Source organism: Ignavibacteriales bacterium, assembly GCA_016214905.1.
Taxonomy (GTDB): Bacteria; Bacteroidota; Ignavibacteria; order UBA10030; family SZUA-254; genus PNNN01.
The window spans coordinates 1-115,343 of sequence record JACRMQ010000001.1; the positions used below are offsets into that span (position 1 = coordinate 1).

The following is a 115,343-nucleotide window of genomic DNA, read 5'->3' on the forward strand; positions in this document are numbered from 1 at the left end:
GAACAAGAAGCCGGTTCATACCAGATGGAATGGAATGCCGTAGATGCACACAATCAGGTTGTGCCTACTGGTATCTACTTCGTCCGTATGACTGCCGATAACTTCTCTGCTGTTCAAAAAATTATGCTGATGAAGTAAAATATTTCATCATATCATTAAGCCTGAACATTAAATGGTTCAGGCTTTTTTATTTCCCAAATAATTTCTACGTATATTTTAATTAAACAATATGACTAAGAAATTATTCGATATAAATAAAGCAATCGCCCTTGCACCGATGGAGAAAGTCACAGATATATCTTTCCGACTATTATGTAAAAAATTCGGCGCCGACATCGTTTACACGGAATTTATTAATTCAGAAGGATTAATCCGCAATTCGGCTAAAGCCAAAAAGAAAATGACATTTTTCCCGGAAGAACGACCTATCGGTATTCAATTGTATGGTGCTTTAGATTCTTCTATGGAACAAGCGGCGAAACTTGCCGAAGAACTTCAACCAGACTTGATAGATATCAATGCCGGGTGCTGGGTCCGAAATGTAGTCGGACATGGCGCTGGAGCCGGTTTACTTAAGGATTTAAAAAATCTTTACAAGATCGTGAACACTGTTGTAAAGGCAGTTGACTTGCCGGTTACAGTAAAAACGCGACTCGGTTGGGATGAAAAATCGATTGAAATTATTGAAACCGTAAAAATCATTCAGGATGCAGGTGCACAGGCAGTTACAATCCATTGCCGTACTCGATCACAAGGGCACGACGGTTCTCCCGATTACAACTGGATCTCATCAGTTAAAGATGTTGTATCAATTCCAATTATCGTTAATGGAGGAATTACAACCCCACAAATCGCAAATCAGGTTTTTGAATCCACACGTTGCGATGGCATCATGATTGCGCGTGGAGCGATCAACAATCCTTTTATCTTCAAAGAGATAAAATATTTTATGGAAAATGGGACTTTATTGCCACCTCCCTCCCTATCCGAAAGAGTAAATCTTCTAATTGAACATTTAAATTATTCAGTCGAGTTTAAAGGAGAACGACGAGCATGCTTAGAAATCCGCAAACACTACAGTGGCTATCTTCGCGATGCACCGAACATTTCGAAACTTAGGATGAAATTGATGGAATTCACCGAAGCACCACCTATTATCGATAAATTGCTTGAGTATCAAAATCAAGGATTCCATTTGGATGAATTCAATAATTAAACACTTTAGAGATAGAATAATAATTTGTAACATAGATTAACTTCAATCGTAAATCAGATATACAATAAATCCCGAACAATCTATTATCATTCAATAAATATTTTTTAGAAAGAGATTTTATAAAATGCGAAATTTATTTGGAGGATTGGTCTTAATAACATTCGGTACCCTTTTCCTTCTCGATAATTTAGACGTTGCCGATTTCGGAGAAATCATAGGCAATTACTGGCCATTGATTTTGATATTTTGGGGCGCGAGTATTTTAATCAACCCGGGGAAAAAACGATCGTCAACTACTCAAATTAATAATTCTGTTGTCAATCAACAATATTCATCAGATATTATTCATCAATCGAATGTCTTCGGCGATGTGAATTCTCAAATATCATCTACAAATTTTAAAGGAGGATCTATTTCGACTGTTTTCGGGGATTGCTCGGTTGATCTGACAAGTGCGTCCTGGTCAGACGGTGAGCATGAGCTAAAAATTCACGGTGTTTTTGGCGATACTAATATCATACTCCCGAAAGGTTCGGCGGTAACTATAAATGCAAATTCTACTCTTGGATCGCTGATGATTTTCGGACAAAGTAAAAATGGTTTTTCCTCCGACTTACGTACAAAAACTCCCGAATATGAATCTGCGACCGGAAAATTGATTATTAGGATCACGAAAGTTTTAGGTGATGTCAGAGTTGAATAAATGATTCGTACTGATACTATTCATCCGGAGGAGACACAAAGAGCCGGTAGAATATTTCATATTTTAAAACGCAGTTATACTGAAGACGAAACCGCATTAAATCATCGAACTGCACTCGATTTACTTGTTGCCACAATTCTTTCTGCTCAATGCACTGATAAGAGAGTTAACTTAGTAACGGAAAAGTTATTCAAAGAATATCACTCGGTAAAAGATTATGCAAATGCCGATGTAAATCACTTAGAAATGATGATTAAATCGACAGGTTTTTATCATGTAAAAGCGAGGCATATCGTCCAGACATGTCAAAAATTAATTTCCGATTTCAACGGTATAATTCCCTCAACGATGAAAGAACTTCTCACACTACCGGGTATAGGCAGGAAAACCGCGAATGTAATATTGAGCAATTATTTTAAAAAGACAGAAGGTATCGTAGTTGATACACATGTTAGGCGTGTTTCTATTAGATTACATTTTTCACACCAATCTTCACCCGAAAATATTGAGCGGGATTTGATGACTCTCTTTCCAAAAAAAGACTGGATAACTTTTGGAAATATTTTTGTCCTGCATGGCAGGTACATTTGTAAATCCAGAAAACCATTATGTCCCGGTTGTAAAATAGCACGTTACTGTCCGTCCCGGTTATAAAAACAAAAGTGACAGGATAAATCAAATCCTGCCACCTCTTCTTTTTGTCTACGTAATTACTTTAACTTAACTTCTATTTCTTTCGGTTTGGCTTCCTCAAGTTTAGGGATTGTAAGAGATAATACTCCATTTTCAAAAGAAGCATCTATTTTTTCGCCTTGAACCGAAGTCGGAAGCGGAAATGAGCGTTGAAATATACCATATGATCGTTCAACGTGATGATAATTATCACCTTTTCTTTCGTTTTCCTGTCTCTTCTCACCCTTAATTGTAAGAACATCATCCTGGACAGTGATTTTCACATCCTTCTTTTCAACACCCGGGAGTTCAACTTTGATATTATATTCATTTTCCCGTTCGATTATATCAACCACGGGCATAAGTGTTTTTGATCCTTCCACACCTAGAATGTCACTCCTGAAATTATTGAACACTCTATCTATTTCCCTTTGCATGTTTTCGAATGATACAGGATGCCATGCTGAGACATCTCTTAACGGATTCCATCTGATTAATGTCATAACTCGATTCCTTTCTCAATAATATATTTTTTTAATTATGTTTCTTCTTTTTATGAATTTCAAGAAATAATAAATCAACTCGCGTGCCAGAAATATTATCTAATAAATGAAAGAATTATGAAGGGTAAATTATTTTTTTAAAAAATAAATTGCCATTTTGTCAGATGACAGCAGACTATTTTCTGAAACATCCGACAAACTGGCAAAAATATGGCAGAACATTTCATCTCAGACAGTAACTAAATATAAATATTCGTTCAATACCAAAAGAAATTATAAAATATCCTTTTTATGATTCTAAAAATCTTTCAGCATCAATGGCAGCTGCACACCCAGAACCTGCGGCTGTTATAGCTTGTCGATAAACATGATCCGCAACATCACCCGCGGCAAATACACCAGGTATGTTTGTGTATGTACTACCGGGTTTTGTGATTATGTATCCGCTTTGATTTAGTTCAAGCTGCCCTTCAAACAATTTTGTATTTGGTTGATGACCAATTCCTACAAAATATCCACCCGCATCGAACACTGATACATCACCCGTCCTGGTATTTTTTACTTTAATTCCGGTGATGGTTTTCTTTCCACTTTCAGTTTTTCCAAGAATTTCAACTATTTCTGAATTCCAGAGGAAAGCAATTTTAGTATTATTCTTTGCTCTCTCTTGCATTATTTTCGACGCACGCAATTGATCTCTTCTGTGAACAATGGTCACCTTCGAAGCAAACTTTGTTAAAAATGTTGCCTCTTCTATAGCCGTATCTCCTCCACCTACAACTACCACTTCAAGACCTTTGAAAAAGAATCCATCGCAGGTTGCACAACCTGATACACCGTGACCCATATATTCTTTTTCAGAAGGCAATCCTAACCACTTTGCTGAGGCACCTGTTGCAACAATAAGTGTATCTGAAGTATACTCTTTATCGTTTGAATAAATTTTAAACGGTCGTTCCGACAGATCAACTCTTGTTACATCCTGGAACAGCGTCTTTGCTGAAAATTTTTCTGCCTGTCTCCTGAACAAATCCATCAACTCGGGACCCATTACACCATCCGGAAATCCCGGGAAATTTTCGACTTCAGTCGTGATCGTCAATTGCCCCCCAGGTTGAATACCTTCAAACACCAGCGGATTTAGATTCGCACGGCCGGTATAAATCGCAGATGTCAGACCGGCAGGTCCGGAACCGATTATGATTACTTTATAATGATTTTCTGTCATAAATACTCCTATTCTTTTTTATTTTGAAGAATGTTCCGAACATTTTCTTGCATCCCTTCTAATTTTCTTCTTTTGATCGGACTGTTCTCAAATAGTTTATTGAATTCAGTTTCATTCATTGATAATATTTTTTCATGCTCTATTCCAATTGAATATTCGCGGGGTACAAACTCGGGTTCATCAGTGATATTAGTATTCTTTTGATTCCAGGGACAAATGTTCTGACAAATATCGCAACCGTAAATCCAATTATCATATTTGTCCGATAAATCTTTGCTTACTTCTCCCCGATGTTCAATTGTTAAATACGAAATGCATTTGCTTGCATCCAGAAGATACGGTGTTGCGATTGCATTCGTTGGGCAAACATTGATGCAGAGTGTGCATGAACCGCACATATCTTGGGTGGAATGATCATATCGAAGTTCAATATCGGTTAATATTATTCCAAGAAAAATCCATGAACCGTACTTTTGATTAATAATAATGGAATGTTTTCCCTGCCAACCAATACCTGCCCTATGAGCCCAAACTTTTTCCATAATGGGACCGGTATCAACTTCAATATAATTAAGCGCACCAGGACGCTTCGAAGATATGAATTCCGATAATTCTTTTAGTTTACTTTTAAGTACAGTGTGGTAATCTGCTCCCCAAGCATACCTTGATATTTTACCTTTGCTATTGCTCGTTGATATTTCCGGTTGATAATAATTTATCGCACAAACTATTACTGATTTCGCATATGGCATTATTTTTAAAGGATTCTTTCGCTCATCCTTCTTTTTTTCCAACCATCTCATGGTCCCATTGTATTTTCGATCTAGCCAATCGTCAAGCTTCAAACCTTCATTTATGAGAGGTTCAGCGTTGGCAAAACCTATTAATGAAAAGCCAATATCTTTTGCACGTGCTCGAATATCTTCAGATAATTCAGTCATTCACACTCAAACCGATTTGATGCTTTATCGAGAAAAAAGATTCTTAAAAACTAAATATTAATCGGGCGATCGAAGGCAAAGCCCTTCTCTGTCAGCTTAATTTTTCCTGCAGCAATTTTCGGATCATGCTCAAAGAATAATGTCCAATCTTCGTCAACTGCTTGTTTGAATATCTTTTTTTTATCTGCCAGTGTATCCAGCGGTTGAAGATCGAAACCCATTATGTAAGGCAACGGAATATGAGATGTGAATGGTGCTAAGTCCGCGGGATAAAACAAAGTCGAACTTCCATCTGTAATTTTTAGCATCTGAAGTGCGGGTGTATGTCCGCTTGAAACTAATACTGATATACCATCGAATAATTCTTTTTCACCCTCTACAAGATTGAGTACTCCATGTTCTTGAAGTGGCAGATAATCTTTTTGAGAATAGCTTGCCCTATCTCTTTCGGTTGGTTTTAAAGAATTATCCCACTGCTTTTTTTGGACATAATATTTCGCATTCGGGAAAGCCGGTATTAATTTACCATTTTGGTTTAAGGTTGATCCACCTGCGTGATCGAAGTGAAGATGAGATAAAATTACATCTGTAACTTGATCGGTTTTTATATTATTTTTTGCAAGTGATCTCTGCAGTTCACCTGTTTCTGTTTCTAGCGTGTAAAGATCTCTGAACTTTTCTGTAATTTTATTTCCGTTGCCATTATCCATCAAAATTCTTTTACCGTTTCCCACAATCATCAAACACCTTGCCGCAAGTTGAACACGGTTTCGGTCATCGGCATTATTCGTTTTTTCCCAGAGAACTTTCGGAATCACTCCGAACATCGCACCTCCATCAAGCCAGAACGTCCCTGTTTCAATTGGATAAATTTCGTAGGATCCGATTTTCATGTTTTCACCTCTTATTGTTACTCTCTTACCAACTGGAAGTTATTCATTTTGTTCTTTTCTCGTTTTGTGTAACTGATGTGAAGTTAAATTAAAAAGGTCGGTTAAAATGACCGACCTTCAATTATTTGTCTCCCCAAACATTTTATTTTCTAAAGCGTGAATTCTCAGCGCTCAAATCTGCAAATGGTTTTTCAGGGTGAATCTTCTTCGCTTTCGCGAGCAACGCATCTTCAGTCTCCGGATGATTTGGATCCGGGACACAGCAATCGACCGGACATACCGCTGCACATTGTTCCTGATTAAAGTGACCTACACATTCGGTACATTTTTCCGGAACGATATAATAAAAATCGTTGGATAATGCATCAAACATTTGACCGTTAAGCTCATATTGAGCGCCACCAGCATATATAGCAGTATTGGGGCATTCCGGCTCACATGCGCCACAGTTTATACATTCTTCGGTGATCATTGTTGCCATGCTAAATCTCCTAAATTGAATTCTTTTGAGTGATTAAATCTAGATAATGGGTACCAACAGAAATTCTGTCTGACCTAATATTGATAATTTCTTGATGTATAGTATAAGAAAAAGTTGGATGAAAATCAAAGAAATTCGACTCTTATTTTTCGACCGAATGAGCCGGTTCTAATTCTTTGATCACATCGGTAACAAACGAAATAGCATATACAGCAAAACCGTTAGAGCGAGTTGTCAGCATAATCTGATGTTCGCCATACACACGATTTTTGACGATATTGTATACGCGCGCATCATTAACAACAAAATAACTTTTCCCTTCTTCATCGTATCGAATATCTACTCCTTTGTCACCTCTAGAAATCGGCATACCATCTTGAACTACAAACACTTGGAAACCTTTCTCCCCTTCAGGTTTTATAACCGCATCAACCTCTTTGGCTTGATAAAGAAATGTAAGATATCCGCCTCCCGGATCAGTTGTATTTAACTTTAAATAATTTCTATCATTAAACCAGTCACCCTCCAAATATAATCTGCCATCAACATGATATCGCGGATCCTTGTAATGAATTGTAGATTCCGGTGAATACCCCTCAACATTTCCAATCGTTCCCCGTTGCCACCCCGTTAGAATTTCGGGCGTTTCTCGGTAGCAAATTACACCCGGTCGGTCTGTTTCTCTTATCGGCTCCATCACTATTGGCAGATCAATATCATAATTTATCCCTGCCAGCAGAGATTGAATAGCATGTTCAAAATTCTGATATTGCCCTTCTCCCGGATGTACATATCTGATAAATCCGTTCTTGTCGACCAATATTTTTGTTGGCCAATTAGTCGAGCGAAATCCGTTCCAAATTAAATAATCATTATCCATTACAACCGGATATTTTATATTTAATTTATCGACTGCCTTTCTAACATTAATTGGATCTCTCGAGAATGGAAAACGAGGTGTATGAATCCCGATTAGAATTAAACCTGTATCTGAATAACGGATAAACCATTCATTGAGATATGATAATGTTCTTATACATTTCACACAAGTATAATCCCAGAAATCTATCAGTATAACATGACCGCGTAATGCACCAAGTGTTATAGGTTCACTGTTGAGCCAGTAATCACCGTAAATTTCAGGTACACGAAATTGCTGAGGCAATAGTTCCATATTCGATTAATAATTATCTAAAATAATATTGAGATTTTTATTTATAGGTTCAATAGACGTTGGTTCACGATGATAGGACGGTATGCATAAAGTCGAAGGTTTTCACAATTCATATCAAATATCTCAATTCTTATCCTTCATTCTTCATCCTTTATCCCTCCCAATTCATCCTTCCTCTTTCTGATCCCTTCAACCAAAACTACGAATTCTCCTTTTATTTTATTTATTGTAAAACGGTTACATAACTCCTCTGCCGTTCCGCGATATATTTGCTCATCCGGCATTGTTAAGTTGTATGCTATACATAATCTCCGCTCTGTCCCAAAAACTTTCGACATATCACTTAAGAGTTGCACAAGACGATACGGCGCATCAAGAAAGATAATCGTCCTTTCCTGAGATTTTAAGGAATGTAATTCACCTAAACGTATTTCTCTTTTCTGAGATAGAAAGCCATAAAAGAAAAATTCGTTTGTTGCAAACCCAGATAAAATAAGCGCAGGCACTATTGAGGATGCGCCAGGAATTGGAATGATATTTATATTATTTTCGATCGCCATTTTCACTAATGTTTGTCCGGGGTCGGAGAACACCGGAGTTCCTGCATCGGAGATGAGAGCTACATTTTTCTCGTGTTTCAGGTAACTGATGATTCGTGCGCTCGATTCATTCTCATTATGCTCATTCAATATTTCAGCTATCTTTTCAGGAACATCATAGCGAGACATCAACCTTCTTCCTTCACGATGTTCTTCGTACACAATAAGATCAACTTCTTTCAAAATTCTTAATGCACGAAATGTAATATCGTCCCAATTCCCTATAGGTGTTGCGACAAGATAAAGTATTCCACTCATGAAGAAATATTTTCCGATATTGATATCGCTATCTTCTTATCTTTCCATAACTTAACCGACATGATAATGATAGCGGTTGTAGGCACTGCGATTAATAATCCTACAAATCCAAAAAAGTGTGAGAAAATAAATAGTGAGATAATTAATAATACCGGATGAAGTCCAACTTTTTCACCGATGATTTTAGGAGCAAGTATTGTATTTTCAAAAATCTTTTGTGAAAGATACATAATTATAACTCCTATTACCCTTCCAGTCATTGGATCTCCGCTGAACATCGCCGCGAGTGTCGCTACAATCATACTGATAATCAAACCTACGTATGGTATAAAATCTAGCAAAGCGGTCATGATTCCCAGAACCAACGCGTACTTTACTCCCAATAAAGATAGAACAATAGTAGAAATAATACCTTGTATGATCGCAACTATTATTGCACCCCTTAGATAATCACTTAATACTTCATCTACCTTAATAAAATAGTTGATTATTTTTTGTTTCTGACTCTCAGGTATAAATGATTGAACGGTATCCAATACATCTGGAAAATCTTTTAAAAGATAAAATGCGACAAACGGTATTATAACAATATTTAGAAGTTGTGTGATAATAATCGATATGCTGGATATGAGACCAAACGCTCCTTCGAAAAGTGATTTCAATATTGATTCAAGTCTGGAAGGAAGTTCTTTTTCAAGGATTTCTCGAAGTGATTCGACGGGAAATCCGGCTTGTCGTAACAAATCAAAGAGTGTACCTTGCTTCAACGAATCAACCGTGTTCAGAACGAAACCGGAGATATTTCCTATCATACTCTGAAACTGATTTAGTACAATTGGCATCGCGATGATAAAGAAAAGAATTATAGCTCCCACGAGGCCGGACATAATGACAATTGAGGAGAGCCAACGCGGGATATTTTTCTTTTCAAGACGATTTACCATCGGATTTAAAATGTATGCTAATATAAAAGCGATGATAAAGGGAATCAATACACCTATCAGCGTGCTTGATAACCAAATAATAAATATTATCGTGGTTAACCAGATTAATCTTCTAACATATTCATTTTGACGAAATGGAAATAAGAGGAATAATACAGCACCGAAAAGAACAAACGGAGAAAGAAAGGGTATCGTCAGATAGATCAATAGAAAAAGAAATGCAACACCGGCTATTAAGAAAATAGTCGCGAAAGTTTTATTAATACTTTCTTTATTTTCAATATCCTTCAAGTTCATCTCTCACTTACCTGTATGGCCGAAACCTCCTGAACCACGTTTTGTTTCGTCAAGCGACTCTACTTCAATCCAATTTGCCTGCACAACAGGGGCAATAACCATTTGAGCGATCCTATCTCCCTTGTTAATCTTGAAATCTTCCTTGCCGAAATTAGTGAGTATCACTTTCACTTCGCCACGATAATCGGAATCAATAGTCCCCGGTGAGTTAAGAACACCGATTCCATATTTTACCGCAAGTCCGCTACGGGGTCTGATTTGTGCTTCATATCCCTGCGGGATTTCAATTATGAAACCTGTGGGTACTAATGCGGTTTCTCCTTTTTTTAAAACCAGATCTGAATCAATATTGGCACAGATATCCATTCCCGATGATCCTGATGTGGCATACGACGGTAAAGGTGTATTGTTGTTCTCCAGATTTACCCGTGAGATTCGAATGTTTATTTTTGAAATCGAATTCATTATTAAACTTTTTTATACTGTGATGTTTTATATTAGAATTTGATAAATATACAGAATTTTCTTGCCAATTCAATCTTTTTATTAATTAAAAAGCCGACTGATAGTCGGCTTTGTTTATTCTTATTTTATAACTTTGCTTGTTTTTAATTGAAGCGATGGTATCAATCTTTTCGCAAGCTCATACAACCCGAACATCGCACCAACATAGAATAGATCACCTATCACAGTGTTGCGGAAGAATGGTATTGCTGCAACGTAACAGGCGATAAGTCCGTCAACCGTGCGCGGATACAAATACATTGGTGAGTACCAAACGCCGAAATTAGTCACGATGAAGAAGACGATCGAGCCGGCAAGTGCGGCACCAATTGTTTTAATAATACTATTATTATTTCTTAACCATAAACCGATCAATCCGATTATAACAAAACTTGCATAAACCCAAATGATTTCCGAATGGAAACCGATGAAATAATCGCTTATTAGCATTGCAGCTATTGGGACAACAAAAGTATGTTTTTTATCGAGATAAACGGCACCGAATAATGCTATTGCGGTTATCGGAGAAATATTTGGCATATGCGGTAGCAAACGAGATAATGCTGCCAACAGAATTAATGCGAATGTGAAAATATATTTTGACATATTATTTCCTTACTGCTTATTTATTTTTTAATATTTGAATTATACTCATTTCATTTTTTGTATGCAAATAGATAACACTTTTAGATCGATAAATTCAGATTTAGATATAGCCCCCTTCCACGAGTAGAATACCCTTTTATTTCTCTGTATTTCGTGTTAAACAGATTTTCGATCTTTAAACCGGCATTGACATTGGGTGAGAAAAGATATTTTGCATAGAAATCTACTATCGAATAATCTTCGACAGGAATTGTACCTAGAGCGCCGTAGGGACCAAGATTTGAATCGTAATAAACATCTCCTCTTCGTCCAATATACTTTAAGTTGATGTCAAGAAATAATTCTTTAATCGGTAAATAAGATAATCGGATATTTGCACTGCTCGGACGACGAACCAGTCCAATATATTCCGATTCTTTATTCATGAATGCACCTGTACCGAAGATTTGAACATGATTTCCTTGGGTGACAGACTGATCAACAACATTCGGATTGTATTTAATTTTTCCATCAACGATTGATACGTTACCATCTATGAATATTTCATCACTAATTTGTTGTTTGACAGATAACTCAATCCCTTTAATTGATTGATCTCCGAGATTTAGGTAAGTATCACCCCGATAATCATTCCGAGACCAGTCGTTCCCAAGTGTATCTAAGCCGACGTTCTTATCCCACAGATAAACATATTCGATCACATTTTTAGTCTTACTCTCGAAATAGGAAATACCAAACTCCAGATCCAAGATCGAGTGTTTTAATCCGATCTCGAATGAAGTAGTATATTCAGGAAATATATTTTTATTACCGCGTGTTATTCCCGATGTATAATCGATATTCGGAGAATAAAGTTGATATAAAGAAGGAGAGTTAAATCCTGTTCCATAAGAACCATACAATAACGTAAACGGAGTTAATTTTATTGATGGATTTAATTCATAAACGAATTCTGTACCGAAGGAAGAGTGTTTGAGAATTCTCCAACCGAAAGAGAGTGATAATAATCCAAGTTCATCACTTATCAAACTGCCATTTACCATACTATGTGAATAAATGCTCGCCGTTGATGCATCCAGATCGAGAGTATCAAGATCTGTTAATGATTCGTATGGTCCCCAGCTACCGTTTAAATAAATGTATTGCCTTGACGACATATTTTCATTATATAAACTCCCTCCGAGTAATAATTCGAATTCAGAAGATTTATAATTTGCCTGAATTTCGTTTGAAGACACACTGCCCCTGTAACGTTCATCGTTATACGAATGATCATAGTTTCCAAACCAATCTATTTTTGATGAATCATCTATCGCCGTCCTTTTCATATCGGTATATCCACCGACAAATCTCAGATCTAATTCCTTAATCATACGATACGATAAACCATAGGTAAATATATTCCTGTAATAATCTAAACTGTAATTGTCGTCATCTATATAAGCCCGTTTGTCTAAATCTTTCTTTTGATCGGTATTTTTATACGAAGCGTAAATATCCAACATGTCGTCTACATAACCTACCATCCCAGTAAAATCACGATGTCGGAATCCATCACGATCCCTGTTTTTAAAATCTGTCAAAGATAAAACAGTGTCATCAGTTGCATCAATACCTTTCACAGATAAGTTATTCAGTTCAGTATTTATATAAAATCCTTCAGAGAATGTATAGTTTATAAATAGATCTTGATTCAATGATGAAGTTGATTTACCAAAAGTGCCCGCACCAAAATTAAGATCAACATTTAAACCTGCATCTTGTTTTTTCCGGCTCAACAAGTTTACAACACCACCGATTGCAGATGAACCATAAAGTGAGCTGTTCAGTCCACTAACTATTTCAACTCGCTCAATATTTGATGTCGATAACTCAGATAAATCAGGTGTGTTGTTTACGGATGATGGATCTGTGATCCGCACATTATCGATCATAATCACGGTTTGATTACTGTTTGCGCCTCGCATAAAGATCGACTGGTTCATTCCATAATTTTGACCCTCGCCGACAACGAATATGCTATTTTTTGAAGACAATGAACCGGATAAACTTTTCATAAAAGAATCGTTCAATTGCTCACGAGTAATTATTGATACGCTTTTACCGATATCTTTTATATTTTTTTCACTCCTTGTTGCAGTCACTACAAATTCTTTCATTGAATAAGTCATAAGAGAATCGGCAGATATCTGTTGAGAATTCAGGTAAGAATAAAAGAATATTGTGGAAACAATTATTAAAACGATTTTCATCGATGAACCCTTTCTATAGATTATAGGTTATAAAAAACCCCAACCTTCATCGCCATAAGCGGATTAAAAGTTGGGGTCATACCAATAAAATCATCGATACTACCGCAACCTTCCCTCGAAGGTAATCTGAGGTCAAAATGCTGGTCGGTCTCCTGGCTTTCCCGATACTCAGTCAGTCTTCCCATCACACTTTTCGTATGACAGTGACCATAATTGACTGAATATACAATCTCATCATAAACAAGATCGGGATTACAGTTGCGGGGCAGCTTCCGAATTTAACGGAATTCCCTGTTCCGGTTAAATTTTTCAATTCAACGGAACACCAACATTGATTATTTAAAAGAACAAGTTTTGAATAATATATGTGAAATAGATTTGATAGTCAAGAACTATTTTAATAATTAAAAGTTAATTCTAACTCCCCCACCAACCTGATGTGTTTGGAAACTGCCTGCGTCGTTTGTTTCTGGCAGGTTTGTTTTATTTCGTGAGTATTGATAAAGAAAATATAAATCAATTTTCTTAGTCAAATCGTATGATAGTTCAGTCGATAGTTTGTAATATTTGTCCTTTCGGCCATAATGATATTTATCCCCATAGCTGAGTGGATTGCCTAAACGGTCGACTGTATCGATAGGATTCTTAGATGAAAGGTATTTTTGAAATTCGTAATTCAAATTGCATTTTAAACTAATCGGTATTTTTATGATTGAACGAAGATGAAGATTAAATCCTATTTCTATTTCATTAGATCGATATGAGATATCGGAGATAGTGCTATCATAATTTTCTCTCCCTCTCGCTTTAGAAAGTGTATTTTGATAGCCAAGATCAAACGAGATGATACGGCTTGGATTGATGTCTACATTCCCTTTAATGATATGGGCACTGCTGTTTCTCTCGCTGAATTCACGATTGTAGTCTGAATAAGCATAACCATAACCAACCTCAAACTGCACTAATTTGTTAAATTTTCGTCCTACATTAAGTGAAACGGATTGTTTATTTAAAAATGCTTCGACATATCTCGAGAATAAACGATAAGGATTACGTTCAGGGATTTGATGATACCAGAAATTTCTCAAGTAAAAACGCGGCAGATTAGAATATGTAATATTGAGATAATTCTTTCTTATAAAATACTGTTTTAAATCAATTTGATAAGAATTATAATTTCTGATGCTACTGGCACCATAAATATATTGGTTCCATTTTAAAGTTAGAGATGTAGGATTATTTTTAAATATATTTATTTTTGTCCCATATTTGAATTTAAGATTCGTTACATTATCACTTATCCGCGCAATTGAATATTTTTTTAGATTCGACGGACTATATTTCGTCAAATCATATTTAATAATATCTAGCGGTGAATAATCAAGTATGTTGTCATCATACATCTCGGAAATATCCACTCTACCATGAAATGTTAACTCATATTTGTTCTGTGTTGTCTGACCATAATTTATTGCTGTGGTGACAAAGATTAAGAAAATCACATAAACAATTCGATGATTAAAGTACATCTTCATTTTATTCCTCATTATTCATATCTTTTTTAGGTATTGAAAACTTGAACGCAATTGAGTGAGCAGCGGTTTCCTCTAATTTTATCTTGTATAAATGTTCACCTGAAGGGATATCTAAATTAATTTTATCCGGTTTCCCAGGTACAACATCCAACATATCTTGATATGTTATGCCGAGAGATTTAGTAGTCGTTAACGGTTTCATCAATATTCTGGTATCATTCTCCCAAATTGATACTGAATACGTCTGCAGACCTTTCATAGCACTGTCAAAGTTTAACCTTCCAACCACCTGCAATTTAGTTGGACCTACGATTCTTATTTGAACACTCTTCTGTTTGGAACAAGTGTAATAGGTAATCAATTTTTCCTTAATCACTGCTGTAACTACTTTATCATAAACAAGAGGTTGCAAATCAACTTCCGATGATCTATTTTTTTTATTTTTCGAATTGACGCTGAATTTTAAAGCAGCCATACTGAAATCTTTCGAATCCAAAGATAAATCATATGTGTGCATACCGATTGGCACATCGAGCGAGAACTTTCTACTTTTCCCAGGTATAATATTTAAATTTTTAAATGATGCATCTGATTTTGAGGTGGTGGTTGAATATAACTTCACAACTTTGTTTTGCTCAGAAACTTTTATGGAATATATACCTTCTGAAGAATTATCACTCTTAAGACCCAATCTTGTTAGAATCTCCAATTTCGTTGGTCCACCCACTTTGATCTTAATAGGAGTATCCTTTGACAGTAAGTAATAAGTTTTTTCTTTCCCGTTTATTATTAATTTAGTCTCTTTTCCGTTAACCGGTGATAACGGAATAGTTTTCCCTGCAAAACATAAAAATGGCATTGCAAGATAGAGTATAAATACGCCGTAAATCGTCTTCATAATATATTTATTCATGATATTCAAATATAATAATCATTAAATATGGTTAGATATTTTTATTTTCTATTTTCTTTTTTTTAAATAGATAATGTTTAACATCAATCCGGATCATGACAAAAACAATCAGCCCTAATAATATTGTCAGCATAATTGTGTTTGACACCGAATATCTGTCTTTGAAAAATAAAGTACCTTCTCCCAACTTTGGCGCTGTCTCGGCTACTTCAACAGGGAAATCATATTTTAGCGCAATCTTTTCCACTTCCAGTAAATTGATAACCGGCATACCTTGCTCAGCCATTTGATTTATCACTGCACGCACAGGAAAGTTTTTTATTGCAAGATGGTGTGTTAAACCCGGTGGTATTAACCGCGAGTTCTGAGATCCTCCAACCGAAGCAACTCCTCCTCCAATATTGATGTAACAAGCAATTGGTTTACCTTTACTTTCCGATTTATATATCTCCATCCTGGCATTGATATTATTTTCAAGAGCAGTTTCACTAATCAATCGTACATTATTTCGCTGAATCGCATCTTTAATCAAATTTCTTCCCTCCGGTGAGAGTCCACGTCCATTGTCTGATCCTCCTCCAATCGATGCTGCGATAGATTTGAATTGGAATATTCCTTTTTGTCTTAATATTTCTTCCATATCAAGCCAGGTTAGATTAGGAACATTTGCGCCCCAATCAGATGCACCAACAGAAGAAATGATAATTGGCTGAAGCTCCATTACTTTACAAGCAGCCAAGAATGAAATATTCCATGCCGGGAATGAACCTGTCATACCAACTGCTACTGTACTATGCTTTTTAATTTTTGCTTTTATCAACATATCAACAAAAACCGCGGCATAATTTGGATTAGTAGATAAAATCTTGGAAGTTACCACTCCTCGGTCTGAAGTAATCAGTGTATTTTCTTGACCAATAATTCCAGTAGAATACGGATCGTTTTGCTTGTCGATTTTAAGTCCCAAATTTTCACTATGGTTTTTAATTGTTTGAAGCGCTACAAGCGAGAGTTGAGAGGCTTCAAGTTTTTTATCGAAATTAGGTTGTCTTTCGGGTTGAGCTGTTTGTTCAGCCACATAAAATATTGCAATCGACAATAACGTAAGTGCAATCAGCAACGTGTTCGATGGTTTTCCTTCAATCCATTTCATATGATCCAATCCTCTCGTAGAAATACCTCACCTCCGGTTATGATCATTAAAATAAGTCTAATCATGATGGCAGCAATAATCATTGTGCTGATGGTTTTAACGACTCCTTGTCTTTCCATCCAGTTTGCGATTAAACCGGGGATAATTAGACCTATCGTTTGCAGTTCAACTGTCAGGTAATTTGTTTGTATAACCAATATTTCGCGCGATAACCATCCGAATAAAAATCCAACCAAGATCACCATGACAGTTCGCCTTCGTCCATATATGAACATATAGTTTGAAAGAAATTTTATCGCGAGGAATGTCAACAAGCTTACCAATATTGTTCCGACAATCCTTAACGGATGATGAAGCATCAGGGCTACATAACCCGGCACAACCATTCCTCCGGCTGCCAACCCCAATGTTTCAGTGAAAATCAAACTAAGAATTAAGCCAACCCCTACCGATTGGATAATTATATCTTTTGCGGCTTCAGTATACAAGTTCTTTTCCTTTGTTTGTGAAATGAAGTAATAGTTCTTCGCCAAAACCAACGATGTTGCCAACGCCTAAGACTGTAGTTGCTGAATTTGTTAGTGCAACAACGTGTTGAAATACTTCCTCCGGTGGATTTGAAGAGAAGTCTGATATTGATTTTGCGGGTAAGCCAAGTGAAATTGCTTTATTATACAAAGCAGAAGTAAATTCACCGACTAATATAAAATGATCCGCAGGTAATTTCTTAGCAATTAATTCAGCAAGACTCTCGGTCCTCTGGATTCGATCTTTTCGACAATTTACAATTACTACAATTTTTTCTTCTTCGGATATATAACTTTTGAGGAGATCCCATATTATCAAATATGAATCAGGATCGTTCGCGGCAAAGGCGTTAACAAACTTTATCTCTTTTTCGAAATAATGAATTTTATAAATCCTCAACACACCAGGATCAGGTAAGGATTCGTGCATCCCCTTCAAGGCTTCAGTGCTCGATACTCCGGCATGTTCACAGACTGCTAAAGCCAATGCCACATTATCTTTATGCTCAACGTAAGAAAATCCTCTCATCATTTCATCAGTTATCTTATCAGATTGGACTAATCGTATTTGAGAATTTCTTTTTTTACCAACGTCATCAAAAATCGGTAAGTAGGTTTTCTCGGATGTAAATAGAACCGCATTATTCGGAACCGTGTTTGATAGAGATTGCGCCACATCCTTTATAGTCGGTCCCATCTCATCAAGATGATCGGCACGAACATTCGTTATAACTCCGGTTGTTGCGTGAATCATCTGATGTTCCGCAATCATTTGATTCGGGGGCATTACTGCCATACACTCAATCACGAGAGCATCTACTTTTTCATCCAAAGCTTTATCCACAATTTTTAATTGCTCAATAATATTTGCTTTGCCGACCCTTGTAATTGGAATTTCCGAACCATCAGGATGAATCATGCGGGCTTTTGTTCCTGTAGTTTTAGCGAATGTTCTAATTCCACCGCCTCTCAATCCCCCTGCGATTAAGCGAGTCACGGAAGATTTACCCCTTGTTCCGTTAACATGAATTCTTATCGGTATCTGCTTAACCTTTTGTTGATGAGTTCTGAATTCCCATACTCCAAGCCCAATCAATAATATTAAAAGACCGACTGCAAAGATCATATTATTTCCGAGTTATTTTATTAAGAGCATTTTACTTGAAGACCGAGTTAACATTTGATTCGTTTCCAAATCAAAAGCTTTAAGAATAACAAAATAAACTCCGCTCGGTTGGTTTTGTCCGTCCCATTGAACCGTTCTGTAACCTTGATCCTGCACATCATCAACTAACGTGGAAACAACTTGCCCTGCAACATTGATGATATTTAATTGCACCCTTGCACTTCTGGGAATTGAATAGCCGATAGAAGTTGCTGGATTAAATGGATTAGGATAATTCTGCTCCAAAATAAATTTATCCGCTATCTGCTTATCACCTGTTTGATGTGAGGAAAGATAAATTCGTGAGATGTTGGATAAATCAATAATCGTTGTCCCCTTGCCTGAGATTTTATGCTCATGAAATCGATTATCACCGTCAATTACATTAATTTGGTATCTGACGTTTATATCTCTAACATCCCACGATATATTCAGCACACTCTCATCGGAAACAATATTTATCGGAATAGTTTGAATATCTTTTGTGAAGATCTCTGCAAACCGTTGAGTTGAATATCTTACATCAAAACATCCTGCGGGTGGATTTGGTGGTATTGAATTTCTTTCTAATCCTTCGGTATTATTATCGAAAGAAAAATATAAAGTTCTTTCTCCCTGAGAATTTTTAAAACTAATTCGATTCATGTTAGAGACGTTGCCGCTTTGTGTTTCCGAATAGGATAAACATTTTTCGCTGGTCTTTGATAATCCACCGATAGGAGTTGAGAGGATAATTTTACCGCCCTGGTTGACTTTAACCCAATATCCCTTACCGGGAATAATTGTATCAGACCGTGCATAGCCTGAACCATTCGAATAACCGAAATAATTTGTAAGAATTGTTACGGGAGATATAGGGGTTATATTTCCGATCGGAATCTTATGATACAAAGATCCAATGATATTCCAGTTTGGCAGAACGTCTATTGTATCATTAACAACTTTTAGTCCACCTATGCTCATATTATTTGAATTGGGAAATTTTAACCAATATCCGTGTCCTATCCGTAAAGTATCGTTGAGATTGTAGCTATTGGAATATGAAAAAGCGGGTGAATTCGCTGTGGGGAATAATGCTACTTTACGAAAATCACCAACATTCAATGGAACTGAGATAAGATTCCATCCAACTTCGACCGGTATATCCAACATTGCCGATGTAGTTGTATCCAAAACATTTATTGAAACTTTTTGACTATCCAGTAAAATTCCATCTGACGCATAAATGGTTAGGTTATACAGACCAATTTGTGATTGCAATGGATTCCAACTAAATAAGGCGTGTCCATTCGAACTATCGAAAAATATTGCACCTACCGGGAGATTCGCAGCACTCAAGGTTGGGATTGGACCATCAGGATCAGATGAAAATATACTAAAATTTAACAACGATCCGGGCAGTACAACCTTACTTCCTATTACGTCTATTTTGGGAGGATGATTTACATTTTGATATGTTGTGTGAAAAATACCGTGACTACCTGTACCGACATAAAGATTTAATGGATCCGCATCATCGCTTTCAATTGAGTAGATTTCTAAATCCGGCAATCCTGTATTATATGTGGTCCAGTGGGCTCCACTATCAATACTCATAAATATTCCGTCACCAAACGTTCCGACGAAGAATATATTTCGATAAAGGGGATGCTGAAGAATAGACCTTACAGAATGGGTAACAGGTAACTGGTAGTGTAAATTCCACCCTGCGCCAGAATTTATGCTTTTATAAATTCGCCCGCTGTCAGATCCAACATATATGATATTGCTTAGTTGGTTATCAATGGTGATAGTCCTTATAAATCTATCCTGAAGAAGAAATCCGTTAACGTTCGTAATTTGTACCCAACTATTTCCACCGTCGGTAGATTTGAATAGATAACTCGAATCTGAACCAGCATAAATATTGTTCAGATTATTATGATCTAAGCTCAAAGATCTAATTGACGTTAATGACGGTATTCCAACACTTGACGATGTCCAACTCAATCCACCATTAACAGTTTTATAAATTCCGTTCCCAGTTCCAGCATAAACGATATTTGAATTTGAAGGATGAACCGCAAGACTTCTGACAAATTTATTTATCGTTGTTGAATCGGTAACCGACCACACATGCCCTCCGTTTATGCTCTTAAAAACTCCACTACCATAGCTACTTGCATATAGAACTGCATTATCATTGGTTATTTCAATGGAGGTAATCGAGTTTGATGTTTTTAATGTATCGGTTTTAACCCAACTCGAAGTTTGATCTGAGGACAACCAGATTCCGTCACCAAAATCAGTTCCAGCTATTATATTACCATTACCGTTAATTCTGAGGACTCTTCCACCGGTTCCTAGCATTCCATTATTACTGCTCTGCCATGTGAATCCAGAATCAATGCTACGATATATCCCCCTTCCTTCTGTTGCGGCGTAAACATTATTCTTTGACAACGAATGAATGTCAATATCATTTATTGGGGCTTGTGTGCCAGGTAAACCTGCCGCCGATAACCAGCCGTTATTAATATCCCCAATCGGTCGGTAATAAAACTTCCCCAATGAATCCGTCCCGGCGTATCTATATTTCTCTGTGAATGCGACTGAATTAATTTGCAAATCAAGAATCGGATTGGGAGTAGCTCCAGCGTTTATTTCTGTCCAATTTGTTCCTGCGTTTGTTGACTTATAAACTCCTTGAGCCGCAGTGCCAATAATCAAACTTGAATCTGGCTTATTGGAACTGATGGCTACTGATTTTACACTGCTTCTAATCCCGGTGGGCCATTGCAGTTGAACCCAATTAGTCCCCCCATTCCTCGATCTGAATAATGCCCCACCCTGATTGATATCGGCTATAGATCCACCGACATAAATTGAGTCACGTCCGTAAATCGCCACCGACCATAAATGTGGCATTGTTTCTGATGTTACAGGATCGTGTACGGTTATATTCGTCCATGTGGTGCCAAGATCGGTAGTCTTGAATAAACCACTTCCATAAGAAGCCGAATACACATTTCCGGAATATTTATCGTAAGCGATACTCCGGATTGAATTCACTGTTGAGAGCGATAAGGTCCAGCTTATACCACCATTTATAGTTTTGTATACTCCATCATTTGTTCCTGCAAATACAACCGTATCGGAAAGAGATAAGAGTGAACGGATGTGAGCATTTGTCAAACCGTTCCGATAATTAATCCATGTAACTCCACCATCGGTACTTTTAAAAACTCCCCAGCCGAAGGCACCTGCATACAATATATTCTGATTATTCGGAGAATGAGTTATTGCTTTAATATTTTTATGATAAGGTCCATTACCAATCCAGGTCTGTCCATTCAACCCTGAGAATATCGAAGTGGTGCTTATTGTCAGAATAATATATAAACGATAGTTTTTTAATCTTTGAAAAAACATTATCAACTCCTTGATGTAGAGTTATTAACAAATAAAATTGGATTTATATTTTTGAGACTTGGAGGAAATGACTTATCATGGGGGTCGGTGCAGATAAGAATACCGAAACATGATATTGGCCGAATGTTGAGTAAAAAAGCGGGATGAAATCATCATCTATTCCTTAATAGTTTGGTATATAGATCATTTGAATCTAAAACGAAGAAACTTAAAGTAAAGTTCCAATCATGTTTATGATCCATTCAGTATCGACATTTTATTATTTTGATATTATGATATTGAATATTTCCGCTTGTATCAAGATATTGTAGATAATCTGTGTTTTTTGGCACACATCAATACCCTTTTGCAGATCCACCCTCCCTGAAATCAGGGTTCGCATAAATCATTTTCTTTTCCGGATCAATCATTATCGCCTGAACTGCTCCATAGTAATTTTCTTTTTCACATGGATTATGACCTTTAATTTTCAAATTCTGATTAACATCAATCGGTAAACAGAATTTTTCATAAAATAATGTATCAGGCATCCATTGGTGATGAAAACGAAAAGTATTGACAGCGCTTGAGATATCCATCTTAAAATCAATCACGTTAATTATGGTTTGAAGTACTGAAGTGATAATCGCCGATCCACCTCGCGCTCCTAAAATCATTATCGGTTTCCCGTCTTTTGTAACAATTGTCGGAGTCATGGAACTGAGAGGACGTTTCCGGGGCTCTATAGAATTAGCATATCCGCCAATCAATCCGTAACTATTCGGAATTCCTGGTTTTGAACTGAAATCGTCCATCTCATCATTTAGAAAAAATCCGGCACCAGCCACTATCACCTGACTACCAAATATATCATTGATCGTGTAAGTTACAGATACACAATTTCCCAAAGAATCAATCACTGCATAATGAGTGGTATTTGGATGGTCTTTCATATCAACAATTCCGGGCTTAATACTTCCAGATATAGCCGATTTCATCGTGTCAATATCTGACGATCTTTCCACCGCATATTTTTTTGATATCAGGATATCTGTTGGTACTCTTGTAAATTCAGGATCACCTAAATATTCCGATCTATCTGAATATACCCTCTTCATCGCTTCGCTTATGACATGAACCGATTTTGAGGAATGAAACCCCATAGCGTGAAGATTATAATTCTCCAGAATATTGAGCATCTCAATCAGACATACTCCACCTGAACTCGGTGGTGGTATGGAGATAATTTCATATCCACGATAAGATCCGCGAAGTGGTTCCCTGATCTTCGGTGTATAATTCTTCAGATCCTCCTTCGTGATCAAACCGCCATCATTTTGCATCTGATTAAGAATCATATTTGCAGTTTCGCCGGCATAAAATTCATCAACACCGTGATTTCTAATGCGTCTTAATGTTTTTGCCAGATCGGGCTGCACTAAAGTATCTCCCGCAACGTATCGATTTCCATTTTTAAAAAATGCTTTTATGGTTGAAGGGTATGCTCTTAAATCTGTCTCATATTCAAGTATTTTTTCCTCCAACCTTCGATTGACGATAAATCCATTTTCAGCGATGTCGATAGCCGGGGTTATTACATCGCCGGTGCTCATAGTACCGTAATCTTTCAAGGCTTTCAATAAACCTGCAACAGTACCGGGTACACCTGCAGACAGAACTCCTCTCACAGAATTTTTTGAGACATTATTGAGGCTATCGAGATACATATCCCGCCAAGCGCTTTTCGGTGAGGTCTCCCGAAAATCGATGACAACCGATTTTCCGGTATTCTCCCTGATAAGCATAAATCCTCCGCCGCCGATATTCCCGGCTTCCGGAAAAACAACCGCTAATGTGAAGCCGATAGCTACCGCCGCATCAACTGCATTCCCACCTTTTTTCAATATGGAAAGCCCTACTTCCGATGCTAATCGGTCGGCAGAAACAACCATTCCATTTTTTGATTGTTCAGATTGTGCATTGATTGTTGATGCTGAGTAAAAACAAATTAACGAAAGTACCAGCAGACAACGGCACAGACGAATTGCAAGATTTTCGAAACTATATTTTAAAATGGAAGATCGTCTTTTTCCGGAGCAGCGGTTTCTTCTCGCTGAGGAATATCCATTTCTCCTCCGCCTTGCCCTTTTGAATCTAACATTATCAAATTATCGGCAATAATTTCAGTCGTGTACCGCTTCACTCCGGTATTTTTATCATCCCACGAACGAGTTTGCAAACGGCCTTCGAGATACGCTTTGCTACCCTTTTTTAAATATTGACCGCATATTTCTGCAAGCTTTCTCCAAACAACAATATTATGCCATTCTGTTCGTTCTTGCAAATTTCCATCCTGGTCTTTCCAGCTTTCATTCGTCGCGATCGAAAATTTTCCGACTGCAACACCTGATGCAGTGTAGCTTACTTCAGGATCTTTTCCCAAATGTCCGATCAGCATGACCTTATTTAAACTCTTGCCTGCCATAATATTTTGAACTCCTTATTGTGTTATAGTTACTTTAATTCTGTTGTATAATATAATAATTTTTCATTTGAATAAAATATCTACCGGGATACCAATGAGTTCTTTACGTGATAAAAGGTATAAAATCTTATTTTGATATTTTATATCGACCGGTTCATCATAATCCTTTAGATCTTCAATTGTTTCTAATCTTTTAACCGAGGTAATAACTCCTTCTTTTCTCATTTTTACCAGCTTACAACTATCGATTACTATTATCTCATTATCATACATACAAAATGATATCATACTCTTAACTGAATCATCAGCAATAGTCGAAATATAATTACCTAATTGATCGAAAACGATTATCCGATTATTATCCTGAACAAAAATGTTTCCAATATTATTGACACGAATTCTTTTCGGATTCAACAACCTTCCTTTCCCTGCATCGAATCCACCAAATGTTCTCTCGACTTTCTGTGAATGACCAATCTTTACAATACGATTATTTTCTCCATCGATAAGGTATAACTTACCGAGATGATCAATATCGATACTTTTAGGATAACGGAATATATTATTCATTGATGAATATTGATTGTCCGATTGCCAGATGGCGGTTACATTCAAAGAGCGGTCATATTGGATAATCCGGTGGTTAGTATAATCAGAAAGAAATAAATCCAGATCGCTGGGCGAACAGATATCGGTAGGTTCTGCAAAACTATTTTTACTCAAAGCGAATCCGCTTAAAGTGGCTAGCGATTCACCCGCTGATGAATATTTTAAAATTGCATTCCGGGATTTTTCGTAAACATAAATAATCCCACCCGGACTGATTGTGATAAATCGAGCATCATGTAATTGTTTAATAAATACCCGGTCAGAAGTTGGCGTATTTTGGCAAAGAATGGAGATAGTTGAGAATACCAACACAAATAAAAGAAACAGTATTCGCCTCCGTTTCATATTACTAATTCACAATACAAAATGGTTCCGCAGTTAGGAAACTGCGGAACCAAAGATATTATTTCTACTCGATCAATAATTACAATGTAAATTTAACCGTGAACCATTGATTTGCATTGAAGTAATCGGCATGACGATATGCATAATCGAAAATAATTGTAGAACCTTCAACCGGTATGTTTATACCCGCACCGAATGTCGGTCCATAAATATTATCCTCATTATTTTGCCCATACATCATATAACCGCCGCGGACGAAAAACAAATTATTGAATCCGTACTCAACACCAAATCGGTATTCATCATTTCCGAAATTAGTATTTTGGAAATCGCCTGAGAATGTTAACATATGTTCATCAGCCACTTTGTAATCGTAGCCGAGACCTATTTCCAATGTTGATGGTAGTTCAAATTCCGCACCCGGTAATCTTAAAGCACGTTGACGCGAACCTGGTTCCTGACCGGGAATACTAACAAAGCTTTCGAGATCCGGTCCGTCAAATGTCATGCTTGCTCCAAGGTTTTTTAACGCCACGCCTAATTTTAAGCCGATGTCTTTCGAGATATATTGTACACCGAGATCAAAGGCAAAACCGTAAGCGCTTGTCCGTACTATTTTCTCACTTATCATTTTCGCCGTCACGCCGCCGTGGATACGATCGGTGAAAGCACGAGAATAAGTCAATGAGCCGGTGATAAAGTTCGGAGAATAATTACCACCTGTACCTTCGGGTAAATTTGTGGTTGTAATCGGAATATCTCCGAAGTTTAGCGAGCGTATTGCAAAACCAAAAGTACCTACATCACCGAATGAAGATGAAACCGCGAAGTAGCTAAGATTGATATCTGCGATATAAGAGAGAGAAGAGAACATAACTTCTACACTCCCTTGGTTTGAGACACCTGCGGGATTCCAATGAATTGCTTCAACTCCAGATGCAAGTGCGTTAATTGAACCCGAAAGAGCAGAACCACGGGATCCAACCGGAATGATTAATTCCGATGCACCTGCAGTGCCAACGCGTTTATCTGATCCGCCGTAGAGTAAACCGACAGAGAATAAAAGCGGCACCAAAAGGAGGAGAATAACGGTAACATAATTTCGTTTTTTCATTTTAAACTCTCCTGTTAAATATTCATTTATTATCATAATATTTAATTAATCGATTAGAAATTATCTAATCGTTCTTCAGCCATTATAATTGCAACTTTCAGAATTTTTTCACCAATACCCGGCATCTCGATATGTACGATATACATACCACTTGCCACCGGCAGGTTATTTTTATTCCTGAGATCCCAATCTGTCGTTGTTAGATTGTCATCTTTATCAATCACTCGCACCATATCAGATGCAAGATTGAAAATTCTTATAGTTGCAGTCTTCGGAAGGTTTGTAAATCTGATTATTCTTCCGAACTGATTTTGTTCATAAGCATTAGCACCAAAGTATGGATTAGGAACTGCCATGATATTTTTGATATCATCTTTTTGTAATTCCGCATTCTCAACGGGCTTGGAAGTCGTAATTTCATAGACATCATTAGCCCCTAAAGGTATCAATGGTATTACTGTAATCTGACTTGCCACTTCACCTAGAGTATGTCCGGTTTTTAATCCAAAAGACATTCCATACATAATATCAGATTCGGTACTTGCAGTGGCAACATCAGACCAATCCGCAGCAACATGCCCAGATGCATTTTGATACAGCCATTGATTGCCATCTGGGTTGTATGTTCTATAATAAATAAATGCTATTTCAAGTTCATCGTTTCCTTCTGACGGATTGAATAATGCATCATTTGTCTGATCACGCCATGCTACGGTGAGTTGTCGTTTATTTAAGGGATCCGTTATGTCCCATACTGTGAAAGGAACGTCAACAAATGGATTTGTCTCTTGAATCACATAAGCTGTACCTACACCACCAGTACGACGCATCCTATATGCCTTTTGAGTTTCTCCTGTTCCAAATTTAATCTCAATTGGGACCGAGTTTGCTGGATCAAAAGTTGTTTCAACATGACCAAGATAGTTTGGTAGATCAGTACCAATGGTAATAACACCAAGATCGTTACCAGTCGGATCGATAACCTGTGGTCCACCCGGTATTTCCCATCTGTATGCTTCCATCCATGTGTTATCTTTATCTAAGCTAAAAACCGACCTTACCGGATCTGGGACTGGTTGGAAATCATAAACTGCCCATTGGATACCATCTTTTTCGGGCCATTGATAAACATTTCCATCATAATTAGGACCAAGGTTTGTATATTTTAATAATATCGAATCACGGCTAAGCGAGGCATTTAACGATAGATCACGTAACATCCACCCTATCTTTGATCCTCCGGTTGTATCCACACTAATCTGATATGTGTGGCCCGTTAAGGATGAAGGATCGATAACCTTCGGTACGATTATAGCACTTGCCCTACCTGTTTTATGTATGATGTTTGTAGTTGTATCGCCATATGCCGCCGATAACCTTACTCCAGGTATTTTTGTAGGACGAACTGTTATGACCTTGAACGAACTCTCTAAAGTTTTAGGAACGCTCTCAAGATTATATGAATATGCTGTAACTACAAAATAATAATCTTTATCATTTAATAATTTATCGCCTGTATATTTATCACTTAATATCTGAATCGTTCGACGAACTTCTTTATCCGAGCCAGGTTTCACAACTTTTACAATCATTCCATATCTGGAATCATATACTAAGTCTGAAACTTCTTTCACATTGTTGACTATGTCATATATTGCGATCAAACGGGGATCTTCTCCGGATGTATTCGCGACCTGATAAACAGCGTATCCTTCGAAATCATAATAAGTATCTGAGGCACCACCTGAAGCGGCTAAAGTATCGAAAGCGGTAAAATGTTCGATGTCTGTAGCAAGAGCATCATTTTCACCCCATGATAAAACAACCTTATTTTCCAATCCAACCCCAACAACATCGGGGGCAGGCGGTGGTGGTGCGAGCGTGAAGTTAATATCATATGCAGTCTGTACTAATTTATCAGCATTCTTCAATGCTGTCACACTATTCTTAGCGCTATTACCTTGAGCAATAAGATTTCCTGCAACAATCTCTTGACTGTCACCAGGTGCCATATTGAATGGACCTGCGCTCATCATAAACCGTCGGTCACCACCAGCTTCACTTTCAATCCAATTAGTTAATGAGAGATCAAAATTTGGATCGCCCGGATACATGAACTTAGAAGGAAGATGAGTTGTGTCATCAAGAATAGCATCGCCATTTCTATCTAATCCTAACATGTAATTGTAAACTTCCTGACCATTGTTCGGATTTCCAAGCTTGGTTGCATCGTTGCTATATTTTAAATAAGAAGTCATTTTCAAGAATTTATATCCCGGAGCTATTCTACCATCAGGATATTTTGCCGTATCTGTTGGTAAACCCGGTACTACCGGACCTTGCAAGAAATCAAAACCAACTGCGGGTGGACTGCTACCATACACTCCATCATCAGGATCAGCATTGTATGTAAATCCGAGACCGAGAGTAGTATCGCATCCATCATAATCATCACCTGAATCGCCGAGGTCAGGATCAGCCCAGATTGAAACGTAGGCATCCTTGATATCACGTCCGCCTTTGTTAATAAGTTTCCATTTATAATATATGGTATTTCCCAGCGCGTCTGATCGATTAAATGCGAATGCAGTGAGTTGCACTTCGATACCGAGCGGAAGAGTATTCATATTGGTATGACGTAAAACATTATTGTCATTGAATACGGCAAAAATTGTCATATCTCCGATCAACTTTGGTACTTTAATACCATCAGCATCGTACTTCCAGGGTGCACCATCTTCGATAGGCCAATTCGCATAATCTAAATTATTGAGTGCATCGTCTCCGATTTTAATCTTATAGACTTTCCAGCGGGGATCTTCCGGATTAACACCTGCAGCTATTGGACCGGCGTCAAATTCATAGGCAAACTCAGCAACTGCAACACGGGGTGTATCATCAACTAATCCACCAAGCCATATTCCTGATGCATAAATCGCAGTATTGCCGGTTCCTTTGGGCCATTCGAAAGCCGAATTTCCGGTGCCGGGATCTCGATTGAATGATCCATTATTTCGAATCGCCGTCGAGATATTATTGACGTCGAAGATAACGTAATCTCCTCGTGTTGTAATATCAGACGGTTTATATAACTGTTTCTTATCCTTGTTATTAACGCGTTCTCCACTTATAAGCACCGTTGTGCTTAGCAACGTCAGCGCAATCAATAACATGATTGAAGCATAACATATTTTTTTCATGATTTGTCTTCTCCTAAATATTTTCTGAAGAATTTCTAATTAGCATATTATTTTTTTTCGCTTAATCAGATATTGCTTAATATTCAATCCGTAAACCAAGACGCAATTGTCGCGGTATTCCGTAATTTGCCGGATCATGTTCACGAGCCGTAAAAACATCAACCGCTTCCTGGCCATATCTTCCGGCCCATTCTTGCCCTTCACGTGTCGATAACCATCCTGAATTATCTGCTTCGCCTGTGCCACGATAAATTGTTCCGGCTAATCCAGCCGCAGAATATCCGTTACCAAATACATTCTTTGAGTTCAAAGCGTTCAGGACATAAAGCGATACTGTCATATTAAGTGGTCCTGCTGTAAAACTTCTGTCAACACGAAGGTCGATACGAGAAGTCCATGGGGTGTATGCTTGATTTACTCCACCTGCAGGTGGAACTTCTGTTACACCGCCAAAGAACGGATTAAATATCACGCTCCGAGTGTAAGGAACACCGCTTGTGAATGAGAAGAGTAAATTTATACCGGTTCGTTCAAAGATGAAAATATCTCCGAGCTTCGGACCTTCATTAGCCGGTAGTCTATAGTCTAAGTTGAGAGACCCGACATGTCTTCTATCAAAATCAAGTGGGGAAACCAACTTTGGATTTTCTGTTTGTATCCAGGAAATCCTTGATTGGGCTTGAGGATCAGATCCAGTTCCATTTGCAAATCCAAGTGTATAATTTAAAGTTGCGGCAAAATTCTTAGTTCGTCTAAGATCGAAAATTATATCAAAACCTTTCACAGTTCCGAAGTCAACATTTTCATAAGATTCGTAATTATTCGGGTAAGCGGCTTCTGTTTTAGAACCGAAATTGCGCGCTTGAATCAGGTCTTTTATTTCTTTATAAAAACCTGTAACAGTGATTGCAGAATTATCGCCAATCATCTGACGATATCCTATTTCGTAAGAAATTGTTCGTTCAGGTTTCAGATTAGGATTCGGGATTTGAGCGGAGAATGGAGAATCACCCATCATCCTGTCTTCCCATGTCTTACTTATTAAAACATTTTGTAGTGGAGGCATTTGCAAGAACGTTCCGTATTGAGCATGGAAATTCGCGCGGTCTGTTACCGGGAATGAGAATCCAAACCGAGGACTTATGGCTGTAAATCCTTTTGAATCTTCTAGATCATCGGCGCCAAAAACACCTCCACCGACTGTACCACGTTTTCCGAATGGATTATACGGATCTTTTACTACTTGCTCATTCGCATTGAAATAATCCATACGAAGACCAAGGTTCAATACTAAGTCAGACAATTCAATTTTATCTTGTAAATATCCGGCAAAATAAACTGGTGTCTTGGGTCCTTCTTTACGATTGGTGAAGAAATCATTCACATCACTTGCATCACCATCGTACTCAGATTTGCCGTCAAATGTGTAACCGTAATATTGGAAATTATTATTACGGTAACCATCCCAACCGGCATCTGCTCCGGTACTTGGAATTGCAAGCCCCATAGGATTTCCTGAATAGCGTCTAATCTTGTGAGCTCTGTATTCAAAACCGGCTTTGAGAAGATGAACACCTTCTTGTCGGTTTATATCTGCCTTGTATGTAAATATTTCAGATTTCGATTTTAAAAATTGGTCGTTTACCGCACCGAGTGCATCGATTGTGCTGAACACTCGGCCAGGATTTGTTCCAACGCTTGTTAATGCAGGATTCTTTGCCGTAGATCCGTATGATAACAGATCGTCGAACCAGACACCGTCACCTTGTTTGATATTCTCATTAAAATAACCGAATTGAACTTCATAGAAAGTATTCGGGTCGATATTATGAGTTAATCGTGCGAAAGCGGAGATAGTAGAATTATCAAATCTCAATTGATGATCTGCATTCCGGAATCGTCGTAAATTATCCCAGTTGCTTCCTGACCGATCATATATCATACCGCCGACCTTCACATCTAAAGTCGATATCGGTCTGAATACGAGTTTTCCGTTCCAGTTCCAACTTTTCGTCGTGGAATTGGCTTTGAAACCGCCAATCGCACGAGGATCATTATCTGTCAAATATTGACGTTCGCCTGTAAGATAGAAAGTCAACATATTATCATCGGGTATTACCGGTCCACCAAGTGCAAAAGTATAAATACTCTGACCAAATGTAGAAGTGTTCCCAACTTTTGTTTTCTGATAATGATCTGTGATAACTTCAGCAGCTGCGGTATATTTTGAACTTCCTTGCTTGGTGTTCAAATTAATAACACCAGACATTGCCGACCCATACTCGGCATTGAAACCGCCGGTTTGGATTTGGAGTTCTTCAATCGCATTTTGGTTTATGTTATTGAATGCAGCACTTGCGTTTCCGGAAAGAGGATTGTTCACACTAACTCCGTCAACGAGATAGCTGACTTCTTCAGACCTACCACCACGAATGTAGAGTAAGTTAGATCCTTCGTTCTTTACAACAGATGCTTGCAATGCTGCAACGTTTGCAGTTCCGCGAATCGGGAGAGTATTAATTTCATCTGCAGTTGTTACGCGAAGTGTGTTGGTTTGGTCTTTCTTTACCAACGGTCGGTCTGCTATAATTACGACCTGCGGTACCTGAACTGCTTCGGGCGGCAAGTCGAAATTTAATTCAGTTGTCAAACCGGTACTCACACGAACATTTGATATCGTAATAGTTTGATATCCGACGTAGCTGGATTTAACCACGTACGCTCCGGGTGGAACACCTAAAATTATAAAATGTCCTTCGATATCCGAAACGGCTCCTAATGTCGTTCCATCGACCGAGACATTAGCACTGACTAATGGTTCCTTTGTTTCTCTGTCAACGATTTTACCGGAAATTTTTCCGGTCTGTGCAAACAGCAAAACTGGCACCAGCAGTGCGACAAGAATAAACAGTAACTTCTTCAGCATATGCATGGATCCTTTCAGTTAATTGATTACGTATACCACGAATGTTGATTTTTATTATCTATAAAATTTATATTATTACAATCTTATTTGGGGGTGGTATAGATCTGAGAAAATATTGGTAAGATCATATTTTTTTCCACCCTGCATTTTAACACAATACTTATGTTTACACTGTTTTCTATCGAGTTAATTCTGAAGGAAATATACTAAATCCATTTCGGGTTGTCAAGTACTTTACTCTAAAAAAAGCCATTTTCTCAATTTTCGTAATTATTTCATCGAAATTGGTTAATAAACGCGAATAATGGAGACAATATAATTGGCACTTTTTTGTTTTTTTTAGTCACTTATTCATTATGATAATTTTCCCCCTTTTCCGACACGGCTAATTACTTCCGATAATGCCTTAAGAGCGATAGTTACATTTTTATCATCCTGAAAACCGATATGAGCGATCCGAAATATTTTATCTACATATTCGCCTTGACCCTTTGCGAAATAGATTGAATATTTTTTCCGGAGAATATCATGAAATATTTTTGATTCAATATTCGGAGGTAAAATCACTGTAGTCACTGCATCAGAAGGATATCTCGAAAATAATTTCAATCCTAATGAATCAACACCCGCACGAACTGCTTCAGCTCGGATTGAGTGATGATGCCATCTTGATTCGATTCCTTCTTCTTTAATCATCTCCAACGATGCATCTAATCCTTGTATCAAAGTAATAGCCGGAGTCCAAGGTGTATCATTTTTTAAATATGATTCGAGCGCTTTATTTAAATCAAAATAATATTTTGGAATTGAAGATGATTTTATCGACTCAATCGCGCGATCGCTCAACGCAATAAAAGCCAAACCCGGTGGAACCATTAAACCTTTTTGTGATGATGTTACACAAACATCTAACTCCCATTCATCAAATCTCAACTCCATACCACCCACAGAGCAAACTCCATCCACACAAACAAGAGCAGATGATTCATTGTGAATTATTTTTGATATTGAACGAATGTCTGTATATGTCCCCGTTGATGTTTCGCAATGGACGAGATAAACTGCCTTAGCATCCGGATGTTGTTGTAAAACATTTGATATATCTTCTGGTGAAGGTGCATCTCCCCATTCATAATGTAGTTCAATAACATTTAAACCGAAAGTTCTCGGCATCGCAACCCATCGCTCCCCGAATTTTCCATTGTTAACACTTATAATTTTATCACCTGGTGAGAACAAGTTGACAAATGTCGCTTCCATCGCACCGGTACCTGATGATGACAGCGTTAACACGGGTTGAGATGTTTGGAAGAGGTATTGAAGATTGGCATTCACTCTCTTGAATACAGCACGAAACTCATCACTCCTGTGGTGAATGATTGGTACTGCCATCCTCTTCATCACTTTTTCTGGGATCGGCGTGGGTCCGGGTGTAAATAAATATATTCTCCCCTGTTTAGGTTCTTTGGGCATATCTAATCGATCTATCGTTTGTACACTATCTTGCCGCCTACCATCGTCATTTCAACTTGGGTTGAATAAATTTCATTCTCTTTGCATTTCATCATATCGCGATCAATGATGGTCAAATCTGCCCACTTCCCTGCTTCAATTACACCTTTCATACTTTCTTGAAAAGCTCCGTACGATGGTGAACTTGAAAAAGATTTAAGGGCTTCAAGTCGTGACATTTTCTGTTCGGGGTACCAGCCGCCTTTCGGTTCACCATTTTGATGCTGCCGTGTAACGGCAGAATATAAACCGTAAAATGGATTAACAGATTCAACAGGGAAATCGGAGCCGCTTATAATCTCTGTGCCAGTGTCAAGAATCGATCTCCAGGCGTAAGCACCATGTATCCGTTCGGGTCCAATTCTTTTTTCAGCCCAATCCATATCGGATGTAGCGTGAGTTGGCTGCATACTCGGGAGAACACCCAATCGTTTAAACCTCGGTATATCGTTTTGAGCAAGAACCTGGACATGCTCAATTCGCCAACGATTTTGTTTTAACGAATCTGAATTCTTGGGGAGTACTTTTTCGTAAACATCGAGTGTAATCGAGTTAGCCCTATCACCAATGGCATGTGTGCAGACTTGAAATCCTTTTGCCAATGCGTTGCTGCAAACCGATTCCATTTCTTTTTCGCTCATCATAGTCAATCCGCGATTTCCCGGATCATCCGCATACTCGTCAAAAAAAGCCGCACCTCTTGATCCGAGCGCTCCATCCATATAAAGTTTAACTGTTCGTACGGTCAGCATTCCATCATTATGCCCGATCATCGGTCCTGTTTGTAAGAACTGGTTCCATGTTTCACTTGGATAATCGATCGCGGCATAAATCCGTATCGGACATTTCCCTTCATCAATTAACTTCTTGTAGATTTGGATTGTTTTGTCATCAACACCCATATCGTGGACTTCAGTTAAACCTAAAGATGCGCATTCGTTCATCGCGAGTAAAAGTCGCCGTTCAATATCTTCATCGGTTAGCGAGGGGATAATTTTATTCACAAACTCCATAGCATTATCAACGAGTATTCCGGTTGGATTTCCGTTCTTATCTCGTACAATTTTTCCACCTGCAGTGTCCTTTGTTGAAGCATCTATACCCGCAAGTTGTAGTGCCTTTGTATTTGCCCAACATGCGTGTCCATCCACTCTCCTTAAAAATACAGGACGATCACCTGATACTTTGTCTAACATTTCCTTCGTAGGGAATTGCTTAACCTGCCACGAATTTTGGTCCCATCCTCTTCCTAATATCCAATCTCCTTCTTTAGATTTTTTAATTCTTTCCGCTACCATCGTTACAATTTGCTCAGGTGATATTGTACCATTTAAATCAATGTTTTCTAATTTACCCCCCTCACCCAGAATGTGTGCATGTCCGTCAACAAGTCCGGGCAGAACAGTTTTACCTTTCAAGTCTATTACCTCTCGTGCAGAAAACACTTCACTCAGCCTCTCAGATTTGCCGACACCAACAATCATTGAACCCTGAATGGCAACTGCATCTACGATTGAGTTTTTTGAATCAGATGTATAAATATTTCCATTGATTAGAAGTTCATCTATTTCACGTGGCGATTTATTCATAAGAAAGTATATGATGATGATTAATAATACAGCAATGAGTGATATGAGTATTTTTTTCATGACCGAATCTCGATAACATGTTTTCGATAATTCATTAGGAGGGAATATAAAACAATTGCATCCGTTTTCAAAATTGCATTTCGATTGAGTTTTGGGTATGTTTTAAAAATCGAAAAGGAGAATAAATGGTTGAAAAAGAATTTTTAAAATTTGTTGAAATTACTAAACGACTGAGAAAAGAATGTCCATGGGACAAAGAGCAGACCCACACTTCAATAAGACACAGTTTGATTGAAGAGACTTACGAGGTGGTTGAAGCGCTTGATAATAACGATATGAATGAATTAAAGCGCGAGCTCGGCGATTTGCTTTTGCACGTTGTTTTCCACGCGAACATTGCAGAGGAAAAGAATGAATTCACACTCACAGAAGTAATCGACCTTATAAGCGCTAAACTTATCTTCCGGCACCCTCACATTTTCGGAGATACGAAGGTAAAAGATACAGACCAGATAATTCATAACTGGGAAAAATTGAAGATGAAAGAAGGACGGGAATCGTTGATGGACGGAGTTCCGAAAGAATTACCCGCACTTTTACGCGCTCATCGATTAACCGACAAAGCCGCCCGTGTTGGCTTTGATTGGGAGAAAAAAGAAGATGCTTGGAAAAAAGTTGATGAAGAGATGATTGAATTGCATCAGGCAATTGAACAGGGTGACCAAGAAAAGGTGGAAGAAGAATTTGGTGATCTGTTATTCGCGATGGTTAATTACTCCCGTTTTATAAAAGTCAACCCCGAAAATGCACTCAGGCAAACTGTTGATAAGTTTATTTCACGTTTTCAATATATTGAGAAACGATTAAAAGAGATGGGAAAAGATATTCACTCTTCGTCGTTGGAGGAGATGGATGGGCTGTGGAATGAGGCGAAACTTTTGAAATAAATTTCAACAGATTATTTATATGAACTGTTGAACGACCGATTTCCATATATATCATAATCGTCCGAAGATTCTGTCTGTTCCCGGTAGTTCGTATCCTATAATTCTATCAAATTAGAATGTTCCCCTATTTCGCAGCATTAACAAATACATAATTAAGAAAAACAAACCAAATGTGAGAATAATGTAAAGCAATGTATAAATAGCCCCACGTTTTTTCTCCTCCATTGTCTCCTCTTTAAATTGCTTTTCGATTTCGATATATTTCTTTTTATGAATAAATACAAAATAAAGAGCAATTAAATATGCAACAAATATAATAATTTGTTTGGGTAGCGAATCGAATGGCAAACGGAAATTATGTTCTACACAAAGATTGATCAGTGCCAAAAAGGTTAAAATATTGAGAATTAAGAATATTGACACGGTGATCATCGCCGTCCATTCGGGTGTACTATCTAAGCCCAGAATCTTTGCCCATCGATATAGTTTATAGAAGACATATTTGTAGAAACGACTCACAGCATATTACCTTTCTTGAACTATTTGTTGTATCTACTCAGAACTGATCGATGCTAATACTGCCTCATTCCGTTTTCGTATTTATTTCCGACTTTCCGTTGGTGTGATATTTATCGTACGCATCGATGATATCTTTTACAAGCTTATGCCGCACAACATCGTTGCGATCAAAATAACAAAATTCAACACCGTCAATTTTGTGAAGTATTTCCTGAATCTGAACCAAACCCGATGTTGTCTTGGTAGGTAAATCTATTTGAGTGATATCTCCGGTTATTATCGCTTTAGAATTCGCGCCAAGCCGCGTTAAAAACATTTTCATCTGCAAACTGGTTGCGTTCTGTGCCTCGTCGAGTATAACGAACGCATTATTCAATGTCCGCCCTCGCATATATGCAAGCGGTACCACCTCTATAACTCTTCGCTCAATATACGCTTTCAATTTGTCGGGAGGAATCATATCATCAAGCGCATCGTAAAGCGGACGCAAATACGGATCGACTTTTTCTTTTAAATCTCCCGGCAAAAATCCTAAACTCTCGCCCGCTTCGACAGCCGGACGCGCGAGTATGATCTTTGTAATCTCACGATTCTTTAATGCGGATACAGCCATTGCAACAGCAAGGTATGTTTTGCCTGTCCCTGCCGGACCAATGGAGAATACGATATCGTTTCTTTTTATCTGATAAATATATTCTCTTTGTCCAGGTGTTTTCGCGCGGATGATACCGTTTCTGGTGAAAAGAACTGCATCTTCAGTATCCTCAGCGCCTGACTGAGAAACCACACCTTTGGGTAAAGCCGGTTCACCGTTCACTTTCACAAGATCGATGATTGTTTCAACATCATTAACAGACAGGTTTCCGTTTTTATTTAAGATATATATCAACTCTTTGAAAATTTTTTCAAGCTGATCTACTTCTTGCTGATTTCCACGGCAGGTAATTTGGTCTCCCCTGACTGTAACAGTCGCGCTGAACTGTTCTTCCAATATGCGCAGATTAGCATCGTTTAAACCGAGTAACCTGAGCATATCCACTCCTTCGGCTTTTATTTTTTTATCGACCAATTATTCAGTTCTCTCCTTTTTAATAACTGTTTATAAAAGAAAGAAACCCTTCTCTCATAAAAAATGAGGAAGGGTTTCTCATATATAATGCTTATGTAAACAAACTATTTATTTTGACCGACGCTCGCGCGATTTATGGTTTCTTTTCTTCTACCGGTGCTGCTTCAACCGGCGCAGCAGCTACTTTTTGTCTGTAATACCGATTTGCTGCCGATTTCTCTTCTTTGCTTAATTCCTTTCCATCAGGAATCTTTAATACCCATTTTGGTTTAATTACATCAGGGTCTTTAATCTTATCGCGGTTACCCTGCCAGATTTTGGGCCACATCCATGCGTTGGCATAGATATCTTTTTTCTTGGCAATGTTCCAGAGGCAATCTCTGTCTCTGCCCCATGTACCGACGGTATAGGTTTTTTCTTTCTGGATACTGTTCATCAAACCGGTAATTTTATCCTGCAAAGCTTTTACTCTATCGCCATAACGAGGTATTAAAGAAATCTTGCTTGCCGCCATTTCCTTTATCCGGGCATCCAATTTTTCTAATTCATCTTTATAATTGACGAGTTCAGCATCGGACATACGTTGAAGTTCAGCAATCCGATTTTCCATCTGAGTTAATTCTTTATCGAATGCTTCCACATCAGCACGCGTAACACCGAGTGATGCGTATAAAGCATCTTCGCAAGCCAATATATCAACATCAAGTTTCTGAGATTGGATCTTCAATCCATCAACTTCACCTGTTAATTTTGTAAGTTCCGCCTGCAAATTAGCTTGCTTCTCTTTCAAAGTTTTCATCTGCTCTTGCCATTGTTCTTTGGTCATCTCTTCTTGAGCAATCAATGGAGTAACCGTTACGAAAAGAACGAACACGAATAACGAAAGTAATAAGATCTTTTTCATATTATTGACCTAATCCTTTCTTCACGGCTTCCTGATCGGATTGGCATTGCTGAAGCTTACCGTTCTTCTCAGCCACTTGCTTTTCAATGGAAGCTTTTTCCGATTTTTTCTCTTTTATTTGATTCTCAAGAGCACTGACCTGTGCTTTTAAAGAATTTAGCTGCTGCAGCTCTTCTTCGGATGGGGAGCTGGAACAACTGGAAATCAGCATCCCACCCGTAATAAGCGAAACAACGAGTGTTAGTTTAACGAATTTTTTCATGAAACTCTCCTATATTAGTTCCTATATCCTGTATCAAATTGTAATTGAAAATAAGAAATAAATTGAATTTTGTCAAGGTTTCCACAAAATAAAGTTTTCAACACCCTTTTCTATAAAAGTCCTTTTTCAGCAAAACTGGCGTATTTATCGCGTGCAAGGATAATATGATCGTTTAAAGGAATTCCGAGTATTTTACCAGCCTCGCCAATTTGACGTGTAATTTGGATATCATCGGCGCTTGGTTCCGGATTTCCGCTTGGATGATTATGCAATATTATGATGCTTGCCGCAGTCTCGATTATGGCATGTTTAAATACTTCGCGCGGGTGCACTAGAGAACTATTTAATATTCCAGTTGTGATAATTTTATCAGAAAGTAAATGATTCGCGCTATCCAATAAAAGAACCTTGAAGATTTCTTGCTGCGCATCTTGTAATAGTGGTTGGTACAAAGCTACAACGTCGATCGGAGAAGAAATAGTAATACGTTTTTTTTCTTTTTCGATTGCCGAGCGTCTGCCTATCTCAAATGCGGCAACAAGTGCGATCGCTTTCGATTTTCCCATTCCTTTGAATTTCTGCAGTTCATTATATGTCCGCTTGGCTAACCTATCTAGCGTATCATATTCTTTTAAGACCGTCTTCCCGAGATCAACCGCCGTAATTTTGCCGGCTCCGGTCCTAAATAATATCGCGAGCAGTTCCGCATCTGATAGCGCTTCACTGCCGTGACGCATAAGTTTTTCACGAGGACGCTCCTCAATCGGCCAGTCTGTAATTTTTTGATGGTAAGATGACGGCTCGCTGACTTTTTTTATTTTTGTAGTCACAACACTCCCCTTTCTTTAAATCATTTTAATTCATCGAAAGATATATCTTCTAATTTTTCAATTTCACCATTAATAAATTGCATGATGTACATCTCATCATTAATGCGGTTTTCGGTAAACGATATCCTCCGGTGAATACCTTGAAATTGTTTTCCGCTTTGTAAGGAATGAACTACTGCCTCGCGTGTGATATTTCCATCGGATATTTTGTTTAAAATAAGCCGACAAGCATCGTATCCGATTATGGAATAACGCGAAGGCCGCTTTTTCATTTCATGAATAAATATATTCTCAACCGATTTGTATCTCGAATCGTTTTCATCAAAATATGAATCGGTAATAAATATGATTCCGTTCAGGTAACGCTTGTTCGCCTCAAGATTTCCCGGTGCATACCATTCATTGCTGCCGAACAATTGCGTCTTGATATTAAAATAATTGATCTGTGAAGCGAGAACTCCGATATCTTCCTGATCAGAAATTGCTAAGAACAATCCTTGAATTGAAGTAATAGGAATCTTTAAATTTTCTTCGGACTTTTTACTTCCCTGTAAAGCCAAACCGCTTTTCCTGATATTATAAAATTGTTCGCTTAAGTCGGTGGAACCTTTTGCATAATACTGAATGTCCGCTATCTTTGCGCCTAACTTTTCCGCTTCCTTCCTGAATGCATCTGCCGAAGATTTGCCGACTGTTTCACCTGAAGCAAGAATAGCGATTGTTTTTAATTTCAGCTTCTTGACAATATAACGTGCTAGCAGTCTGCCCCGTACTTCATAATCGGGATTTAGCTGGAAAACATATTTTCCTTTTGAAGCAATTCCCACGGCAGTTGCGGTTGGAGCGAATAGGGGCATGCTCAATCTGGCAGATTCTTCTGCAATCCGCATTGTCTCGTCACTACCCAACGATCCGATTACAGAGATTACATCTTCGTCATCTGCGAGTTTTCTAAATTCTTTAACCGCAACCGATAAATTCCTGTCGGTATCACGAACATCCAATAATGCTTGTGGTGCTGTACTGTTTTGTATAGTGTACTCACTCAACGCGAATTTTATTCCATCCAACAACTCATTTGAGATAACCTGCATGCTGCCACCGCTTGTCTGTTTGGAAAATGGAAGCAATACACCGATTTTTATACTCTTCCCTGTTTGCAGACGGAAATCTAATCGTTGATATAGACCTGTATAATAACTGCTACTGTCTCTCTGTAGAACTTCCTTAACAAGCTTTTGAGCATCGTTTATCTTTCCGATGTGGTAATATTTCTCGGCTAATTTCAAATGTATGAAATCAACCATACGAATTGCCTTTGTGCTTTTTAGGATATTATTCAAATCATCAGCGGTGAGATATTTATCGGTTATCTCATTCAATAATTTTTCCGATTTCGAACTCAACGAAGTATCGTCCCCGCTTTCGATGCAATCGCGCAAGGCGATAGCTGATTCATAATTCTTTTGAAGGTATAAGTAATCCACCGCGAGCGTGAATAACGCATCGCTTGAGTAAGACGATGATGGAAATAATTTCAATAAATCTTTCAAGATCAAGATGGATGCTTTGAATCTCTTCATCTTTTGCAACGTTTTCCCGGCCATCATGTACGATCCGGTTGTTCTTTGATGAATTGTTTTTTGATTCATTAAAGAATCAAAGATGTTGAATGCTTCTTCGTATCGTTTGTTTTGAAAATACTTTAAACCGGTGGTGAAATATTTCTCTGCCACAGCGTCGTAATGGAATTTATCCTGTGCATCGCAGTAATAACAGGAGAGCAGAATAAAAACAATTATTGATATTTTGGATAATTTATATTTCATCTAAAAATATTACAGAAATTATCGGATATTTCCAATCTAATAATCACGTCTCATTGTCCTGATCCCTGTTATAAGGAAAAAGGATCCAACTACTCCGGATACCAGGATAAACGAAGCGGTTGAGATGAATAACGAATTTAATTCAAACGGCACACCTTTCAGCATGTAAGCAAAGAACCCGTTTAAAGGAATAAATGTTGATGCGACTAATAACGTCAGATATATGATGCTTAACAAAAATATCAACGTGGCATTTTGCGACGATGCAATCCGTATAGGATTTTTCTCTTTAAAATCGGCAAAATAAGATCCCATTCCAAGATTCATACTTACAGAAATAAACGCCACCGACGCTGTAAGAAGAGCGGCGGAATTTACCAGAACAGGAAATTCCATCAAAGATCTGTGAGAAAATAAAACCAATAATTCACTTAACAATAAAACAGGCACAAACCAAATCCAATATTTCAGCATAAATATTTTATTCCGCTTGACCGGAGAAGATAATACCGACCAGAAATTCGGTCCCTCTATGCTCATGCTGGGATATATAAATCTCAACGCAATAGATACAATTAGAAAAGAATTGAATAAAAGAACTACCATATATGAAACAGTTTGTAGAAATGGCATATTCTGTTTAAGGTTTATGTTTGAGATGCTCACCATAAATAAAAGTACTAGCAGAGTGATTATACCAGAGTGAATCCATTGGCTTGGTTCACGTACGAACTGCCAGAATTCTTTCTTCAACAGGACACTCGATTGTAAATTGATTTTAGATTTTCGCTCTAAAGAGAATACGCGCGGTTTTTCTCGTTTCGTGTTTCCTGATGCGCTAAATTCCAATGAAGCTAACCAACTCGTGAAAAATATTTTTTTTCCAACCAATACCATTGCGCAGAACAAAATAATCGTTGTTATAAGAATTAGAATTGTGTACGAAAATGCCAAAGCATGATCCCCTTTCATCGTCCAATACAATGACTCGGCAATCCAATAATTTGGCAAATATTTTGTCATCCAGTGGTCGAGATAACCGAAATATTGATCGAGATTGGGATAATGCTGTAATATTCTCGCGACGAGTTTGAGCGGACTCGTTATGGTAAAATAACCGGTGAGAAATCCGATATACAACATTGTTAAAAGAGCAACTAATTTTTTAACTCCGATTCGCCCAGCATATCTTACCAAAAATAATATCAGTATCACCGCGAGACATCCTGCTATCAGCATGAACGGAATCAACATCAAAAATAATGTCCGTAAATAGAACAGCCAATCCATGTGGAAATGCGATCCGTAACCAAGAAGCACTGCGAACGCTATGATAAAAAATGCCGATGAGCTGTAAAAAAAGTTATCGAAGAATTTTATCAAAAATAGTTCGGTATGGCTCACCGGTTTTGTCATGTAATATTGGACCTCGCTGGAACGGTAAAAAGTGGCGTACGATACGATAATATTTCCGACATTGATCGACACAAAATAGACGAAAAGTATCATCGAGAGAAAACGATGAAGCAGGAATGAACCTAATTTTGCCGTATCCAACAAGTAATCTGTTCCAACACGAGTAGCGTAAAATGCACCTAACGCAAAACCACCGAATATTATTGCAGACGCGAGATTCCGGAAAATATTTTTTACCTTCAACTCAAACGACTGTTTCAGAAACGATAATATTTTAAAACGCGCGATGTGAATTAAGATTTTCATTTCGTTAGCTCAAGAAAAACCGATTCAAATTTACCATCCCCGCTTTTTTCAACCATTTTTATGTCATTTGTCGGTCCTTCATATATTAATCTGCCATCCTTTATAATTCCTATCCTATCACATAACTCCTCGGCAACAGGTAAGCTGTGAGTTGACATGAATATCGTAATACCCTTTTTTGATTTTTCTTTGAAGGTAGTTTTTACAATATGAGCGCTGCGCGGGTCGAGTCCAACCATCGGTTCGTCTATCACTAAGACTCGTGGTTCGTGCAACAGTGCCGCTGCTATAACCACTCTCTGGCGCATCCCTTGAGAATAATTTTCTGTCCGCTGATCTATCCAAGAACCGATTTCAAATAATTCCAATAACTCCTTAATTTTCTTAGTTGCCTTGTCATGATCAACGCTGTACAATCCGGCACTAAAATATAAAAATTCTCTTCCTGTCAATTTTTCGTATAAGAACGGTTGATCAGGAATGTACCCTATCTTATGCTTCGCCTCAAGTGGTTGTTTCAGGATATCGTAACCATCGACTACAATCGAACCGGAAGTTGGAATGAATAAACCGGTCATCATTTTAATCGTCGTTGTTTTACCCGCTCCGTTTGGTCCAAGGAAACCATAAAATTCCCCCGTTCCGATATTGATCGATAAATCGTTTACTGCCGTAAAATTGCCGAATCTTTTTGTTAATTTTGATATTTGAATCATCTCGTCTCAATCTTTTTTATTTAATGTTTCAAATATTTTTGAAAGATGCAAAAATCAACATCATTCCTTGCGCCATTGTATTGTCTGCCATCTAAATCCATCCGATTCCATAATTATCGCACCATCTATATCGGTTCGATGAGTTGTTATCGACCGTTCCTTAAATCTATTTAACACAGTTGGTGATGGATGACCGAATTTGTTATATTTACCAACCGATATTATTGCTGAAGATGGTTTTATGTATTCTAATAATTCATCTGTCGAACCTGTTTTACTTCCGTGATGAGATACTTTCAACAGTTCGCTCTTCAGCCATCCACCATATATTTTTGTAACATTTTTATCAATCTCTTTTTCCGCATCTCCCATCAGCAACAAGGAATTATTTTTGTGAATAATCCGCAAGACTATTGAAGCATTGTTTACATTTTTATTGTCAATACCTGAATCAGACGGTGAAACGGTGTAAACTCGGACCGTGGATGATGAGTATAGATTCATACCCCGGTGAATTATCTTTCGATTTAATCCAAGAGAATCTGTTAAACTGATATATTCTTCGCATAAAGTCGATGAACATTTCATACTTGATTCGTATATCTGACTGACCGGTATCTGACGTAAAAGACTAGGCACTCCACCCAAATGGTCTGCATCCGGATGAGTTATAACGAGACGATCGATTTTTTGCACTTGTCGATATTTTAATAATGGCAGTATGAATCTATTAGCTGCATCAATATTGAAAGTTCGTGGACCGGCATCAATCAGCATATTACTACCCTCAGGATATTCAATATAAATTGCATCACCCTGCCCAACATCAAGAAATGTGACACGTAAAGGTTTTTCTTTAAGCGTACTTATTAAAGATGAAATCATCATCACGTTCAATAAAATAAGTGTGACTATCGCTAATTTCCCTCGCAGTCCTTTTTTATAAAAATTAAAAATAACAACTATGAAAATGTAAAAATATATCGCATCGATAGTTTGTAATCTTAAATCGGAGAAGGCATACGGTATTGAACCGAACCAATCAACCATTTTCAACATAATTTGGGTGCACAGTTTGGCACTTTCGGCATAGATCGATCCTATCCAATTAGATGCAAATGAGAAAGCAACCGAGGTCATTCCGATGATAAGGATAAGATTGGAAAGCGGGACTATTATCAGGTTTGCGGCAAAACTTATTATTGATATTTTTCCGAAGTAGATTGATGTGAATGGAAGCGTTCCTATTCCGGCGGCGAGAGTAACTCCAAACGACAGAATCAGGAAGTTCACCAATCTATTGGATATTATTTTTTCAGGCAGGTATTTTTTTACGTATATGATTTTGGGATAAAGATAGACCATTGATAATACTGCCATATATGAAAGTTGAAAACCGGGAAGCAGCAATTGCTTGGAATCGATTACGAGTAAGATTACAGCAGAAACGGCAAGAGTATTATAAATATCTGTTTTTTGTTCCAAAAGTTTGCCGATCAAGAAGACAACCGCCATGATAACAGATCGGCTGACAGATGGTGAGTTTCCTGTGAGATAATTGTAATAGACAAGAGCCAAGCAAGTAATTAGAATGCTTGCTTTCTCAGGTAATCGCATCAATTGTAAAACCGCAAGAAGAATAAGCACAATAATCGCAACATGTAAACCCGAGACTGCAAGTATGTGCATAACACCGCTGTTGATGAATGCGGTTTTAACTTCCGCAGATATTTCACTCCTCTCTCCAACAATCAACCCTTTTAAAAATTTCGCTTCCTCCCCGCCTATCAACAAATCCAACTTTTCAGTAACCGCTTTTCTGACAGGATATACGAATAAAGAATTGAATGTATTTTGTTCAATCCCTACAAGCGAACTGTCATCAAGTTTTTCAGGGAAGAATCTCGCGTGTATATCCAAAAGACTTAGATAATATTTTAAATCAAACTCACCCGGATTACGGGCAGTTCGTACCGTGGACATTTCCCCCTTTAATCTGAGCCGCACACCGTAATTGAGTTTCGCTTTTGCAGATTCATCGACAGCAGAATTTAACACTGAGACGTACAGATCACCTGATACATTTCTCATCTGTGAATCGATTACGATTTTTTGAACATTCAGAATAAAACGAATCGATTGGGCACTCTTCCTCGGCAACTCCACAACAATTCCTTCTACGATTACAGGACGTGCAATATTGGAATATTCAGAAATATCATCAATCGACCTGTAGTTTGAATCGAAAGACATCTTTGATGAACCGAATAAAATTAAAAGAACGAAAATAATAATTTGTCTTTTATCTTTTGTCCGATTGACCATACCGGCTATAAAATAGATCGCGACAACTGCGCAGCTAATTAAAAGCAGGATAAGTAGAGGAATGTTGTAATAGTAAGATAATATAATTCCGATGCAATACGGTATCAGGAACTTCATCGCAGGTTTCGTATTGAACATCGCCCCCATTACAGTACTTACCTCATGATTTCAGGAACTCTAAAATTGCAGGGGTTACATCTGTAATTTTCTTTATTGTTTTCGTCAACAGATGATGATTTTTGCCGAATGCGAAAAACGGAACTGGGTTTCTTGTATGACTTTTTGTTGAAAGATCTTCAATATTTCCATGATCGCTGGTAATTACCAACACCATTTTATTCTGATCCATATTCTCAACGATCTGCCCGATAAATGAATCAATTTTTTCTAACACACTAACTGCCTGATGCATTGACTGGCTATGCCCCGCATGATCTGTATAAAAATATTCAAACAGAACAAAATTGCATCGTTCGGCAATTTTAATAAATCGTTTTGCCGCTTGTCCAACGGTGATTGGAGTAATATCTGGATATCCGAGATTATCCCATCTATCGTTCGTAATATCCGCAGACAATCCATGATGATTTCTAAGGGTTTCAGCATCGTTTAATGGTGATCCTGTCGATCTCCACGCGTATGATATTGCCGCGTCGCGATTGTGTGTGGCTATGTAATCGAAGTATTGTCTCGGAAAAGCGTTCGCGTAACATGATCGATAACCATCATCACGCAATTGCCGGAATATATTCTTCTCTTCTACGATCGATTTTAAAGAGGAATAAAGATACGGACCGAAATGTTTACCTATAACTTTTGCCGTGTTCACACCTGTTAATAATGCCGATTGTCCCGTACCGCTTTGCGGTAACCCTGATACACCCAGTGTTGCATTGATTGCGACATAAGAACATTCTTCATTCCTGAAATGATTCGATTTCTTAGATGGGATATTTCCATCGAAATATTTGTTTAAAGAATTCATGTTAGCATTAAAGCAAGGATTTATCTTTGGATTCTTCGATCCTACTCCTAATCCATCAACAAAAACCATCATCACATGTTTATCCGATTTCATTCCCGAACCGGATTTTTTAAATCAAGTATCCACGCTTTTTCAATTTCCCTCATCGACTCGTTGAAGACAGCCGGAAATGTTTCCTCAATGGTTTTCCCTTCGCGGAATCTTTTTATCGTAGCATCAACTTTTTGCTCGCCAAACCTTTCTAACAGGAACTGGATTGTCGATCCCAGCTTAGCGTAAAGATCTCTTAAACCTTTTTTATCCAATGTTCTGGCGTAATCCTCACCTAGGTCGGCTAAGGTAGATATATTCAATTGAACAGGTCTGCCGAATTTCTCCACATCGTTTCCTGCCATTAATGAATACGCTTCGGCGAACCATGGCGGGCAAGCAGGTATCTGATCAAGTAAAGCGCGTGAAATGATCTTGCACAAAACATTATCGATATTTTCCCTTTTCTCTCTTTCATCGAAAGACACAACATAAAGTTTATCGTTTTTATAATCGCCGTCTTCAAAAACTTTCGAACCCGATTCATATTTCATTCGTGCTGCGGTTGCCAGGATAAATAAAGTTTTCTTTTCTAAAAATCCAAACCCGAATTTGCTCCGGTAACGTTCATATATTTTTTCGGATGACGAAATGATATTTCTTAACTCATCCTTCGGTATCGATTTTTCAAACTTAATATTAAAATATTTAGATGACGTTGATTGCAGCACCCTGAGTTGAGGAAATACAACCTGAGAAAACAGCAATATCACAATCATTAATCGCATCAGCATTTTATTCCTTTCAAATTGAATATCGTTATTTACTCTCGATCATTACTGTTACAGGACCGTCATTTATGAGGTGTACGTTCATCATTGCGCGGAATTTACCTGTTTTGACTTTATCTTCGCCAAGTTCATTGCGCAAATGATAAACAAATTTATCGTACAATGATTCAGCCAGTCCCGGTTGAGCGGCTGTGCTGTAACTGGGTCTGTTACCGCGTGTTGTATCGCCGTAAAGTGTAAATTGCGAAATTACCAACGCTTCACCTTGGATATCTTTCACAGATAAATTCATTTTATCTCCGTTATCTTCAAATATCCTCAGATTACTGCAGCGCGAAGCAAGGTAGCGGGCTTCTTCTTCAGTGTCGTTGTGTTTAACGCCAAGTAATATCAAAATACCTCTGCCGATCGCACCAATCATTCCACCATCCACATCAACGCTCGATTGTTTAACTCTTTGGATCAATACTCTCATTTATTAGCTTCGCCCTGCTTTCACAACTCTTTTGATTCCGTTATAATCCTTGAAAGATTCGATTTCAGAATATTTATCATTCTCAAATATTCTTTTGACTACCTCTGCCTGGTTATAACCGACCTCCACGAATATCGATCCGGTATTATTTAAGACCGTATGACCTAACTTAGAAATCATTCGATAAAAAGATAGTCCATCGCCATAATCGGTGTAAGAATATTCGGGTTCAAAAAGCCGGACTTCCGGTTGAAGTGTTTCGAGTTCGTTCTTCGGTATGTATGGTGGATTTGAAACGATGATATCAAATTTATCTTGCGCGAATCTTTCGTTCATGAAATCGGTTTGAACAAATTTTACTCTATCAGAAACACCCGCTAACGTTGCGTTCTGTTTCGCAACCTCAAGCGCATCCGCACTTCTATCGATAGCAGTAACCACGGAATCAGGAATCATTTTTGCCAAGCTGATCGCGATGCAACCCGATCCGGTGCCGATATCTAAGATGGAGATATTTTTCAATATTGATGTTTTGCAATGGTTTAAAACAGATACAACCAATACTTCTGTGTCGGGACGTGGAATGAGAACTGCAGGATTAACCTCGAACCGAATTCCCATAAACTCAGTATAGCCGAGGATATACTGCACCGGTTCGTGTTTCAATCTTCTATTGAAAAATGATTTATATTTTGCTAACTCATCAGGTGATAAGATTTTGTCAAACTTCAGGTACAAATCGATCCTCTTAAGATCAAGCGTATGGGCAAGCATCAACTCCGCATTGAGCCGTGCATCATCGATTCCTTTTTCTGAAAGATAATTCGCGCTCCATTCAATGAGCTTGAGTATAGTCCAGTTTTGTTCTTCTTCTCTTTTCATCATAATTCCTTGTGGAATGAAGATAATAAGGAAGGAGAAATAAAACAAACCGACGGCTGGAAGGAAGATCGTCCACCCACCTTTACATTAAAACCTCCGGTATCTTTCTCGTTACTCTTTTGAAGATATTGGAGGTCTAACAGGTTAGCTTTCAATCTCCCCATCTACGAGGGGGAGATTATAGAAGGGGTCGAAATAAATAAGCAAATAAAATCTCCAACATTTTCTTGAGACCACCCAAATTAAATAACGGAGGTTTGCGTAAATTCAATTTGCTTTCAACACAACAATCGTAATATCATCGGATTGAGAGGTATTAGCACTGTGCAGTTTTACAGAATCGACAAGGTTATTAAGAACCGTCTCAGCATCATCAGTCCGATGCTGCGTTACTAATGAGCACAGACGTTCGTCACCGAATTCTACATTATCGCTGTTCATAGATTCATTTACGCCGTCTGTAAACAGTACAAGCAAATCGTCTTTCTCTAAAGTTACTTCGCCATCATTGTATGATATACCGGTGTTCATAATACCAAGTATCATTCCACCTTTGTCGAGCAATTCCAACGAGCCATCAGCGTGAACAAGTATCGGCGGATTATGTCCGGCGTTCACATATTTGAATATCTTCGACTCGGTATCTAATATCCCCCAGAAAAATGTAATGAATCTGCCATTCGATGTGTTTTCATAGATAAGATCGTTCACGCGCTTAGTCAATTCCGAAAGCGACAGTCCAAGCGGCACCAACGCCCTAATTGTTGCTTGCAAACTTGCCATTAAGAGTGATGCCGGAGTCCCTTTGCCCGATACATCGCCAATCGCGATTACGAAATGCTTGGAACTCAGTTTGATAACATCGTAATAATCGCCACCCACTTGCTTGGAAGATATATTTACGGCGGCAATATCGAATGACGGAATTTTTGGTAAAACTGCCGGTAATAACCCTTTTTGAATCTCCCTCGCGATTATCAATTCATCTTCCATCTTTTGCTTCTCGATAGCATCGTTGAATAATCTAACGTTATCGAGCGATATCATCGCCAAATTGCCGAGTGAAGAGAGAAACTCCAAATCTTTTTGAGTGTATGTGTCTTGGTTTAACTTCTCACCGAGTGCCAACAATCCTTTTGTTTGCTGTTGAAGCTGCAACGGAATGATCGCTTCTATCCCGGCATTCTCAAGCCATCCCTGCCATTTCTTTTCTGTTTTACTGTTCATCTCGCTAACGAGCATCGGCCTGGTTAACGATGGAATATATTGACAAACATCCTCCCTATTTTTTCTGTCAAGTTTTTCTGCGACCACATTCATCGTTCCGTTCTCTTCAAGACAAAGGAAGTAGCGGTTAACTCCGATTTGTCCCATTACCGAGAATATTAAAAGTTTGATAAGTCTGTTCTTCTCTAAAACAGAATTGAATTCTTTCCCCACTTCAAAAAGAGTATTCAACTCCTGGATCTTCCTGTCGAGTTGACGGTTTACAACGCTCAATTCTTGTATGAACAAACCTTTTTCAATAGCGACTGCGGCAATATTCGCGATAGATTTGATGTAAAGAATTTCTTTATCTGTCAACTTTGTTCTGTTCCCGGGAGTGATGCCGGCAATTCCAACGATACGGTCACGCGCCACTAACGGTATCAGCATAGTAATGCCGATAGTTTGAAAATCTTTTATCCATTGATAACGTCGTTTATCTTCTTTACCGACGAAAATAATCCGTTTGGGGATTTTAGAAATCTTCCATTCTGTCTTTGATGAATCGGTGTGTATTCCTTTAGCAATTTCTGTTTTGAAAATATTGGTACGATTTTCGAGAATGACTATCCCTTTTAGGGACAGAAATTTCCCCATCATGGTAAGAAGAAAATGATTAAAGATAAATGTAAGATCGAGCGAAGCATTCACGACTGAACTGAACTCGAAGAGAGATGTCAGCTCAAACGCGTTTTCAGTTTTGATTTGATTTTTGGATTTTTCCTTCATTGCCGCCATATCATCCCACAGCGGTCGACATCTTTTTCATAAGATGAACTTCACATTTTTTATCGTCACGGATTTTATATTCAACACTATCCATCAGCAAACGCATAAGGTGAATTCCCAAACCGCCGCGCCGTGGATGCACGAGGTATTCTTTCATATCCGGCGATTTTATTAATTTCGGATCGAGCAATTTCCCCTGATGGGTAATAATCACCTCGAACTGTTGTTTATTAGTCAATACCTTTATCTCCAATTCCTTATTGGGTGCGTATTCATACGCATGTTTGATGATGTTGGTGCATGCCTCATCAACAGCGAGCGATATTTTACTCACCGTCTCATCATCGAAACCGAAATTGCGCGCGGCGTCGGATACAAATTCGCGCACAACACTCAGTTTTTCGGTATTGCTTGATATATTCAATATAGATGTTATCATTTCTATTGTCTCATCACTTTCCGGGCATTAAGTATTTCTTAATGATTATTTTATCGAACAAAATTTTTGAATCGCCTCCGCTTCGTCCGATGTAATATCATACAAGAGCGGAAATCCCAATAAATCGAAAACATTATATATCTTTGAAGACATATTCGACAGTTTTATATCTCCGTTGTTTTTTCTAACGTCTTCAATGTACGCCATGAAAACGCCCAAACCCGCGCTGCTGATGTAGTTCAGGTCTTTGCAATTCACAACGATATTAAAGACTTTTTTATCGATGAGAGTTTGAAATAATTTTTCTAACTCGGGTGCCGTATGCGCATCGAGATAACCTTTTAAATCTACCACTTGTATTTTTTGATTCTCTCGAATTGCGACTTTAAAATTACTCATAATTGACTCCATTTATTTTATTTTTTCCATTTCAACACAACTATTGTCAAATCGTCTTCGGGGGGTTCATGCATCATGTGCGAATCGACCGCAGTGATCAGGGCATCGCGAATGTGCATCGAAGATTTCTGCATAACACCTACAACAACCTCCTGCAAGCGTTCGTAACCAAATTCGGGTACACCATCGGGGCGTGCTTCAGTTACACCATCGGTGTAAAATACCGCAACATCACCGCTTTCCAATTGGATTTCTATCTGCGTGATTGTCCGCTCGAATATTTCAACGCTGCCCATTCCCAAACCGAGACCGATCGATTTTATATATCCTGCATTAGACTTTGATACGTGAAGAATGGGGCAATGCCCCGCTCTGGCAACTTTCATCAAACCCGTTTTCACATTAACCACTGCGTAAACAACACTGATGAAAGAACGGCTATCAATCGTTTCTATGAGTGCGCGTTGAGCTTCTATTAAAAACTTTCTCGGTTCAGTATAGATTTTGCTGAGCGATTGGAATATTCCTTTCATCTCAGCCATATAAAACGCGGCAGAAACTCCTTTTCCAGAAACATCTCCGACTAAAATACCTAAATGCTCATTATCGATCATCAAGAAATCATAGTAATCGCCGCCCACTTCGAATGCCGGAGTGGAAAGCGCTTCTAAATCGATATTCTCAAGTTCCGGAATACGCTGAGGCAAAAGCTTCCGTTGCATCTCTTGTGCGAGCATCATCTCGCGCATCAATCGTTCTCTCTCTAGAGATTTCTCGATCAATCTTGAATTTTCAATTGCGACTGTCGCCTGATCGGCAAATGCCGAAATAACATCTATATCGTCTTTATCAAAACCGTATTCAACATCTTTCGTGGCATATAAAATACCGATAACGTTTTCATGGGAGACAAGCGGAACTATCGCCATCGAACTGAATTTATTAACAGACATTTTTATTCCCTGAGTCCTCTTATCATCTCCGATACTATCGATAATAATTGGTTTGCCATGATCAAGTACCGATTGTCTGATGGAAGGGCGAATAGCTTCCATAATAATTTCTGTTTCTTCTTGAGAAATATTTTTCAACCCCGCGATTGCCACATCATTTTCGTGAATTGCAGAATTATTCATGTATTTTTTTGAATTGTGCAGTGCGATAATTTCTAACCATGCACTTTTCGCCTCGCACACTTGAAGTGTCATCGCCGTGACCGTTTCAACCAGTTCATTGAAATCGAAAACTTGCGTAACCAACTTACTTAGATTGTGCAGGGACGCTACCTCGCTAATTTTCCTGTCGAATGCCTCGGCAGTCGGAAGATGAAACAAGGTGCTGATAAATGTCATACCGAAATATATAGTCGCGAAGAGAGCTACATCCTTGATGAATGTTTGTAGAGGCGGTGAATAAAATAAAATCGATTGACCCACCACCGTCTGCCCACGGGCTAAAACTATATCGAAGCCGATGAATATTAAAAATAGGAAGAATCCATAAACGATGCTGAGAATTTTTTCTCTCTTGGTCAGATAAACTATCCAGGAAACACGGAAAGAATTCCACAGCATGGCTGCCAGAGTGATAAATGTAAGAATCGTTGATATAGTTCCATACTCCATCGGACGATAAAACAGAGCCGTTACAGATGAAACGATGATTAGAATTATGAGAATGATGAAATTCCTCTTTGTTCCTTTTCTTCTTTTTGAAAATAGAATATCGCGAAGTATCATTACAAGCAGAACCATCGTGACACCAAGGACTATACTTGCAAGATTCGCCCAGAATACTGAATCGAATCCGAGCGGTAAAAGATATTCGTTCTTCACCTCAAAACCGCTCGGCGAGATAATGAACATCATCGCTGTAGCTGTTGCGGCAACCAAACTTAAAACAAGGGCGAAACCTAATTTCTTGGAAGGTGTTTGTTCCCGTTTCCAAGTCGATTCAAGCATGATAAATAGAGTTGCGAAGGCAGCCAATATGAGAATTTCACGAAGTAAAATTATCCAACCGATTTCTATATCTACACTCTGCCGTATGATATCGACAACGAAAACGATGAATAAAATAAATCCGGTCGTTCCCAGAAGCAGTGCTTTTTTAAATTTTTTCAAAATCGATTTCATTCTTTTTTCACAACCGTATTTGGATCCAGCTATCTGAGCGAAATTTAAAATAGTTCATCAACGTGTATGCGATAATATAAATTGGAAGCGCTAACCAAGCGCCTGCGGCACCTCCACCGAAAGTTATTCCGAATAAATATGTGAGCGGAAGGAAAATAATCCAATGTGTGAGAACTTCCACAAACATAACATATATAGTCGCTCCTCCTGCTTGTAACGCGCTCGCGAATATTATTCCCGAGCCATAAAATATCTGAGCAACACCGGCAATCTGCAAGATGGGAGTGGCCATTTCGATTACAATTGATTCACCCGTCAACACATGCAACACCGCACGGGGAAATAAAACGAATATTATTCCGATAGTTACAGTGAAATATGTTCCCAATTTTGCGGTCTCAAAACCGTATGCGTGAGCCATACGGTTGCTCCCTTTACCGATAGATTGTCCGACTAACGTCTGAGCCGCGATCCCAAATCCGAAACATGGCATTATGGAAAGGAACAATGCGTTTATAACGACATTACTTGCGGCTTGTTCAACAGTTCCAATAATTCCGACTATGGCGACAAAAACCAAAAAACCTAGGAGAATGAGTATATTTTGAAGGGAAACAGGTATTGATATTTTAATTATCTGGTTTATCACCTCTTTAGATATTCGAAAATGAGAATAGTACCGATATTGTTTTCGATATTCGCGCAAAAATGTTACAGAGAAGAAAAACAGCCAACCAAGAAACATGCTGAGAGTATATCCGACTCCGGCGCCGGCTAAGTTCAGTTTTGGGAAACCCAACGCACCGAACATCAATAAATAATTAAAAATGATATTGAACAGGTTAATCAATATCGCCGATATCATAAATATCTTCGTATGACCGATACCGAAGAAGAATCCGCGGTATGATACGATCATCAAAAAGAAAGGTAATCCTACAAACTGCCATCGCATATATTCCGCGCCTGCAGCCGTAACAGAATCGTTTGCTGAGAAAAAATTTATGATTGAGTATGAAGAATAAAATCCGATCACACCGAAGATCGTACCGAGGATAAAACAGAGAAAGAGAGAACTTATAAGAACTTCCCCAACCCCTTGCGGATTGTTTTCTCCATGTTTTCTCGCGATCAGCACATGAGTTCCGGTGCTCATGCTCGAGAAGAAGCTCGTGATGGCCATGGTTCCAAGAAATCCCAAGCCCATTGCGGCAAGTTGAACGTGGGTATTCTCAAGCCGTCCAACCATAGAAGTATTCACTAACGAAACAATCATCTGTGATGAGAGTCCCGCTATTGCCGGCAGCGCAATGTGCAGAATATTTTTAGATAAAATTTTGTTGAGACTGAAAAACATTAATCACGATATTATTTGTTTAACAGAAAATGTTATTCAAAGTAATCGATTCAAATATTAATCTCCATGATAAATAAAAAACCCACTCTTTCATCGATTTAGAGTGGGTTTATCAATATCATATGAGGATATCAGGAAGAAAATTGACTGATATACCGATCCACCTCGCGCGCGACCTGACTTTTCGGAAATTCTTTTTTGATCCGCTTGAGGATAGTGATTGCCTTTTCTTTATTGCCTATCTTACCGTAACATAATGCAGCTGAGTTTAAATATTCCGGCGTGGTGTTTTGGTCGGATGCGATCTTTGCTGCTTTCTCATAATACGATGCAGCTTCATCGAATTCGTTTTTCCTCTCATAACATGCTGCCACACCGGCTTCAGCTGAAGCCGACAGAATTTCATTATCACTGCTGAAGCTGTTGAAATTTTTTAGCGCTTCGTCTACTTTATCGAGATTCAGATATGCCTGAGCCAAATAAAAGCGGGCTATCTCACCTGATGTGGTGCTGCCGTAATTGTCAACAATTGTTTTCAAACCCGTTAGGCCCCGCTCCGGCTGTCCATCGATGGCAATTTGATATTGACGCGGATCGGTTGTCCCTCTGTCGTATATAGAAAATATTTTCCCAAGCTCAGTAGCCGCTTTTTCATCGTTCGCTTTTTTGTTGTTCACATAAACCACAATGATAATTATTACGGCAATAAGTCCAGTGATACCATAATTGATATACTTTTTGTATGTATCATAGTACGATGTTAATTTCGCATAAGACGTTAACAATGTGTCTTGTTTGATTTCGGTTTTGGTTAGTTTCTTTTTGGGTTTTAACATTTTGCGATCACCAATTTAATGATAAAAATATTTTATTGAGTACGCCCGGCGCGATTCGAACGCGCGACCTACAGCTCCGGAGGCTGTCGCTCTATCCATCTGAGCTACGGGCGCAGAAGAAAACGCTTTCCGAACGCTTTTTGCAACATATTTACGAATTTTGCAGTTCTAATGTACAAATTTTTAGTTTCAGTATCAAGGATATTCAACCGTCGATTATCGAGCTGATCTCTTCCTTCTTTATCACTCCTTCACGAACAACGACCGGTGTTTCCGACGTAACATCAACGATCGTGGATGGAATGATATCCTCAAAATCGCCGTTGTCAATGATGAGATTGACTTTGCCAATAAATAATTTCTTCAAATCAGAAATCTTACTGCTGGTTTGGACACCAGATAGATTGGCGCTTGTTGAGACAACCGGTGTATTACTTTGATCGATCATAGAAAGACAAAATTGATTGTTAGGTATCCGTATCCCAATTTTTTTATCTTCCGAAATTAACAACCGTGACATTTTTTTCTTAGATCTGAATAATAAAGTCAACGGACCGGGCCAAAACTTTTTCATCAAGTCGAGAGCAATCGGAGATATTCCTTCAACTAAACTCTCAACCATCAACACAGATGAGGCGAGCATTAACGCAGGATTTGTTTCAGATCGTTTTTTAATGGTGAATATTTTTCCGACGGCATCTTCATTAGACGCATCACAACCGATACCATAGATTGTATCTGTTGGATATAATATTACTCCTCCTTCACAGATCGATCGAGCCGCTTCATGTGCGATCTCAATATCGTTCTTGCCGCATTCAAGTATTTCTATCTTTGTCTTCAAACTGTTGACAATCAATTATTTCGTGTGGAATTATTTTCTAATAACGATAGGATTGATTTTAAGACATGATCTGAAGTAATATTTTTCATGCAATCGAATGTACCGGTCGGACATTTTTTACCGCCATGTATACCGCACGGTCTGCACGCCAAACCACCGGTTTCAACAATACGGTATGGTTCATCATAAGGACCGAAACCATATTCCGGAGCAGTCGCACCGAAGATTGCAACAACAGGCACCCTCATCGAGGTAGCGATGTGTAACGGTGCTGAATCGTTCGTTACAAGCAGCCGGCAACGCGCTATCATATCTGCAGATTGAAGAAAGCTTAATTTACCCGCCAGATTGTGAACATGCTTCGATGCAACCATATTTTCGATTTTCTTACATAACTCGTAATCATCGGAACTACCGAGCAACAGAATGTGAAATCCTCTTTTCGTCAGTTTTTCTATCAACTCAGCAAACCGTTCATCGAGCCAACGCTTCGTTGCCCAAACAGATCCGGGAGCGATTCCTATTAATGAATTTAGATGCTGTGCACCGATTTCTGAAAGTATCAATCCTACCTTTTTCTTATCGTGGAATGATGGATATAGACGCGGTATCTCTTTTGGAACTTGGTTAATATCTACCGCCGCTAAAAGAGAAAGATTCCTTTCTATTTCATGGATCGCAGATTTGTAATCGATTTTATGAGAATAAAACCATTTCGCTTTACTTTTATCGAACCCTATCCGCATCGGAATTTTCGAAAGCCAAACTAAGATCGCAGACCTGAAAGATCGATGAGGTATAAACGCCACATCATATTTCTTCACCCGCAAGAATCTAACCTTATTCATCAAGCCGGAGAAGCCGGAATCTTTTCCTCTTTTATCGTACACGATAACCTCTGAAATCGCCGGATGATTCGCGAGCAATTCAGCAGTTTTTGGAATAACAACAAAATCGATTTGAGAGGATGGATAATGTTTCTTTAGAACCTGAGCGAGAGGTAAAGTCAGAATCAAATCGCCAGGAAAAGCAGTTTGAACTATCAGAATATTTTCTAATTGCCGCATCTTAATCAGTTATCTTTGGTGTGCTTCCATCTGCGGTGCATCCATAACCAGTGATCGGGATATTGGCGGATATATTTTTCAAGTATCGCCACATGGCGCCTTGTGGCTTCGGCGATGTTTTCTTCTGTTGGTTTTTCTAAATCTGAAAGATCAACAGATTCAATCGTGAGGTTATAAGTCATATCATTATTTCTTGTAAGGAAACCCATCAACAGCGGCGCGCCGCTGCGTAACGCGAACGCTGCGGGTCCCTGATGAGTGGCAGTCTTCCGACCGAAAAATTCGAGATATAGTCCTCCTAATCTATCACCACTCTGGTCCGGCGCTATTGCAATTACACCTTTATCGTGCAGAGTTCGGATTATTTCGCGAACAGACATCCCCATCGATACAACCTTATTCCCGTACCAGCACCTATGTTTATTGATAGCTTCATCAACCAATCGATTATTCTGAGTTTGAACGATGATGTTGAAAGGAATTTTAGAAAGATAGGCGCCGCCGAACGCGGTCAACTCCCAATTCCCGAAATGTCCCGAAAGTAATATCAATCCCTTCCCTTTCGCGTGAGCATCCAGCAAGCAATCAAGATTTTTCGGTACGACTAAATTCCGCATAATCTCGGGAGTGATTCGCGGGAACCAAAGCAGTTCCAAAAACGCTATTCCGAAATTCCTGAATGAACCGCGTGCTATTATTTTTATCTCAGTTTCCGATTTTTCGGGAAAAGCATAATGTAAATTCTCGAAAGCAATTTCCCTCCGCCGGGGTGACAGTTTATAACCGAGTGATCCGATGAAAGCGCCAAATCTTTGTGCAGATTTTAACGGCATCGCCTGAACGATAAACCTCACCAATAAAAAAAAGAGATACTCTAATTTATATTGCATTCGTTTTAATCAGTGCATTTTGAGCGCATATTTTTCGTACCAGAGCTCTTCGTGCAGTTCATCGCGGTGAGTTGAGTGCATAAGCATGTAGTTTCCAATTCCTTCTCTGTCGACAAAGACAAAAATAACCCCACCCTGTAAATTACGGTATTGCCAGACTTCATACGGATTACTGTCTGTTGAATTAGAGAACCTTTCTATGTCGTCATACATACCGTACATAATATACACGCGCCCGCGGTCGCTTTTCCAGCCGCTTCGGAACGGTGTTGTGAAAAGTTCATCCGCTTTTTTCACACGGGCGTAATATGCCTCGTCGGCTATCGTATTTAAACCCGAGCTTTTTCTTTTCCAGAACTCGTATAGTAATTTTTGCTTCGCTTTCAGATCGGTCAATTGTTCGTACTGTTCTTTTTCAACATCTGTGGTAATATATTTGGCGTATTCAAAATATTGATCCACTTCTTCTTCGCTCATGACGGAATATTTTGATTCGGAAACCGGCGATGATCCCGTCGTTAAGGATGAATCTAAAGGAGAGCCATGTTTGTAGATAAAAAATCTCTTCTCATTTTGGGTGAATACTTTGTTCAATGAATCGGTCAGTGAAACACGAAACAGATAAATGCCTGTCCGCAAAGCTGAGATATTTACTGTTCCAATCTCAACACTCGCATTATACAGACGGGGTTTGATTTTATCTTTTGATATAACTTCTTTACCAACTGCATCCAGGATTGAGGTACGAACAATCACATTCTCTGAATCTCCACGCGCGCGTAAGTTATACGCGATAGTGTAATAATAAAGCACGGGCAATCCCGTGCCATAAAGTTTGCTTGGATTCGGAATCACGTCGAGCGTATTCTTGTAAAACAACGATTGCTTATTGGTTGATGATTGAATAGATGTGCATAATTCTATATCACTCAGATATTCCCGATCTGTAGGATAATTTGTTATGAGAAGCGGCAGCGATACACTGTCGCGTCTTGCGCTTTCATAATTATCATAAGCCGAAACAGTTAAGGTATATTCACCGGGAAGAATCGCGAAAGATTGCAAACCCACAAGCGATTGCGATGAAATTTGAGCGGTTCCGGGAACGAGGTGCGGCACTATCCATTCTTTCTGATATTCAACTGTGCCCGCTCTTTTGATTTCCATCTTAAAATTAATTTGACCTCTTCGACCTGCTGTATCGTTTTGGTAGGTCATCATAGATTCAGAAAAGCCGTAATAAAGTTCTACGAATGTCTGAGCAGAGTCACCGTAGAAGCGTGAATAATCGACCATAATTTTTAACGGCTCTAGTTTTGTATCGATCTCCGAAGATTGTGACCATAAAATAAATGGGACAATCATCATCAGGATTAATAGATAAGATATTCGTTTCATAATTATTCACCCATCACTTTCACTATTACACGTTTTCTTCTTTTGCCATCGAACTCTGCATAGTAGATTTGCTGCCACGGACCAAAATCGAGTTTACCCTCAGTTACCGGAACGATCACCTCGTGGTGTATCAGCAAACTTTTTAAATGAGCGTCTCCGTTCGATTCACCCGTCCGATGGTGCAGATAATTTGGATTGAATGGTGCGAGTTTCTCAAGCCATTCATCGATGTCTTTGATCAGTCCCGATTCCGCGTCGTTTACATAAACACCTGCCGTTATATGCATCGCTGAGACCAGTACCATACCTTCTTTTACACCGCTGCGACTGACAATTGCTTGAACTTCGTCGGTTATATTCAGGTACTCACGTTCTTTCTTTGTATTGAACCAGATATATTCTGTAAAAGTTTTCATAAACATATATTATTATTTGAAATCAATTTATGTTAGACCTTAAATATAGTTGTTATCGTAACACCAAAAATAAGTCATGCCGAATTTATTTCGGTATCTGACTTTAGACCCTGAAACAAGTTCAGGGTGACTCATTTTTCTTATTGCCATGGTATTTCTCCTGATAGATCTAACATTTCTGGATTGATCGATTTAATGAGATTAAGTTTCCAATCACGATGCCAATTCTTAATTTGTTTTTCACGAACTATAGCGCTATACATTGATGACAGTTCTTCATAGTATACGAGAACATTTAGATTATACTTTGTTGTAAATTTTGACCCTAAACCTTTTTTATGCTGTTCAATTCTTCTTCCTAAATTATTTGTCACTCCTGTATATAATGTTGTTCTTTTATAATTGGTTAGAATATAAACGAATCCTTTTTTTCATACTTCTATCCCTCCATATTCAGACCACCGAGTCATGCCGAATTCATTTCGGCATCTGACGTTAGACCCTGAAACATGCCTTCGTCGCACTGAGTCGAGATGTTCAGGGTTACTCTATTGTTTTGTTTAACATATCAAAAAAGTTGAACAAAGGCAATTATGTATCAGAGCATTCATAACCCACAAAATAAAACATCCCGCCACGCTATTATAGCGGGACGGGATGCCATTTTGTGGATTAGTGAAAATCTTTGCCATCATTTGCATCATCACCATTATTGCCGTCCCTTTAAAGGGACGGCAAGTTTTGGCAATATGCAATGATGATTGACTTCTTACTTCACCAGAATCATCTTATGGACTGAATTGAATGTGCCGGAGGTTGTTCCCTCTTCGCCTATTCCTTCAGCCGATAATCTGTAGAAGTATACACCCGAAGCAAAGCTCGATGCGCTGAACTCTACTTCTTGCGTTCCTTCACTCATTTGTTCGCGATTGAACAATGTTGCTACTTCCTGTCCGAGCAGGTTGTATACTTTCAACGTTACAAACGCTTCTTCAGGTAAGTCGAACTGTATCATTGTTGTCGGGTTGAACGGATTCGGATAGTTCTGATGTAACTTATAAGCTTCCGGTATCTGTTCCAACATCGTGTAATCCGGTACTATCTTTGCCGGTACTACACTTGAACCCTTCAAGTATGGTACGTCAATCAGCTTCTTTGCTCCTGTGAATACTAATGCGGAAGCAAAGCTGGTTGTGTCTAACTGACCTTCGAACGCGTTGTTAATTTTGGTTACTGCCGTATTCAAAAATGCCATTACTGCCGGATCGTGGAAATGACGGCTGTATACCGGTTTACCTTTGATGATTGTATCAACATGTGCCCAGCCCATCATCAACGAATCGACTAATGAGGCAATTTCTCTCACCATCATACCGTTAAGTACGGGAGCGCCTACTGGTGGTGTTAACGTTGCATCGTCGAACATTAATTCACCAAAACCAAGAGGTATCATTTCCAGATTACTGGCTGTGATGTTTAACTTCAACGCTATCATCTGTGCTAACAACACGTTGTTGAACTTTGTTGGTGGCAGTGATTTTTGCATCTTCAACAACGGCTTGCCTGTGCTTGTCCAAGCATCCAAGCTATGTGCCGGTGTTGTATGAGTGGTTTTACCATCATTCAACGTCTTTGCCACATCGCTGTACTTCTTAGCACTTAACCATCCGAACAGCTTTGTGCTATCCGGACTGCTCTTATCCATACCGACTTGTAATCCGGTTGGGAATTGAGCTAACGCGAACAGATCGTTTACTGCATTCAACCTGTTCGGCATCGGTAAGCGCGGTTGGTTCATTGTGTATGTACCGGCTTCCTTACCTACTGTGCCTTTTGTTGCCTTTGGTAATGTTGCCCATGAATAACCTGTCTTTACCGGTTTACCACTATAACCCCAGCCAATTACGGTTACTACGTCGCCGCTATCGATTGCTGAGGTGGTTGCAAGCTTCGCGCTTGTCCATGTACCAACAGTATCAACACCGTTTAATACTACGCCTGTCGACAACATTGAGAATTTGAGTGTTAACGCGGCAGTATCCGGTGCTGTTAAGTCGAATACAAACTCATCCGCGTTGGCTTTGCGAGCGATGTATTTGTATTTCAGTTTTAGATCTTTCGATTGCGCTATGCTGTCAGGATCGAATGAACGGTACATGTTGCTATAGATCGGAGGAGCATTTACGAAATCGAATATTGTGTTCATACCATCGCTGAGAGCAATTGTGTAATTGTTATCGGTGCTGGCATGATCGGTTGAATTAATTGTGTAACCGAGGTTGATCCAATTCGCGCTGTCAGATTCGACTATCACGTATGTATCATCACCAAGGTTCGGAACATCTAACGATCCATTGTCGCTTGAAGCAACCAATGCACCGCTGATTGTACCGCGACGAACTTCGAGGTGCCACGGAGCAAGAACGCGATCGTTATTTGTCGATAGTTTACCATCGCTATCTTTAACTTTCCGAATTGTTAACGAATTCGGTTTGAAGTTAACGAATGTAACTACCGCATCATCACCACCTGCAACTATTACTGTGTCCCTTATTGCAAGGTTACCGTTGATGCGTTTCCATGCGGATCCCTTGTCTTCTTCAACAACGATATATGTTCCGGCTTGGATATCTGTGATTGCTGCTTCACCGGTAGTTGTGGAGAGAACGAGTGTTCCTTCACTGATCGTTCCTTTGTAAATCGAAAGACCCCATGGTGTTGCAACCTGATCTGCTGTTGTTCCGGCATCACCGTCGTAATCGCGATATTTTTTCGCGGTTAAGCTGCTTGCCTTCTGATTATAGAATATTATTTCTGCAGATACACCACCCGAGACCGTAACATCGGCGGTATTCATTGATCCGGTTGTCAGAACGCCGTTCACACGAACGCCGAGATGCAACCAGCCAATGCTATCTTCCTCTGTCGCTGTGTATGTTCCCGCCTCAAGATTCGGTGTTACCATAACACCGGTGTTGAGGTTTTGAGAATTGATAAGTGTTGCACCCTGATAAAGATTCAAGCGCCATTTTTTCGGTACTTGATCGCCTGTTGTGTTGAGATCACCGTCTTTATCTTCTATCTTCATGACTGTAATTGTGTGAGAGATGAAGAGCGGACTGTTGTACGAACCGGCAGTCCAGCGTGAGAATGAATTTATGCCAGTTGCTGTGATCTTATTCAATGGAGAATTAACGGTTCCTGCTTTACCAGACCATGTCGTTCCGCCATCTTCCGATTTGAAGAGCATTAATGTGTTTTCATCAAGACTATTCAATTCACCAGTCGCATAACTGAATGAAGTTGTTGCATTCAATCCGGTATTGTTTGTAGGTGTAACATCATAGTAACGAAGAATCGATTGATTGCCGTTACCTGTTGATGCAACGCCGTTTTTACGTACAACGGTTGTAACACCGGGTGCCGCATCAGCCGCGTTAATCTCGAATCCGATACCTCCGAACAGTTCGTTAGTCGCCTGAACAGCGGTTCGGGTTGCTGATACGTTACCTTGAATTGGATTGTCGCCTTCATTTAAAGCTCCCGCAGGATTTAAATAAACTGTATTTAATCCTGTTGATATAGCTCCTGCGCATGTTAATGTTTCGAAAATTGCGCCGCCTTTATCAAAGTTATAAGTACCTGTTGCTTGTACTGTACCACCTTTTACTGTTAAATCGTTGCCGAGCGTTAAGCCTGCGGCATTAGCCATAACCATTCCGTTACCAAGATAAACAGGATTACCGGAAATAGTTTGTGGTGCAGTTCCTCTGACTATCAATGGCGATGTCGTGAATGCCATTGAACCGTTATTAATGATGTTGCCGAATAATGCCACAGCATAACTACCGGTAATGTTCATTGTATCTGCAATACCTGAGTTTATGGTGATATTACCTTTTACATACATTGGTCCGGGAGTAGAGCTTGTGTACAATTTATAAACTGTTGCTCCATTAACACCGCTAAATACCAAATGCGGATACCAGATCATGGAAGATGTAATTGACGGAGCGGCTACTGATGCAGGACATGCCCACTCGAAAATACCATAATCGCCATCCAACCTGTTGCTCAATGTTTTCACAAAGCTTGTGGTTGCTAATGTCATATGGAGATATTTACCGCCGGTGCGGATTAATGTTGTATCGTTTGCAGGTGTGTAACCTCTGACAAAAAGATTATTGCCGCTGGTACGTGCCGTGTTATTCTGAAGCACTCCACCTTCGTCAATAAGCAGATCGATATTCCCAACCAATCCATCACCATACCTGAATGATGTGCTTGCCTGAGATGTGCTTACGTATGGGATTAATAATTTTATTTCGTTTGTATTTCCGGGATAGCCGATTTGCATTGTGTAGAATGAATCTGAAGTTGTCATGTAACCAATCTTCACAACATAACTGCCAGTTTTATAATCATTATTAAGATAAACATAATCGTTATCTGGAATATTATCGGCATCAAATCCCGTCTCCACAAACCAGGTTGTGGGATCACGCCACATAAGTGTATCGCCTAAAACGTTTGCAACTTTGAATACGGCGGTTGGCGTTTCAACTACAAAGCTGTTAGAAGTAGCTCCGGTTAATCCGGCTGCATCGGCAGAAAGTGTATAAGCTCCGCCTGCATCTAATTGCAGATCTGTTGTCGTTGCAACACCAAGAACTGCTAATGGAGCGGTTGTTCCGGTTAAATTACCTGTACCACTTGCTTTTGCAAAAGTTACTGCTGCCACAAAATCGACATCAATATTTCCGTTTGCATCTGTTGCCTTTGCACTCGCTGTGAAATTAGTTGAAACTTTTGTGTTGGCGATGTTTGCAACGAATCTTAATTCCGTTGCGTTGACAGAAACTTCTGTTCCTGTTCCACCAACTACATCTGATCCACCTGCCACCATCATAGAACCTAATGGATCAAGTGTTACGTCTGTATTCTGATTAATTTTGGCTTGGAACATTTTTCCATCTGCTCCAACTGGTAACGGATTCTTCAACCATAATTTCAATGTTAAAGTTGTGCTTCCATCATCTGCAACACTCGCCAACGGTGAACCGCTGAATGCGATACTTGCAGCTGATACTGTTCCCGTGCCGACTAATGAAGCGCCATCGTATAACTCAGCACCGAGAACGTATGTTGACCAGTCGGAGATATTATTTAACGAACCCGGTACAACACTAAGAGCGGTTACGATTGTTGCAAAAGGATCGGCATCTGCTGAACCGCCGCCATCGCGGACTGTGAAATCGAACATAGCAACTTCTTCGGCTTGTGTATCATCGAGCGAAGAAATTTCTAATGGTATTGTTAAAACACCTGCAACAACATCCGATGCTGCTGAAGCACCTGTAACATCGAATGTGTTCGATGTTGCGCTTGTTAAACTGCCCGATGCGGCTTGTATGCTTACACCTGTTTCGGCAGTGTTATATTTTAAATCTGACCATGATGCCGCGCCAGATGTTGGAGCTTGTGATAAACCGGTAACTGATGATAATGTTCCTGTGCCTGTTGCAACGCTTAAATCAAAGTTGGTTGCATAATCAGCATCGACGTTTTCATTTGCATCTCTCGCTTCAACAGCGGATGAGAATGAATTATTCACTGCGACCGACACTGGCGGTTGTGTTGAGAATGCCAATTTTGTCGCTGTCACTTCAAGGCGGTTTGCATCACCCGTTACACTGCTTGTTTGCGCAGTGAACCCGGTGAATGTTGAACTGCCTGAGCTAGCAGGCGTAACGTTTGTATTCGTAACCTGAAATTCAAATTGTTGATTATCTGTTACTGCCGATTCAAATGTTAAATATAAATCGAGAGTTGTTGAGCCGTCATCCGCCGCAGTTACATCTGCACCGGACATACCAGAGAACACAATTGTCTCGCCTGTAACGCTAACTTCAGCAACTTTAGTGGAGCCGTTGAAGAGAGCTGCCTGGCGGATTGTGTTTGCCCAATTTGTAACGCCATTACCGGCGCCTTTGTTAAATGTAATACCGCTTAAAATTGTTGGATATGTATCACCATCCGGACTTCCGCCACCATCACGGACTGTAAACGAGAATACGCGGAGTGCATCTGAGGTTGTTGTTACTGATGCAGATTGATATGAGGCATAATCAATGTTAGATGTTTCGTTCCCAGCTGCCAAAATATCAGAAGCAGAACTCGACGGAGAAGCCACAACCGCTGCCCATGATGTTCCAACTCGTATACCATCAATCTTTAATGTAGGAGAACCGGTAGATGTTGCCTGCCTTATGGAAATAGTATTTAATCCTAATGCATTGGTAACATCACTCTGAGTAGCACCAACACCGGCGATCGTTGCTGCTGGTTCTAAACCACCAATTGCGGGATTGACCCAGAAATCGACCAAATCATCAGTTGCTGAACCAGTATTAAACGTATATTTCAGAACTATGAGATATGTTGTACCAAATGATCTTGCAGTAGCTTCATAATTGGCTGTAGAACTACTAACATTTTTTGAAACTCCAAAATAGAATCCTCCTGCTCCGTCTGATTTTGCAAATATTCGTCCAAAATAACCTCCACCAGTACCACCTGTACAATATGGACTCAGGAAATAATCTCCTGTTAAAGCGGCGCTAATATTCACCATGGCAGCCATATAGTATGTACCAGAAGTGACAGGTGTAGATAATAGTTTATATGCATCTTCACCAGAATTTGCCATGTTAAGACCATTACCGATTCCTGAATTTGCATAACCTGAATATGTCAGTGCTGCCGTTGATTGAATAGTTAAAGGATTACTATTAGCACCGCTAAAAACTGTCCAACCATGCATTTCAACGGTATCGCCTGAAGGATAATTAAAATCTTCTACTAAAAGCAATTGAGCTGATGTCGTACCACCTAACATCAATACAGCGACGAATAGAAGAACAATTGTAAATATATGTTTCATAAATCCTCCTAAAGGATTATGTTTGATTGTGAATTAATTAGTGATTAGTGAATTTTTCAATGAATCTATTATTTTATTTTCTTCTGTTTCAACCACCCCTTCGTCCCCTCCTTACTAAGGAGGGGATTGAGGGGAGGTATTTAAAACCTATTTTTTACTCTTTGTTTTTGTTTTGCTTTTTGTCTCTTTTTTCGGTTTCGGTTTAACTGCCGTCATCTTTTTTCCGCAGCATGCCATAAAGGGTTCCTTGTTAGTTGTTATTAGTAATTGGCTATTAGCAATTAGCCATTAGCTGATAGCTATGAGACAAATGCTTGCCTTAACTATTATCTTACCTAAAACAAAAAACGCCGTTCAAGTTAATATGAACAGCGTAGATTTATATTGCCGGTTGATGACATAAACATATTCCAATCCAATCGCAGATCAGACCGGTAATTAAAGAACATTGTACCTGTATCAACGGGCATTAGCAAATATTATTATTTATTTATTTTCTTTTCCGATTTAGGAAAAATGGGGGCTTGATAATAAACTAATCTAAAGTAATAAAAGTACAGATTACTGTCAAGCTATTAATATTATATAATTGTTAATTATGAGAAAATTCTGACCCCTTAGATCTTACTAAGGGGCCAGCTTCGCCTATATTTTTACTTCATCAGCATAATTTTACGAACCGCGCTGAATGCATCTGCGTTCATGCGGATAAAGTAAACACCGCTTGCCACAGATGAAGCATTCCACTCAACTGTATGATAACCGGCTTCTTTCACTTCATCAACAAGAGTCGATACCTTTTGACCCAACAGATTGTAAACAACAACCTGCAAGCGTGCCGCTTTAGGCATGGCAACCTGCAAACGTGTTGATGGGTTGAACGGATTCGGGAAGTTTTCGCTCAACGAAAATTCTTTAGGCAATGTTCCGCCGTTAAGAACTTTAATATTTAACTTGCTGTTTCCGGTTTTCGTGAATTGAGCCGAGCCGGTGCCGACAAGTTCTTTCGTCTTGAATGTTTTACCGTTGTTGTAATCGGCAAGAACGAATGACTTACCGGTTTGATCTTTGATGTTCCAACTAATTGAGAGCGGGCTGTTTTCCGTATTGATCGTTATCGGATACTCAACCGGCTCAACAATATTTTTCGCGTATGTAGCAACAATGCCGCCTGTTCCAAAACGCGCGTCGAACGATGTTGCTTCCATAGCTGCCGGCGGTAATTCGAATCGGTTCAGATCGATTTTTCTCTCGGCATCTTCGCCAAAATAAAGGACCTGATTGTTACCGTCACGATCGCTGATTGTAATAGTATTGAAATCAACGATTATTGGAACAGCGGGATTGAATTTCGCCAAACCGCCTCCGGTGTTCATAATAAGATAACCATTTTCTGTTGCTTTCACCCAATAACCAAATGTAGGTTTTATTGTGTCACTGATCTGGTATCCGCCTTCGAAACGGAAGAAGGTACTGAGCGTGTTTGTTACAGGTAATACAGAGAAATCAGCAGCTAAGGCATTCGCCGAAAGCGCACCGACCATATTCCATCCTTCTACTATTGCAAGCGTATCAAGCGTGCGCGGTTTGCCGATCTGGCGCACAGTTTTGGTTGCGGGAAATTTCATCCAGTAACCTTTTTGGATGTTGAGTTGCGTTGTAGATTTGTAGGTGCCTTCATAATAAAATGCATTACCCGTAAAGCCCGGGAATAAATTTGAAAGCGCGTAATTTGCCGATGGCTCTTGTGTTTTGGGAACCGAGACCATATTCCATCCGGGCGGGAATGTGTACGTATCTCCAACACCACGAAAATCTGAATTTGTTCTAGGGTCAATATTCCAACGATTTACGCTGTAATATATTATACCGATGAGGGTGTCAATTTTATCCCCTGTATGGAGAATTTTATTTTTTATTCCTGCGCTTGTATCCCCTGCTATTACGCCGTATGAATGTAAACCATCAGCGTTCACATAAATCGGATTTGAGCTGTTATCAACTTCATAGATTTGGGGATCGGAAAAATATGGTGCCGCGTTATTGACAGTGAGGTTGACAAACTTTACTAACATACCTTCCCACTGTTCCGCGGTTGTTGAAGCTGAGGCAAAAGTACTGGTTGTCAGTAGAACAGGATCTGGGACTTTACGTCCCGTTGCAAGAAGTGTAACATCTGAGACATTGTACAATTGTGTAACATTGTCGTTCTCGCTTACATACGCTTTAAAACGAATGCTATCGCCTTTCATATACCCGCGCAGAACAGAATCGGCAGCAGCCACCCAAATACCGCTCCATGGAGTGTTACCGGTTTGGATATACCAAACACCTGTACCCGTTAAACTTGAATGGGGTGTTTTCATCAAATCCGTTGTATCCGCAGTTATAGTCCCCGACACTGTAACTTGACCACCGTAGTACGGACTTCTGCCGTTTTTATAAGGAGTGTATTGAACATCTTTAACACTCATTGGACCATCGATAACCTTATAGAAGAAGAATCCTTTACTCGTGTCGGTACTGAACCTGGGATCTGAATTGGCAAGTATCTGTTCATTGCCTACTGTATCAATTCCTTTAAAGAAATATTTTACTTCAGTCCCCGCCGGATACGGATTGTACTCTGAATCGATAATATATGATTGATAAGTTGAATCTGAAGTTACCATAGTCATCGTATCTGCAACCCATGGTCCGTTGTTGATGCTTTTAATTAAAACTGCTCTATATATTCCGAAACCACCTTGGTTATATCGAACCGTTGCTTGGACGAGTACACTGTCGAGTGAAGTAACTGCAACCGGATATCTACGATGATATGTAACCGTGGGTAATGAAATACCTAAAACAACATCACCATAAAATAGTGGAGCAATACGGTATCCTCGTTCACCTTCCATCCCGCTAGCTGTCGTTATAAATCCTCGTATTGTATCCACCCGCTGCCCAACAGTTGGAAAAGTTGCTTGCCAAACAGGATCCGGACCGAAAGGATGATCTGTTGGGGATCCGAAAGTGAAATATCGGGAGCAATCGTATGTTGAAATTTGATTCCCGGATGCATCAACCATACTTATTGTGCCACGACTTGTATTGATGCGCGCATCGCAAGTTAAATTTACCAATTCAACCAGCATACCTTCGTATTGTTCCCCGCTTGTAAATTTAACAGCTCCACCCGGAGATTGGCCAACATAGAAATCAGAAACATTCTTCCGGATCGGCGTAGGCAGGGCAGCTTTACCCTTAAAAGTAATCTCAAATCCTGGAAGAGGTTTTAGCTGGGTTGCACTATATAATTGTCCGGCTGGAAACTCCTGGACCACGCCGGTAATTAATATCCTGTCACCTTGCTCAAGATTAAAATAACCTGCGGAGACCATTGCGGCAGAGTCTGCGTTTTCTGAACGCGCGAGAAGTCCACCCCATGAGCTCACTACTGGAAGTGTGTCGTACAACAATAATGTTTTTCCTCGCGCCGTATATGTAATAACATTTGTTGGAACTACTACAATCGCATCCACGGTAACAGTATCATCATTGGCTGAAACTGTTCGTACACGATCGGCGGCTTGCAATTTCCACTGTGCAGTGTTACTTATTGGCAGTGTCTCTGCAAGTGTGAGAGAATCTTGCGGCACCAATTGAATATCACGTACAGAGACAAGCGGTGTCTCTACCCAAGTGTTTGTTAGTTTGTTGAATCGCTTTATTGTCTTATGCTCTGCGGCTTGTAAATTCATCGCGAACAATGTAACAAGAGCTAAGAATAGCAATCGTTTCATAGAGGGGCTCCTAGAAGTTTTAGGTTGTGTAATGATGATTTTGTTATCGTTGACAGTATCGGAATATATTGAATTTAAGAAAGTAAAATGGAATATTCAACTTTTTTCCAAAGATTTTTGAATATTTTTAAAATTTATTTTGAAGACGAAATCTATCTTCGGGTTCCTGATTTACCTGTTAGGATGAGATGTTCAAAAAATTAGTTCATCTTTATTTGTGGGTGATAACGCACAGTAAGTATAATCTGATGCCAGCGTGAAAGTAATTTATTGTCATTTTGGGATAAAAATGAGGAATATTGAATGGTAAGTGGACCACATACTTGAGATGAAGTCCACTTACATATTTTCTTATTTTACAAGAAGCATACGTTTCATACTCGAATACTCACCGTTATTGACAATGAGCCTGTAGAAGTATACACCGCTGGAATGCTTCGTTGCATCCCAAGTAACTTGATAAGTACCTTGTTGCATTTGTTCGTTGACGAGCGTAGCTATCTCCTGACCGAGAAGATTAAACACTTTCAAAGATACATATCCGGAATTCAATATCCGATATTCGATATTGGTGTTTGGATTGAACGGATTAGGATAATTTTGGTTGAGTACAAAATTTGTCGGTAGCAAATCGTAACCGGGACCTGAAACATCGGTGATTGTTCCGAAGTCGGCATTGTTGCGCGGTACAAATTTATAACTGTTGAAGCTGTAATAAATAATACCTGTCAACGTTGAGATATGATCTCCGAGCTTAATGAGTGTCTTCCCGCCGGCTGTATCACCCGGAATATTTGTGTAACTATTTTTTCTGCTTTGTTGAACAAGCACAGGTCCGCTTCCGTCATCAACCTGATATTCAGTCGGGTCAGCAAAAGTAGGATTAATGCTGGTAACGGTAACATTATTTAAACGAACAAGCATCCCTTCATAAGATTCGGCAACAGGGTCGCCATTGCCGGCGCTGGAACTGATTGAGGATGATTGTAATTCAACCGGTGCAGGTGTTTGATTACCGGTTGAATGAATTGTTACTACAGTAATTCTTTGTAATTTGGTTACATCATAATCTTCGGCAACAGATCCTGTTACAGTTATGCTGTCTCCGTTCCTCAAAGATTTTAGAGCGCTTAGCGTGTCGGAGAACCAGATACCGCTCCACGGAGAATTACCGGATTGCATATACCATGTACTTGTGCCACCGGATGGTTGAGTAATGTCAAGATGATCTATATCGGCAGTGACTATACCCGATAATGAAACAACCGCACCGAGATATGGTGTTCTTCCGTTCGTGAACGGTGTGTACTGCACATCCTGAATAGTCAACGGTCTGTTCAAAACATTATAAAAGAAAAATCCTTTAGATGTATCAGACGAAGCACCACCGAAAGCGGAAGATGCTAGTGTCGTCATTTGCGCTGGTGTATCATCATCAACTGCCTCTATGAAATATTTTACAAATGTATTTTCGGGGAATTGGGGAATTGTAGCGTTGTATGTGCTATCGGATGACTTGTATGTCATCAGCAAAGAAACGAATGCGGCATTATCGACGCTGTATTTCAAAGTTACGGATGATATTTTTCTGTCCGGTGCAAGAGTGTATGCTCTCACCGAAATTTTAGCGGAGCTGTCAGATGGAACAATAATCGGATTCCGTCGGTGCGTTGTGATCGATGGAAGCACTTTGCCGAAAACAATATCACCGTAATAAAGCGGACAGATACGATATCCGCGCGCTGCTTCGGAACCTGAATTAATAGTTATGAATCCACGTATTGTGTCAATCTTCGATGCTATGAAAGAAGGTGACTCATATATAGCAGTCCAAATCGGATCTGGATAAGGATGGTCAGTCGTTCCACCTGCCTTCGTGAAATATTTAGAAGCATCCAGCATAGTAATCTGATTATTACTTGCATCGATCATACTGAATGTACCGCGAAGCGTATTCACTTTTGCATCAATTGTTAGATTCGTTAATTCCACAACCATTCCTTCGTACATCTCACCTTTAGAATACCAGATTTTTCCACCTGAAAATATTCCGGTATAAAAATCAGAAACATTCTTCGATATCGGAGTCGGTAGTGCCTTGCTTCCGATTATCTCGATCGCATATCCTTTAACCGGCTGAAATTGCGTGGCACTATTCATTGAAGTTGTTGGATACTCTGATATCAACCCGGTGATTCTAACAATATCACCAGCTTCAGGATTCATGAAACCATCTTGAATTGCAGCAGCTGTATCATTTATCCCTGCCGACAAGTTATAATTTACACGCACCAATAATCCGCTCCACGATTGATTATCGCTTGTATCTCTTAACAACATTGTAAACCCCTTGGCAGTATAAGTAATAACCTTTGCAGGCACTATTACTAATCCTGTTACAACCACAGTATCACCCATGTGATCTGAGGTTTGCAATGTCCATCTTGCCGGGACAGTGTTTTGCAACTGATCTGCAACCAAGAGTGAATCTTGATGTACTTGCTGCACCCATTGGACTGAAACTTCGGGGTAAGCTGCCCAGCTATTCGTTAGCCTGTTATATCGTTGTATCATCTGAGGTTCACCAGCATATAATCCAACCGAAATCAGAAGTAATACGAAAATTAGTAATGTTCTATTCATTTTTAATCCTTTTATATGTAATCAGTTTAAATCTATATTAATCTGCGTAATCAAATATAAGCAAATAACATAACATTTCAGATTAGATAATTTTAACGAGAAAATAATTCTTTCCGCCTTTTCTTAAAACAATAAATTTGCCGTGGTATGCGTCGGTAACTAAAACTTTTTTCTCAACTTCGGCCACGCGGATATTGTTCAAATAAATTCCACCACCTTGAACAGCCCTGCGGGCTTCCCCTTTTGATTTAACAACCGTGGCAGTAACCATCAACTCGATAAGCGGAATACCTTCGCCGTCTAATTGATTTTTACCTATTTCAACAGACGGAACATCGCTGAAGATGTCTAAAAGTTCCTTCTCACTGACATCTGCAATTTCACCGCCGAAAAATATTTTCGTCGCTCTTTCTGCCTGTGCCAGGGCGGATTCACCATGAAGCATTTTTGTAACTTCCTGCGCCAGAATTCGGTGTGCTTCCCTTTTTTCAGGAGCCACTTTTACTGATTCTTCTAATTCTGCTATTCTCTCTTTCTGTAAGAGCGTGAAGAATTTTAAATACTTCACAACATCCCTATCATCGGTCGTAATCCAAAATTGATAAAATCGATAAGGAGAAGTCAGCTCCGAATCGAGCCAGATTGTGCCGCCTTCAGTCTTTCCGAATTTGACACCACCCGATGTCGTTATTAACGGATAAACAATCGCGTACGATTCGGCACTTCGTAGTCTCCTGATTAAATCGATACCAGAAGTAATATTCCCCCACTGATCGCTGCCTCCCATCTGAAGCGTGCATTTGAAAAGGTCGAACAATTTAAGGTAATCGTACGATTGCAATATAGAATAGCTGAATTCGGTAAAAGACATCCCCTGCTCTTTTTCTAAACGCGATTTGACAGAATCCTTCGCAAGCATTTCGTTGATCGAAAAATATTTCCCAACGTCTCGGAGGAATTCCATCAACGAAAGTTTTGTGAGCCAGTCTGCGTTGTTCACCAATTTCGCGGGATTCGTTTTTGAGTCGAAATCTAAGAATCGCGCAAGTTGTTTCTTGATACCCTCTAAATTGAACGCAAGGTCTTCAAGTGTGAGAAGTTTTCGTTCCTGCGATTTACCGCTCGGGTCACCCACCATACCGGTTCCGCCACCTGCGATTGCAATAGGAATATGACCGGCTCTCTGCAAGTGAACAAGTCCCATAATGGGTAGCAGCGAACCAACGTGCAAACTGGGTGCGGTCGGATCGAATCCGATGTACGCGTTTACCTGACTTTCGGCTAAATGTTTTTCAATCCCCGGCGTTGAAGTATGGATAAAACCGCGCCATTCTAGCTCTTTATAAAAATCTTTCATTCAAAATCTTTCGTCAATTTAATTTTTAGTATTTGATAAATTACAATCTTCGGATTGAAAAAACAAATACAATTCTTGCACGGTTTTAAAAAATGTTTTATCTTTACAAATTCGTTTTAAATAATCGATACAGATAATTTCTGATAGAGATATCTGAAAAATTCTTTAACAATAAGAATACTCGTCACGCTGAGCTTGTCGAAGCGTGAATTTGGATCAAACTGTCATGGTTCGACAGGCTCACCATGACTGTTATTCTATTTTTCAGAAGTTGCTACTAACAAGCCAGAGCTTCGGATTTCTAAGTTTAAAAATACTACCAATTAACTAATGACTAATAACAAATGACCGATAACTAAAATGGCTCTACGAGAAGAAGAACCAAAATTACCAAGAAAATATTTATTGCAGAAAGGAATCCCTTTATTCCTGCTCGCTGTATTAGTGTCTATCATTTTCCATTTTCTGACACACGCTCTGTTCGGGAGTATAATCGGCAAATCGAATTTAGATATTGCCGGAAGTACTGAATTCGTAACCAACTATCATCCGGTTGCTGCGGCTGCCGGAACAATTGTCACGCTCATTGTCGCGTTTGTTTCTTTTTGGTATTTTTTACACAATCCGCAAAACCTCTTCGCCGCTTCAATGGCATTCGTCAACGCGAGCATGCGCCTTACCGAAATTGTAACCGTGTTCATTCAAATGCTGATCTATAAGAAAACAACAGTCATTGCAGACGAATCGATCTGGCTTTCGCTCATTCATTTTAACAATCCAACGCCGATTATTGTTTTACTATGCTTCTTATCTCTTGTGATTATATTTTTGACAATCATCATTGTACACGACTCAAGATGTATTCCGTACAAATGGGGAATAGCGTTGATACTTTTTATTCTTCTGATACCACTTGAAAATTTTATATGGACACTCTTGAGGTTACTGGTTGCCTGACAATGCCAACACTTTATTTGCCGCTTTAAAACCACTCATAACAGCCCCCTCGATAGTTGCCGGCAAGCCGGTATTTGTCCAATCCCCCGCGATGAAAAATCTTTTAATTTTAGATTCCGTCTCCGGTCTGATATGTTCGATGTCAACAGACGCGGAGATTGTTGCTCTCTTTTCGCGAATAACAAGTGAATCAATCACTTTTATATTTTTGCTTTGAGGATATATCAGTTGAATATCCTTCAAAGCTAATTTTATGATTTCATCATTGGCGAGATCAACATAATCATGCGCGGCGCTTATTACACCGGAAATATATCCTGTCTGGTTTTTTGATGTTATGATGCGCCTCCGATTAAAAAACCAATGAAAATTTCGATCGATCAATCCTATTGAATCGAGATCCATAAAATCTTTTTCGTACCACAGATTCACCGAAACAATAGGTGAGTTCTGAATTTTACCGATATCGCAAAACGGCTTTTCTTTTCTCCATTCTTCAGGAATGATTTCCGACAAAGCGTAATTAGTAACCGCGCTAACAACTGATTCTGCTTCGAGGGTCTCACCATCCCGCGTGATTACACCTTTGATCTCTCCCTCTTTTAAGAATAATGATACAACTTGTCTGTTTAAAAATATTACCGCGCCATGGTTTTTTAAAAATCGGATTGCCGGTTCAGAGTAAAGTTCAGACTGACCAACTTTTGGAGTAAGGATTGCCGAATCATTTTTTGAACCGAGGAATGTCGATCTCAGCGCACGGGCAAATAACAGTGCCGAAGCGATTTTTGGAGATTCATTCATAATCGATACTGCTATCGGATGCCAGAAATATTTTAGCGCGTTTTCCGATTGCCCTAACGATGTCAACCATTCATCGATATTTTGCTTTTCTAAGCGTCTCTCTGTTGAACTTGTCCAATTATTTATTGCAACCCCTACACGCAATAATTTAAATCGATCAATCGGACGTAAATGTTTGTAATCGAACAGCCCCAAAAGCAAATTAAACGGTCGCGGCAATTCCTTCAATAAAAATTCGGATTGACCTTTCATCGCATCAAAAAAAACAACTTTAGATCTTTCTTGATATGAAACCAGATGTCTGGTGCCGATTAAATCTAAATAGTCTAAAAGATTATGGTAAGCGCCAACAAGCAGATGCTGACCGTTATCTACAACATCTCCTGTGGTTTTATCTACGAATGAATAACATCTTCCTCCTAATCTCGGCGCTTGCTCAATTAGAACTATTTTCTTACCAACCCCGGCAAGTTTTACCGTAGCGGCTAAACCGCTTAAACCTCCACCAATAATAATCGAATCGTACACTACCTTTTCTATGAAGTTAAATTTTTTCGGAAGGTTGCATGGACTAAAGACCGAACATTCGCTGTTTAACCCAGTATTTGACAGCGATTAAAAACTGGATTGTGCGGGGAATGTGTACTGATGAATCAAACACTTTGTAATCGATTTGCTTAATCCGTAAAAGGGTGTGATAATAAATCCGTTCCATTATTTTCGCCGCGAACATCACCCTCTTATCTTCTCTTGGCAGTGAAGCTTTAGCCATCCGGAAATATTCTTCCGCCCGCTCGGTTTCAAATTCCATCAATTTTATGAACGATTCGTTGTACCGGTGCGCGAACAGATCTTCTTCGGCGTAGCCGAATTTTTTAAGATCTTCTACCGGAAGATAAATTCTCCCGTAACTCGCATCGATACCAACGTCTCGGATTATGTTTGTTAACTGTAGCGCGATTCCGAGATTTATGGCATACTCCCGGGTTTTATCATTGCGAGGTCCGAATATTCCTAAGCTCATCAATCCGACCGATGATGCAACCAAATAGCAATAATCTTTTAGCTCTTCAAATGTATTGTATCGGTTTTTTATCAAATCCATTTCAACACCTTTGAGCAACTCAAAAAAATGTTGAACAGGAATATGAAACCGTTTTGCAACAACATTTAATTGGTTCAAAATCTGATATGTTGACTCTCCTTTGATGGCGTTTTCTAATTCACATCGCCATTTTTGCAGGAGTGCTATTTTGGATGAACGGTCTTTTTCATTGTCAACTATATCGTCGGTGGTGCGACAAAAGGCATACACAGTTTTCAGCGCTTCTCGTTTTCTTTTTGGAAGAAACGAAAAAGAAAACGCAAAACTTGATTTGCTTTCCTTTAGCTGTCCGATATTTGTTAACGCTATGTCAGATCCCATTGTTCTTTTTTGGGCTTTTTCTTTTTGTAAAAAGTTAAATCGTTATAAATTAAACCTCTTGTTAAGATAAGGAAGAGGTCTTTCATTCGCAATTTCGGACGTTTATTCCATACATCATATTTCTGTTTTTCTATTTTTTTTAATATCGCCATGCCGCCGAACCAAATTAATTTTAATTCTAACTGCAAATCGCGGGTAACCAGTGCCGGCAACTCTGCCCCGAGGTAAAACATTTCTCTCGTTCTCTCAACTTCAAACTTCATCAGTTCCTTAAACCTATCGTCAATCACTCTATTATTCCATTTATCCAGTGCATAATTATGTCTCTTCATATCTTCACATGGAATATACAATCTGTTCTTCTCTTTATCGATCTTCACATCTTGCCAGAAATTCGCGAGTTGAAGTGCCGTGCAAATATGATCTGATAATTCGAATAATTTCTCATCACGGTAATTGAATATTATTAGCACCAGTCTACCCACCGGGTTAGCAGAACATTTACAATAACTTAAAAGGTCATCAAATGTTTCGTATCTATTCTGAACAACATCTCTTTTAAATGCCGTTAACAAATCCCGCAGCGGTTCAATTGGAATATCAAGTCGCTTGACTGTATCTTTTAGCGCTATAAAAATCGGGTGAGATGCTTCACCCTCGTAGCATTGCTGAAGTTGCCTCTCCCAGTTTTCTAATAGCGCCAATCGTTCATCGCTTGTCCTCTCTCCTTCATCGGCATAATCATCAGCGACCCTACTGAAAGCGTAAATCGCTTGAATGTATTGTCGCTTTTCATGCGGTAAGAAAAAAGAGGCGACCGGAAAGTTTTCGTAATGTGTTCCGGTGATAACGGAACAATAATCGAACGATTCTTCGAGTGTATAATTCTTTGTGGAATCAATTGAATACTTCGATTCCTCAGGTTTTTTCAAGATGTGTTCAGATTCCTTCACTGAAAAAAATACTAAAAAACGAGCGAAAGTCAAAAGATTGATTTATTCGACATAAAATGTTAAAAGAGATAAAAAAAGGCGTCCCTGATTTTTATGTATTGGAATTATCTTGATTAACCAATTTTTATGACATCATCACCGAATTTTTTTCGAAGTGAATCAAGCGCTTTCATTGCACTATCTTGTTTGTCGGTGTTTGTGAATAAGTCTTGCGTCAGTTCATTCTCGTTGACAAAATCTGATAAACCTACACCAATCAACCTGACCTTCCTCTTTCCATCATGAAGTTTTCCCAGTATACTTTTCGCCACATCGAATATATCCGGATCGAAGTTTGTCGGTTCAATCTTTCTTTGTTTTGAAAAAGTTTTAAAATCGCTTGTTCTGTATTTGACTGTTACTGTAGTCGATTTCAAGGATTTCCTCCTTAACGAACTGCAAACACCTTGAACTAATTCGTGAAGAATCTTTTCCATTTCACCGATATCTGAAATATCTTTTGAAAAGGTTTCCTCTTTACTTATACTTTTTGCGGTATGCTCAACTTCTAACTGCGATGAACCAATTCCATGCGATGCTTTGTATATCCAGTCACCATTCATCCCCAATAAATCACCAAGCGATTTCGGATTTGCCATTTGCAAATCGTTGACAATCTGAAATCCATTTCTCTTTAACAACTCTTCCGTCTTCTTTCCAACACCCGGAATAACTCCGATCGGTAGTGGAGCTAAATATTTTTCTTCCGTCCCGTGAGGTATAAACGTTACACCGTTCGGTTTCACCTGATTGACAGCGATTTTTGCGACTAGTTTATTCGAAGCAAGCGCGATTGTGCATGGGAGATTGAATTCCTTATACACAAGCTTATGAAGTTCAATCATATATCCCGGCAGGTCATTTTCATAAAGCGATTCGCATCCGGTAAAGTCCAAATACATCTCATCGATAGATGCTCTCTCGACAACCGGTGCAATATCCAGCATCCGCTTGTATAATCGATTTGAATATGATGAATATTCAGAATGATGACCATGGACTACTGTTAACTGAGGACAAAGTCGCAGTGCCTGGGCAGTAGACATTGCGGAATGGATTCCGAATTTTCGTGCTTCGTAAGAAGCGGAAGCAATAACTCCGCGACCTTCGGCATCACCGCCCACCACAACCGGTTTCCCGAGCAAAGATGGATTGGTAATTCTTTCGACCGAGACAAAAAAGCAATCCAAATCAATGTGAGCGATATTTGTTTTCATAATTAATGGTTTTGAACCAAATTTTACATCTTCGATTCGTCCACTACAATCCATTTACCTTTTATTCGCTTAACCTCTCCTATGTTTTCCTTAATCCAATCTTTCTCAACATCGATCTTTTTCACAAGATTATTTTTGCCGTACGAGATTACCTGAGTGATCCCCGAATTGATTATCATTCTTTGACAAAGTTTGCATGGTTCCGCATCATCCATCAGAGATCCGGTCTTAACATCTATACCCATCAGATAAAGTTTTGCATTCATCATATCGAGACGCTTTGAATGTATGATGGCATTCTGTTCGGCATGAACCGATCGGCACCACTCGTAATGTTCACCCCGCTTTGCATTCCGTTTTTCTCGGAGGCAGAAATTTACATCGATACAGTTCACCGTACCGCGTGGCGCTCCGCAATATCCGGTCGATATGATTTGGTCGGTCTGAACGATGACAGCACCATATTTGCGGCGTAAACATGTTGATCGCTCGGCAACCTCACGAGCGATATTAAGGTAATATTCATCTTTACTGATTCTTGCCATTATTATTCTCTTTTTATTTGTAATCGTTTGTAAAAAGGTGACCGGGGGATTAAAGAAATACGTTTTCTTGTGGAATGATTTTAATCATTTGTTTTATTAAATGCAATATTCCCTCCATCGGATTTGTATCATTTGCATCTTGGATTGAAGTTAAATAGAACTTAACCAGACAATTAATCTTCAATGAATCGTCGTTCGCATGAACAGCGACTTGAATGATAAACTTAAATTATGATTTCTATTTTTCATTCCAAATTTGAATTTTCCCAGAGCGAATCATCCTCAAACGTTCTGCTGCCAGACCATCGGAATTCGTTTTCAAAAATCTCTCGTAACAATATGCTGACCTCTCGAATTCCCTTCGCTCAAAATAATAGTGCCCTAGATTATAATACATCTCCGGGCAAGCGACTGTGCTCTTATTCAATCCATCCAATCCCACTTTTACGGCATCTGCGAACCAGTCGTTGTAATAATAAAATGTAGACAACCCTAATTCTGCAAGCGGGAAATAATGCTGCTTAAATTTCAACAATGGAAAACTACTAGGGTATGGAGCATGTAATATTTTATCCGCTGAATTCTGTGCAACTGAGTCGTTCATCGTTTCTAATGCCGGTATATCCGCAGCGTAACCTTCCTTTAAATAAACTGCCGCCAACTCATCGACATAGGTCAACCGCCACATTGTATCGGAACGTAGATAATGCACCCATAGAAATTCATTTTGATACGGAAATATTATTATCTCGGGTTTATATTTATCGATGATAGGTTTCTTATCGATTTGATTCCAAAGAATAGAATATTGATAGAACATTTCTTCGCCTATCACTTCGGTTCTGCCGTCTATAAAAATCTTTTGAGGTAGCGCATAGATTAAGAAACCACCGAAATTAAAGTGATTTAAAATTTTGCCATCCAGATGATTATCGGTTAAAAACTTTGCGGCTTTTACCGGCAGCATCTGATTATTGAATCGATAACCAAATCGGTCATTGGAACGGTAATTTATGTAGTATACATTTGTAACAACGGAAATAACCAAAACTAAGGAGATTATTATGATCGCAACATTCGATAATGTTTGGAAACCTCCGGGGTTAATTTTCGCAATGATTCGTTTGAGAACATTATCCTTACCGGTTGGTTCAGATGCAAATGAAGTTACAGATTGTAATCCGATTATTGTCGCAGGCGTGATTGCGAAAATAAAGAAACCGATATTTCTTACGGCTGTTGAGGCAAGATAAAGGAAGAATCCGAATATTAATAACTCCTGAAGTTCTATCGTACGCAGTCTTCGAACGAAAGATAATACACTGACTATTAAAAAGAGGTGAAACCAAATCAACGGCTGTATCAATACAAATCTTCCGTTCATGAAATAACTATCGGTGCTTAGTGGTGACACCAATTCAGAGATCGCGTCTTTAAAAACATTGTGTGTTTGTAAAAGCTGAAACTGTTGGAGCGGTAACGACACCCCTTTAATAAAATAGGGATTCACAAAACAAACCACTAAAGAAAGAACGGCAAAAAGTGAAAGACGCAGGGGGATTTTCCGTTCACGATATACAGCACCAAGCAGGTAAGAGGCGATGACGACTAAACCGAGTATAAATAATGAATGCGTATTCACCCACAACAACATAATTATCGGTAATGCGAAAAGATATTTCCCTTTGGATTTATCATTATTTTCCAGAACCATAAGGAGGATGTTAAAATATATCCATGAAAATATATTCGGACGTTGTTCAAAGAAAACCGCCACCGATGTTATTGAGAGGAACAATATGAACTGCCAATTTTTAAACTCGTTTAAGCTTCCCTTAAGTTGAATTCTGACAAGAAGTAAAGAAAACGACAATAAGATCAGAAGAGCATTCGTCAGAACAAGACCGAATTCACCTGATAGTTTGTGAATGATTGCGGTATAAACCTGAAACAGCCAATGCAAATCGATATAATTCTGGTTCCCCGATGTGTATGTGAATACATCGTTTCCGGGAAATTGATAATTTTCCAATATCCATCTGCCTGCACGGATATGGAATCCGATATCCGGACTATAGATTTCACGGAAAGCAAACACGATAATAAGAATTCCGAGTATAAATAATAATATTCTACTTGATATTTTGTGAAGGTTGGTCAAAGCTTTCCCTGTCATCATTCATTCTTGTGCTTGAATAAAAAAGCCGTGAATGAATCCTCAAATCGATAAGAAGAAAGAATTCAATCACAGCTAACGATTATTAATTATTGAATATTACTTGGTGAAAATAGATTTGTGCAAGGTTTCCATTTCAGATAATATTTTATCTATTTTTTCTATCTGGGCTTTCGGATAGACTTCGTTCGGCTTCGCTTCCAACGCTTTTTTATAAGCGCCTTTCGCCTCTGCATATTTCTTTTCACTAAGTTGCTTATCTCCAATTTGTATTTCTTCCTCAAAAGTTAGCAGATCGGCACCCGGCATCTTTTTCACTTTAAGCGCCTCACCCGATTCCTGAACGATATACTTTTTAAACGGATCCGGATAACCGACATTCACCGGCTTAAAATATTCATCTTTAACAACACCATCCATATATTTCACAAGCAACTCTTCACCAAGTTTCTTCCAGCGTTTGTAGGTGAGGTCTCCCATCTCACAAGAATATTTTGTCAGATAATTAATTGCTTCTCCACGTGAACTCTTTAAAAGCGCGAGAGCAGTTTTTTCAACCATCTCCTGCTTCGACAAAAATGATCCTTCCAATTCCTGCTGAACATCTTTAATATCATCGATTATCAAGCTATATTTTGGATAAGCAAAATTAGAAACAGAATTGAAAACCCAGAATGCCGATTCCCAAGAAAATTGTCCAAGCGATCCTCTTCCTTTTGCATAATTATATGGAACAGAAGAGATGCTAGTATACATCGGAGTGTAAACGGTCATGTAAGTATCGTCCAAACCGAACCAGAATACGCCACCAACTTCATTCGGAAGAAATGATCGGCATTGACCTATAAAAGAAAATCCTGTTTGCGGGGTTGAGATCGGTCTCTCGTTAAAATATTGTTGCCCCTCATAACTCCAGGTTAGCGGACGCCATCGATATGGTGAGCCGTATGGTCCTGCGGCAACACCTTTTGTCATATCAAATTCTGTTCCTTCAAAATGATCGCGCATAAGTTCCATTACATCGTGTACACTTATTTTCTTTTCTGGTTTTATCCAGACAGGCAGTTGCTCTGTGTTTTCGGCTTTCAAGTATGAAATATATTTCTCCGCCTCTTTATTGACGCGTCGGAAGATCGACCAAACCCTTCCATCACAAAAACGGACTGCGCCAAATTCTAACGGTGCATACGTATCGGAAAAACTGAATTCACTATCTTTTCCGTGGAACCAACCTCGATCTTTTGCATAGCTTATCAGATCGGGTGCATAAAAACAATTATTAGGATCATTCAACGGAAAAGTTCTGATGCGTGCATGATTGGCGTGAGCGGCTATATATCCATCTGGAATTCGCAGAGCTACCCAGAGTGCGCCTTTGATGCCATCGCCGTGTCCGATCATCTCTAATATCCATACTTCGTTCGGGTCTGCAATTGAAAATGATTCTCCCTCACTGTAATATCCGTACTCATTAACAAGGTCTGTCATTATTTTTATTGCTTCGCGAGCAGTTTTTGATCTCTGAAGTCCGAGATATATCAAACTTCCATAATCTATAACACCCTTACTGTTATGAAGTTCTTCCCTTCCGCCAAATGTTGTTTCGCCGATGACAACCTGATGTTCATTCATATTTCCAACAACATTATAAGTTTCGCGGGCTTGCTTTATTCTTCCCAAAAATTTTCCGGTATCCCACTCATAAATATCCACCATTGCATTATCGGGATAAACAGCCGCGGGGAAATGATACAACTCTCCATAAAATGTGAACGAATCAGCACTGTACGAAACCATCGTTGAGCCATCCTTAGATGCCCCTTTCGTCACAAGTATATTCGTGCAGGCGTTGAGATAAGAGTATAATATGATTGCCGACAAGAGAACAAGAAATATTTTTCGCATATAAATTCCTGAATTAATTGATGAATATTTATCATTTTAATATAAGAAAAAGGATTGAATTCCAACAGTTTTAAACCTTGCAAATCTGCCTTTTTTATCTTATATTTTTATGTACTTATGTCGTGCATATTTAAATGCCCGACATTTTATTTATACGTTTTTTGGCGGAGTAGCTCAGTTGGTTAGAGCAATGGAATCATAATCCATGTGTCGGGGGTTCGACTCCCTCCTCCGCTACCAAATCCTTTCAGGGCATTATTTTGAAAGGATATTATTTTATATTCATCTCATGCAAACGCGTCTTGAAAAAGATAATTTCCCTGTTATTTCAAATTCCCGAGTGTAATATTATTTCCATTACCCGGTTATGACAGAACATAAATTATTCAAAGCATTCCAGCAATTTATCATAGAGAATCGGCTTATTGAGCGAAACGAGAAGATTATAGTTTCGGTCAGCGGTGGAATTGATTCTATGACTCTTTTGAATCTGATGCTCGAGTTTAAAAATAGAATGAAACTTACAATCGGGGTTGCACATTTCAACCACCAACTCCGTGGCAGTGAATCGAATGAGGATGAAGCATTTGTCCACGATTATGCCAAGAAAAGAAATATTCTCTGCTTCATTGAAAGCGCCGATACAAATCAGATCTCCGAAGCAGAAAAACTTTCGATCCAGGAAACAGCAAGGAATTTGCGTTACAATTTTTTTTCCAAAATCCGAAAATCTTTAGGATACCAAAAGATTGCGACTGCTCACAACGCTGATGATAATGCCGAAACAATTTTATTCAACATTTTTCGCGGGACCGGAATACACGGTATGACCGGCATTCCTATTTTCAGAAAAGACCAACTCATAATTCGTCCGCTATTATTCGCGTCCAGAGATGAAATAACAAGTTACGCGACGGAGATGAACATCCCATTTCGCGAAGACTCATCAAATCTTAAAAAAGATTACACCCGAAATTTTATTAGACATGAACTCCTTCCTTCTATTCAGCAGAACATCAATCCGAATGTACGAGGTACACTCTTACGTTCCAGTCATATTTTTACCGGATTGGAAAAGTTCATTTCGACCACAAACAAATCGCTTAAGAAGAAAATCATCCGCTCTAAGACTAAAAATGAAATCATAATCTCGAGACACAGATTTATATCTCTACCCCAGTTTTCGAGAGAACAATTGCTGTATGAAATTACACGGGATTTCTGCAGATCTGAGATAGATTATAGCACCATAATAACAATAATGAAAATTTCCGAAGCCGGGACAGGGACATTTTCTTCAATAGGTAACGATGTCTTGATTTTACGGGATCGTAATAACCTCATTATCCGCCGATGGGAACGTCCACCCGCATTTTATTATCCGATTAGGATAGAGGCCGAGTATAAATTCAACGATTTCAAATTTAAAAGTTCTAAAATATCAAAACCGCGATTTACTCAGAATCGGAACATCGAGTTGATTGATGGCGATCTTCTTGGTAAAGATGTGCATATCCGTTCCTGGCACGATGGAGATTGGTTTACTCCTTTGGGAATGAATCAGAAAAAGAAACTGAGTGATTTTTTTATCGATGAAAAAATACCGTTATTGAAAAAACTTACCATCCCTATTCTTGAATCGGATGGAAGAATTGTATGGGTTTGCGGGATGCGGTTAGATAACCGTTTCAGAATAACGAAAGCAAGTAAAAACATTATTAAATTAGAGTATAAAAGAATAAAAGAACCAACATTATGAAAAAGATTTTAAAATTCGGAACCGATAAATTTGAATTATATCTTTCTGAGGATGTGATCCAAAAAAGAATTAAAGCACTCGCGACAAAAATAAATCGCGATTATAAAGGGCGAGTCCCCATCATCATCGGGATCTTAAACGGCTCTTTCATTTTTATGTCCGATCTGATTAGAAATATTAAAATCGATTGTGAAGTTGATTTTCTTAAACTATCGAGTTATGGCGACGCCAAAATCAGTTCCGGCCATGTTACTCTTTTGAAAGACTTGAATGCCACAATCGGTGGACGAGATATAATTGTGGTTGAGGATATTGTCGATTCAGGCTTATCGATTGATTTTATAAAGAGATTGATATCACTTCACCACCCTAAATCATTGAAGATTGTTTCACTCCTTTATAAAAAACAAGCACTTAAAATTAACGTAAAAATTGATTATATTGGATTCACTATCCCCTCATATTTCGTAATAGGATATGGACTGGATTACGAGCAAAAACAAAGAAATTTGAGGGCGATTTACAAATTAATTGACGATAAGATAAAATGATACATATTAATTATGGAAGAAAATAAAAACAACAAACAGTACGATTCACAGAAGAAAATTCAGCGCCCGCGGAAGCCGCGCATTCCAAAAAAACCGAATAAAAACGACGACGATTTCAATTGGCCCAAAGTGATGAAAGTTGTCCTCAGTTGGTCGGCAATCATTCTGGGAGTTTTCATTATTATGACGCTGTTCCGCTCTCAGGAAGGCACCGAGTACGAACTCGCATATACTGAATATCAAAAATTGCTGAATGAAGGAATGATCTCATCGGCGAATATCAAGAAATCTGAGATAAGTAATTTCGACCTTCACGGCATGTTGAAGAGTCCGACAGATGTTGTTACAACGAGCGGTAAGACTGCTAAAATTGAAAAATTTTTCGTAACCCTTCCTTATCTCGACGGAGAAGTCATTAAGAAATGGAACGAAAAAGAAATTCGGTTCACAATATCTAAAGAAGACAACACATGGATGAACGCACTCTTCAGCGCGATTCCCTGGATTTTATTGCTTGTTGTTTGGCTGATTATCATGCGCCGGATGCAAGGCGTTGGAACAAAAGGAATATTTTCTTTCGGAAAAAGCAGAGCAAAAGTACAAACCGAAGGAGCTCCCAAGGTTACATTTCAGGATGTTGCCGGAGCCGACGAAGCAAAAGTTGAATTGCAGGAGATAATCGAATTTCTAAAAGAGCCGGGAAAGTTTCAACGGCTCGGCGGTAAAATCCCGCGCGGGGTTCTTTTATTAGGACCACCCGGTACGGGAAAAACATTATTAGCCCGTGCAGTTGCCGGTGAAGCCGGTGTGCCTTTCTTCTCAATCTCCGGTGCCGATTTCGTAGAAATGTTTGTTGGTGTCGGCGCAAGTCGCGTACGCGATCTTTTTGATACAGGAAAGAAAAATGCACCCGCAATCATATTCATCGATGAAATAGATGCCGTAGGCAGGCACCGCGGTGCAGGACTCGGCGGTGGACATGATGAACGTGAACAAACATTGAATCAACTGCTGGTTGAGATGGATGGATTTGAACAAAACAGCGGTGTAATTATTATTGCCGCAACAAATCGACCTGATGTGCTCGATCCCGCACTGCTTCGCCCCGGTCGATTCGACCGTCAGATTGTGGTAGATCGTCCCGATGTGCGTGGGCGAGAAGGAATACTGAAAGTTCATACACGTCAGATACCCCTCGCCGATGATGTAAATCTTGCAACATTGGCAAAAGGGACGCCCGGTCTTGCCGGCGCCGATCTGGCAAACCTTGTAAATGAAGCCGCTCTTCTCGCAGCCAGACAAAATCAAAAAGCTGTTTCAATGGTCAACTTTGAGGAAGCAAAAGATAAAGTAATGATGGGTGTTGAGCGTAAGAGTCTCATCATAACTGAAAGCGAAAAGAAAATTACGGCATACCATGAATCCGGGCACGTGCTTGTAGCCAGAATGGTTCCTGAAGCCGATCCGGTTCACAAAGTCACAATCATCCCGCGCGGCAGAGCATTAGGAGTAACGACTTATCTGCCAATCGATGAGAAACATACCTATTCCAAACAATATCTTGAAGCGATGATCACTTACGCTTTGGGTGGTCGCGCTGCCGAAAAGCTTGTCTTCGATCAATTCACAACCGGCGCCGGTAACGATATCGAGCGTGCAACAAATCTCGCGCACAAAATGGTCTGTGAATGGGGAATGAGCGAACGACTCGGTCCGCTTGCTTACGGCACAAAAGAGGAAGAAATTTTCCTTGGCAGAGAAATTACACGTTCTAAGAATTATTCCGACAACACCGCCGTTATTATTGATGAAGAAGTTAAAAAGATCGTCGATAACGGAATGGTCAGAGCCGAACAAATTCTGAAAGACAATATCGATATACTTAACCGTCTCGCAACCGTTTTGCTGGAACGCGAAATCCTCGACGGTGATGAGATAGATAAGATAATTAAAGGTGAAGAACTGCCGCCTATTGAACGAAAAAATAACGCAGAGAAACAATTGCCTGTACCGTTACCTGATGCAGAAGCAAAATAAACCACTCAATGATTTCATAGAGCAGGTAAAATCGAACGATAGCCGCAATCAATCTATCATCGAGTCTGATTACCGGATCGAGGTTATCCGGAAAGCGATTCATCTCATATCGCTTTCTATTCCGATTACCTATTATTTTGTCTCTAAACCGGTAGCGCTTACGTTATTGGTACCCATGACGCTGATCTTTCTTTCATCCGATCTTGCACGATACTATAATCAAGCGTTTGAAAAGTGGTATTTTAAATATTTTGGTTTTCTTTTACGGAAGCGTGAAAACGATAAGAAAAACAAAACTCTCAACGGGGCAACGTACGTTTTAATTTCAGCGACTTTTTGCGTTCTTGTCTTCCCGAAGATAATCATGATCACCAGTTTTTCAATCCTCATCATATCTGATATTGCAGCCGCTTTGATAGGCAGAAGATTTGGGAAACATAAATTTATTTCAAAATCGGTTGAAGGTAGCAGCGCATTTTTCTTCACCGCGCTCATTGTAATAATTGTAACGCCTAAAGTCGAATACCAACTCGGTGAATACCTGATAGGAATCATCGCCGCGTTAATCGGAACTGTTACCGAGGCACTGCCGGCTGATATCGACGATAATCTTTCGATTCCAATTAGTGTGGGTGCATCTCTCTGGCTGCTCTACACAATCTTTTTACCGATACTGGACATTTATAAATTAGGATAGGATATAATGAGAGTATATCTTTCAGGTGGAATGGAATACGCTGACGGCGAAGGTGTTAACTGGCGTAAAGAAATGCAGGAATGGCTTCAGACAAAAGTAAAGCACTCCGTCTTTAATCCGAATGTGGAAAGCGATATATTTTTCGCCGATAGATATCCTAATATCGACTTCCGTGAAATCAAGAGAACCAATACCGGACTTTATCAAGAAATTGTCAGACACCTGGTCGATATCGATTGTAAAGAAATTGCCAATCATTCAGATTACGTCATCTGTTACTGGGATGAAGGCGCGGCTAAAGGAGCCGGTACAAAAGGCGAGTTGACAATGGCAAGGTATTTCAATAAACCGGTTTACCTCGTTACATCGTATCAGTTGCATGATATTCCAGGTTGGGTACTTGGTTGCACTTCAAATATTTTCAAGAATTTTGAAGAACTGAAACAATTCCTCAGTAAGAAATAGTACCATGGAAGATTTTAGCAGAAAAAAGATGATAGTAATCGGCGATAAAGTACTCATCATCCCTGATTCTGATAAAGAGCGCACCGAAGCGGGACTTTATCTTCCACCGACCGTGAAAGAGAAAGAGAAAATTCAGAGTGGTTACGTTGTTAAAGTCGGTCCTGGTTATCCGGTACCGAATCCAAATTTTATAGATCAGGAATCCTGGTCAACCACACCGAAAGATCCCGTAAAGTATATCCCTCTTCAGGTTGAAGAAGGTGATTACGTAATTTTCCTTCGCGATCAGGCAATTGAAATCGAATATGAAGCAAAAAAATATCTCATAGCCCCGCAAGCCGCAATCCTGATAGTGATACGGCGAAATCTCATGGAAGGATTGGAGAAGTAATCCAGTAACCTTGCGAAGGCTTGCCCTGAACGCAGTGAAGGGTCTCTCTTTGCAAAGTTAAGGATTCTACATATATGTTCCTCCCCACTACAAAAGAAGAACTCAATAAGCTCGGTTGGAAGAAGTTAGATGTAATTCTGATTTCGGGTGATACTTACATCGATAGTTCATATTCCGGTGCGGCAGTAATCGGGAAAGTTCTTTTAGATGCGGGTTACAAAGTTGGAATCATCGCACAACCTCATTTTAAATCTGACAAAGATATAAAACGATTGGGTGAACCGGAATTGTTTTGGGGAGTTACCTCGGGATGTGTAGATTCGATGGTTGCAAATTTCACCGCGTCAAAAAAACGAAGGCGGCAAGACGACTTTACTCCCGGCGGCGAAAATAACCGTAGGCCCGATCGCGCTGTTATAATTTATTCTAATCTCATCCGACAATATTTCAAGAATACCAAGCCGATAATTATCGGTGGAATTGAAGCAAGTCTTCGCCGAATTGCCCATTACGATTATTGGGATGATAAAATACGCCGCTCCATCCTCTTCGATGCAAAAGCCGATATTCTCGTTTACGGAATGGGAGAAAAAGCAATTTTAGAAATCGCTGCACGGTTAAGCGCTAACCAAGCAATTGAAGATATCCGTGGCATCTGCTACAACTCAAAGATACCAAAGGAAGAATACATCCATCTTCCATCCTACCAACAGGTTACAGAGGATAAGAAGAAATTCATCGAGATGTTCCATACATTTTACAGGAACAACGATCAGGTGACTGCAAATGGTTTATATCAACAACATGGAGATCGCTACCTTATCCAGAATCCGCCGGCTCATAATCTTTCTCAGGAAGAGATCGATAAAATTTACAATCTCGATTATAAACGTGATGTTCATCCGTTTTACAAAAAATATGGTAACGTTCGTGCGATGGATACAATCCGTTTTTCTATCACCACTCATCGCGGTTGTTACGGTGAATGTAATTTCTGCGCGATAAGTGTTCATCAAGGTACGGCTATAACCTCTCGGAGTGAGAAGTCGATCTTAAAAGAAGCGAACGAGATAGTCCACGATCCCGGATTTAAAGGATACATTCAGGATGTGGGCGGACCGACTGCAAATATGTACGCGACCGGTTGCGATAAAATGCAGACGCATGGAATTTGTTTGAAAAAAGATTGTGTCTTCCCCACTACTTGCAAGAATCTCGATAATAATCACCGCCCGCAGATTGAGTTGTTAAGAAAGCTTAGAAAGATAGAGAGTGTTAAGAAAGTTTTTGTCGCATCCGGTATTAGATATGATATGATTCTTGATGATAAAGAATCGGGTGAGGAATATTTACAAGAACTGATTGAGCATCATGTTTCGGGACAGCTTAAAATAGCACCGGAACATACTGAGGACAAAGTTCTTGGACTGATGCGCAAACCGGGAACGCGATACCTGAATGAATTCAAGAAACGCTTCGACGATATTAATACAAAGCGAAAAAAGAATCAATTCCTTACTTATTATCTGATTGCGGCACATCCGGGGTGTTCTTTAGAGGATGAAGTGAAAATGAAACAGTTCGTTTCTCAGGAATTGCAAACCAATCCTGAGCAGGTGCAAATATTTACACCAACTCCTTCCACATACTCAACGTTGATGTATTATACCGAGATGAATCCATGGACGGGTGAGAAGTTGTTCGTGGAGAAGAATCTTGGTGAGAAAAATAAACGAAAGAAAATAATTACAAATAAACTGTAGAGTCCGATTCTCAAATCGGACTTTTGGCAATTCGTCCGTTCTGAGGAACGGACTCTACCCAGAGATTGATTCATGGATAGGAAAGTCTGGGTCAGTTAAATAGGTGCAAGAAAATAATTATATATAAACTGTAACATTATATAACTTTGTATTTCTAAACTTCCCTTCCCATCACTCCAGCCAATGCTTTTATTTCCTTCATCAATAATTGAAATGCAGCAGGTGTTAGCGATTGTTCGCCATCGGAAAATGCCTGCGCGGGATCGGGATGAACTTCGATCAACAATCCATCTGCACCTGCGGCTATTGCTGCACGACTCATCGGTAGTACAAAATCGTACCTGCCTGTCCCGTGGCTCGGATCGACAATGATCGGAAGATGAGACAATTGCTTAACTGCCGGTATGATATTCAAATCCAATGTGTTGCGCGTATAATCGACGAATGTCCTTATTCCCCTCTCACAAAGAATAACCTGATCGTTGCCGCCCGATAATAAATATTCCGCGCTCATTAAAAATTCGGAGAGAGTCGCGGAAAAATTACGCTTCAATAACACCGGCTTTTTTATCTGCGCGAGTCGCTTCAATAATTTTGTGTTTTGCATATTGCGCGCTCCAACCTGAATCAGGTCGGTATAATCGTTCAACATATCAACGTCGTTGGCATCCATAACTTCGGATACAATTCCCAATCCCGTCATCTCGCGCGTTTTTGCAAGTAGTTTTAAACCTTCTTCTTCCATCCCCTGAAACGTGTACGGACTTGTCCGCGGTTTAAACGCGCCGCCGCGCAGCAATTTAGCTCCCGCCGCTTTTACCGCCCTGGCAGTTTGGTAAATTTGTTCTTCACTTTCAACCGAGCATGGACCCGCAATCACCGCAATTTCTTTTCCGCCAATTTTTACACCGGCTACATCAACAATCGTATTCTCGGATTTAAAATCCCGGCTTGCGAGTTTATAAGGGCGGAGAATCGGAATAACATTCTCAACATGAGGCAATAATGCTAGCTGATCTCTTTTTATTTTTCGCTCATCACCTATAACACCGATGATTGTGCGCTCGGAACCTTTGGAAACGTGCGGCTGAAACCCGAGCCCTTCAATCAAAGATACAACTTTTTTCACATCTGCTTCGGTGGCAGATTTATCCATTACAAGTATCATAAAACATCCAAATAAGTAATTATATTCAAAGGGATTTGTGTTTGTTAAGATAATAAAAAATGATGAGAATGTGTAATTATACCGGCAAGCTGTTATTGCTTTTTGTAAAAACGACCGAGAGTGAAATTATCGCTGACGATTATTTTTTGAGCCCAATATGATTTTCTGCCTCCCGAAGTTTTGCATACTTTACAAATACATAATTAGCCGACATGATCGAAAGAATAAATCCGTGCATACCATCAAGGAAACCGCGGCGAAGGATGAACATTTTAAAAAATAAATACGGAGGACGAACAATAATATCGTACAACGAAAATATTTTACCCGATTTTTTCATGTCGCGTGTGGCAAGGGTTGTGTACCTATTAAATTTTTCCATATAATGATAAAGGGTATCATCTGTATAATGAAGTAAATCATGTTTCAATCTGCCAGTCGCTCCACCTATGTTCACTTTTTCGTGGACCTGCGAATCATCGAACCGCACTTTCTCCCGTTTGAATAAGCGGACGACGTATCCGGGATACCAACCGCAATGTTTAATCCACTTTCCCAAAAAATATGCTCTACGCGCTACTTCGAATCCGGTAAACTTGTTCGTGACATTATGAACAATGGTTTTGATTTCGGAGGCTAGCTCAGAAGTAACTCTCTCATCGGCATCCAGCCAAAGTATCCACTCGGATGTTGCGTTATCGAGAGCATAATTTTTCGCACCGGCATATCCCAGCCATTCCTTCACAAATACTTTTTTTGTAAACTTCTTCGCGAGTTCTACGGTGCGGTCGGTGCTTTGCGAATCAACAACAATTATTTCTTTCGCCCACGCAACCGATTGCAAACATGCTTCGATGTTTTTTTCTTCGTTACGAGTAATGACAATAACTGAAAGATTTATATCGTGCGTGCTCACATCAGACATAATACTTTTGTTTAAGCGCGCTTACTTCTTTTTGATTGATGGGCGGCAGCAATCCCTCCCCTTCTTTCTGTCGCATGTTAAACTCCCATATTTTTGCCTTGGCAACTAAAGCGTGAATCGCAGCCAGGCGGGCAATTAATATTCCTTCAACACCTTGGAATATTTTCCCTTCAATAAAATAAACAGTGAAGAAAGTACGAATTACTGAAAAGAGAATCTTTCCACAGCTAATTCGTGAAGAAGATTTTGATTTTACAATATCGCCGACATTTATCGATGTGGCATAGTTAAGATTAGAAATATATTCTTCAATGGTTTCATCCGGTTTTTTGATTGAGACCGAATCCATTTATTTTACCACGATACTGACAAGCTTGTTTTTGACAACAACCATTTTAACGATTTGCTTCCCATCAATATGCCGCTTAACACTCTCATCGTCTAAAACAAGTTTTTTAAGAAGTGCTTCATCCATATCAACGGCGATTGGAAACTTGGAACGAACTTTACCATTAACTTGCACGACCATTTCAATACTACTCACAGCCGCTTTCGATTCATCGTAACGGGGCCATTTCTCGTAAGCAAGCGAAGAAGAATGACCCAATTTTTGCCAGAGTTCTTCAGCAATATGCGGAGCAAAAGGCGAAAGAAGTAAAACAAACGTTTCCATCATACATTTTGGCTTCACATCACGATTCAAAAACTCATTAACGAATATCATCATCTGTGAAATCGCGGTGTTGAAATTCATTCCTTCCAAATCAAGCGTAACTTTCTTGATTGTTTGATGAATAAATCTCTCATCATCACCTGAAATTGAAATGTCTTTGATTGTCGGATGCAGTGCGCTATTTTCATCGACCAGCATTCGCCAAACACGATTCAGGAAACGATAAACGCCCTCTACGCCGTGAGTCGACCACGGTTTGGTATCAACAAGCGGACCCATAAACATTTCGAACAGCCGCATTGCATCAGCGCCGTACTCTTTCACAACATCGTCCGGATTGACAACGTTGCCGCGTGACTTCGACATCTTTTGCCCGTCTTCACCGAGAATCGTTCCTTGATTTATCAGACGTCTGAATGGTTCTTTGGTCGAAAGATAACTTAAATCGTATAGAACTTTATGCCAGAAGCGGGCATAAAGCAAATGCAGTACGGCATGTTCTGCACCTCCAACATAAAGATCAATCGGCATCCAATATTTTTCTTTTTGCTTAGAGATAAATTCTTTATCGTTTTCCGGATCGATATAACGTAGATAATACCAGCAAGAACCAGCCCACTGAGGCATTGTGTGCGTTTCCCTTCGCGCCGACTTGCCGGTTGCCGGATCAATTGTGTTCACCCATTCAGGAATTGTTGCCAATGCGGATTCACCTGTGTCGCTTGGTTTATATGATTTGCTTTCAGGCAGTAAAATCGGAAGATCGGTTTCGGGTAAATCTTTCACCGTTCCATCTTCAAGATAAATCAAAGGAAACGGTTCGCCCCAATACCGCTGGCGCGAAAACAGCCAATCTCGTAATTTGTAATTTATCGATCTCTTACCAAGACCTTTTTTCTCCAACCATTCTGCCATTTTAAGCTTAGCATCTTCTGTTGCTAATCCGTTGAGTGAAATTTCATCGTTTGTGGAATTAACCGCATTGCCATCTCCAGTGTATGCTTCTTTGGAGATATCACCGCCGGAAACGACTTCGATGATGGGAAGATTGAATTGTTTTGCAAATTCGTAATCGCGTTCATCATGTCCGGGGACAGCCATAATTGCACCCGTGCCGTAAGTAATAATCACATAATCTGCAATCCAGATCGGAATATTTTTCTTCGTCGCAGGATTGATTACATAAGCTCCGGTGAAAACTCCCGTTTTGTTTTTATCAAGAGCAACACGATCCAGTTCACTCTTCATCTTTGCCTGATCGCGATAATCATCCACGATCTTTTTCTGTTCAGAAGTCGTGATCTCATCTATAAGAGGATGCTCAGGTGCGAGAACCATGTAAGTTGCGCCAAACATCGTATCAGCGCGGGTTGTAAAAACACGGATTGATTTAGTTGATCCGGCAATTGCAAAGTCTGCTTCTGCTCCTTCGGAGCGTCCAATCCAATTGCGCTGCATCTCTAAAATACCGGGGGGCCAATTTAATTCGGTTAAATCTTTTTCTAACCGTTCAGCATAAGCGGTAATACGCAGCATCCATTGTCGCATTGCGCGCCGCTCAACCGTGTAACCTTTGCTCACCCATTCGTCAACTTCTTCATTAGCGAGGACTGTACCCAGTTCTGCGCACCAGTTCACCGGCATTTCAGCAAGGTATGCAAGCCGGTGTTTCGTAACGTAATCGCACTTTTCTTTTTCAGATAAGTTTGAAAGAATCGGCAGTTCCGATATCGGTCTGGCTTTATCTAATTTCGTATCATACCATGAGTTATAAATTTTCAGGAAGATCCACTGCGTCCATTTATAATATTTCGGATCTGTAGTGTTCACCTCGCGCGACCAATCGTACGACAAACCGAGCATTTTAATTTGTCGCTTGAAGGTTGCAATATTTTGCTGTGTCGTTATACTCGGATGAATCCCTGTTTGCATCGCATACCGCTCTGCCGGTAATCCAAAAGCATCCCACCCCATCGGATGTAACACATTGAAGCCGTTCATCCGCTTAAAACGAGTGTAAATATCCGTAGCGGTATATCCTTCGGGATGACCCACATGCAAACCAGATCCGGATGGATACGGGAACATATCGAGTATGTAAAGTTTTTCTTTTGCAGTATCGTCTGCGACCTTGAATGTTTGATGGTCGTCCCAATACTTCTGCCACTTCTTTTCGATTTCTAAAAATGAATATGCCATAATGTATTTAAAATACGGAATTTAGAGGGGAATCACAAAAGATAGTACTGAGTAGAAAGTATTTGAGTAGTTGAGTATTTCGATGTGAGATGTTGGATGTGAGATATTGGATATTGGATATTGGTTATTCGATGTTCGATATTTGATATTCGTTTTTGGTTTAGATACAAAGTTTGGATTTAAATCGCTATTGTCTTAATATTGTAATCGTGTAATGGATTGGAAGGAAAAGCAGAATCAATACATGAATGATATTTGGATATACTGGGGATTACCTCAAAATAGATTGTCAAGTTGGATTTTTAGAAGGTGATAAAATGAAATTAACTTTTTATTCTCTAAACGGCGTTAGAATATTTTTAGGTCTCTTTTTAGTACTACAATTCGATGGGTGTATACCATCCTATAAATTGACCTTCTCATATAATGAACAGAGCGGGAAAGTAATTGCGATTGAATCAGATATTGCAAATTTCATAATCGAAGGGAAATATAGTCCAAGTGGAAAAGGATCATCAAACGTGGACGTTACGATCGAATTGGGAATAAATAACATTCGATCGAATGTTTATGAACTTGATACATCTCAAATAATAATTTCTTCAGAATGGGCTAATAATTTTTCAGAAAAGAGAATTTATTCGAATAACGGCAATACTGTCTCAAGTAAAATAGCCCTTAAGAAAGGTGAGGATACTGAACTTACAATTTGTTTTTTATCAAATTTTAATATCTCAAAGCTGAAAGAGGCAATTGATAGGCCAATCTTTATTACATTTAAATTACCAGGCATCAAGGATCTAATCATTGCGGAATTGGATCGAAATGATATAAAAGGAATTACTGGGGCTAATTACAAAATAACTGATGATAAAAAGTATGAAAATTGAGATATTAAGGATATTTCTTATTGTTACCTTTCTTCTTCTAGTTGGCTGTGATTCTAAGTACGGCTACTATGAATTGAAAATGCCAAAAAAGAATCCAACAAGTTACATCTTTAATTTTTCAATTGATGTTATAAAAATAATTATAAAACAAAATCATGAGAAGATGCCATTGAAGTATATTGAATCCGCTGAAGATTCATCAATTGTCTGGGGTGAGTATATTTTAAGAAAACCCGAGAATAAAAATGATTTCTACTTAATGAACATGCTACCATCAGATACTTCAATTATATATTATCGTGTTATTGATGAAACAGTTAAAACTTTACCATATATTTATTCAATCCATCTGCATATCACAAGTTTAGACTCATCTAAAACGCTCGTTAATGTTATAACAATTCGTCCAAGAATTTGTATAGGAGTACGTTTCCCATATAATGTTTTACCGATATCTGAACCTGATGCTAGTCTTATGAAAATTGTTGCTCCTTCAACTATTGAGGAATACACTGTATTACTTGTTATCGGAGAAGCATTAGGGATGAAGGACAAAATGCCAACACTAATATTACCGGAGCAACCCAGAAAATAGAGTACAAAGTATTAAAATACTAAGGGTACAATCCTACTAATTGATAATTGCATCATAGATCACAATAAAAAAAGGGCATCCATTTCTGGATACCCTTTACATTTTTTCTTCGCTTTCGGTTTGGCAGCAGGTTTTTCAGGTGCTTTACCTGTATTGAAATCTACCAACTCAAGCACTGCAACTTCGGCGGCATCGCCGTGTCGTTGACCGAGTTTTACTACACGCGTGTAACCTCCGGGTCGTGTTGCAACCTTCGTGGCTATTTCGGTGAACAATTCTTTTATAGCATCACGGTCTTTTATGTAGCGGGCGATTTCTCTGCGTGCGTGAACATTCTTTTGCTCGCCTTCACCAGCAACAGCATTCTTAGCGCGGGTTATTATTTTTTCAACAACCATGCGGGTTTCTTTTGCTTTTGCAAGTGTTGTTTTAATTTTTTTATGTTTTATAAGCGAGGTTGAGAGCGCTGAAAGTGTCGATTTTCTGTGACTCGCCGTTCTTTTTAATTTTCTTCCTGATTTTCTATGACGCATTTTTCTTCCTACGTTTTAAATTAATCGTTGGTATCGTGAAGATATTTTTCAACATCCATTCCAAAATTTAGTCCGAACTGCTCAATGATTTCACCCAACTCGGCAAGTGATTTTCTTCCGAAGTTTCTGAATTTCAACAATTCAGGTTCATCTCTCTTAACCAAATCGGCTATCGTTCGGATGTTTGCCGCTTTTAAGCAATTATGAGATCGGACTGAAAGCTCCATTTCATCTACAGGCATCTGCAATATTTTCCTGATGCGTACGAATTCGGAATCTTTCTCCAGCATTTCTTCCTGAGCATCGGAATCAATATTGAAGCTTAGGAAGAGTTGAATATGATCTCTCAATATGACTGCCGCCTGTGCCAAAGCATCATCGGGCGCGATGGAACCATCGGTTTCTATTTCGAGCGTCAGCTTTTCGTAATCGGTTTGCTGACCTACGCGCGTTGGTTCGATTATAAATCTTACATTTTTAATCGGCGTGAAGATCGAGTCCATGGTGATCGCATCTACCGTTTGATCGGGAGCTTTATTTTCTTCAGCGGTTACGTAACCTTTACCGCGTCCGATCCGTAATTCGATTTCAACCTGAGCACCCGCGTTGAGAGTCGCTATGTGTTGATCGGGATTCAGAATCTCGATTTCCGGATTCGCTTTTTGAATATCGGCGGCTGTTACATTTTTTGGACCCTTCATCTCTAAAACAACGCGGTTCAACTTTTTATTGATGAGTTTCATCCGCACCGATTTTAGATTAAGAATAATTTCGGAGACATCCTCCACAACTCCGGGGATCGTGGAGAATTCGTGCAACACTCCTTCAATCCTCAGGGCGGTGAATGCCGTTCCTTGAAGAGATGATAGAAGAACGCGGCGAAACGCGTTCCCGATTGTTACACCGAATCCCTTTTCCAGGGGTTGTAAAATAAATCGGCCGAATGTATTCGTATAACTTACTTCGTCGATTTGTACCTTCTCAGGCATCTGATAATTTGTTGCTACCATATTTTCCTTCTCCCACCGATTCTTATTTGGATCGGTGCTCTTGAGATTTTTATTTGGAGTAAAGTTCTACGACTAATTGTTCGTTAGCGTTGAGCGGAATATCTGCGCGCTCAGGTACATTTAAAAATGTTCCGGCCATTCCGGCTTTATCGAGACTCAACCACGGAAGCATCGTGTTATCTTTCATGCGTTTCATGGATGAGTGAATAATATCTAACTTTTTACTTTTATCAACAACATGAACCACATCTCCGGCTTTTAAGAGAAAAGATGGGATATTGACAGGTTTATGGTTCACCAAAAAGTGACCGTGCACTATCATCTGTCGTCCTGCTTTTCTTGAAGGAGAAAATCCGAGACGGTACACAACCGAATCGAGCCGACGTTCAAGTAACTTTACAAGATTCTCGCCGGTACGTCCGGGGATGCTCAGTGCGCGTTTGAAATAATTTCTGAATTGCACTTCCTGCAATCCGTACATGCGTCTGATTTTCTGCTTCTCTCGAAGCTGAACTCCATATTCAGAGATTTTCTGACGCCGTGTTTGTCCGTGCGATCCGGGTGGATACGCTCTGCGCTCGACCGGGCATTTCTCTGTAAAACATTTCGTGCCTTTTAAGAATAGCTTTTGTCTTTCTCTTCGGCACAGCCGACAACTTCCTTCAATATAACGACCCATAATTTCCTTACTGTTGATATTCTAATTAAATATTTTAAACACGTCGCCTTTTTGGCGGGCGGCAACCATTATGCGGTATCGGTGTAATATCGCGTATGCTAAGAATCTCCAAACCGCATGTTTGCAAAGATCGTACGCCTGCTTCACGTCCCGAACCGGGACCTTTGACGAATACATCGACCTTTCTTAAACCAAGGTCGTATGCTTCTTTCGCGGCAGCTTCAGCCGTTACCTGCGCGGCAAACGGTGTATTCTTTCGCGATCCTTTGAACGCATTGCGCCCTGCCGATGACCAGCTTATTACGTTACCGTAAACATCGGTGATTGTAACTATAACATTGTTGAATGTAGCCTTGATGAAAACTTTACCGGTTACATCGACCTGAATTTTCTTTTTCTTTTTTGCAGCCGTTGATTGCGCTGCTGCACCTGAACCTTGTTTTGCCATTTTATTAATCCGTTATTAAATGTTATTTCTTGGCTATTGCTTTTTTCTTGCCGGCAACTGTCTTACGTTTACCTTTACGTGTCCGTGAGTTTGTTCTCGTCCGTTGCCCTCGCACCGGTAATCCTTTTCGATGTCTTAATCCCCGATATGAGTTAATGTCCATCAACCGCTTTATGTTCATCTGCGTTTCTGTTCGGGCGGAACCTTCAACCTTTAAATCGGAAGTGATGATTGAACGAATTTTCGCAACTTCGTCATCGGTCAGTTCGTTTATTTTTTTCGCGTAACTGATTCCGGCTTGATCGAGTATCTTGTGCGCGGTACTACGACCAATGCCAAAGATATAAGTTAGTCCGATTTCGGATCGTTTATTTTTTGGTAAATCTATGCCTGCTATACGAGCCACTATTAATTATCCTTTCGACTAAATTAAATTCTAATTAGAATTCGTCTTTATCCTTGTCTTTGTTTGTGTTTTGGGTTCTTGCATATTACGCGGACAACACCGTTGCGCCGTATAATTTTACAATTATCACATAATTTTTTCACTGATGATCGAACTTTCATGAAAACTCCAATTATTTATACCGATACGTAATACGACCTTTGGTCAGATCGTAAGGCGACATTTCTACAGTTACTTTATCGCCGACTAATATTTTTATGTAATGCATTCTCATTTTACCGGAAATTACTGCCAATATCTCGTGACCGTTATCTAATTTCACCCTGAACATCGCGTTGGGTAATGTATCGGTGATTACACCGTCCATCGTAATTGGTCCTTGCTTAGCCATTCACCTTATGATATTGTAAGTATTTCTGGTTTACCATCTTTAACTAAAACTGTATGTTCAAAATGTGCCGAATCTTTTCCGTCTGCCGTTCTAACTGTCCAGCCGTCGGCGTCGACTCGAACTCGATAGCTTCCGGCATTCACCATCGGTTCAATTGCTAATGTCATTCCGGTTTCTAACAAGAGTCCTGTTCCCTTTTCGCCGTAATTTGGAACAGCCGGTTCTTCGTGTAAATATTTTCCTACTCCGTGTCCTACTAAATCCCGAACGACCGAAAATCCATCGGATTCAACACGCTTCTGAACTGCCGCAGATATATCGTGTACTCTGTTTCCTGATACTGCTTGCGCGATACCTTCATACAGTGATTCTTCGGTGGCTTGAAGCAATCTTTGCTTCTCGCTCGAAATTTTTCCTACAGCGAACGTCCAGGCGCCATCGCCGTAAAACTTATTTTTCTTTACACCTACATCGATAGAAACTATCTCACCTTCGTTCAACTTTCGTGAACCAGGTATTCCGTGAACAACTTCATCATCTATCGAAATACACAAACTTGCCGGAAAAAGATTTTTCTTATCGGTTCCGTAACCTTTAAATGCCGGTTCTGCCTGTTGAGATCTAATAAACTCTTCTGCAAATTGATCCAACTCTTTCGTTGTTATACCGGGCTTGACCATTACATTCATCATCTTTAAGACTTCTGCAACAATCCTGTTACTTTCCCGCATCAATTCAATTTCAGCAGGCGATTTAATAAAAACTTTCGCCATTATAATTTTACAACCTTAATTAAGGTTGCACTTACATCCTTCTGCCTTTAATCTTGCCGCTCTTCATGAAACCGTCGTAATGGCGCATTAGAAGATGCGATTCAATTTGTTGGAGGGTATCCAAACCAACTCCAACAATAATTAACAAACTGGTACCGCCGAAGAAACTTGCAAAACCGGAAGTCACTCCTAACCGCATCAAAAATGCGGGAAGAATCGCGACGATCGCGAGAAAAATTGATCCTGGTAATGTAATTTTAGTCAAGATGTTATCTATAAAATCAGATGTATGTTTTCCGGGTCTGATGCCGGGAATGAATCCGCCTTGCTTTTGCATATTTTCTGCAACGTCTTTCGGATTGAATGCGACGGCAGTATAAAAATATGTAAAGAAGATAATCATCAAGGCGTAAACAACCGAGTAGGTGATTGATGTATAGTTAAAATATCCGGCTATCCCCTGCATAAAATCGCTTTCAGGAAAGAAAGTGAGAATTGTGTTAGGAATAAACATGATAGCTTGGGCAAATATAATCGGCATAACGCCAGCCGTATTTACACGCATCGGGATGTATTGTGTTACCCCGCCATAAATTTTTCTGCCAACAACGCGTTTCGCATATTGAACAGGAATCCGTCGGGTTGCCTGAGTGACCATAACAATACCGGCAACGATAAAAAACATGAGTATAAAAATAATCAGTTCAATAATCAAACCGCGTGCGCCCGAGCTTACGAGCTGATATTCATCGAGAAGTGCATTTGGAAAACGTGCAATGATGCCGATAAAAATAATAAGTGATATTCCGTTTCCAATACCGCGCTCTGTGATTTGTTCTCCCAACCACATAATAAATATTGTACCTGCTGTCAGTACAAACATCGTTGATAGTTGAAATACAAGTCCGTGGACCGCCGGAGGTACAATCGGTATACCCTCGGCATTAATGCTCATCAACTGAACGCTAACACCCCATGCCTGAAGCATAGAAATCAGAACTGTGCCATAACGGGTGAGTTGTGTAATTTTTTTTCGGCCTTCTTCACCTTCTTTTGATAATTTTTGGAAGTATGGAATCACCGCGCCGAGCAATTGGATTATAATAGATGCACTGATATAAGGCATTATACCGAGAGCAAAAATTGCCGCATTGCTGAAAGCACCACCTACGAAAAGATCATACAACCCAAAAAGAGTGTTAGATGCCTGATTTCGCATTGCTTCTGTTAGCAATTGAGCATCTACACCGGGTAGTGTGATGTGAGCGCCTAAACGAACAATAATCAGAATTCCGGCAGTGAATAAAATCCTCTGTCGGAGTTCATGAATTTTGAATATGTTCCGAAAACTTTCGCTGAGTTTTGCCATTGACGATTACTTCGCTGATTTGTTGATAGTAATTGCTTTTCCGCCGGCAGCTTCAATTTTCTGCACGGCTGTTTTGCTGAATGAATTTGCAGTAATTTCTAATTTGGATTTTAAATCTCCGTCGCCTAGTATTTTTACAGGTAAAGATTTTTTTGAAACAGCGCCAAGAGTATATAGTAATTCCGGATTAATTTTTCCGTCTTTAATTTTACCTGCGGCTGCGAATTCTTCAAGTCGGGAAACATTCACTTTTTGGAATTCGACACGAAGAACATTTGTAAATCCGAATTTGGGAACGCGACGAACGAGCGGCATTTGACCGCCCTCGAACCATGGACGATAATGTGTTCCTGACCGGGCGCCCTCGCCCTTATGTCCGCGTGTAGCTGTGCCACCGTGTCCTGATCCCTGACCACGAGCGATTCGTTTTACTTTCTTCCTCGACCCGGGAGCGTATTTTAAATTATGTAATGCATTATTCGCCATACCTATTTTACCTCTTCTACTTTTAGAAGATATTTCACCTTATCAATCATACCTCTGATTTGCGGCGTATCGTTCTGGATTACGGAATAATTCGGCCTGCCAAGTCCTAAAGCTTTGATCGTCGCTTTATGTGATTTGAGAGTATGAATCTGACTTATCTTTTGTGTAATTTTAATTTTTTTCGCCATAGTCTATCCATTAATTAGTAGATGGAGCATTTTGCGAACCGAATATTTCGGCTAAACCTAAACTCCGGCGGTTAGCCATTGTTTTTGCGTCGATCAGACCTTGCAATGCTCTTAGTGTCGCTTTCACAACGTTGTGAGGATTGCATGAACCGATTGATTTTGTTAGAACATCTTTCACGCCGGCAGATTCCAATACTGCGCGCACGCCACCGCCTGCTATTAATCCTGTACCTGGCGATGCGGGTTTTAACAAAACTCTCGATGCGCTGTATTTACCGATTACGGTATGGGGAATTGTTCCGTGCAAAATAGAAACGTGTACAACATTTTTCTTTGCATCATCGATTCCTTTAGCAATCGCGTCCTGCACTTCATTAGCTTTACCCAAACCAACTCCAACATAACCATGACCATCTCCAACGACAACGATAGCGCTGAAACTAAAACGTCTTCCGCCTTTAACGACCTTGGCAACACGATTTATGTGTACAAGTCGGTCTTTAAGTTCAAGTTCGCCTGTTTTTATTCTTGTCAATTTTTACTCCAAAATATATAATGATCTATTTTACTGCTGCCGGGAGAGGAGTCGAACCTCTACAGACGCCTCCAAAGGGCGTTGTCCTGCCATTAGACGACCCGGCAAAATTTTAATGATGTCGCCGGGAGCAAGGGCTTTGTTTAAAATTTGAGTCCGGCTTCACGAGCGGCATCTGCCAATGATTTTACAACGCCATGGTATGAATAACCATTGCGATCAAATACTACTTTACTGAGTTTCTTTTCTAAAGCAAGTTTTCCTATTTCAGCACCAACCCGCTTGGCAATTTCTTTTTTGCCTTTAAGCGTTTTAATTTCGTCACGCACTGATGGTGAGAGTGTTGATGCCGCAACAAGTGTCTTCGCCTGCGAATCATCCACAATCTGAGCATACATATGATGTAAGCTCCGGTAGATTGTTAATCGAGGACGTTCAGTTGTCCCACGTATTTTTTTACTGATTCGATTTTTAATTTTTAATCTTTTTTCAATTCTCGATTTTTTAATCATAAATTATCCTGCCTTAGCTCCGGCTGTCGCTGCCGCTTTTCCTGCTTTCCGGCGAATGTACTCACCTTCATACTTTACACCCTTACCTTTATATGGTTCCGGTGGACGGAAAGATCTCAATTTTGCCGCGACCTGACCGACAAGCTGTTTGTCAATTCCTGAAATCAGTATGTTTGTTGGTATCGGAACTTCAAGTTTAATTTCCGCCGGTGCTTCAAATATTATCGGATGCGAATAACCGAGCACGAGTTGAAGTTTTTTCCCTTTCATCTCAGCTTTATATCCGACACCGACGATTTCCAATTTCCTTTGAAATCCTTCTGAGACACCCTTCATCATATTGCTCAGTAATGCTCGCCATGTGCCGTGTAAAGCCCGATATTTTTTTTCATCAGAAGAACGCTTAAGTATAAGTGCATTCTCAACAACTTCCACGGAGATTGCCGATGGAACTTTCGCAGACAACATCCCTTTCGGTCCGGTCATCTTCAGCATTACATCGTTCTTCTCGATCTTAACGCCTTTTGCAACGGGTATTGGTTTTTTTCCTATTCTAGACATTTTTTTAACTCTTATAATTATATTACCATATGGAACATAGTACTTCGCCGCCGATATTTTTCTGGCGAGCGTCTTTATCGGTCATAAGCCCCTGCGATGTTGAGACTATCGCAATTCCTAAACCGTTTAATACACGTGGTATCTCTTCTGCCGGTTTATATATTCTTAATCCGGGCTTGCTAAATCTCGATAATCCAGTAATCGCCGCTACGCCGTCTGTATAGCGAAGAGACACTCTAATAATTCCTTGCTTGTTATCGTTAAGTTCCGAATAACCGTTGATGTAATGTTGTTCGGTTAATATCTTACTGAGCGAGCGTTTTAAATTCGAAGCGGGGATATCGACACGGCGATGACGCGCTTTAATAGCGTTTCTTAATCGTGTCAGATAATCTGCAATTGGATCTGTTGTATTCATATTTTTCTGATTCCTTACCAGCTTGCCTTTAACACGCCGGGAATTTTTCCGTCGAGTGCCAATTTTCGAAAACATAGACGGCATATTCCGAATTTGCGCATGTAACCACGCGGTCTTCCGCAAATGTTGCAGCGGTTATGTTTTTGAACGGCATGTTTCGGCGTTCGTTTCGCTTTTACTACCATTGCTAATCGTGCCAACTCTTATCTCCTACGGTTGCGTTTATCGATTATTATTCAATTGTTGATTGTCTTTTTTCGAACGGCATGCCGAACTGCTTCAGAAGTGCGTAACCTTCCTGATCGTTCTTTGCTGTCGTTACGAATGTTATATCCATCCCGAAAATTTTCGTTACTTTATCGAAATCTATTTCGGGAAAAATAATTTGTTCTTTCACACCTACAGTGTAATTTCCTCTTCCATCGAACGATTTATCCGAGAATCCGCGAAAATCACGGATACGCGGAACTGCTACGTTCATAAACCGATCCATGAATTCGTACATTTTACGTCCGCGAAGTGTGACCCGAATTCCTATTGGTAATCCTTCTCTCAGTTTGAAATTCGATATTGCTTTCTTCGCTTTTGTGATAACTGCCTTCTGACCGATGATTGATTCGAGGTCTTTAATGATTACATCGAGCAATTTAGCATCTTGAGTAGCTTCACCAACACCTACATTGACTGCTATTTTTTCAAGCTTAGGTACCTGCATAACGTTACTGTACTTGAATTCTTTCATCAAATTTTCAATGATCGATTTCTCGTACATTTCATAAAGTCGGGGGATTACACCAGCTTCCTGTTCGCCAGGTTTCGATTTCGGTGCTTCTTTTACAGCTTTAGTTGATTTTTCTTTGCCCATAATATTTTCTCGTTATTAAAACATCTCTTCACAGGAACGGCATACGCGCATCGTTTGCTTTTTGCCAGTCGCCGCATCTGATACACTCTTATGACCGATGCGCGATGGTTTGCTGCACTTGGGACATATTACCAAAACATTCGATGTATTTATCGGTGCTTCTTTTTGAACGATGCCGCCTTGCGGATTCTTTTGAGATGCTTTCGTATGACGTTTTATAATATTCACGCCTTCTACTATCACTCGTTCTTCTTCGCGGAATATTTTCAAAACTTTGCCGGTTTTGCCCTTTGCATTTCCGGATATTACTTTTACTGTATCGTTTTTATGAATGTTCATATTCTTTCCAATTTCCTACAATACTTCAGGTGCAAGCGAAACAATCTTCATGTAATTTTTATCGCGCAATTCGCGTGCGACCGGTCCGAATATACGCGTGCCTCTCGGTTCACCCTGAAGATTCAAAAGTACCGCAGCGTTTTCATCGAAACGGATGAATGATCCGTCACGACGCTGAATTTCTTTTTTTGTCCTGACTATAACAGCTTTTGCGACTTCACCTTTTTTTACCGCACCGCCGGGTATAGCGCTTTTTACTGAGACAACGATTACATCGCCTAACGACGCATAGCGTCTTTCGTGCCCACCTAAAACCCGGATACACCGGACTTTTTTTGCGCCCGAATTATCAGCGCCCACCAGATTAGTTTCTTCCTGAATCATATCTGCTCTTCCAGTTATTTTGCTTTTTCAATAATTTCAACCAAACGCCACCGTTTCAATTTGCTTAAGGGGCGTGTTTCCATAATTTTTACCTGATCACCCACTCTTGCTTCTTGCTTTTCATCGTGAGCCATGAGTGAAGTGGTTCTTGTATAATATTTCTTATATATCGGATGTGGAATTCGTCGCTCTATAGCTACCACTATGCTTTTATTCATCTTTGCGCTTGTAACTTTACCGAGGCGCACCTTCCGTTGATTTCTATTTTCAGCCATCATGCTATATAAATCCTTTATTATTTGGCTTTTGATGTTTCGGGTGTTGAACGTTCGCTAATCATTTCTTTCTCACGCAACACCGTTTTCAATCGCGCGATATCTCTGCGTACCAGACGAACTTTGATCGGGCTTTCGAGTTGGCTTGTCGCTTTTTGAAATTTTAAATTGACCAAATTCTCTTCTTCATCAATTATCCGCTTTTTCAATTCCTCTTCCGACAATCCTTTTATTTCAAATACTTTCATTTCTTACTTCCTTATTTTCCGGTATAAGTTCGACGCGTAACCATTTTTGTCTTTAAAGGCAGTTTATGCGACGCGATATTCATTGCTTCTGCCGCGAGAGTTTTGTTAATTCCACCGAGTTCGAATAGAATTGTTCCGGGTTTAACTACAGCTACCCAAAATTCAGGTGCGCCTTTACCGCTTCCCATTCTGGTTTCTGCCGGTTTTTTTGTAACCGGTTTATCGGGGAATATACGTATCCAAACTCTTCCTTCCCGCTTCATCAAACGAGTAAGTGCAACTCTGGATGCTTCAATCTGCCGCTGGGTTATCCAACCCGGTTCCATCACTTTTAATCCGAAATCTCCGAACGAGATTGTGAAGCCGCGCGTTGCTTTTCCGCGCATTCTTCCACGCTGTTGTTTACGGTATTTTACTCTTTTTGGTAATAACATAATCCAATATCTTCTTAATTTAACGTGCTATTTTTTCTAAAACTTCGCCACGGCAAATCCATACTTTGACGCCGATTGAACCATAAATAGTTTGCGCTGTCGCTTGGGCATAATCAATATCGGCGCGAAGCGTGTGAAGTGGGATTCTTCCTTCTTTGTATTGTTCAGATCGCGCGATTTCTGCGCCGCCAAGACGGCCTCCGCACATTACGCGGATTCCTTCGGCACCCATCCGCATTGCAGATGTTATTCCCATCTTCATCGCTCGCCTGAAAGACATTCTGCCTTCCAATTGAACCGCGATATTCTCTGCAACTAAATAGGCATCAAGCTCGGGGCGTTTAATTTCGTTGATCAGAATCTTAACTTCCTTGTTAGTTATCTGCTTTAATTCTTCTTCCAGTTGTGTTATTTCTTTTCCACTTCTTCCAATGACAATTCCGGGTCGCGATGTGTGAATGGTTATCACAGCTCGCTTCGGTGTTCTATCAATCAGAATTTTAGAAATACCTGCCTTCTTTAATCTACTTTGAATATAACTTCGAACCTTCATATCTTCCTGAAGTTTCGATGCGAAATCTCTCTCGTCGTACCAATTTGAATCCCACGTTCGTAAGATTCCAAGACGAAAACCAACTGGATGAACTTTTTGTCCCAAGCAATCTCCTGTTATTGACTTTGTTGTTTAGATGATGGTTTATCTTTCGGTTTTGCAACCGATTTTTTTCTTTGAACTTTTTGAGCTACAACTATCGTTAAATGGTTCGATCTTTTTAACATTCGGTATGCACGACCCATTGGCGCCGGCAGCATTCGTTTCATGCTCGGACCTCCGTTCACGAAAGCTTCTTTCACCACGAGTGTATCTGTATCGGTTCTTCCTGCTTCGTCTTTATTCTGAAGGTTCGAGACCGCCGATCTTAATACTTTTTCGGCAACACGCGATGCATGTTTGGGTGAAAAGTGTAAAATATTTATCGCTTCCGGGACAGATTTCCCGCGAATGAGATCTATTATCAACCGCATTTTACGCGGAGATGATCCAATATACCGATTTATCGCACGAGCTTCTAACATAATCTTATCCTTCACCAGTAGTTGAATCACTCTTCAAACCGGGATGACCTCGGAAAATTCTTGTGGGTGCAAATTCACCCAACTTGTGACCTACCATTCCTTCGTGTACATAAACAGGTATGAATTTATTCCCGTTATGAACAGCCAATGTATGACCAACAAATTCCGGAGTGATCGTTGATGAACGCGACCACGTTTTTATTACCTTCTTCTGACCCGATTTTGCCATCGCTTCGATTTTTCCTTGAAGCTTTGCATCAACGAAAGGTCCTTTTTTGAGAGAACGACTCATAATCTACTTCTTCATTAAGAATGTTTTATTGCTGAATTATTTCCGACGTTTAATTATTAATTTGTCGGATTTCAATTTTTTATGTCTGGTCTTCTTACCCTTTGTATGCCAGCCCCACGGTGAAACCGGGTGCGGATTACCTTGCGGCGATTTTCCTTCACCACCACCATGCGGATGATCTACCGGATTCTGCACGACACCACGTGATTGAGGGCGAATGCCTTTCCATCGAGAACGTCCGGCTTTTCCAAGACTAATATTTTCATGATCAAGATTACTAACAGTGCCAATTGTTGCAAAGCAACCGCTGGGGATATTTCTTACTTCACCCGATGGCATTTTCAATTGTGCATATTTTCCTTCTTTTGCCATTAATTGGATCGAGGCACCTGCGCTTCTTCCAATTTGTCCACCTTTTCCGGGGCGCATCTCTATATTATGCACGAATGTACCAACCGGAATAATTGACAACGGCATCGCGTTTCCAACCTTGATTTCAACCTGAGGACCGGATGATAATACTTCGCCAATTTTGATTCCGTTCGGAGAAATGATATATCTCTTTTCCCCATCTTGATATTGAAGCAATGCGATGCGCGCAGTTCTGTTCGGATCGTACTCGATTGCAATTACTTTAGCTGTAACACCGATTTTATCTCGCTTGAAATCGATCTTGCGATAAAATTGCTTATGTCCACCGCCGCGATGACGCGAAGTGATGTGTCCATTTGTATTACGGCCACCGCTCGATTTCAACGGTTCGATTTAACTTTTTTCCGGTTTCGATTTTGTGATCTCGTCGAAAGTCGGGACAGTCATCCATCTGGTTCCCGGTGTATTTGGTTTTAAAATTTTGATACCCATTCTCGTTTACTTTCTTCTATCAAACGTTAGCAAAAAAATCAATCTTATCGCCCTCTTTAAGGGTGACAATCGCTTTTTTAAAGTGTGATGTTTTTCCCTCGAATCGACCTTTGCGGGTCATTTGAGTTTTCGACTTACCTTTAAAATTCATCGTGCGTACGTTGATGACTTTTACTTTAAATTTCTTTTCAACCGCATGTGCGATTTCAATTTTGTTCGCAGCAAGAGCAACCTCAAAAGCATAAATACCTTTATCCTGAAGGTTCGATACTTTTTCGGTCACGAGTGGGCGATAAATAATGCCTGTCATATTAACTTCATCTTATTGAAATGTTTTTTCTAATGCTTCTATTGCGCTTTTTTGAAGAACAAGAACTTTGCTGTTTAAAATATCGTAAGTCGATGCCTTCGATGCTTCAAGAACTTTTAAGGACGGGAGATTACGTCCCGACTTCCAGATGTTTACGTCTGTTTTCCCTACCAAGAATAAAGCTTTTTTCTCTGATAGCTTCAATGCTTTCATGATTTCCGCCATCTCTTTAGTCTTGGGTTGATCGATGCTGAAATCTTCGATGATCGTAATTGCGGCATCTTTGGCTTTATAACTCAACGCTGATTTTCGAGCCAATAATTTTACTTTTTTCGGTAACTGCCTTGAATAATCTCTTGGAACGGGACCAAAAATTGTTCCTCCGCCTTTCCACAATGGAGAACGGACAGCTCCGATTCTTGCCCGACCTGTGTGCTTTTGTTTCCATAACTTTTTACCGCTTCCGGCGACCTCACCGTATGTTTTTGTTTTGTGAGTTCCCTGACGCTGGTTTGCAAGATAACTGGTGACCGCCTGATAAATCGCATGGTCGTTTGGCTCTATCTCAAAAATATCCGGAGAGAGTTTAACTTTCTCGCCGCTTGGAGTGCCATCTTTTTTATATATATCGAGCTGCATAATTTGTTATTGTCTATAAAATTTCTTTTGAGATTTCTACGTAACTGTTATTATATCCTGGAATTGAACCGCGAATTAAAACTAAATTAGATTCAGGGATAATTTGAACAACCCGTAAATTTTTTACTGTAATCTGGGTTCCGCCCATTCTTCCTGCCATGCGCATTCCTTTAAAAACGCGTGATGGATAAGAACTGGAACCGATCGATCCCGGCGCACGAACACGATCGCTTTGACCATGCGTTCTTAAACCGCCGCCAAAATGATGCCTTCTAACTACGCCCTGAAATCCTTTGCCTTTTGATGCTCCGCTAACCGAAACAACATCTCCTGCCGCGAATAACGATTCAACCTTAATTTCTGATCCAGCTTGATATTTATTTACATCAAGGTTACGGAATTCACGAATTAGTTTCTTCGGATTCACATTAGCTTTTTTGAAATGTCCGGACATTGGTTTATTGACGTGTTTGTCTTTTTTATCTTCAAAACCAACCTGAACAGCTTCATAACCATCTTTGGCTTTGGTTTTGATTTGGGTTACAATACACGGACCCGCTTCAATGATAGTACAGGGAACCGATTCCCCTTTCTCATTAAAGACGCTGGTCATTCCTATTTTCTTGCCTAGTATACCACTCATTG

Annotated in this window: 108 protein-coding genes, 3 tRNA genes, 1 pseudogene and 1 riboswitch; of the genes and pseudogenes, 16 read left to right on the plus strand and 96 right to left on the minus strand. The window is 39.5% G+C overall.

Going from position 1 to position 115,343, the window contains the following annotated elements:
• From HZB59_00005 to nth, 4 genes are all read left to right on the plus strand, one after another.
• The coding region (locus HZB59_00005) for a hypothetical protein (GenBank protein MBI5019804.1) at positions 1 to 138 on the plus strand (138 nt) is incomplete at its 5' end.
• Between the two features lie 91 nt (positions 139 to 229).
• On the plus strand, positions 230 to 1,216 hold the full coding sequence (dusB, locus tag HZB59_00010) for a tRNA dihydrouridine synthase DusB (protein ID MBI5019805.1): 987 nt from the start codon (positions 230 to 232) through the stop codon (positions 1,214 to 1,216).
• Positions 1,217 to 1,340: 124 nt separating this feature from the next.
• Positions 1,341 to 1,919, plus strand: coding sequence for a cell wall-active antibiotics response protein (locus HZB59_00015; GenBank protein ID MBI5019806.1), 579 nt, complete (start codon positions 1,341 to 1,343; stop codon positions 1,917 to 1,919).
• Entirely contained in the window at positions 1,920 to 2,573 is a 654-nt protein-coding gene (gene nth / locus HZB59_00020; GenBank protein ID MBI5019807.1) for an endonuclease III, read from the plus strand. It begins immediately after the preceding gene.
• Positions 2,574 to 2,629: 56 nt separating this feature from the next.
• Here nth and HZB59_00025 read toward each other — a convergent pair whose 3' ends face one another.
• From HZB59_00025 to HZB59_00145, 25 genes are all read right to left on the minus strand, one after another.
• Positions 2,630 to 3,094 (minus strand): Hsp20/alpha crystallin family protein, encoded by a 465-nt coding sequence (locus HZB59_00025; GenBank protein MBI5019808.1) that lies wholly within the window; start codon positions 3,092 to 3,094, stop codon positions 2,630 to 2,632.
• Positions 3,095 to 3,383: 289 nt separating this feature from the next.
• Entirely contained in the window at positions 3,384 to 4,322 is a 939-nt protein-coding gene (gene trxB, locus HZB59_00030) for a thioredoxin-disulfide reductase (protein ID MBI5019809.1), read from the minus strand.
• An 8-nt stretch (positions 4,323 to 4,330) separates the two neighbouring features.
• A complete protein-coding gene (gene queG / locus HZB59_00035) occupies positions 4,331 to 5,263 on the minus strand; it encodes a tRNA epoxyqueuosine(34) reductase QueG (protein ID MBI5019810.1) in 933 nt (310 codons plus the stop codon).
• Positions 5,264 to 5,313: 50 nt separating this feature from the next.
• Positions 5,314 to 6,156: an MBL fold metallo-hydrolase gene (locus HZB59_00040; GenBank protein MBI5019811.1), complete on the minus strand. Its 843-nt coding sequence runs from the start codon at positions 6,154 to 6,156 to the stop codon at positions 5,314 to 5,316.
• A gap of 142 nt (positions 6,157 to 6,298) precedes the next feature.
• Positions 6,299 to 6,637, minus strand: coding sequence for a 4Fe-4S dicluster domain-containing protein (locus tag HZB59_00045; GenBank protein MBI5019812.1), 339 nt, complete (start codon positions 6,635 to 6,637; stop codon positions 6,299 to 6,301).
• A 142-nt stretch (positions 6,638 to 6,779) separates the two neighbouring features.
• Positions 6,780 to 7,811, minus strand: a complete 1,032-nt coding sequence (locus HZB59_00050; GenBank protein ID MBI5019813.1) for a redoxin domain-containing protein — start codon at positions 7,809 to 7,811, stop codon at positions 6,780 to 6,782.
• A gap of 137 nt (positions 7,812 to 7,948) precedes the next feature.
• Positions 7,949 to 8,668: a 16S rRNA (cytidine(1402)-2'-O)-methyltransferase gene (gene rsmI / locus HZB59_00055; protein MBI5019814.1), complete on the minus strand. Its 720-nt coding sequence runs from the start codon at positions 8,666 to 8,668 to the stop codon at positions 7,949 to 7,951.
• Entirely contained in the window at positions 8,665 to 9,909 is a 1,245-nt protein-coding gene (locus HZB59_00060) for an AI-2E family transporter (protein ID MBI5019815.1), read from the minus strand. Before HZB59_00060 ends, rsmI begins: the two co-directional genes overlap by 4 nt.
• 3 nt (positions 9,910 to 9,912) lie before the next feature.
• Positions 9,913 to 10,374, minus strand: coding sequence for a dUTP diphosphatase (gene dut / locus HZB59_00065; GenBank protein MBI5019816.1), 462 nt, complete (start codon positions 10,372 to 10,374; stop codon positions 9,913 to 9,915).
• 120 nt (positions 10,375 to 10,494) lie between these two features.
• A complete protein-coding gene (locus HZB59_00070; protein MBI5019817.1) occupies positions 10,495 to 11,019 on the minus strand; it encodes a hypothetical protein in 525 nt (174 codons plus the stop codon).
• 80 nt (positions 11,020 to 11,099) lie between these two features.
• Positions 11,100 to 13,271, minus strand: coding sequence for a TonB-dependent receptor (locus HZB59_00075; GenBank protein MBI5019818.1), 2,172 nt, complete (start codon positions 13,269 to 13,271; stop codon positions 11,100 to 11,102).
• 124 nt (positions 13,272 to 13,395) lie between these two features.
• Positions 13,396 to 13,616: riboswitch (cobalamin riboswitch) on the minus strand.
• A 59-nt stretch (positions 13,617 to 13,675) separates the two neighbouring features.
• Positions 13,676 to 14,806, minus strand: coding sequence for a hypothetical protein (locus tag HZB59_00080; protein ID MBI5019819.1), 1,131 nt, complete (start codon positions 14,804 to 14,806; stop codon positions 13,676 to 13,678).
• 1 nt (position 14,807) lies between these two features.
• Positions 14,808 to 15,719, minus strand: a complete 912-nt coding sequence (locus HZB59_00085; protein MBI5019820.1) for a hypothetical protein — start codon at positions 15,717 to 15,719, stop codon at positions 14,808 to 14,810.
• 31 nt (positions 15,720 to 15,750) lie between these two features.
• A complete protein-coding gene (gene pgsW, locus HZB59_00090) occupies positions 15,751 to 16,872 on the minus strand; it encodes a poly-gamma-glutamate system protein (GenBank protein ID MBI5019821.1) in 1,122 nt (373 codons plus the stop codon).
• Entirely contained in the window at positions 16,869 to 17,360 is a 492-nt protein-coding gene (pgsC, locus tag HZB59_00095) for a poly-gamma-glutamate biosynthesis protein PgsC (protein ID MBI5019822.1), read from the minus strand. The genes pgsW and pgsC overlap by 4 nt, the downstream gene beginning before the upstream one ends.
• Positions 17,350 to 18,525: a poly-gamma-glutamate synthase PgsB gene (gene pgsB, locus HZB59_00100; protein ID MBI5019823.1), complete on the minus strand. Its 1,176-nt coding sequence runs from the start codon at positions 18,523 to 18,525 to the stop codon at positions 17,350 to 17,352. Before pgsB ends, pgsC begins: the two co-directional genes overlap by 11 nt.
• Before the next feature lie 12 nt (positions 18,526 to 18,537).
• A complete protein-coding gene (locus tag HZB59_00105) occupies positions 18,538 to 21,975 on the minus strand; it encodes a T9SS type A sorting domain-containing protein (GenBank protein ID MBI5019824.1) in 3,438 nt (1,145 codons plus the stop codon).
• 335 nt (positions 21,976 to 22,310) lie between these two features.
• Positions 22,311 to 23,906 (minus strand): gamma-glutamyltransferase, encoded by a 1,596-nt coding sequence (ggt, locus tag HZB59_00110; GenBank protein MBI5019825.1) that lies wholly within the window; start codon positions 23,904 to 23,906, stop codon positions 22,311 to 22,313.
• A gap of 116 nt (positions 23,907 to 24,022) precedes the next feature.
• Entirely contained in the window at positions 24,023 to 24,439 is a 417-nt protein-coding gene (locus HZB59_00115) for a single-stranded DNA-binding protein (protein ID MBI5019826.1), read from the minus strand.
• 63 nt (positions 24,440 to 24,502) lie between these two features.
• Positions 24,503 to 25,393 carry an NHL repeat-containing protein gene (locus HZB59_00120; GenBank protein ID MBI5019827.1) on the minus strand — a complete coding sequence of 297 codons (891 nt, stop codon included), beginning with the start codon at positions 25,391 to 25,393 and terminating at the stop codon, positions 24,503 to 24,505.
• A 79-nt stretch (positions 25,394 to 25,472) separates the two neighbouring features.
• A complete protein-coding gene (locus HZB59_00125) occupies positions 25,473 to 26,507 on the minus strand; it encodes a PorV/PorQ family protein (protein MBI5019828.1) in 1,035 nt (344 codons plus the stop codon).
• Between the two features lie 53 nt (positions 26,508 to 26,560).
• Positions 26,561 to 29,707, minus strand: a complete 3,147-nt coding sequence (locus tag HZB59_00130) for a hypothetical protein (protein ID MBI5019829.1) — start codon at positions 29,705 to 29,707, stop codon at positions 26,561 to 26,563.
• 76 nt (positions 29,708 to 29,783) lie between these two features.
• The gene (locus tag HZB59_00135) at positions 29,784 to 32,633 is read right to left on the minus strand and encodes a TonB-dependent receptor (protein ID MBI5019830.1); all 2,850 of its coding nucleotides are present in this window, start codon (positions 32,631 to 32,633) and stop codon (positions 29,784 to 29,786) included.
• Positions 32,634 to 32,987: 354 nt separating this feature from the next.
• The gene (locus tag HZB59_00140) at positions 32,988 to 34,106 is read right to left on the minus strand and encodes an alanine--glyoxylate aminotransferase family protein (GenBank protein ID MBI5019831.1); all 1,119 of its coding nucleotides are present in this window, start codon (positions 34,104 to 34,106) and stop codon (positions 32,988 to 32,990) included.
• 11 nt (positions 34,107 to 34,117) lie between these two features.
• Complete coding sequence (locus HZB59_00145; protein ID MBI5019832.1) at positions 34,118 to 35,794, minus strand: amidohydrolase; 1,677 nt, start codon at positions 35,792 to 35,794, stop codon at positions 34,118 to 34,120.
• Between the two features lie 125 nt (positions 35,795 to 35,919).
• Between HZB59_00145 and mazG the strand changes: the two genes are divergently transcribed.
• Positions 35,920 to 36,681 (plus strand): nucleoside triphosphate pyrophosphohydrolase, encoded by a 762-nt coding sequence (mazG, locus tag HZB59_00150; GenBank protein ID MBI5019833.1) that lies wholly within the window; start codon positions 35,920 to 35,922, stop codon positions 36,679 to 36,681.
• Positions 36,682 to 36,792: 111 nt separating this feature from the next.
• Here mazG and HZB59_00155 read toward each other — a convergent pair whose 3' ends face one another.
• From HZB59_00155 to HZB59_00300, 30 genes are all read right to left on the minus strand, one after another.
• Entirely contained in the window at positions 36,793 to 37,200 is a 408-nt protein-coding gene (locus HZB59_00155; protein ID MBI5019834.1) for a hypothetical protein, read from the minus strand.
• A gap of 64 nt (positions 37,201 to 37,264) precedes the next feature.
• Positions 37,265 to 38,233 (minus strand): PhoH family protein, encoded by a 969-nt coding sequence (locus HZB59_00160; protein MBI5019835.1) that lies wholly within the window; start codon positions 38,231 to 38,233, stop codon positions 37,265 to 37,267.
• 169 nt (positions 38,234 to 38,402) lie between these two features.
• On the minus strand, positions 38,403 to 39,173 hold the full coding sequence (locus tag HZB59_00165) for a LysM peptidoglycan-binding domain-containing protein (GenBank protein MBI5019836.1): 771 nt from the start codon (positions 39,171 to 39,173) through the stop codon (positions 38,403 to 38,405).
• A 1-nt stretch (position 39,174) separates the two neighbouring features.
• Complete coding sequence (locus HZB59_00170; GenBank protein ID MBI5019837.1) at positions 39,175 to 39,435, minus strand: hypothetical protein; 261 nt, start codon at positions 39,433 to 39,435, stop codon at positions 39,175 to 39,177.
• A 110-nt stretch (positions 39,436 to 39,545) separates the two neighbouring features.
• On the minus strand, positions 39,546 to 40,265 hold the full coding sequence (gene radC, locus HZB59_00175; GenBank protein ID MBI5019838.1) for a DNA repair protein RadC: 720 nt from the start codon (positions 40,263 to 40,265) through the stop codon (positions 39,546 to 39,548).
• Positions 40,266 to 40,285: 20 nt separating this feature from the next.
• On the minus strand, positions 40,286 to 42,094 hold the full coding sequence (locus HZB59_00180) for a penicillin-binding protein activator (protein ID MBI5019839.1): 1,809 nt from the start codon (positions 42,092 to 42,094) through the stop codon (positions 40,286 to 40,288).
• 36 nt (positions 42,095 to 42,130) lie between these two features.
• A complete protein-coding gene (locus tag HZB59_00185) occupies positions 42,131 to 43,816 on the minus strand; it encodes a hypothetical protein (GenBank protein ID MBI5019840.1) in 1,686 nt (561 codons plus the stop codon).
• The gene (locus HZB59_00190; GenBank protein ID MBI5019841.1) at positions 43,813 to 44,532 is read right to left on the minus strand and encodes an ABC transporter ATP-binding protein; all 720 of its coding nucleotides are present in this window, start codon (positions 44,530 to 44,532) and stop codon (positions 43,813 to 43,815) included. The genes HZB59_00185 and HZB59_00190 overlap by 4 nt, the downstream gene beginning before the upstream one ends.
• A gap of 60 nt (positions 44,533 to 44,592) precedes the next feature.
• On the minus strand, positions 44,593 to 46,995 hold the full coding sequence (locus HZB59_00195; protein ID MBI5019842.1) for a DNA internalization-related competence protein ComEC/Rec2: 2,403 nt from the start codon (positions 46,993 to 46,995) through the stop codon (positions 44,593 to 44,595).
• Between the two features lie 22 nt (positions 46,996 to 47,017).
• The gene (locus HZB59_00200; GenBank protein MBI5019843.1) at positions 47,018 to 47,935 is read right to left on the minus strand and encodes an alkaline phosphatase family protein; all 918 of its coding nucleotides are present in this window, start codon (positions 47,933 to 47,935) and stop codon (positions 47,018 to 47,020) included.
• On the minus strand, positions 47,932 to 48,660 hold the full coding sequence (locus tag HZB59_00205) for a hypothetical protein (protein MBI5019844.1): 729 nt from the start codon (positions 48,658 to 48,660) through the stop codon (positions 47,932 to 47,934). Before HZB59_00205 ends, HZB59_00200 begins: the two co-directional genes overlap by 4 nt.
• A gap of 31 nt (positions 48,661 to 48,691) precedes the next feature.
• Positions 48,692 to 49,138, minus strand: coding sequence for a D-tyrosyl-tRNA(Tyr) deacylase (locus tag HZB59_00210; GenBank protein ID MBI5019845.1), 447 nt, complete (start codon positions 49,136 to 49,138; stop codon positions 48,692 to 48,694).
• Positions 49,139 to 49,141: 3 nt separating this feature from the next.
• The gene (prmC, locus tag HZB59_00215) at positions 49,142 to 50,020 is read right to left on the minus strand and encodes a peptide chain release factor N(5)-glutamine methyltransferase (GenBank protein MBI5019846.1); all 879 of its coding nucleotides are present in this window, start codon (positions 50,018 to 50,020) and stop codon (positions 49,142 to 49,144) included.
• A gap of 267 nt (positions 50,021 to 50,287) precedes the next feature.
• Positions 50,288 to 52,015, minus strand: coding sequence for a SpoIIE family protein phosphatase (locus HZB59_00220; GenBank protein ID MBI5019847.1), 1,728 nt, complete (start codon positions 52,013 to 52,015; stop codon positions 50,288 to 50,290).
• 10 nt (positions 52,016 to 52,025) lie between these two features.
• The gene (locus tag HZB59_00225) at positions 52,026 to 52,454 is read right to left on the minus strand and encodes an ATP-binding protein (GenBank protein ID MBI5019848.1); all 429 of its coding nucleotides are present in this window, start codon (positions 52,452 to 52,454) and stop codon (positions 52,026 to 52,028) included.
• A gap of 45 nt (positions 52,455 to 52,499) precedes the next feature.
• Positions 52,500 to 52,853: an STAS domain-containing protein gene (locus tag HZB59_00230; protein MBI5019849.1), complete on the minus strand. Its 354-nt coding sequence runs from the start codon at positions 52,851 to 52,853 to the stop codon at positions 52,500 to 52,502.
• Positions 52,854 to 52,870: 17 nt separating this feature from the next.
• Entirely contained in the window at positions 52,871 to 54,976 is a 2,106-nt protein-coding gene (locus HZB59_00235; GenBank protein MBI5019850.1) for a SpoIIE family protein phosphatase, read from the minus strand.
• A gap of 19 nt (positions 54,977 to 54,995) precedes the next feature.
• A complete protein-coding gene (locus tag HZB59_00240; protein ID MBI5019851.1) occupies positions 54,996 to 56,345 on the minus strand; it encodes an MATE family efflux transporter in 1,350 nt (449 codons plus the stop codon).
• A gap of 131 nt (positions 56,346 to 56,476) precedes the next feature.
• Positions 56,477 to 57,181 (minus strand): tetratricopeptide repeat protein, encoded by a 705-nt coding sequence (locus tag HZB59_00245; GenBank protein ID MBI5019852.1) that lies wholly within the window; start codon positions 57,179 to 57,181, stop codon positions 56,477 to 56,479.
• Positions 57,182 to 57,221: 40 nt separating this feature from the next.
• Positions 57,222 to 57,295, minus strand: a tRNA-Arg gene (locus tag HZB59_00250).
• Positions 57,296 to 57,386: 91 nt separating this feature from the next.
• Positions 57,387 to 58,025, minus strand: a complete 639-nt coding sequence (locus tag HZB59_00255; GenBank protein ID MBI5019853.1) for a threonylcarbamoyl-AMP synthase — start codon at positions 58,023 to 58,025, stop codon at positions 57,387 to 57,389.
• 11 nt (positions 58,026 to 58,036) lie between these two features.
• A complete protein-coding gene (gene waaF / locus HZB59_00260; GenBank protein MBI5019854.1) occupies positions 58,037 to 59,092 on the minus strand; it encodes a lipopolysaccharide heptosyltransferase II in 1,056 nt (351 codons plus the stop codon).
• A gap of 5 nt (positions 59,093 to 59,097) precedes the next feature.
• On the minus strand, positions 59,098 to 59,982 hold the full coding sequence (locus tag HZB59_00265) for a lysophospholipid acyltransferase family protein (GenBank protein ID MBI5019855.1): 885 nt from the start codon (positions 59,980 to 59,982) through the stop codon (positions 59,098 to 59,100).
• 9 nt (positions 59,983 to 59,991) lie between these two features.
• A complete protein-coding gene (locus HZB59_00270; GenBank protein ID MBI5019856.1) occupies positions 59,992 to 61,380 on the minus strand; it encodes a GWxTD domain-containing protein in 1,389 nt (462 codons plus the stop codon).
• Positions 61,381 to 61,382: 2 nt separating this feature from the next.
• Positions 61,383 to 61,796, minus strand: a complete 414-nt coding sequence (locus HZB59_00275) for a YjbQ family protein (protein MBI5019857.1) — start codon at positions 61,794 to 61,796, stop codon at positions 61,383 to 61,385.
• 140 nt (positions 61,797 to 61,936) lie between these two features.
• Positions 61,937 to 62,209 carry a GIY-YIG nuclease family protein gene (locus HZB59_00280; protein MBI5019858.1) on the minus strand — a complete coding sequence of 91 codons (273 nt, stop codon included), beginning with the start codon at positions 62,207 to 62,209 and terminating at the stop codon, positions 61,937 to 61,939.
• Positions 62,210 to 62,565: 356 nt separating this feature from the next.
• Entirely contained in the window at positions 62,566 to 68,739 is a 6,174-nt protein-coding gene (locus HZB59_00285; GenBank protein ID MBI5019859.1) for a T9SS type A sorting domain-containing protein, read from the minus strand.
• 653 nt (positions 68,740 to 69,392) lie between these two features.
• Complete coding sequence (locus tag HZB59_00290) at positions 69,393 to 72,527, minus strand: T9SS type A sorting domain-containing protein (GenBank protein ID MBI5019860.1); 3,135 nt, start codon at positions 72,525 to 72,527, stop codon at positions 69,393 to 69,395.
• A gap of 351 nt (positions 72,528 to 72,878) precedes the next feature.
• Positions 72,879 to 75,170, minus strand: coding sequence for a T9SS type A sorting domain-containing protein (locus tag HZB59_00295; GenBank protein MBI5019861.1), 2,292 nt, complete (start codon positions 75,168 to 75,170; stop codon positions 72,879 to 72,881).
• A gap of 82 nt (positions 75,171 to 75,252) precedes the next feature.
• Positions 75,253 to 76,527 carry a tyrosine--tRNA ligase gene (locus HZB59_00300; protein MBI5019862.1) on the minus strand — a complete coding sequence of 425 codons (1,275 nt, stop codon included), beginning with the start codon at positions 76,525 to 76,527 and terminating at the stop codon, positions 75,253 to 75,255.
• 360 nt (positions 76,528 to 76,887) lie between these two features.
• On the opposite strand from HZB59_00300, the gene HZB59_00305 reads away from it, so the two are divergent.
• On the plus strand, positions 76,888 to 77,484 hold the full coding sequence (locus HZB59_00305; protein MBI5019863.1) for a hypothetical protein: 597 nt from the start codon (positions 76,888 to 76,890) through the stop codon (positions 77,482 to 77,484).
• Here HZB59_00305 and HZB59_00310 read toward each other — a convergent pair.
• The 7 genes from HZB59_00310 to HZB59_00340 all read right to left on the minus strand — a co-directional run bounded on the left by HZB59_00310 (position 77,470) and on the right by HZB59_00340 (position 86,549).
• Complete coding sequence (locus HZB59_00310; protein ID MBI5019864.1) at positions 77,470 to 78,816, minus strand: oleate hydratase; 1,347 nt, start codon at positions 78,814 to 78,816, stop codon at positions 77,470 to 77,472. The genes HZB59_00305 and HZB59_00310 overlap by 15 nt on opposite strands.
• 43 nt (positions 78,817 to 78,859) lie before the next feature.
• A complete protein-coding gene (hpnD, locus tag HZB59_00315; protein ID MBI5019865.1) occupies positions 78,860 to 79,714 on the minus strand; it encodes a presqualene diphosphate synthase HpnD in 855 nt (284 codons plus the stop codon).
• Positions 79,699 to 80,646, minus strand: coding sequence for a squalene synthase HpnC (gene hpnC, locus HZB59_00320; GenBank protein ID MBI5019866.1), 948 nt, complete (start codon positions 80,644 to 80,646; stop codon positions 79,699 to 79,701). The genes hpnD and hpnC overlap by 16 nt, the downstream gene beginning before the upstream one ends.
• A 134-nt stretch (positions 80,647 to 80,780) precedes the next feature.
• The gene (gene dinB, locus HZB59_00325) at positions 80,781 to 81,923 is read right to left on the minus strand and encodes a DNA polymerase IV (protein ID MBI5019867.1); all 1,143 of its coding nucleotides are present in this window, start codon (positions 81,921 to 81,923) and stop codon (positions 80,781 to 80,783) included.
• A 23-nt stretch (positions 81,924 to 81,946) separates the two neighbouring features.
• Positions 81,947 to 82,468, minus strand: coding sequence for a dCMP deaminase family protein (locus HZB59_00330; GenBank protein MBI5019868.1), 522 nt, complete (start codon positions 82,466 to 82,468; stop codon positions 81,947 to 81,949).
• A 238-nt stretch (positions 82,469 to 82,706) separates the two neighbouring features.
• Entirely contained in the window at positions 82,707 to 84,647 is a 1,941-nt protein-coding gene (locus tag HZB59_00335) for a hypothetical protein (protein ID MBI5019869.1), read from the minus strand.
• Between the two features lie 96 nt (positions 84,648 to 84,743).
• A complete protein-coding gene (locus HZB59_00340; GenBank protein ID MBI5019870.1) occupies positions 84,744 to 86,549 on the minus strand; it encodes a C69 family dipeptidase in 1,806 nt (601 codons plus the stop codon).
• Positions 86,550 to 86,712: 163 nt separating this feature from the next.
• Here HZB59_00340 and HZB59_00345 point away from each other — a divergent pair.
• From HZB59_00345 to HZB59_00380, 8 genes are all read left to right on the plus strand, one after another.
• A tRNA-Met gene (locus HZB59_00345) sits at positions 86,713 to 86,789 on the plus strand.
• Positions 86,790 to 86,916: 127 nt separating this feature from the next.
• Positions 86,917 to 88,308: a tRNA lysidine(34) synthetase TilS gene (tilS, locus tag HZB59_00350; GenBank protein ID MBI5019871.1), complete on the plus strand. Its 1,392-nt coding sequence runs from the start codon at positions 86,917 to 86,919 to the stop codon at positions 88,306 to 88,308.
• Entirely contained in the window at positions 88,305 to 88,859 is a 555-nt protein-coding gene (gene hpt, locus HZB59_00355; protein ID MBI5019872.1) for a hypoxanthine phosphoribosyltransferase, read from the plus strand. Before tilS ends, hpt begins: the two co-directional genes overlap by 4 nt.
• A gap of 132 nt (positions 88,860 to 88,991) precedes the next feature.
• Positions 88,992 to 90,896 (plus strand): ATP-dependent zinc metalloprotease FtsH, encoded by a 1,905-nt coding sequence (locus tag HZB59_00360; protein ID MBI5019873.1) that lies wholly within the window; start codon positions 88,992 to 88,994, stop codon positions 90,894 to 90,896.
• A gap of 55 nt (positions 90,897 to 90,951) precedes the next feature.
• Positions 90,952 to 91,593 carry a dolichol kinase gene (locus tag HZB59_00365; GenBank protein ID MBI5019874.1) on the plus strand — a complete coding sequence of 214 codons (642 nt, stop codon included), beginning with the start codon at positions 90,952 to 90,954 and terminating at the stop codon, positions 91,591 to 91,593.
• 6 nt (positions 91,594 to 91,599) lie between these two features.
• Positions 91,600 to 92,058: a hypothetical protein gene (locus HZB59_00370; protein ID MBI5019875.1), complete on the plus strand. Its 459-nt coding sequence runs from the start codon at positions 91,600 to 91,602 to the stop codon at positions 92,056 to 92,058.
• 4 nt (positions 92,059 to 92,062) lie between these two features.
• Positions 92,063 to 92,449, plus strand: coding sequence for a co-chaperone GroES (locus HZB59_00375; GenBank protein ID MBI5019876.1), 387 nt, complete (start codon positions 92,063 to 92,065; stop codon positions 92,447 to 92,449).
• A gap of 74 nt (positions 92,450 to 92,523) precedes the next feature.
• Positions 92,524 to 94,212 carry a YgiQ family radical SAM protein gene (locus tag HZB59_00380; protein MBI5019877.1) on the plus strand — a complete coding sequence of 563 codons (1,689 nt, stop codon included), beginning with the start codon at positions 92,524 to 92,526 and terminating at the stop codon, positions 94,210 to 94,212.
• Positions 94,213 to 94,366: 154 nt separating this feature from the next.
• Here HZB59_00380 and aroF read toward each other — a convergent pair whose 3' ends face one another.
• The 4 genes from aroF to HZB59_00400 form a co-directional block, all read right to left on the minus strand.
• The gene (gene aroF, locus HZB59_00385) at positions 94,367 to 95,380 is read right to left on the minus strand and encodes a 3-deoxy-7-phosphoheptulonate synthase (GenBank protein MBI5019878.1); all 1,014 of its coding nucleotides are present in this window, start codon (positions 95,378 to 95,380) and stop codon (positions 94,367 to 94,369) included.
• Positions 95,381 to 95,519: 139 nt separating this feature from the next.
• Positions 95,520 to 96,305, minus strand: coding sequence for a glycosyltransferase family 2 protein (locus tag HZB59_00390; protein MBI5019879.1), 786 nt, complete (start codon positions 96,303 to 96,305; stop codon positions 95,520 to 95,522).
• Positions 96,298 to 96,654, minus strand: a complete 357-nt coding sequence (locus HZB59_00395) for a hypothetical protein (protein ID MBI5019880.1) — start codon at positions 96,652 to 96,654, stop codon at positions 96,298 to 96,300. Before HZB59_00395 ends, HZB59_00390 begins: the two co-directional genes overlap by 8 nt.
• Complete coding sequence (locus HZB59_00400) at positions 96,655 to 99,177, minus strand: leucine--tRNA ligase (protein ID MBI5019881.1); 2,523 nt, start codon at positions 99,175 to 99,177, stop codon at positions 96,655 to 96,657.
• Positions 99,178 to 99,494: 317 nt separating this feature from the next.
• Between HZB59_00400 and HZB59_00405 the strand changes: the two genes are divergently transcribed.
• Both HZB59_00405 and HZB59_00410 read left to right on the plus strand, forming a co-directional pair.
• A complete protein-coding gene (locus tag HZB59_00405; protein ID MBI5019882.1) occupies positions 99,495 to 100,067 on the plus strand; it encodes a hypothetical protein in 573 nt (190 codons plus the stop codon).
• Entirely contained in the window at positions 100,057 to 100,662 is a 606-nt protein-coding gene (locus HZB59_00410) for a hypothetical protein (protein MBI5019883.1), read from the plus strand. Before HZB59_00405 ends, HZB59_00410 begins: the two co-directional genes overlap by 11 nt.
• 59 nt (positions 100,663 to 100,721) lie before the next feature.
• On the opposite strand, the gene rplQ is transcribed toward HZB59_00410, so the two are convergent.
• The 30 genes and pseudogenes from rplQ to rplC all read right to left on the minus strand — a co-directional run bounded on the left by rplQ (position 100,722) and on the right by rplC (position 115,341).
• Positions 100,722 to 101,195 carry a 50S ribosomal protein L17 gene (gene rplQ / locus HZB59_00415; protein ID MBI5019884.1) on the minus strand — a complete coding sequence of 158 codons (474 nt, stop codon included), beginning with the start codon at positions 101,193 to 101,195 and terminating at the stop codon, positions 100,722 to 100,724.
• 20 nt (positions 101,196 to 101,215) lie between these two features.
• On the minus strand, positions 101,216 to 102,205 hold the full coding sequence (locus HZB59_00420; GenBank protein MBI5019885.1) for a DNA-directed RNA polymerase subunit alpha: 990 nt from the start codon (positions 102,203 to 102,205) through the stop codon (positions 101,216 to 101,218).
• A gap of 49 nt (positions 102,206 to 102,254) precedes the next feature.
• Entirely contained in the window at positions 102,255 to 102,884 is a 630-nt protein-coding gene (gene rpsD / locus HZB59_00425; protein MBI5019886.1) for a 30S ribosomal protein S4, read from the minus strand.
• Positions 102,885 to 102,918: 34 nt separating this feature from the next.
• The gene (rpsK, locus tag HZB59_00430) at positions 102,919 to 103,332 is read right to left on the minus strand and encodes a 30S ribosomal protein S11 (GenBank protein MBI5019887.1); all 414 of its coding nucleotides are present in this window, start codon (positions 103,330 to 103,332) and stop codon (positions 102,919 to 102,921) included.
• A gap of 22 nt (positions 103,333 to 103,354) precedes the next feature.
• Positions 103,355 to 103,738 carry a 30S ribosomal protein S13 gene (gene rpsM / locus HZB59_00435; GenBank protein ID MBI5019888.1) on the minus strand — a complete coding sequence of 128 codons (384 nt, stop codon included), beginning with the start codon at positions 103,736 to 103,738 and terminating at the stop codon, positions 103,355 to 103,357.
• A gap of 47 nt (positions 103,739 to 103,785) precedes the next feature.
• Positions 103,786 to 103,899 (minus strand): 50S ribosomal protein L36, encoded by a 114-nt coding sequence (rpmJ, locus tag HZB59_00440; protein MBI5019889.1) that lies wholly within the window; start codon positions 103,897 to 103,899, stop codon positions 103,786 to 103,788.
• A gap of 11 nt (positions 103,900 to 103,910) precedes the next feature.
• Positions 103,911 to 104,129 carry a translation initiation factor IF-1 gene (infA, locus tag HZB59_00445; protein ID MBI5019890.1) on the minus strand — a complete coding sequence of 73 codons (219 nt, stop codon included), beginning with the start codon at positions 104,127 to 104,129 and terminating at the stop codon, positions 103,911 to 103,913.
• A 5-nt stretch (positions 104,130 to 104,134) separates the two neighbouring features.
• On the minus strand, positions 104,135 to 104,902 hold the full coding sequence (map, locus tag HZB59_00450; GenBank protein MBI5019891.1) for a type I methionyl aminopeptidase: 768 nt from the start codon (positions 104,900 to 104,902) through the stop codon (positions 104,135 to 104,137).
• A gap of 31 nt (positions 104,903 to 104,933) precedes the next feature.
• The gene (gene secY / locus HZB59_00455) at positions 104,934 to 106,271 is read right to left on the minus strand and encodes a preprotein translocase subunit SecY (GenBank protein ID MBI5019892.1); all 1,338 of its coding nucleotides are present in this window, start codon (positions 106,269 to 106,271) and stop codon (positions 104,934 to 104,936) included.
• A gap of 6 nt (positions 106,272 to 106,277) precedes the next feature.
• Positions 106,278 to 106,757: a 50S ribosomal protein L15 gene (gene rplO / locus HZB59_00460; protein ID MBI5019893.1), complete on the minus strand. Its 480-nt coding sequence runs from the start codon at positions 106,755 to 106,757 to the stop codon at positions 106,278 to 106,280.
• A gap of 2 nt (positions 106,758 to 106,759) precedes the next feature.
• Positions 106,760 to 106,945, minus strand: coding sequence for a 50S ribosomal protein L30 (gene rpmD / locus HZB59_00465; GenBank protein MBI5019894.1), 186 nt, complete (start codon positions 106,943 to 106,945; stop codon positions 106,760 to 106,762).
• 10 nt (positions 106,946 to 106,955) lie between these two features.
• Entirely contained in the window at positions 106,956 to 107,480 is a 525-nt protein-coding gene (gene rpsE, locus HZB59_00470) for a 30S ribosomal protein S5 (GenBank protein ID MBI5019895.1), read from the minus strand.
• Between the two features lie 36 nt (positions 107,481 to 107,516).
• Positions 107,517 to 107,587, minus strand: a tRNA-Gln gene (locus HZB59_00475).
• A 36-nt stretch (positions 107,588 to 107,623) separates the two neighbouring features.
• Positions 107,624 to 107,992, minus strand: a complete 369-nt coding sequence (locus HZB59_00480) for a 50S ribosomal protein L18 (protein MBI5019896.1) — start codon at positions 107,990 to 107,992, stop codon at positions 107,624 to 107,626.
• Between the two features lie 3 nt (positions 107,993 to 107,995).
• On the minus strand, positions 107,996 to 108,553 hold the full coding sequence (gene rplF, locus HZB59_00485) for a 50S ribosomal protein L6 (GenBank protein ID MBI5019897.1): 558 nt from the start codon (positions 108,551 to 108,553) through the stop codon (positions 107,996 to 107,998).
• A gap of 22 nt (positions 108,554 to 108,575) precedes the next feature.
• Positions 108,576 to 108,971, minus strand: coding sequence for a 30S ribosomal protein S8 (gene rpsH / locus HZB59_00490; protein MBI5019898.1), 396 nt, complete (start codon positions 108,969 to 108,971; stop codon positions 108,576 to 108,578).
• A 14-nt stretch (positions 108,972 to 108,985) separates the two neighbouring features.
• On the minus strand, positions 108,986 to 109,171 hold the full coding sequence (locus HZB59_00495) for a type Z 30S ribosomal protein S14 (GenBank protein MBI5019899.1): 186 nt from the start codon (positions 109,169 to 109,171) through the stop codon (positions 108,986 to 108,988).
• A 32-nt stretch (positions 109,172 to 109,203) separates the two neighbouring features.
• Positions 109,204 to 109,836, minus strand: coding sequence for a 50S ribosomal protein L5 (rplE, locus tag HZB59_00500; protein MBI5019900.1), 633 nt, complete (start codon positions 109,834 to 109,836; stop codon positions 109,204 to 109,206).
• 15 nt (positions 109,837 to 109,851) lie between these two features.
• Entirely contained in the window at positions 109,852 to 110,175 is a 324-nt protein-coding gene (locus HZB59_00505) for a 50S ribosomal protein L24 (GenBank protein MBI5019901.1), read from the minus strand.
• 15 nt (positions 110,176 to 110,190) lie between these two features.
• Entirely contained in the window at positions 110,191 to 110,559 is a 369-nt protein-coding gene (rplN, locus tag HZB59_00510) for a 50S ribosomal protein L14 (protein MBI5019902.1), read from the minus strand.
• A 14-nt stretch (positions 110,560 to 110,573) separates the two neighbouring features.
• Complete coding sequence (rpsQ, locus tag HZB59_00515; GenBank protein ID MBI5019903.1) at positions 110,574 to 110,834, minus strand: 30S ribosomal protein S17; 261 nt, start codon at positions 110,832 to 110,834, stop codon at positions 110,574 to 110,576.
• A 20-nt stretch (positions 110,835 to 110,854) separates the two neighbouring features.
• Positions 110,855 to 111,082 carry a 50S ribosomal protein L29 gene (gene rpmC / locus HZB59_00520; GenBank protein MBI5019904.1) on the minus strand — a complete coding sequence of 76 codons (228 nt, stop codon included), beginning with the start codon at positions 111,080 to 111,082 and terminating at the stop codon, positions 110,855 to 110,857.
• A gap of 11 nt (positions 111,083 to 111,093) precedes the next feature.
• The gene (gene rplP / locus HZB59_00525) at positions 111,094 to 111,516 is read right to left on the minus strand and encodes a 50S ribosomal protein L16 (GenBank protein ID MBI5019905.1); all 423 of its coding nucleotides are present in this window, start codon (positions 111,514 to 111,516) and stop codon (positions 111,094 to 111,096) included.
• Between the two features lie 19 nt (positions 111,517 to 111,535).
• Positions 111,536 to 112,174 (minus strand): 30S ribosomal protein S3, encoded by a 639-nt coding sequence (gene rpsC, locus HZB59_00530; protein MBI5019906.1) that lies wholly within the window; start codon positions 112,172 to 112,174, stop codon positions 111,536 to 111,538.
• An 11-nt stretch (positions 112,175 to 112,185) separates the two neighbouring features.
• Positions 112,186 to 112,593, minus strand: a complete 408-nt coding sequence (gene rplV, locus HZB59_00535; GenBank protein ID MBI5019907.1) for a 50S ribosomal protein L22 — start codon at positions 112,591 to 112,593, stop codon at positions 112,186 to 112,188.
• 4 nt (positions 112,594 to 112,597) lie between these two features.
• On the minus strand, positions 112,598 to 112,885 hold the full coding sequence (gene rpsS, locus HZB59_00540; protein ID MBI5019908.1) for a 30S ribosomal protein S19: 288 nt from the start codon (positions 112,883 to 112,885) through the stop codon (positions 112,598 to 112,600).
• Positions 112,886 to 112,921: 36 nt separating this feature from the next.
• A pseudogene (rplB, locus tag HZB59_00545) lies at positions 112,922 to 113,749 on the minus strand (50S ribosomal protein L2).
• 19 nt (positions 113,750 to 113,768) lie between these two features.
• The gene (gene rplW, locus HZB59_00550) at positions 113,769 to 114,059 is read right to left on the minus strand and encodes a 50S ribosomal protein L23 (protein ID MBI5019909.1); all 291 of its coding nucleotides are present in this window, start codon (positions 114,057 to 114,059) and stop codon (positions 113,769 to 113,771) included.
• A 12-nt stretch (positions 114,060 to 114,071) separates the two neighbouring features.
• On the minus strand, positions 114,072 to 114,698 hold the full coding sequence (rplD, locus tag HZB59_00555) for a 50S ribosomal protein L4 (GenBank protein MBI5019910.1): 627 nt from the start codon (positions 114,696 to 114,698) through the stop codon (positions 114,072 to 114,074).
• Between the two features lie 13 nt (positions 114,699 to 114,711).
• Positions 114,712 to 115,341 (minus strand): 50S ribosomal protein L3, encoded by a 630-nt coding sequence (gene rplC, locus HZB59_00560; GenBank protein MBI5019911.1) that lies wholly within the window; start codon positions 115,339 to 115,341, stop codon positions 114,712 to 114,714.
• Between the last annotated feature and the right edge of the window lie 2 nt (positions 115,342 to 115,343).

Bases quoted from the DNA above. Each gene is read 5' to 3' on its own strand.
- HZB59_00025 (MBI5019808.1), bottom strand. From the start codon at position 3,094: ATGACATTAATCAGATGGAATCCGTTAAGAGATGTCTCAGCATGGCAT.
- pgsB (MBI5019823.1), bottom strand. From the start codon at position 18,525: ATGATCTTTGCAGTCGGTCTTTTAATATTATTGATTGGGCTTGGAGTA.
- HZB59_00205 (MBI5019844.1), bottom strand. From the start codon at position 48,660: ATGCGATTAATGATTGTGATATTGCTGTTTTCTCAGGTTGTATTTCCT.
- HZB59_00405 (MBI5019882.1), top strand. From the start codon at position 99,495: ATGAAATTAACTTTTTATTCTCTAAACGGCGTTAGAATATTTTTAGGT.
- HZB59_00200 (MBI5019843.1), bottom strand. From the start codon at position 47,935: ATGAAATCGGATAAACATGTGATGATGGTTTTTGTTGATGGATTAGGA.
- rpsQ (MBI5019903.1), bottom strand. From the start codon at position 110,834: ATGGCTGAAAATAGAAATCAACGGAAGGTGCGCCTCGGTAAAGTTACA.
- HZB59_00060 (MBI5019815.1), bottom strand. From the start codon at position 9,909: ATGAACTTGAAGGATATTGAAAATAAAGAAAGTATTAATAAAACTTTC.
- HZB59_00375 (MBI5019876.1), top strand. From the start codon at position 92,063: ATGGAAGATTTTAGCAGAAAAAAGATGATAGTAATCGGCGATAAAGTA.
- waaF (MBI5019854.1), bottom strand. From the start codon at position 59,092: ATGCGGCAATTAGAAAATATTCTGATAGTTCAAACTGCTTTTCCTGGC.
- HZB59_00180 (MBI5019839.1), bottom strand. From the start codon at position 42,094: ATGAAATATAAATTATCCAAAATATCAATAATTGTTTTTATTCTGCTC.
- HZB59_00340 (MBI5019870.1), bottom strand. From the start codon at position 86,549: ATGCGAAAAATATTTCTTGTTCTCTTGTCGGCAATCATATTATACTCT.
- aroF (MBI5019878.1), bottom strand. From the start codon at position 95,380: ATGATACTTGTAATGGATAAATCTGCCACCGAAGCAGATGTGAAAAAA.
- rplF (MBI5019897.1), bottom strand. From the start codon at position 108,553: ATGTCTAGAATAGGAAAAAAACCAATACCCGTTGCAAAAGGCGTTAAG.
- infA (MBI5019890.1), bottom strand. From the start codon at position 104,129: ATGGCTAAGCAAGGACCAATTACGATGGACGGTGTAATCACCGATACA.
- HZB59_00115 (MBI5019826.1), bottom strand. From the start codon at position 24,439: ATGGCAGGCAAGAGTTTAAATAAGGTCATGCTGATCGGACATTTGGGA.
- rpsD (MBI5019886.1), bottom strand. From the start codon at position 102,884: ATGGGTCGTTATATTGAAGGAAGTTGTCGGCTGTGCCGAAGAGAAAGA.
- rpsK (MBI5019887.1), bottom strand. From the start codon at position 103,332: ATGGCAAAACAAGGTTCAGGTGCAGCAGCGCAATCAACGGCTGCAAAA.
- HZB59_00295 (MBI5019861.1), bottom strand. From the start codon at position 75,170: ATGAATAGAACATTACTAATTTTCGTATTACTTCTGATTTCGGTTGGA.
- rpmD (MBI5019894.1), bottom strand. From the start codon at position 106,945: ATGGCGAAAAAAATTAAAATTACACAAAAGATAAGTCAGATTCATACT.
- HZB59_00220 (MBI5019847.1), bottom strand. From the start codon at position 52,015: ATGAAGGAAAAATCCAAAAATCAAATCAAAACTGAAAACGCGTTTGAG.
- HZB59_00160 (MBI5019835.1), bottom strand. From the start codon at position 38,233: ATGCTCAGGTTACTCGGTTTAAACGATGCTAATCTGCGCATATTGGAA.
- mazG (MBI5019833.1), top strand. From the start codon at position 35,920: ATGGTTGAAAAAGAATTTTTAAAATTTGTTGAAATTACTAAACGACTG.
- HZB59_00085 (MBI5019820.1), bottom strand. From the start codon at position 15,719: ATGAATAAATATATTATGAAGACGATTTACGGCGTATTTATACTCTAT.
- HZB59_00130 (MBI5019829.1), bottom strand. From the start codon at position 29,707: ATGAAAAAAATATGTTATGCTTCAATCATGTTATTGATTGCGCTGACG.
- queG (MBI5019810.1), bottom strand. From the start codon at position 5,263: ATGACTGAATTATCTGAAGATATTCGAGCACGTGCAAAAGATATTGGC.
- HZB59_00270 (MBI5019856.1), bottom strand. From the start codon at position 61,380: ATGAAACGAATATCTTATCTATTAATCCTGATGATGATTGTCCCATTT.
- HZB59_00050 (MBI5019813.1), bottom strand. From the start codon at position 7,811: ATGGAACTATTGCCTCAGCAATTTCGTGTACCTGAAATTTACGGTGAT.
- HZB59_00420 (MBI5019885.1), bottom strand. From the start codon at position 102,205: ATGGTAGCAACAAATTATCAGATGCCTGAGAAGGTACAAATCGACGAA.
- rpmC (MBI5019904.1), bottom strand. From the start codon at position 111,082: ATGAAAGTATTTGAAATAAAAGGATTGTCGGAAGAGGAATTGAAAAAG.
- HZB59_00185 (MBI5019840.1), bottom strand. From the start codon at position 43,816: ATGAAAATCTTAATTCACATCGCGCGTTTTAAAATATTATCGTTTCTG.
- HZB59_00380 (MBI5019877.1), top strand. From the start codon at position 92,524: ATGTTCCTCCCCACTACAAAAGAAGAACTCAATAAGCTCGGTTGGAAG.
- HZB59_00210 (MBI5019845.1), bottom strand. From the start codon at position 49,138: ATGAGAGTATTGATCCAAAGAGTTAAACAATCGAGCGTTGATGTGGAT.
- HZB59_00225 (MBI5019848.1), bottom strand. From the start codon at position 52,454: ATGATAACATCTATATTGAATATATCAAGCAATACCGAAAAACTGAGT.
- HZB59_00070 (MBI5019817.1), bottom strand. From the start codon at position 11,019: ATGTCAAAATATATTTTCACATTCGCATTAATTCTGTTGGCAGCATTA.
- HZB59_00300 (MBI5019862.1), bottom strand. From the start codon at position 76,527: ATGAAAGATTTTTATAAAGAGCTAGAATGGCGCGGTTTTATCCATACT.
- pgsW (MBI5019821.1), bottom strand. From the start codon at position 16,872: ATGAAATGGATTGAAGGAAAACCATCGAACACGTTGCTGATTGCACTT.
- HZB59_00145 (MBI5019832.1), bottom strand. From the start codon at position 35,794: ATGAAAAAAATACTCATATCACTCATTGCTGTATTATTAATCATCATC.
- HZB59_00290 (MBI5019860.1), bottom strand. From the start codon at position 72,527: ATGAAACGATTGCTATTCTTAGCTCTTGTTACATTGTTCGCGATGAAT.
- HZB59_00275 (MBI5019857.1), bottom strand. From the start codon at position 61,796: ATGAAAACTTTTACAGAATATATCTGGTTCAATACAAAGAAAGAACGT.
- HZB59_00120 (MBI5019827.1), bottom strand. From the start codon at position 25,393: ATGAAACGGAGGCGAATACTGTTTCTTTTATTTGTGTTGGTATTCTCA.
- HZB59_00400 (MBI5019881.1), bottom strand. From the start codon at position 99,177: ATGGCATATTCATTTTTAGAAATCGAAAAGAAGTGGCAGAAGTATTGG.
- dinB (MBI5019867.1), bottom strand. From the start codon at position 81,923: ATGAAAACAAATATCGCTCACATTGATTTGGATTGCTTTTTTGTCTCG.
- HZB59_00080 (MBI5019819.1), bottom strand. From the start codon at position 14,806: ATGAAGATGTACTTTAATCATCGAATTGTTTATGTGATTTTCTTAATC.
- HZB59_00125 (MBI5019828.1), bottom strand. From the start codon at position 26,507: ATGAAAAAACGAAATTATGTTACCGTTATTCTCCTCCTTTTGGTGCCG.
- HZB59_00505 (MBI5019901.1), bottom strand. From the start codon at position 110,175: ATGAACATTCATAAAAACGATACAGTAAAAGTAATATCCGGAAATGCA.
- HZB59_00015 (MBI5019806.1), top strand. From the start codon at position 1,341: ATGCGAAATTTATTTGGAGGATTGGTCTTAATAACATTCGGTACCCTT.
- HZB59_00075 (MBI5019818.1), bottom strand. From the start codon at position 13,271: ATGAAAATCGTTTTAATAATTGTTTCCACAATATTCTTTTATTCTTAC.
- HZB59_00170 (MBI5019837.1), bottom strand. From the start codon at position 39,435: ATGAAAAAATTCGTTAAACTAACACTCGTTGTTTCGCTTATTACGGGT.
- rplD (MBI5019910.1), bottom strand. From the start codon at position 114,698: ATGCAGCTCGATATATATAAAAAAGATGGCACTCCAAGCGGCGAGAAA.
- rpmJ (MBI5019889.1), bottom strand. From the start codon at position 103,899: ATGAAAGTTCGATCATCAGTGAAAAAATTATGTGATAATTGTAAAATT.
- prmC (MBI5019846.1), bottom strand. From the start codon at position 50,020: ATGAAAAGAGAAGAAGAACAAAACTGGACTATACTCAAGCTCATTGAA.
- HZB59_00305 (MBI5019863.1), top strand. From the start codon at position 76,888: ATGGCTCTACGAGAAGAAGAACCAAAATTACCAAGAAAATATTTATTG.
- HZB59_00395 (MBI5019880.1), bottom strand. From the start codon at position 96,654: ATGGATTCGGTCTCAATCAAAAAACCGGATGAAACCATTGAAGAATAT.
- map (MBI5019891.1), bottom strand. From the start codon at position 104,902: ATGGCGAAAGTTTTTATTAAATCGCCTGCTGAAATTGAATTGATGCGG.
- HZB59_00285 (MBI5019859.1), bottom strand. From the start codon at position 68,739: ATGAAACATATATTTACAATTGTTCTTCTATTCGTCGCTGTATTGATG.
- rsmI (MBI5019814.1), bottom strand. From the start codon at position 8,668: ATGAGTGGAATACTTTATCTTGTCGCAACACCTATAGGGAATTGGGAC.
- rplE (MBI5019900.1), bottom strand. From the start codon at position 109,836: ATGGGCAAAGAAAAATCAACTAAAGCTGTAAAAGAAGCACCGAAATCG.
- hpt (MBI5019872.1), top strand. From the start codon at position 88,305: ATGAAAAAGATTTTAAAATTCGGAACCGATAAATTTGAATTATATCTT.
- HZB59_00410 (MBI5019883.1), top strand. From the start codon at position 100,057: ATGAAAATTGAGATATTAAGGATATTTCTTATTGTTACCTTTCTTCTT.
- tilS (MBI5019871.1), top strand. From the start codon at position 86,917: ATGACAGAACATAAATTATTCAAAGCATTCCAGCAATTTATCATAGAG.
- rpsS (MBI5019908.1), bottom strand. From the start codon at position 112,885: ATGAGTCGTTCTCTCAAAAAAGGACCTTTCGTTGATGCAAAGCTTCAA.
- ggt (MBI5019825.1), bottom strand. From the start codon at position 23,906: ATGGTTGTTTCTGCCGACCGATTAGCATCGGAAGTAGGGCTTTCCATA.
- dusB (MBI5019805.1), top strand. From the start codon at position 230: ATGACTAAGAAATTATTCGATATAAATAAAGCAATCGCCCTTGCACCG.
- HZB59_00245 (MBI5019852.1), bottom strand. From the start codon at position 57,181: ATGTTAAAACCCAAAAAGAAACTAACCAAAACCGAAATCAAACAAGAC.
- HZB59_00140 (MBI5019831.1), bottom strand. From the start codon at position 34,106: ATGCCCAAAGAACCTAAACAGGGGAGAATATATTTATTTACACCCGGA.
- HZB59_00370 (MBI5019875.1), top strand. From the start codon at position 91,600: ATGAGAGTATATCTTTCAGGTGGAATGGAATACGCTGACGGCGAAGGT.
- rplO (MBI5019893.1), bottom strand. From the start codon at position 106,757: ATGGCGAATAATGCATTACATAATTTAAAATACGCTCCCGGGTCGAGG.
- HZB59_00390 (MBI5019879.1), bottom strand. From the start codon at position 96,305: ATGTCTGATGTGAGCACGCACGATATAAATCTTTCAGTTATTGTCATT.
- HZB59_00330 (MBI5019868.1), bottom strand. From the start codon at position 82,468: ATGGCAAGAATCAGTAAAGATGAATATTACCTTAATATCGCTCGTGAG.
- rplP (MBI5019905.1), bottom strand. From the start codon at position 111,516: ATGTTATTACCAAAAAGAGTAAAATACCGTAAACAACAGCGTGGAAGA.
- HZB59_00105 (MBI5019824.1), bottom strand. From the start codon at position 21,975: ATGTTTTTTCAAAGATTAAAAAACTATCGTTTATATATTATTCTGACA.
- HZB59_00190 (MBI5019841.1), bottom strand. From the start codon at position 44,532: ATGATTCAAATATCAAAATTAACAAAAAGATTCGGCAATTTTACGGCA.
- HZB59_00045 (MBI5019812.1), bottom strand. From the start codon at position 6,637: ATGGCAACAATGATCACCGAAGAATGTATAAACTGTGGCGCATGTGAG.
- HZB59_00040 (MBI5019811.1), bottom strand. From the start codon at position 6,156: ATGAAAATCGGATCCTACGAAATTTATCCAATTGAAACAGGGACGTTC.
- HZB59_00135 (MBI5019830.1), bottom strand. From the start codon at position 32,633: ATGCTGAAGAAGTTACTGTTTATTCTTGTCGCACTGCTGGTGCCAGTT.
- rplV (MBI5019907.1), bottom strand. From the start codon at position 112,593: ATGTTAGAAGCTCGTGCGATAAATCGGTATATTGGATCATCTCCGCGT.
- rplN (MBI5019902.1), bottom strand. From the start codon at position 110,559: ATGATTCAGGAAGAAACTAATCTGGTGGGCGCTGATAATTCGGGCGCA.
- rplW (MBI5019909.1), bottom strand. From the start codon at position 114,059: ATGACAGGCATTATTTATCGCCCACTCGTGACCGAAAAAGTATCGAAC.
- rplC (MBI5019911.1), bottom strand. From the start codon at position 115,341: ATGAGTGGTATACTAGGCAAGAAAATAGGAATGACCAGCGTCTTTAAT.
- dut (MBI5019816.1), bottom strand. From the start codon at position 10,374: ATGAATTCGATTTCAAAAATAAACATTCGAATCTCACGGGTAAATCTG.
- rpsH (MBI5019898.1), bottom strand. From the start codon at position 108,971: ATGAATACAACAGATCCAATTGCAGATTATCTGACACGATTAAGAAAC.
- rplQ (MBI5019884.1), bottom strand. From the start codon at position 101,195: ATGCGTCATAGAAAATCAGGAAGAAAATTAAAAAGAACGGCGAGTCAC.
- hpnD (MBI5019865.1), bottom strand. From the start codon at position 79,714: ATGGGATCTGACATAGCGTTAACAAATATCGGACAGCTAAAGGAAAGC.
- HZB59_00165 (MBI5019836.1), bottom strand. From the start codon at position 39,173: ATGAAAAAGATCTTATTACTTTCGTTATTCGTGTTCGTTCTTTTCGTA.
- nth (MBI5019807.1), top strand. From the start codon at position 1,920: ATGATTCGTACTGATACTATTCATCCGGAGGAGACACAAAGAGCCGGT.
- HZB59_00335 (MBI5019869.1), bottom strand. From the start codon at position 84,647: ATGATGACAGGGAAAGCTTTGACCAACCTTCACAAAATATCAAGTAGA.
- HZB59_00240 (MBI5019851.1), bottom strand. From the start codon at position 56,345: ATGTTTTTCAGTCTCAACAAAATTTTATCTAAAAATATTCTGCACATT.
- secY (MBI5019892.1), bottom strand. From the start codon at position 106,271: ATGGCAAAACTCAGCGAAAGTTTTCGGAACATATTCAAAATTCATGAA.
- HZB59_00360 (MBI5019873.1), top strand. From the start codon at position 88,992: ATGAAAGTTGTCCTCAGTTGGTCGGCAATCATTCTGGGAGTTTTCATT.
- HZB59_00230 (MBI5019849.1), bottom strand. From the start codon at position 52,853: ATGAGTAATTTTAAAGTCGCAATTCGAGAGAATCAAAAAATACAAGTG.
- HZB59_00195 (MBI5019842.1), bottom strand. From the start codon at position 46,995: ATGTTCAATACGAAACCTGCGATGAAGTTCCTGATACCGTATTGCATC.
- HZB59_00480 (MBI5019896.1), bottom strand. From the start codon at position 107,992: ATGATTAAAAAATCGAGAATTGAAAAAAGATTAAAAATTAAAAATCGA.
- trxB (MBI5019809.1), bottom strand. From the start codon at position 4,322: ATGACAGAAAATCATTATAAAGTAATCATAATCGGTTCCGGACCTGCC.
- HZB59_00265 (MBI5019855.1), bottom strand. From the start codon at position 59,982: ATGCAATATAAATTAGAGTATCTCTTTTTTTTATTGGTGAGGTTTATC.